Origin of the sequence: Parvularcula bermudensis HTCC2503, assembly GCF_000152825.2 — a bacterium.
GTDB classification, from domain to species: Bacteria; Pseudomonadota; Alphaproteobacteria; order Caulobacterales; family Parvularculaceae; genus Parvularcula; species Parvularcula bermudensis.
On record NC_014414.1, the window covers coordinates 1536551 to 1648482 of the forward strand.

Consider the following 111932-nt stretch of genomic DNA (forward strand, 5'->3'; position numbering starts at 1 on the left):
TATGAGTTTGCGCTGCCCTTTGTGCCTGAACCGGGCAAGCGATATTTGCTGATCAAGCCATGGCAGGAGCGATTGTGCTGGTACGGGCGATTTGACGTGACGCCCTTGGCGCCGAGCTTCGTCGATCTTCATGCGACAAGACGCGGTCAGCCAGAGCGCACCCTCAACCTTTACGCCCTCAGCGCTTACCGTTCCGACGATCCCGATCCCTGCGCAACGGATGGGGATCGTTGAGCGTGCCGCGCGACAAAGGCCGCATAATCCGCAGGCGTATCGATTCCGGGCGCGTGATGATCCACAAGACCGACGGCGATGCGGTGGCCATGTTCGAGGATGCGCAATTGCTCAAGGGACTCGGTCTGTTCAAGGGGGGTGGGCGTCAGCGTGGGAAAGATCTGAAGGCTTTGCGCTGAAAAGGCATAGAGGCCGAGATGGAGAAGCGGCTGCGCCTGGGGGGGGGCAGTTCGCACAAAGGGAACCGCCGCCCGGCTGAAGGTCAAGGCCGTTCGAAGACCATGGGCATCCGGCACGGTGAGCGTCGCCTTGACCAGATCCGGTGAATGGGGATCGGCGCCCACGGGCATGGGGGAGGCAAGGGTGGAGGCAAAAATCTCGCCCTGCGCCATCGCCCGGCGGTGCGTGTCGATCAGGGTGTCGATCGTCGCGGCCTCGATCTCCGGCTCATCCCCTTGCAGGTTCAGAACGATATCGGCCGGATCGTCGCGGGCGACCTCGGCCACGCGATCCGTCCCGCTCCGGTGATGGGGGGCGGTCATGACCGCGGCGAACCCGGCCGCTTCGACGGCGGTGCAAATTCGCTCGTCATCGGTGGCCACGACAACGCGCACATCGGGGAGGGAGGCCGCGACCTCCGCCGTGTGGACGATCATGGGCTTGCCGGTCTCGGCCAGAAGAGGTTTGCCCGGCAGTCGGGTCGAGGCATAGCGCGCCGGGATCACGATCAACACATCGCTCATGATATTTGCCCCCGGTGGCGGTTCCAGCGAAGGGCCCCCCAAGAAAGCGCAAGGCCGGTCGCAACGCCGAGGCAATTGGCGAGAAGATCGGCCCCTGACGGCACCCTGTCCGGTCTGATCATCTGTAGGCCTTCAAGGGCGAAGCCATAGAAAATGAGGGCACCGACAACGCCCACTGAGATCAGCCCCCGTCGATAGGACACCCCCAACAGGGCGAAGAAACTGAAAACCGTATAGGCGAGAAAGTGAGAAATCTTGTCGCTCTGACCAGGATCCCCGAAAAGGAGAGCGGCCAAGGCTCTCAGCGGGGGAAACTGGGTCGGATTGTTTTCCGTCGCGGCCCCCAGACTGAAGACAGCGATGGCAATCCCCGAAACAATGGCAAGACCCTGAACAAATCTGATCACGCAGCGCGGACCCGCGATTGTTCCTCCCACTGAATGGCGCTCCGAATGATCACATCGATATCGTCATAGCGCGGGACCCAGGAAAGGGCAGTGCGGATGGCCGCCGTATCGGCGATGAGCAGGGGAGCATCCCCCTGGCGCCGTGCTGCATATTGCGTGGGCAAGGTCTTGCCGGTCACCCGCTGAACCGCCGCAATCACCTCGTGCACGGAGATCCCTCGCCCATAGCCGCAATTCAACGTCACCGATCCGCCTCCCGCCATTAAATGATCGAGGGCGGTGGCGTGGGCCTCCGCCATATCACTGACATGGATGTAGTCGCGGATGCAGGTGCCGTCAGGGGTATTATAGTCATTACCGTAAATTTTCAGCGGCTCGTTCAAGACGCCCGTCGCGATTTGGGCGGCCGCCTTGATGAGGTGACGGGGATGCCCCGTCTCGCCTGCGCGGGCATTGGGGTCGGCGCCGGCGACGTTGAAATAGCGGAGAATGGCCGTCCCGATACAGGCCGGTCGACAGACATCGGCGACAATCCGCTCCGCCATGCCCATGGCCGCCCCAAAGGGGGAAATCGGGCTGAGCGGTGTTTCCTCCCGAATCGGCATCCTTTGCGGGACACCATAGACCGAGGCGGTCGACGAAAAGACAAAATGCTCGATCCCCCGCAAGGTCGCTGCCCGAAGAGCCGTGAGGGTTGGCGTCAGGATTTGATCGTATTGCGCCATCGGATCGATCAAGGAGCCGGCGGGCGTGGCGTCGTTCCCGGCGAAATGGATCACGCCAGTGACGTCATGGGTTTCAAAGACCGTGGCCAGCCCCTGAACGTCCGCAGAAGACAATATGGAGAGCAGAACGTGATTGAGGAGGGCAGGGGGCAGGGTGCCGCTTTCGGCGACCCCGACGGCATCAACCCCCCTATCGTGCAGCGAGAGGAGCATGTGCGACCCAAGATAGCCTGTCGCGCCGGTGACCGCGATTGTCATAAGGGGAAATCCATGGCGGCTCGCCTTTCTACTCTATCGGGATTTTGCCGCCGCCGAAATGGCGAATGTTCGGGAATGGATTGCGCTGCACGGGGGAATTTTCCAAAGAGGCGGGATGAGCGAACCGGCAAATCTTCACGACACTCAGCTGCCCCCATCCGCCAAGATTCTCGTTGCCATTGGTGATATTCACGGTCGCCTCGATCTCCTCGATCGATTGCTGCCGAAGATCAGCGAGCATCTCGACGGACGGGCCGCGCGTCTGGTGTTCCTTGGGGATTATATCGATCGCGGTCCTGACAGTGCCGGTGTGCTCGACCGCCTGATCGGGGTGCGGGAGAGCTTTTCCGATTGCGTCTTCCTGAAGGGCAATCACGAAGAGGCGCTTCTCGATTTTCTCGCCGCCCCCGAAGAGATGGCCAGCTGGTTGGGGTGGGGCGGCGATGCCACGCTACTGAGCTACGGTCTCGACACGGACGAATTCGAGGACATCAAGGCCCTTCGCGATGCGTTCGCCGCGGCGTTGCCCGACGATCATTTTCGCTTTTTGCTGGATCTTGAGCTCTTCCATCGCGCCGCGCCTTACCAATTCGTCCATGCGGGCCTGAACCCAGACTTGCCGTTTGATCGACAGATCGAGCGGGATCTCCTGTGGATCAGGGATCGCTTTTTCAATGCCAATCCGAAGAGCTTCGGCGATTGGGTGATCGTCCATGGTCACACCCCTGTCGATGCCCCCGACAATTTGTCGTGGCGAATCAATGTCGACACAGGGGCCGTCTGGTCGTCTCAACTGACGGCAGTGGTCCTTGATGGGGAGGATCGGCGCTTCCTGACCAGCTAGTGCCTTTTCAAGCGAAGGGGAGGCGACAACGGCTCTCGGCGTTGCCGCAAGCGCTCCCCCCAAGTGCCGAGATCAGTTGCCGTTCAGGGCTTGATAGCGGTCGTTGGCTTGGACATCGGCCACACGGGGGCGCCAGTTTGCGACCCGGTCATCGAGGCTTGCCAGGGTTTCCGCCGACAGCGCTTGGCCGACTGCCTGGGCGTCCTGAGCCGCGATCGAGTCCCCAAGACGTTGAGCGATGCGATACCAGAAATAGGATTGCTCCGCGTCCCGCAAATCCTCCGGCAGATAGCCTTCCGTCGTCGGATCGAATAGATAGCCAAGGTTATAAATACTATCGACATAGCCAAAGGCTGCCGCGCGTTCAAACCAGGTGAGCGCCTCCTCAACGTTCTGACCGTTGACGCTCGGCTCGATGGCGAGGGTTCCGAGGCGGTGCATCGCCGGGACATTCCCCGCCCGTGCAGCGGACTGGAATGCGCTCAGCGCAGCGCTCAGATCCTGCGGCACGCCTTCGCCCTCAAAATACAATTCACCGAGGCGATAGGTGGCGGGGGCATAGCCCTCATCCGCCGCCCGGCTGAGATATTGCGCCGCCTGGGCTTTTTCGGCCTCGGTGGGCTGGCCGCTCAGCAATTGCTTCGACTCCGTATAAAGACGAACCGCCAGATCGCTCGGCCCCTCCTGAACGGGCGGCGGCGGGGTGGGGTCGGCGGTGGACGGGTCATTCGCCGCGATAACGGGCTCGGTCGTGGGAGGGGTCGGCGAGGTGTCCCCGCCGCGCAGGAACAGCGCGGCGATTGCGATCGTCGCGACCACGACCACCCCAAGGATCGAGAGGAGCGAGAAGCTGGCAAACCGGCGGCCGGGGGCCCTCGGCTCAACATTGTCGCTCACTTCGTCGAAATTGACACGGGGAGTAGCGGGACCGTTGGGGGTGGGCGCGGCCTGGCCGGGGGCCTCGTCAACGAAGCTCTGGCGCTCTTTTTCGAGACGTTCCTGGCGCAATTTGGCGGCTTGGAGGATTTTCTCCTGCGCCTTGGCGCTTTCCTCAGGCGAGCCTGCCTCCTCGGCCGACTCTGCGGGGGAGGCCATCGGCCCCTCACCGAGAACTTCGTCGAAATCCCGATCGTCATCGGTGAGGGCCTGAGAGTGCGAGGGCTCTCTCCGCGCGGTGAGGGGGGCCGAGGCCGCGTCGGGATCGTTCAGACGAGCGACGATTTCGTCATAGGAGCGTTGCAAGGCTTCGATGGAGGAGCCGGACGCATCGGTCTTCGCCGCCGCCAATTCCTGGGCGTTCACCCCAAATTCGGAAAGCTCTTCGCGGATATCGTCGAGATCGCGGCTGATATCCGAGATCCCTTTGGCCGAGCGCTCTTCCGCCGCTTCGATTTCGGTGGCGAGGGAGATCACCATCTTCTCGACCGCCGCAATCTGATCACCGGAGCGTTTGATCTCGTTGCCGAGCAATTGAAGCTTGCGACCGGTCCGCTCAATGAACTCGGCGTCCGACGATTCCGAGGCGGCCTGGGCTTCGGTCAGAACCGCCCGAGCGGCGGCTTCGGCATCGTCCAACTGACCGTCAATGGAATCAAGGGCGATATAGACCTCTTCGAAGCCGCGCGTGAGGCGGCTGTCGAGCTGACTGACCCGGGTCTCAAGCTGACGGACGGCGGCTTCGTTCTGCTGCACCCGCGACAGGGCTTCATCACGGGTCGCCTCGAATTGCTCGATCATGCCCGAAAGCGCAATTTCGAGGGATTTGAGGATTTCGATCCGCTCGCGATCACTCTCACGGGGGGCAGTGGCGGCCTGCGCCTCGGGGGCAGGGGCGCCGCCCTCGGCCCGCTCACGCTCAATCCGTTTGAGACGCTCGAACACGGTTTCAACGGCGGTGTTCAAGCCCTGAGCCGCCTCCCGCGACCGCTCATCGCTCTTCTTCACCTGGTCTTCGGTATTTTTCAGGCGTTCATTGAGGCGGTTGAGACTGTCGACAACCGCGCGGAGCTGTTCGGGGGAGACCCCGGTGGGGACAGATCCGCTTGTGCCGGATGTCGCGCCGGCTTCGTTCCCGACCTCGTTAATCATCGAGGTCATCCACTCACCAAGCGTCATGCCCGCGCGCCGCGCCGCCTCCTTGGCAACCACCCTTGCCTCAGGATCAATACCTTTGACGCTCCACGGTACGTTAGATTTCATCGTCCGCTCTCTGTCCGCAGCCCCACCAAGTCGTCGACGGCAGCGGCCTCGTTTCCACCGTCGACCCTCGTTTGATCCCGTTAACAAGGAATTAATCTCTGTTAATGGATCAAGATCTTATCACGTTTATTTGATGCTCGTGGTCGGGGTGTTCTCAAACAAGTGCAAGGCCACAAAAATCCCCATCGCGAAACTATGTCGCCACTCTGATCTGACACATGGACTAGACAGTGGAGAGATTGTTTGGGAAAGGCGGTCTGAGAAGGACAATCGTGTCCCCATGGAGGAGAGTGGCAGATGCCGTTTTATAACGCCCCAACCCGCGACATGCAGTTCCTGCTGCATGACGTCCTCGACATTCAGCGCTATTCGAATTTGCCTGGCTTCGCTGACGCGACGCCGGATGTGATCGACGCCTTTTTGGAAGAAGCTTCCAAATGGCACCGTGATGTTCTCGCCCCGCTCAACCGCGTCGGCGACACCGAAGGATGTACGCGCCACGATGACGGGTCGGTCACGACGCCGACCGGCTTTAAAGACGCCTATAAGCAGTTCAGCGAAGCGGGCTTCATGTCCATTGCGATGGACCCAGAATATGGCGGCCAGGGCCTGCCCTTGGTGCTGCAATATGCGGTCGCCGAGATGACCTCTTCCGCCAACCAGGCATTTGCAATGTATCCCGGCCTTTCCGGTGGGGCCTGGCGAGCGATTTACATGAATGGGTCCGACGAGCAGAAGGAAAAATATCTGCCGAAAATGACCAGCGGTGAATGGACAGGGACGATGAACCTGACCGAGCCGCAATGCGGGACCGACCTTGGTCTCATTCGCACCAAGGCCGAGCCGCAGGATGACGGCACCTATAAGATCAGCGGTCAGAAGATCTGGATCTCTGCCGGTGAGCACGACATGTCGGACAACATCATCCACCTGGTGCTCGCCAAAATTCCCGGCGGCCCGGATGGGGTGAAGGGGATCTCCCTGTTCATCGTGCCGAAATTCATGGTCAACGAGGATGGCTCCTTGGGGGAGCGGAACAACGTTGTGTGCGGCGGCCTCGAAGAAAAAATGGGCATCCATGGCAACGCCACCTGCGTCATGAACTATGACGAGGCGACTGGCTATCTCGTCGGTGAAGAGCATAAAGGCCTGCGTGCCATGTTCATCATGATGAACGAAGCGCGCCTCGGCGTCGGGCTGCAGGGTCTGTCCGCTGCCGAAGTCGCCTATCAAAATGCCGCGGCCTTCGCGAAGGATCGGCTGCAAATGCGCTCGATCAGCGGCACGAAGGCCCCCGATCAGCCGGCTGACCCGATCATTGTCCACCCCGATGTGCGTCGGATGCTGCTCGATACGCGGGTCTTTACCGAAGGGGCCCGGATGCTCACCTATTGGGCGGCGTTGCACGAAGATCTCGCGCATAAATCCGAGGACGAGGCCACCCGTCAAAAAGCCAAAGATTATATGGGTCTCCTGACGCCGATCATTAAGGCGTTCAACACCCATAAGGGCTTTGAAGGCACCTGCGATTCGATGCAGGTGTTTGGCGGTTCGGGTTATGTCGAGGAATGGGGCATGTCTCAGTTCCTGCGCGATACCAAGATCGCCATGATCTATGAGGGGACGAACGGCATTCAGGCCCTCGACCTCGTTGGGCGCAAACTGATGGCCGAGGGGGGACGCCTTTGGCAGACCTTCTTCAAGGAAGTCGATGAGTGGGCTGAAAGCCACAAAGGCCAATCGGACGTGCTCGACGGCTATATCGAGAAGACCCTCGAGACCAAGAAGCAGGTCAATGAAGGCATCCAATGGCTGGCGATGAACGGGATGAAAAATCCCGACAATGCAGGGGCCGGGAGCCACGATTTCCTCCACCTCTTCGCCCATTTTGCCATGGCGTATATGTGGCTGATGATGGTCAAAGCCGCCGAAGGCAAAGAGGAGGAAGATCCTCATTACCGCGCCAAACTCATCGGCGCGAAATACTTCTTTGAGCGGATGTTGCCGACCTCCACGCTGCACCTGACCCGCCTGAAGACCGGCGCCGACACCATGATGTCGATGCCCGAAGAGGCGTTCTGATCCCTTAAGGGGAAGATGAATCGAAAAGCCGGGCCTTTGTGCCCGGCTTTTTTTGTGAAGAGGGATGGGGCGTTGGTCACGAAAAACCCCGGCGTGTTGCCATGCCGGGGGATCAGGCCAATGGCCAGGTGAAGGTGCCGCGTCGCCTCAGACTTGGGTCGGGCTCAACTGGATTTCGACCCGCCGGTTCTGCTGGCGACCGCTATCGGTGCCATTGGAGGCCACGGGTTGGCTTTCGCCATAACCGATGGCGCGAATCCGGGGCACGGCGACGCCCTGAGCGGCGAGATAATTGCCGACGCTTTCGGCGCGGGCGATGGAGAGCTGGACGTTAGAGTCTTCCGTTCCGACGCTGTCTGTGTGCCCTTCGACCAAGACCGCCGTTTGCTGATAGCGCTCGATGACTTTGGCCACTGAATTCAGCGTGGCATAGAATTCAGGCCGGACAGAAGCTTGGCCGGTGGCGAAGGTGATGTTGCCCGGCATGATCAGCCGAATATCATTGCCCACGCGCTGAACCCGGACCCCGGTCGATGCCAATTCACGACGAAGCTCTTGCTCCTGCCGGTCCATATAAGCGCCGATGCCCCCGCCCAGGGCGGCGCCCGCCGCCGCGCCGGCCAGAGCGGCTTCGTCATCACCGGCAATCGCGCCGATGACCCCACCGGCAAGGGCGCCAAGCCCCGCACCGCGAGCGGTATTGGAAACTTTCTCCTCCCCAGTATAGGGATCAGTCGTACAGCCCGAAATCACGAGCGGTGCCGCAAGGGCGATCGCGGAAATTGCCAGTTTCTTCATTTTCAAATCCTCACTACGCCGTCCTGCGAAGGACAGCCCCTTCATCGTTTGGGAAGCGTCGGTGCGGCTTTCAAGCCAGAAAAGCAGCCCCCCTGGCAAGGGGGCAATTCGACAGAAGGGAACGGACCGAATTGGACGAGGAGATGAAAGGCGAACGACTGGCCAAAGTCATGGCGCGTGCCGGCGTGGCCTCGCGCCGGGGGGCGGAGACATTGATCGCGGAAGGACGGGTGACGATTGACGGTCGCCCCGTCGAGACGCCAGCAACCCTGGTCACCGGTGATGAAGATATCCGCGTCGATGGAAGTCGGTTGAGAAAACCCGAGGCGCCGCGCCTATGGCGATATCACAAGCCGTCGGGACTTGTGACGACGCATAAGGACCCACAGGGACGTCAGACGGTCTTCGACAACTTGCCCACTGACTTGCCACGGGTGTTGTCTGTCGGCCGATTGGACCTCACCACCGAAGGGCTCTTGCTTCTGACAAATGATGGCGGGTTGTCCCGCCTTCTGGAGCTTCCCTCAACAGGGTGGAAGCGCCGCTATCGGGTCAGGGCCTATGGCCGTCTCGCGGGGGGCAGTCTTGGCCGTCTCAGCGAGGGCCTGACCGTCGAAGGGGTCCGCTACGGTCCCATACAGGCCAAGCTCGACCGCCGTCAGGGGGACAATCTATGGCTGACCGTCGCCATTGCCGAAGGCAAAAATCGTGAGGTGCGGGCGATCTGTCGTCATCTGGGTCTCACAGTGAACCGGCTCATTCGGGTCAGCTATGGCCCATTCCAGCTCGGTCATCTCGCCGAAGGAGAGGTCGAGGAAGTGCCGCGCAAACAGCTGATCGAGCAAGTGGGGAGGCGACACGCCGCAAGCCTCGGTCTGATCGCCGGGCGATGAGGGGGACGCAATGCGCATAGTCGGCGGCGCCCTCGGGGGGCGCCCTCTCGTCGCGCCGAAAGGCAGAGAAACCCGTCCGACCACGGACCGGACGCGGGAGAGCCTGTTCAATATCCTGACCCATCGCGCCGATCTCAGCCTCGAGGGGGCCCGTATCCTCGACCTTTTCGCCGGCTCGGGGGCCTTGGGCTTTGAAGCGATCTCCCGTGGCGGTGCCTTTTGTCTCTTCGTCGACATTGCGGCGGGGGCGCGGGGCGCCATCCGGGAAAACCAGATGGCGCTTGGCCTTGCCGGACGAACCCGGCTGCATCGCCGCTCCGCCACCGCCCTCGGCCCCAAGCCTTCGGGGATGGGGCCGCCCTTTGATCTTGCGTTCCTGGACCCACCCTACGGAGAAGGCTTCGTCGCCCCGGCGCTTGACGCATTGCGGTCCGGTCAGTGGATGGCGACGGGGGCACTGGTGGTTGCCGAAATGGCGCAAACGGACGAAACGCCCCAGGTGACAGGCTACGCGCTCGACGATGAGCGCCGGTTCGGGGATACCAAGATCGTGTTTCTGATCGTGGAGGAGGGGCTTTAGCCCTTTTCGAAAACCACGGACAAATTATTTGCCGGCATTTCCGTCACCGTGGACAGGTGAAGGGCAAAACGGGCGCCAAGGGGCTGCACTTGATCATCGAGATCTCGCACGCCCCAAGCGGGATCACGCCGCTTGAGATCAGCATCGAAGCGCCGATTACTGTCCGCCATTTCGCCGCGCCGGGAAAACGGTCCGTAAAGAAACAATTTGCATCCCGGGGAAAGCAGGGCTGCAGCGCCCCGGAACACCCCCTCTGCCGCCGCAAAGGGGGCGATATGGATCATATTGATCGATACTACCCCGTCGTAAGCGGAGAGGGGGGCGGCCTGCCACCAACCGTCATCCGTTACATCGAGAGGGAGAGACGAAAGGAGGCGCGGGGTATCGGCGGCATAGGCGTCGATGCTGTGTCGATGATTGTCATCGGGGTCCGAGGGCTGCCAGATAAGGTCGGGGAAGCGGGCGGTCAGGGTCATACCATGCTCGCCCGTGCCGGACCCAATTTCGAGAATGTGCCCGGCCTGAGGCATCGTGTCGGCAAAGGCGGCGGCAATCGGCTCTTTGTTCCGGGCCACCGAGGGGGAGACGAGCTTGCCCGCGCGCTGGGACCGCGCCTCAAGGGCGATCTCTTTCCCGTCGGGACCGCGTTGATGATCGTCGCTCATGGCTCCTCCTCCAGGACGCGCAGGGTCAATCAGCTACAGCTTGACCCCCCAAGAACGCAAAAGGTCGCGCACCATTTATGGTTCAGCGATATGGACCTCGATGCCTCCTTCAGTGTCCGCCCCATCTCAAAGCGCTCATCATAGGCTATGAGGGTGCAGGAGAGGACCACCGGATGGGCCGCTCCCTTTCGTTTGACCACCATCCGCGAGGACGAACACATGATCTCGTCCGGCCGCTTGCCGAGAATGTCCCAACACCCGGTCGTGATTTCGGGGGGATCGTCCTCCTCCCGCATTTCTGCGAAGATCACGAGGCGCTTTGGGTCCATGACATCGAGGGAGACGCCAATCGTCTCCAACATCTCCCCATAGCCGTGGCGGGCGGTGGCCTCGTCCTCCCCCCAAATCGAGCGTCCTGCGATGGCGAGGGAAAAGCCGTTCCGGGCAAGCCACTCAATACCCATCAGCGCCGCCGCATAGCTGCCTTCGCCGCGTTCGACATCGTGATGCGCGCGGTCATGGTGGTCCATCGACACGCGGAGGGTCAGTCGCGCTTTGTGGTCATCGCTCAAGGCCATCAGTCCTTCAGTGATCCGTGGGCGCATCATCGGCTTCATGGCGTTGGTCAGGACGAGGACATCGAATCCACGGTCGAGCGCATCCTCAAGGATCCCCATAATGTCGGGGTTCATGAAGGGCTCGCCCCCGGTAATGCCGATTTCCCGGGCCCCCATTTCGCGCGCTTCGTCGAGATAGGGACGCGCCTCATCACGGCTCAGATAAACCAGATCGTCATTCTGCGGACTTGAGAGAATATAGCAATTTTCGCAGGCAATGTTGCACAGGGTTCCTGTGTTCAGCCACAGGGTCTCAAGCTGCCGAAGCGGCACCCAGGCCCGGGTCTCGCCCTTGGCCGTCAAGTGAGGATGACTGAATTTCTCTGCGGGCAAATCCCCGTCGGCCATGTAAACTCCTCTCGGCGCAGCGCGTCGTGCCCCGTCATGGTCATTCTCTCAAGCATTCGGCGGCTGAGCGTCAATCGTTACACCCTTCGGGCGGGAGGGGGGACGTCTTTTGGGGGGGATGTCGTCGCAGCGCCTATGGGGCCTCTGCCTTAGTGGCAGGCCGCGTCCCCTTCGCCGGGTGCCCCAATCAATCGCCCCCCAATCGCCCCCCCCCAATCGCCCCTTGTCCCCGGCGCAGGGTTGGGGCATATATCGCGACCCTCCACCGCGGGTATGGTGAAAAGGTATCACGCGAGCTTCCCAAGCTTAAGTTACGGGTTCGATTCCCGTTACCCGCTCCATTTCACCGCTCACCGAGACCCACCCAGTCAAGGAGGATCGCCGATGTCCTTCAGTTTTGCCGCCACGGATCCCACCCTCACCGAAGGGGTCCGGCGCATTGCCACCGCTCAGATCGAGCGAGCCCTCGAGACGATGGAGACCAACCCTTCGGTTGACCACCAGGTTCATGAGACCAGGAAGCGATGCAAGAAACTGCGGGCGCTGTTGCGCCTGGTTCGGCCCGGTCTTGAGGCGTATCCCCTGGAGAACGAGGCGATCAAAGCCGCGGCGAAGCGTCTTGGCGCCTATCGCGATGCCGCCGCCCGGCTGATCGTCTTTGATCGCGTCGCCGCGACCCAGCCGGAATGGGGTCCGGGATTGGGAGAAGGCGCTTTGGCGTCCCTAAGGTCGGCCCTCATCGAGGCTCGGCAGTCCATTCGCGATGACGATATCCGACAGGCGGTGGAGGAAAGTCGGGTGGATCTGCTTCAGGTTCTGGCGCGGGTGCCCGCATGGGAGGTGCGTCCCGACAGCGGCGAGACGGTGATTGCCGGCCTGACAAAGGTGCACAAAAAAGCCTCAAAGACCTTTGCCATTGCCTGGGGGGGACGCGATGTCGAAGACGTCCATGAATGGCGCAAATGGGCAAAGGCCCATTGGCTCCATCTTCGCCTCCTTAAAAAGATTGCCCCCATGGCTGTCATGCCGCGTCTCGCCCCGTTGGAAGCGGTCTGCGCCGATTTGGGCGAACATCATGATTTGCATGTCATCATGACGCTCTTGGCGGAGCGCGGGGGCGCGCATGGGGGGCGCGCCGATGAGGCGCTCGGCCCCGTCCTCAGCGCGCGCCAGCGTCTGCTCGAAGACCGCGCCTTTGCGCGGGGGGAGCCCTTTTTCGGCGAGGTCAGCCCGGCCCTGATCGAGGAGGTGTCCCCGCAATGGCAACGGGTCTCCGCTCCTGCCTAAGGAAGAGGGCCTAAGGAAGAGAGCCTAAGGGAGGGGAGGCGTCGATCCCTTAAAGATAGGGCGACAGGATTTCGGCCACCCGGTCAATGATCGCAGGCGAGAGCCCAGCCACATTGATCCGGCCCGAACCAGGAATGTAGAGCGCATGCTTTTCGCGCAGCTCGACAGTTTGCTCCTTGGTCAGAGGAAGTTGTGAGAACATGCCATTTTGCGCTGTCAGGACGGCAGGGTCATAGGTGTTCCCGCGCGGCCGCAGCGCTGTGGCAAGCCCCCGGCGCAAATCGAGCATCCGTTCCCGCATCTCGGTCAATTCTCGCCGCCATTGCCCTTCAAGGTCGGCGGTGCCGAGGATTTCCGCGACAATGGCCGGACCGTGGGCAGGGGGCATCGACCAGAGGGCGCGGCTGATATCGGCCATATGCGTTGCAATCGCCTCGGCCGCGCGCTCGGTCTCACTCACGGCGATGAGACAGCCGGCGCGATCGCGATAGAGACCGAAATTCTTCGAACACGAATAAGAGATCAATGCCTCGGGCGCCGCATCGAGAAAAGCGGCGATCCCTGCCCGGTCCCCTTCGAGGGAGGAAGCGAAGCCGTGATACGCAACGTCGATCAGGGCAATGAGCTTTTTCTCGGCGACGAACTTGCCGATTTCCGCCCATTGATCCGTCGTTAAATCAATGCCGGTCGGGTTATGACACGGCCCTTGAAGAAGAACGGCATCGCCCGGATTGGCGGCGGCGAGACCGTCAAGGGTTCGGTCGAGATCGACCCCAGGGGCCGTCGGCTCGGCATAGGGGTAGGTGCGCTGGGGAACGCCGGCGGTCGTGGCGATATGTTTGTGGTTTGGCCAGGTGGGATCACTCAGCCAGACCTGTCCCTCGGGGTTCAGGCGGTGATAGAGAAAAAAGGCAAGGCTTAAGGCGCCGCAACCGCCCGGGGTGGCAAAGCTGATCCGCGGGGTAGTTCGCTCTGTGCCGAGGATCTGGGCTTCGATGGCTTCGGCAAAGGCGACATTGCCGCGGCTGCCCTCATAGGCTTTGGTCTCGCCACTCTTGGCCAGCCGCGTTTCCGCCTCGCGCACCGCTTCCATGATCGGCGTGCGGCCCGCATCGTCCTTATAGATCCCGACGCCGAGATCGATTTTGTCCGTTCTGTCATCCGCGCGAAAAGCGGCCAGAAGCCCTAATAGGGGGTCGGCGGGGCGGGGATCCAAACGGTCGAACAGCGCCATAATATTATCGCTCACTTCAAATGGAGGGGTGGTCTAGAGCACCCCGTCCCCCTTCGCTAGGCCCCCTTAAGAAGAGAAGGCATCGGCGCAGATCAAAGCGCGATGTTCATCGGAATCGAGAAATCGTCCTCGTCCGTCTCACCGCTCTCCTCCGCCTCGCTTTCGACAGCCGGGGCGTCGTGAGCGTCCGCGAGGGCGAAGCCGCCATTGCCCATGCTTGGCGTTCCGATATCCGCGCCCTCGCCTGGATCCAGGATCTCGGTCAATCGCAGGGAGCGGCGTTGCTCGATGGTGCCGAGTTCGCCTTTGGCAAGGGAGAGGGCGGATTTGGCCGTCGGGACGGCCACGGTCACCGCCTCAAGTTTGGCCCCCGGCAATTGCAGCTTGTCCCCGGCTTTGAGCGCAAGGATGGAGGTAATGGACAGACGCGGCTTGGCGACCAGAGCCTCCGCCGTAAAGGCGAACTGAGAGAGGTGAGAGAGGCAGAGCGACGCACTTGGGCGAAAGGCGCCGTCGGTAAATTCCCGCGTCATGTCGAGATGCCAGCTCAATTCGGTGCCATCGAGGGTGATCATTTTCATTGCCGCCCGCAGAACGGGGCGATTTGTGAAAATCTCGGGATCGGCTTCCTGCCACACAAAGCTTCCGCCGCTCCCCATGACCCCGAAGACCGGCGACATTTTGTCGGCCAGCGATCGCATGATCGACCGCTCAATGGCCGGTTCCGAGACCGACCCTTGAAAAATCGCGCCGCAAATCGCGCTGGCGCAGTCGCGCGGCACGACGAGCCGGATCATCGGCTTGCCGAAACTCATACCATCGAGGCACACACCCTCATCAGGATAGCTGGGGGCCACGCGGCTCAGCTCGCAGCTCTCCGGCTTGACCTTGGTGTCGAGGAATTCTCCCACCAATTGACAGAGATCGACAAGCGCCTCCTCAGCCAATTGCTGCGCCGGGGCCAGGAATTGGGGCATGCGCAAAGGGGCGGAAAGATGGCGCGTAAGACCCGGAGACGGCATGGTCGCTGACCTCATTGATTAAAGACTAGTCCCTAGGATCGACTGTGCCGGTTAAAGGCAACTTTACGTCCCCATGGCATAAGGAAAATGATTAGTCGCCTTCGAGTGTGGGGCCAAAGGGTATGTCCGATAACAATCCGACAATTATCAAGCGCAAGCGCATCACGGTGGTGAACGGTCACCATGGGGGCCAGTGGAAGGTCGCCTATGCCGATTTCGTGACGGCTATGATGGCGTTCTTTCTCCTGATGTGGCTCCTTAACGCCACCACAGAAGAACAACGAAAGGGAATTGCGGACTATTTTGCCCCAACGCTGCCGGTCTCGCCCGTGTCGGGGGGCGGGAAGGATGCCCTCAACGGGGACAGTGTCCTGACCGAGGATACATTGTCCAGAAGCGCTCTTTATCCGGCGGATTCAACGCCGAAGAGCCGGGAAGCCAAGGCGATTGAAAGTTCAGTGAAGGAAATGGCGAAGGCCAGCGGCCTCGACGATGCCGATGAGCGCGTGCGGGTGACGGTCACGGACGAAGGAATCGTGGTGCAGTTGATCGATGCGGAGGGGAAATCGCTCTTTCCCGTCGGGTCTTCCACCCCTTCGCCGGAATTGCGGGTTTTGGTGAAAGCCGCCGCCAGCGCCGTGGCGGCCGGCGGTAAAAAAATCAGGATCGTAGGGCACACGGACTCTCGGCAATATCAGGGATATGCCTATTCCAACTTTGAACTATCGGCGGATCGAGCCAATGCGGCGCGCCGCCTGCTGATCGAGGCGGGGGTCGACGATAGCCGCTTGACGGAAATTACCGGACGCGCCGACCGGGAGCCCATCACGGACAATCCGGCAGATCCGGCTAACCGGCGGATTGCCATCGTGTTGTTGGATCGCTGAACAGGGAGCGGATCAAACTATTTTCGGCAAGTGTCGGACGGCAACGATCCGTTAACCGTAACTAACGAGACTAATCGCGTCACCAATTAGAACGCGAGGTTGTCTCGGATGTCGATTAGCTCATCTCTCAATGCGGGTGTTGCAGGCCTGGCCACCAATGCGGTCAAGCTCGCGGCAATTGCCGACAATATTTCGAACTCCGAGACCATCGGGTACAAGCGAGCGGTCGCGGAATTTCAATCGCTGGTCATCGACAGCGGACCAAATGCCTATTCCGCGGGCGGCGTACGGGCGACCCCTTACATCGATGTGGACGATCAGGGATCGCTGATCGGCACGGGCAATGCGACCGATTTGGCGATTGCCGGGCGGGGCCTGTTGCCGGTGACCAACCAGGATGGCGCGCAGGCGGTGACCGCGGAGAGGCAATTGCTGCTCACCGCGACCGGCTCTTTCACGCCTGACGAAGATGGATATTTGCGGACGACCAGCGGTCTCTTCCTGCTTGGCTTCCCTGCCGACTCCAACGGAGATATCGGGACGGTGTCGCGGCAGTCGACCGAATCGCTGGAACCGGTTCGTGTGAACGTCTCGAATTTCACGGCGACACCGACGGAAAATGTCGGGCTCGGCATTAACCTGCCCGCCGCCGCGACCGAGGCCGGGGCCACCACCGGCGCCTATGAGATCACCACCGAGTATTTCGACAATTTCGGGCGGGCGCAGGTCTTGCGTGTAGAATTTACGCCGCAGCCGCCGGTTTCGGGGGCGCCGACCAATAACTGGACCGCGGAGATCTTCGATAATGCTTCCGGCAGCGAAGTCAGTATCGGGACGTTCGATGTGACCTTCCGCGACGATCCGGTGAACGGTGGGGCGATTGAATCGATCAATGCAAGTTCCGCCACCGATCCCACCACGTCCATCACCACCACCGGCGTCTATGACAGCACCACCGGGACCCTGCCGGTGACGGTCGAAAGCGGGACACAGGTGAATATCTTTATCGGACGTCCGAACGATAATGCCGGCCTGACCCAATTGGCGGCAGATTTCTCGCCTTATTCTCTGACCAAGGACGGGGCAGAGATCGGTAACCTGCTTGATTTTGAGGTCGATGGCCAAGGCAATCTCGATGCGGTGTTCGACACCGGTTTCCGTCGGACCCTCTACAAGATCCCCGTGGCCGACGTGCCCAATCTCAATGGCCTGGAGGCGGCGAATGCTTCCGCCTATAAGGTGTCGCAGTCATCGGGCGATCTTTATCTGTGGGATGCCGGGGATGGTCCGACCGGCGAGATGGCGGGTTTCTCCTTGATGGAATCCACCGTCGACGTCGCCAATGAGCTGACCCAGCTTATCCAGACCCAGCGTGCGTACTCATCGAACGCTAAGATCATTCAGACCGTCGATGAGATTCTCCAAGAAACCAACAGCCTCGTGAGGTAGGTGATCCGTGAGCTTCTCTAGCGCTCTTTCCATTGCCAATTCAGGTCTGGCCGCGGCATCGATCCGCGCCCAGACGACAGCCTCGAATATCGCGAATGCGACCGTCGAGGGCTATTCTCGGCGGGACGTCGTTCTTTCCGAACGCGTGGTCGGCAGCACCGGCATTGGTGTTTCCGTCGTCGGAACAGAGCGTGTTACGTCTCCCGTCCTGACATCCACACGGATCAGACTCGAAGCGGCCGACAGTTTTGCGACCCAGACGGCCGATACGGCGAAATCCCTCACACAGATTGTCGGGGAGCCTGGGGCGCAGAACGGATTGTTCGGGGCCTATAACCGGTTCGAGGCGTCGTTAAGGGATGCGGCGGCCACCCCTGAATCGTCGATCTTCCAAGCCGAGGTGGCCGACTCCGCTCAAAATCTGATCCGGGTCTTCGCCAATGCGTCACAGGATGCCAACGATCTGCGACGTGACGCGGATCAGGAGATTGGCCGATTGGTCAATGAGGTGAACGAGAAGCTTGAGCGCCTCGAAGACATCAATGGTTTGCCAGAGGCGCGGATCAGCCCCGAGATCCTCGATGAGCGGCAAAAACTGGTCGACGAAATCAACGAGATCATTCCGGTCACGGCGCAAAACCGCGGCGGTCAGTTGAAGTTGATCAGTGAAGGGGGGCAGTTCCTGCTGGATACGACGGCGCGGGAAATCTCCTTCTCGACCACCGGCGCGATCGGGCGGACCGCTGTCCTGGGGGCGCCGTTGTCGGGACTGACAGTGAACGGGGTCGACATTACGCCGACCGGTAGCGCGGCGCATAAATCCTCCGGTGGTCGCATCGGGGCGTTGTTTGAGGCGCGGGATGTCACCGTTCCGGGGCTTCAGGACAAACTCGATGGCCTCGCCTTCGATCTCGTTTCCCGCTTTGCGGGGGACACGGTCGATCCGACCATTGCCTCGACGGATGCCGGTCTGTTCACCGACGGCAACACGACGGCCCCGACGGCCAGCTATGTCGGCATTGCAGAAGCGCTGGAGCTGAACGCCGCCGTTGATCCCGATGAGGGAGGGGAGCTCTATCGCATCCAAGCGGGCATCGGGGCCACCGCCCCCGCCCCCTCGGGGAACGGCGATCAGCTTAATCGGTTGATCGACGCCTTTGGGGCGGAGCGAGCGGCACCTCCCGCCCTTGGGATCAATGGCAATGCCAGCGCCGTGGATCTCGTCGCCGAGGTCAATGCCGCGGTGACGGAGGCCGATGCCGAGGCACAGGACGATGCCCTTTACGCCAGCACACGGGCGCAATTGGCGCGCGAAGAGGAGCAGGCGATCATCGGTGTCGATACCGACCGTGAATTGCAACAGCTCCTGTTGATCGAACAGGCCTATGGCGCCAACGCCCGCGTCATCCAGACGATCGACGAAATGCTTGATATACTGATGAGGCTCGGCTGATGACCAATATCGTCAATGGACTTCCTGATTTTGTTCGTCTGTCGCAATTCAGTCGGGCGATCCAGACCAGCCGCCAGGAACTCGACCGCGTGAGCCAGGAATTCGTCACCGGGCGGGTAAAAGACCTCGTCAGCTCTCTTGGCTCCCGTGCCGGTGAATACAACACCATCACAAAGGCGATCGACGATATTGACCGAGCGGGCTCCCGCCTGTCGATAACCTCCAACCGGCTGAGCCAGATCGATATCGCGCTGAAATCGGTCAGAACGACGATCGGTGAATTCGAGACCCGAGCGCTGGTTGATACACAGATCAATGGTGAGGTCGGACGTAGCCAAACGAGCGCTACGGCCCGCAGCCACCTGGAATCGGTTTTCACCTCATTGAATTCCCAGCAAGGGGGGCGCGCCCTGTTCGCAGGAGATGACGTGACAGGGGTGGCCTTGACCGATGTTGAGACCTTCCTCGCCTCCGTAGAAGCCGCCTTGGGCGGGGCGACCGACCAGGCCACGATCGATACGACGATTACAGCCTTTTTCGCCGATGGCGGAACATTCGATACGAGTATTTACACGGGGGGCGACGGAGAAGCGGCCTCGGTTCGCCTGCCCGATGGCGCGGTGGTCGATTATTCGATTAAGGCGGACGACCCTTCGATTAAAACCCTTGTCGAGGGGCTGACGCGGTTAGCTTTCCTGCCCGCCGATGTCGATACGCCCTATGTTGAGAATGCGGCAACGCAAATCGTTTCCGGGAAGACCGGGATCGCCTCGCTTCAAGCGGATGTCGGGCGGCAGACAAACCTTGTTTCCTTGGCCGAAGGCCTTGCCGCCGAAGAGAAGCGGCTTCTTCAGGAAAACGAGAATGCGCTTGTCGGGATCGACCCCTTCGAAGCGGCATCGAACGTGCAAAGACTGGAAGTCCAGCTGCAAGCAGCGTATCAATTAACGGCACGCCTAGGACGGCTCAGTCTCTTGAACGTATTGTGATGAAGCTTAAATCCCTTCTGGCCAGCGCCACCGCTCTTACCTTGATGATGACAGGGGTCGCCTCGGCCGAGGTGGCCTTGCGTGACCTTGTCGACGTCGAAGGGGTCAGAGGCAACGATCTGATCGGATATGGGTTGGTGGTCGGCCTCAACGGTACGGGCGATACCGTCAGGAACTCGCCCTATACCGAGGAAGCTCTCGCCAGCCTCCTTCAGCGCCTTGGCGTGAACGTTCAGGACGAAGATTTTCGTCCCGATAACGTGGCCGCGGTGATGGTCACCGCAGAACTGCCGGCCTTCGCGCGGACTGGTTCGGAAATCGACGTGACTGTGTCCTCCATCGGGGATGCGGATGACTTGACCGGCGGGACATTGGTGATGACGCCGCTGACGGCCGCCAATGGCGATGTCTACGCCGTGGCTCAAGGCCCGGTTCTGGTCAGTGGATTTCAGGCCGAGGGCGAGGCCGCATCGATCACCCAAGGGACGCCGACAGCGGGCACCATTCCCGCGGGGGCCCGGGTGGAGCGAGAAGTGGACTTCGCGTTCGGCCGGATGCAGACGATCAACCTCGCTCTCAAGACCCCCGACTTTACCACGGCTGCTCGTATCGAAGATGCCCTGAACGCTCGTCTTGGGGCGGGGGCTGCGACCATCACCGATCCTGGGACCGTGCAGTTGACCCTGCCGTCTGGACGAAATCCCGCGCGGGTTTTGTCCGAGATTGAACAAATGGCCATTCGTCCGAGTGCGCCTGCGCGTGTCGTGATCGACCAACGGTCCGGGACCATCGTCTTGGGCTCGGCCGTTCGTCTCTCTTCGGTGGGGATTGCCCAAGGCAATCTCTCGATCGCCATCGCCGAAACCCCCGTTGCCTCACAACCGAATGCGTTCGGGGAGGGGGAAACGGCCATTCTGCCGCGGACAACGATTAATGTGAACGAGGGGGCGACGGGCAATGTCGCGCTGATCGAGGAGACGGTCAGCCTGGCTGACTTGGTCTCGGCCCTCAATGCCCTTGGGGTCACCCCGAGGGAAACCATCGACATCCTGAAGAGTTTGAAGGTTGCCGGTGCGCTGCACGCGGAGCTTATGCTTCAGTAGCGTCCGTCGGCGCCAGCTCAATACGCCCGTCCTCGACCATTTCCATGACACGGCACACAACGTCCGACTGGGCTTTTTCGCCTTGATCCTCGGCCGGCGCCGGCATTTTCGCGAGTTGCTCGCGATATTGATCGGCCAAACGCTGCGAAATATTCCCCAACAGATAATCCGTCATCGGCTTGGATTGCGATTCGGAATATTTCATCGCCGTCAACAATACCGGCAATTCGATTTCTCTGAACAGGAGGGGGACGACCTGACGGGGGGCCCGATCTTCGAGGGCTGTGAAGTTCAGGACACGGCTTGCAATGGGCGTGACTTCCTCAGGGTCGAGATCTCTCCGGATCGCCTCAAGGATCGTATCACGATAGCGAGAGGGGACGCGGTTCAGGATATCGGCAACTCTGATCGCGTTCTTGTTATCTTTCTCCCCTGTATCGCCGAGCGTATCGAGGAGGTCGCGCTGCATCAGGGCCTCAACCGCCTCAACGGCGAGCGCGCTCGGTTTCCCCGTCATGCCGATATGTTTGAGGCTCGCTTTAACGAGGTCGATCGTCAGGGCATTCGCCAGTTCACTTGAGCGGTCGGCCGACAAGGAGGCAAGGACGATTCCCACAACCGCCGGGGGGCGGGAGTTTAAAAAGTCCGCAAGCACATCGATTGGCAGCTTTGAGACTTCTCCCCAGACCCCCTCGCCGATAGGATTAATCTCTTCTTCCGGCTCCATCTCGATCGGGTCAAAGTCGGGTTCGTCTTCGACGAAAAGGCGGGTGCCGAGCTTTGAGGCGAGTGACGTTCCGCCGCGGACAGACACTTTTTCTTCTTTCAGGCGTTGGGCAAATTCACGCACCAACAATTTTTGCTCCGAGGGAGAGACAGCGCGAAGCCCGGAGAGGCTTTCCACCAGTTGATCCCTGCGTGCGTCGGACAATTTCCCGTGCAGGCTTTGCAGCGTGGTTTCACTCAACAAAGCGAGGACGGCAGCGGCTTTCTCGCCGGGTCGCCGATCGAGACGAGGTTTATTGGGGGGGGAGGGAACCACCTGTTGATCTGTTCCCTGACCGCTAATCGCGGCGGGCATCGACCCTCTGGACCCCTCACCCTTTGAGGGACGATCCCCCTCGTCATTCCGGCGCGCGGGGAGGGCGGAAGATGCGGGCGTGGGGAGCTGGCTCATCCGGCATAGCCTCTGAGAAGGGCGGCGGAAAGTTTGGTCCATCCGTCCGCCATGACAAAGAAAGCGAGCTTAAAGGGTAAGGAGACAACGGCCGGCGGGACCATCATCATCCCCATCGCCATCAAGACCGCAGCGGTCACGAGATCGATGGCAAGAAAGGGGAGAAAGACCGCAAAGCCGATTTGAAAGGCCGTTTTGATCTCCGACAGCATGAAGGACGGCACCAGCAATGAAAGCGGGACGGTCTCCATCACATCCTCATCCCAGCGCTCTGGGAGAGACTCTGAAAGAGCAGCGATTGTGGAGTCATGTACCCTGGCCTCCATAAACACCCGAAATGGGGCTATGGCCTCGCGAAAGGCGGTCTGTTCATCGATTTCGCCCTCTTGATAGGGGGCAATGCCGGCTTCCCACGCCTGCTGAAAGACAGGTTCCATCACAAAGAAGGTGAGGAACAAGGCCAAAGCCATAATCATCATGCTGGGCGGCGATTGCGGGATGCCCAGTGCCTGACGCAGAAATGAAAAGACGATCACCATCAGCGGCAGACAGGTGATCATCATCAATATGCCCGGTGCCAAGCTCAGCACCGTGACGGTCAACAGGAGCGGGATGATGTCGCCCCTCAGGGAGCCACCCATATCCGGTAAGCCCTCGACGAAAGAGGGGGCCTCCTGCGCGACGGCGGGACTAAGCAACAGCGCGCCCGCAATAATGATCAGAGAGACCAGACGCACTATTCCGCGTTTTCCTCTTTCAGATCGAGAATCCGAAGAGCGAGACTTTCAGGACCCGTATCGCCTTCGCAAAGCTCGCCTGTGGCGATGACTTGGCCGTCGACGACCAGTTCCACCGGTTCGTCCGCTCGCGAAAGAAGCGGAACCACAGTATCGGGCGCCCATTCGCTAAGCTCTTTGAGGGACATTTTCATACGCCCTACAACGACGCTGACGGGAAGCTCGATATCATAAAGGGGCTGCTTGTTCTGAGCCTTGGCGCTATCGCTCATCGTCGATCCTTTCCGTAAAAGGGGTTATGCGACCCTACGATCCTCTTCGAACCACGAGTCGAGGATGGCTGCAGCATCGTCAGGGTTTTCTTCTGTCAACATCGTCAGCACTTCGGCCGCGTCGAGATTTTCCAGCTTGTCTTCGCCCTCGGCGATTTCGGCCTGGGCAAAGGGCGTTTTCGGCGAGAGTGCCGGACGAAGGACAAAGAACGCGATGCTCGCGACCAGGAGGGCAAGCACGCTGAACTGCGCGATGTCGACCGCCCGCGGCATGACATGGGCCTCAACGAAGCCGGGCGCCGTGACCAGCTGGGGCTCCTCTCCCTCAAAGGGCAGCACACGAATGGCCAGACGGTCGCCCCGCTCATCCTCGATACCAGCCGCGTTGGCGACGAGCGTTTCGAGGGCTTCGACCTCTTCGGGAGATCTGGGGGCGGGAACGGTCTCCCCTTCTTCGTTCACCGTATACCGCTCATTGAGGAGCACGGCGACGGACAGACGGCGGACCGTCCCGGCGGCGGTTTCGATGACGCGTTCGATTTCCGTCCCGGTATAGGTGACTTCTTCGTCGCGACGCCGCTTGACCAATCGCGTCCCGGCCTCTTCGGGATCTTCGGCAGCGTCTCCATCGGGAAGATTGCTGGCAATGGTCACAGGGATATCGGCGTCGGATTCGGCATCGGATTCCTCGGAAATCGAGCGACTGACAATTTGTCGCGAGTCGGGGTCGATGACTCGCTCTTTTTGCGCGATCGATTGCCGGTCGATATCCATGGCGACGGACACCCGGGCATTACCAGGGCCGACATGCGCCTCAAGCAAATGGGTCAAGCGCGAGGCGAGCCGATCTTCACGGTCGATTTCATCGCCCATCGGGGATTCATCACCTGTCGCGCCGGGACCGGCGATCACCCCGCGGGCGGTATCGATGACGGCCACGGATTCGGGCCGAAGCTCCGGTACGGCGAGAGCCGTTAGATATTGGATCGATTGTGCCTGACTTTTCGACAGCCCTCCCGACGCCTCCACCGTGACCGAGGCGCTCTTATCGAGCCGTGCCCGGCGGAAGGCCGATTGGCGAGTCACCCCAAGATGCACTCTTGCGGCGGTAACGGTGGGAATCGCCAAAATTGTACGGGTCAGTTCTCCTTCTTTTGCCCGCCAATAGGCCGCGTCGAACATATCAGAGGTTGTGGAAAACCCATTGAGGTCGTCGAGGATCTCATAGCCGGCGCCCCCCGCCGGCGGCATGCCAAGCCGGGCCAATTCCAACCGTAGACGATCGCGCTCGCCCTCGGGGACGTAAATCGCCGATCCATCGATCGTATAGGGCACCGCCATTTCGTCGAGCTTACCGATAATATCGCCCGACGCTGCTGGGCTAAGGCCTGAAAAGAGGAGGGCGTCGGTTCGCCCGCCCGCCATGAACACCATCGCCAACAGGCCGATGGTCGCCGCAATGGCGGCGCCCCCGGCAATCAATCGCTGGCGTATAGTCAAGGACTGCCACGTCTTCAGTACCGTTGCTTGGTTCATGCCTACTCTACCCGATTAAGTTGTGCGGTTTAACGATTAGGCATTGTTGCTTAACAAACCGTTTACCTTCCATTGGCATTTACCTTTGGCAGCAGCCCAACAACCGTGACGAGGGACATTCCGATGGCGGCAGAAACTGAAGAGGTCGAACCGAAAAAGGAGGGGGGCGGATTCCTTTTTACTGGGGTTCTGTCCGTGGTCGCCGCCGCCTCGACATTCGGGATGGTCTGGTTTGCGGCGGCCCCGCCCCCACCTGTGGATGCGGCTGCTTGCGCGGGGTTCACGGCCGAGCCGTTAACGCCGGAAGAAATTGAGGCACGCACGGCAAAATATGTCGCTCTTGAGCCTTTTACCGTCAGTTTGGGGCCTGACGCTGGGGCGAAGCATCTTAGGATGTCGGTGGCTTTGGGCCGCCCTGCGGATGCAGTGGAATTGTCCGAATCGGAGCATTTGAGGCTTCGGGACAAGTTGCTCGAACGGCTGCGTAAGGTTGAGTTGACGACAATAACGGATCCTGACGGAATGCCGGCCCTCAAGGAGTCTCTGCTCGATCAAGCGCAGGCCACTCTGGGTCCCGACACCGTCTATAACGTGCTCGTCACCGAATTCGTAATGCGGTGACCGCAGGGAGCTTGGTGGTATGCAAATTATTTTTGATGTCGCGTTGCTGGTTATTTCAGCCTGCGCGGCGCTCTATTGTTGGTCGTTGAGCCGTCGGCTTCGCGCCCTTCAAAATCTCCGTAAGGGCGTTGGGAAAGCCCTTGTGGATCTGACCCAATCGGTCGGCTCCCTTGAGGCGCAGCTCGGCAGGCTCCGTAAGGAGGCGGCCGAGGCGACGGTCCGTCTTGAGGAGACGATCGGGAAGGCCCGCGACGCCGAGGGGCGTGTCGATTTTATGCTGGAGACGATGGATACCCAGTCCCGTCACATCGTGAAGGACCTCAAGCGTCAGGAAACCGATATTCGTAAGCTGATGGAGGGCCGTCAAACGGAGCTTCGTACGGTTCTTCGCGACGCCACCATGGTCTGTGAGATGATGAACCGTCAGCTTGTGACGCTTGCGGAGCAGAAGCCCGTTGCCGCCGGTCGGGTGGCTGCGACCCCGTCGTCAGCGCCGCGGTCGGCCAATGAATCGGCGACACCTCGTGCGACGGACGCTAATGTGGAGTCTCCTCGTTCGGGCAAATCCCCCGTTGCGGCCCCCGCGGTTGAGGCGGTGGTGAGCGACAGGACGTCTGCGCCTCTTTCGGAAACCGAGGTCGAGGCGGCGGTCGAGGCTGTCGTTCTGGCAGGAGAGAATGACGGCGCAGCACGGACGACGCCGTCAAAGGACGCATCGGTCACGGCGCAAGACGCCAATGCTCATGCGACCATCTCCGCCGAAAAGGTCGAGATGCGCACGGACCGGCAACAGGAAGAAGGGGGCACGACCCCGTCGTCCGCCGCTACAGAGGCGGCGGTGCCCGTGACGCCTGCCCCTCGCAGTGAGGGGGCTGATCGGGTGCAACAGGCGAAGACATCGAAGGCGGAGGCCCCGTTGGAGATTGAGCCGTCCGTTGACGCGCAGGCGACGGAGCGCCTTGCGGCGCGGCTTTCCCGGTTGCGTCAGCAGGAGCGGCAAAAGGTCGAGGCCGTAGAGGGGGCAGCCCGTCGGTTGTCCGAGAGCGTCGAGCAGCCTAAGCGGTCTGAGCAGTCGGAGGTCGCGTCGTCTGTCGCCCTTCAGGCGGAAGCCGAGGGAAGGGCGGCTGCCTCAACGGATAACCGATCCGAGGCGGCAAAGGCCCTGGCAAAGAAAATTGAGAGCCACGCTGCGGCGAAGCGGGCCGAGAGCGGGGGAGGCGCGATCGGAGGGCCTTCGCCTAAAGTGGCCGAATTGGCCCGGCGTCTGGCGCAAAAGGCGGAGCTCCGTCGCGCGGCTGCGGATCCCAAAGGATCCGGTCTGACAAAAAATCCTTTCCCCACTGACAAACCCACGAAGAAGGTTCAGGCGTCATGACCAAAGGACGTATCCTCCCCGCTTATGCCTGTGCATTTGGTCTTGTGGCGGTGGGACAGTTTCTCGTGGCCGCCGAGGCCTTGCCGGAAGCGGCCGAGCGCTTTGCACCGCGCGCCTCTTCCTCGGTGAAGGCGTCCGTGCCCGAGGGGATTTCGGTCGCGGTCAACGAAGAGGGGCGGGTTAAGGACTATGAGGCGGAGATCGCCGGACAACAGGCCGAGCTGACCCGTCAGGCGGCAAAACTTCGGGCTGAGCGCGAGGCCTTGAGCCGAGAAGCGTTGCGTCTCGCCAATGCAAAGGGGACAGCCCACAAGGAGCTGGCCTCGCTTTACGCTCGCCTTCCTGCCGATAAGGCGGCCGAGATCATGATGGCCTTGAGTGCCGATCAAGCCGCCGCCTTTGTCGAGGCGATGCCCGCGCCCGCAGCTGCGGCTTTGCTGGAGGCGATGCCGTCGGATTCGGCGATTGCGGTGACCCGCGCCCTTTTGGAGAAGTCGTCGAGTTAGGCGCTCTCCAGTTTCTTTTTCTTATGATTACCGAAAATTGGGAAAGCACCAGCTAGTCTGTCCGTGCCGGTGGTTAATCGTCGAGTTGTGGTGATTAACTCTTTTTACACGGAATTTGATCAGGAAGTTAATCATGCTTGCTATTGTCGGACTAGTGGTCACGCTTGTCATGGTCTTCGGCGGATATCTATTCGCCGGGGGCAAGCTGGGCATCATTCTCCACAGTCTTCCCTACGAAATGATGATGATCGGCGGGGCGGCCGTCGGGGCGTTTCTTGCCGCAAATGACTTCACCCGGATCAAGCATGCGGGCGGTGATCTGGTGGCCGCTTTCGCCGGGGCGAAATGGAAAAAGCAGGATTATCAAGAATTGCTTTGTCTGATGCACGAGTTGATCGTCGTCTTCAGAGAAAGTCCGGTGGATGTCGAAAAACATATCGAAGAGCCGGGGGAGAGTGAGATCTTTGGTCGCTATCCTCGAATCGCCAAGGATAAAGGGGCGGTTGAGCTGATCTGCGACACTATCCGCTCCATGCTCCTCAATTTTGATGACGTCCATCAGGTCGAGGAGTTGCTTGAAAAACAGCTCGATCAGAAAAAAGAAGAGAGCATGCACGGCGCGCACGCCGTCGAGCAGGTGGCCGATGCGTTGCCCGCTCTTGGGATTGTGGCGGCGGTGCTTGGGGTTATTAAGACCATGGCCTCGATCGACAAGCCGCCCGAAGTCTTGGGAAAGATGATCGGCGGCGCCCTTGTCGGGACGTTCCTCGGTGTTTTCCTTTCCTATGCTGTTGTTGGTCCCTTTGCGGCGCGAATGAAGGCGGTGCGGGAAGAAGAGCACCAATTCTACGAATTGATCCGTGAGGTGCTGGTCTCCAGCCTTCACAAACATGCGCCGAATATTTGCGTTGAAGTCGGCCGTCGTCACGTCCCCTCTGTCATGCGTCCCTCGTTTAACGAACTCGAAGAAGCACTCAAAGGCGCAGCTTAATGCCCGATAACTCCGTCGCTCTGGTTTCCCGTCAGGGAGGTCTGCTTAAAGCGGTTCAGATGATCGCGAATAATATCGCAAACGCCTCGACCCCCGGTTTCAAGTCCGAGGGCGCTATTTTTTCAGAATATGTGAGTGAGGGGCGGTCGCTCGCGACAAGCCTTTCAATGGGGCGGTTTGTCGGACAATCGACGGACTATGCGAGCGGGCCGCTGAAGCAAACCGGCGGCACCTATGATTTCGCGATCCAGGGCGAGGGCTTTTTTAAAGTCAGTACCCCCGCAGGTGAACGCCTGACCAGGGCCGGCTCCTACACCACCGATCTCGAGGGTGTTATCGTCGATCCCGCAGGCAATCCGTTGCTTGACGAGGGGGGTGGTGAGATCACCATTCCGCCCGATGCGGTGAGTGTCGGTGTGGGGCAGGACGGTACACTGAGCGTCGATGGGGAGATCTTCGCGAAGATTGGTGTGTATACGCCTCTTGGCGAACCCGAGCGAGTCGGCGATAATCTGTGGAGAGTTCCCGATGGGGATGCCGTCTTCGAAGAGGGGCGTGTTCTTCAGGGATTTATCGAAGGGTCGAATGTCCAGCCGGTGGCGGAATTCGCTAAATTGATGCTCGCCCAGCGGATGTATGAGGCCGGTCAAAAAATGGCCGACCAGGAGCATGAGCGGCTCTCCACGCTCATCGATGCAATGAGACAGCAAGGGTAAGGGATATGGACGCACTGAGAACGGCAGCATCCGGCATGGCGGCGCAGCAAACCCGTGTCGATGTCATTGCCAATAACATCGCCAATATGTCGACCACGGCCTATGCGGCCCGCTCGGCGGTTTTTGCGGACCTGATCTATCGGCAGGATGTCAATCCCGGTGCGATCTCCTCGACGCAAGGGACCATCGTTCCCACTGGGGTACAGCTTGGCTTGGGCGTCCAGACCCAGGCGGTGTCGATGGATATGCGGCAAGGAGCGCTGCGGCAGACGACGAACGATCTCGACATCGCGATTGAGGGCAACGGCTTTTTCGAGATCACGCTGCCGAATGGTGAGCCCGCCTTCTCCCGCGACGGTAAGTTCGAGGTCGATCCCGACGGCCTCATGGTCAATAGTGACGGGTTTGCCCTCGCCGATGGGATCACGATCCCGCGTGAGGCGCGTCAGGTGACGATTAGTGCGGATGGGGAGGTTTTCGCTTTCTTCGATGATGCGGTCGAGGGACAGTCCATCGGGACCATTACCCTGACGTCGTTCGTCAATCCCAAGGGCCTGGAGGCGATGGGGGGAAATCTTTACCGTGAGACGACCGCGTCGGGAACACCGATCAACGGTCAGCCGGGTCAGGATGGCCTCGGCTTGCTGCGGCAGGGATATCTTGAGGAATCCGGCGTCGATGTCGTCAGCGAGATTGCGGATCTGATCGAAGCTCAGCGGGGCTATGAATTGAATTCCAAAGTGCTGACGGCGGCGGACGAGATGTACGCCTCGGCGACGCGGATCAGATAATGATCCTCACGGCTCTCCTTTTCCTGATGATGGGTGAGGTTCACGCCAATGCGCGCCTGCCCGCAGGTACCGTCATTGACGGGTCCGGGTTGGCCGGGAACGAGAACGATGTCGACCGGTTGGTTGGTCGACAATTGACACGGACGATTTTTCCGGGGCGGACGATTTCTTTCTCCGACACCAAAGAGGCGGACCTTGTGGACCGCAACTCGACCGTTCGGATCGTCGCGGTGAAGGGGCCCATGCGGATCGAAACCAAGGGACGGGCATTGGGCGCCGGGGCTGAGGGGGAGGAAATCCTCGTCATGAACCTCGAAAGTCGACGGACGATTACGGCGGTCATTTCCGGACCGGGCGAGGTGAGGGTAGAACTATGACGCGATCAAGTTTCCCTCTCTTTATCGCAGCTCTTGCAGTCTCGGCATGCACGACCACGAACGATCAGCTTCCCTATGCGGAGATTCCCACACCTGAGCCGATCGTTGCAGACCTTCCGGCGCTTGCTCCACGCAACGCGTCCTTGTGGAATCAAGAGCCGCAATCTCTATTCGGCAATCGGCGCGCCCGTAATGTCGGCGATATTTTGACAGTTATTGTCAGCGTCGATGAGCAAGCCGAAATCCAGAACTCTTTGGCCCGAAACAGGACGAACCAGGAAGATTTTTCCGTGAACGCCCTGTTCGGGATCGATCAACAGTTTCAGGATCAGCTGCCCGGCGATGCCACTTTCTCTCCCGCCGTGGGGGTGACGAGACAGGCCACCGCCGCCGGCGATGGAAGCATTACGCGGCAGGAGCGTATCACCCTCAGGCTGGCGGCGCAGGTTATCGAGCAACTGCCCAATGGGCACCTTGTCGTTGTCGGGAGCCAACGCATCCGGGTTAATCAAGAGGTCCGGGATCTCCGTCTTCAAGGTGTTGTGCGGCCTGAAGACATCACTCGGGATAACACGATCACTCACGATAAGATTGCCGCGGCGGATATCGTCTACACCGGGCAAGGACAAATTTCACGGACGACCAATCCGAAGCCGGGATCACGTGTTCTGGACTTCATCGTACCCTTTTGATGGCTATGTCTAAGATAATATCACTGCTGATTGTCGTCGTTGCCGTTGTCGGAGCGGGCTTTGCCGCGATGACCATGAGGGGAGGCGGAAAATCAGCCTCCGGCGCCGGAGAAGTGGAGCACGCTGTTGCTCATACTGAGGAAGAGCTTGGGTATTTTGCCTTTCAGCGTCCCTTCCTCGTTCCGATTGTGGAGGACAGGACGGTTCGTGCTTTGGCGGTCCTACGATTGACGCTGGAAATGCCGAACACAGAGATTGAATATGTCCGCACAAAAGAGCCTCGCCTCCGCGATGCCATGATGCGCACATTGTTCGCTCTCGCGAATGAGGGGTATCTCGGTGGGGATATCACCGACACGGAAACCTATGAAGAGATCCAGGGCCGCTTGCTCACGGCATCACGGTCGCTCATCGACGAGTCGGTCGAGGAAGTCCTGATTGTCGATTTCAATCGGCAGGAGAATTGATCCCCTCCCTTTGATCCGTCGAGCACTATGTTCTCCAAAAGGAAAAAGGCCGGGTGCGTTCGCTCCCGACCTTTTGTCTTATAGGGGAATTCGGTGTTGTCAGATGACCTTGTAGGTATCCGTCGTGATGGTCGGTCCTATGCCGACGACTTGCCCATTGGTATCGGTAATCACCCGATCGACGGTTCCAAGAGCGCGAGCATCGAGAACCGTCGAGTCCGTCTCAATCTCAAAGCTATAGGTGCCGGGGGCGGCAAGGGTGCCCTCATTGGTTTGGCCGTTCCATGACCATTCATCGGCTCTGGGCCCTCGGAAAACGACGTCGCCTTGGGCATTGCGCACCACAAGGGCGCCTTCCGCATCCGACCCACTGACGATGGGGAGAGGATCAAACGCGCCGGAGATGGTGATCTCAGAGGCGCCGATCTGCGCCCCGATCACGTCGGTTTGTTGTCCGCCTAAGGTCGATTGCAGCAGACCCATCATGGTCTCAAGATATTTGTTCGTTTGAACCTGCTGCTCGAGACTGGAAAATGTCGCCAATTGTTCGACGAACTGCGTCGAATCGATCGGGGCAAAGGGATCCTGATTTTTCATCTGGGCGGTGAGCAGATTCAAAAAGGCATCGAGGTCCGTTGCGAGAGACTGCGTAGCCTTTTGATTGGCGGCGGATGCGGCCGATTGGGCGGATGTGGGGGAAATTTCCATGGGAACCTCTCAGAGTCGCAGGTCGATTCGGTCTATCGTTAGTATTTGTGGGCGGAGCGGGGAGGGGGCCTCCGGCAGTGAGCCGCTATCAGCTATGGCGCCGTAACTAGGGAGAGTCGAAGAGAATTGCGCTTGTTGTGAGAGCGTTTGCTGACTGCCCCTATCGGCGATATCGACGGCGACATTCTCGAAGCCGGCACTCGCCAATTCCCGCTGAAGGGTATCAAGGTGTTTCTTCAATAGATGGGACGTATTCGCCTCGTCGGCACTCAGAACGGCCGAGATAAGTTTCTGTCCATCGAAATTGAGGTCGATTTCAACCCGGCCGAGTTCGGGCGGATCAAGGCGTACGGAGATATGGTTCTCGGTGCGGATATTCCGCATGGCCTCGGCCACCTGTTGAGCTGCAACGGGACCCTGCGCGGCAAGAGGGGCCGGCATGGCCGCGCCGGTAAAGACAGCCTGGCTCATGGGAGAGGCGGCGGGGAGGCTTAACCCCGCAAAGGCGGCGGGGGTCCCCCCGGTGAGGGGGGCTGAGGACGTACCTGCTGAATGTGTGACATTTGATCCGCTGACAAACGCGCTTTCCGAGACGGTCGGCATCACACCGGGGCGCGTCTCAGTGGCGGTACGCTTGGCGACGATCTTGTCAACAAGACTGTCCGCCATGGAGGGGCGATCCCCCGAAGAGGCGATATTTTCCCGGCTTGGGCCCTGACCGTCCGTCGACAAGCTCTTGGCGGGGGCTGAAAGTTCGGGCGTATCCCCTTGAGCGGTCGGCATAGAGAGGGAATTGGCCGAACGCGGGGCATTTCCGGTATCGGCGAGCAGGACGCTCGAGCGCGGGAGGGCGCCATCCGACGCTTTTGGGGGAAGGGCCGTTGGGTCGGGATCGACAGTTCCCACCGCTTGGTCGATCGCTTTTTGGCCATGCGGGGACACAACCGGTGCCGCCTTGTTCGTCGTCAGGGCCGAGGCGGTGGCCGTCGCCAGGGGCGCGTTGCCTGGGGATTGAGGGGCGTCGACAACGCCTTTCGTCTCGAGGGCTGCGCGACCTTGCGCGGTCAGGTTAAGGGCAAGATCCGATGGGGGAAGGGTCGTTGTGGGGAGGGATGTGGGGGTCTGACGGTTGACGATCGTGACCTTATAGTCAGGGACAGCGTCGGCGGGCAGGCCTGTCGGCGATTGCGTCCCCGTTGACCCTTTGGCGTCAGAAAGGGGCAGCGTCGGCAAGGCAGACCGTACCTGGGCTAGTCCATTGGGCGTTGCCTCAAGCGTCGATGCGCCCTGTCCCTTTGAAGGGGGGAACGGACGATCCTGTGAGAGCGAAGGATCGCGGCCTGAAGCGGCCGTCAGTTCAGCCAGCAGCGCTGGGGGAATCGTATTCCCCTTTGCCGTATTGCCCTTCGCCGCGGCATCCGTGCTGAGCGCCGTCTCCCCCGTTCCCTTGGCGGTGGTGCCATCGGCTTCAATCCCGGTGCCCGACGCCGAAACGCCAAAGGATGTCGTCCCGGTGGAGACACGACCGACAAGAGCGTCCGCCCGCAGAACGCCCGCCACGGTCGTGTCGTTAGGCGATTGAACAAGGCTGCGCCCCTCTGAAGACGAGGCGGCGGCGGGCGAGGACTGATCCCCCGGCAATGCTGTCATGAGGGGGGAGGCCGCCATATCCGCTTGGCCATCGCGCCGTCCCGTCCCGCTCTCCGCTTGGGCAGGGGCCGCATCGTCCCGCGCCTGCGCCGACTCGGCGACCAAATTGAAAAACGTGGCGCCGTCCTTTGTGGGGCTCGCGCTCTCTTTGGAGGAGGAAAGGGGGGCGGTGTTCCGACCCGTCGCCGCTTTCTCCGGGGCGAGGGACAAAAGAGCAAGATCGGCCATAGACTAGTCGCTCTCTAAATGCGTCGGTTAGATTTCGACTAGGAAGGTTTACGATTACTTTACGGAGGTGTCCGATACAGAGATTACATCTTAAAATAGGACATATTATGGTTTCGCTCCCGTCCGCATTCCCCCTTCCGGCCCTCGGCGCGGCGGCGACGGCGTCCGATCGTCTCGGCGAGGAGACAGTTTCTGATCGTGAGGCGCGGTTGCGGGAAACAGCGAAGTCCTTCGAGGCTGTCTTCGTCGCGGAGATGCTGAAACATGCCGGATTGGACGAGGCCCTCGCGGCGGACGAAGGGACGGCAACGGACAGTTTTTCTTCCTTCGTGATCGAGCGCGTGGCGGGGGATTTGGTGGAGGCGGGCGGGTTCGGCCTCGCTGACCGTTTCTATACGGCCCTCCGCGCGAAAGAAGAGCCTACGGTCTCCACTTCCCTATGAGTTCGGTCGATCAACTTGCGGATCTGTTGCGCCGTGAGCGGGTGGTTATCCGCGAACGCCGTTTTGGTGATCTTGAGTCAATTGCCCAGGAGAAACGAGACCTCCTTGAGGCGTTGAGCCCTGTCGATTCGGGCGATCCTTCCCTTGTGAGGGAGGTGAAAGACTTGGCGGAAAGAAATGCCAGGGATCTCGAAATCATCGCCAGAGCGGCACGCGATTTGCGGTTACGACTTGAGCGACTAGGCCGAGAGGCGGTCTCGGTCGCCTATGACCCAGATGGGGAACCGCTCGACGTGCGATCGACGACTAATCTCTCCCGACGCGTTTAGTATTAAGCCTGCATTATGGTTTATGAGGGTACGAGACTAGTCGAGGCAACGTTTTCAAGCCGTTGCGTCGGGTCGACCCGATACCGTCAGGAAGACGGACTCGCCACTTGAATTGAAAGGCAATTCAGATGTCGAGCATCAACTTCAACGCCAGTGCCAGCGTCGCGCTGCGTTCTCTCCAAGAAACCAACAGAATGTTGGAAACAACGCAACAGCTCGTCTCGACGGGTAAGCGGATTAACAGCGCCAAGGACAACGCTGCCATTTGGTCGATTTCGACCATTATGCAAGCGGACGTCTCTTCCTTTAAGTCGATTACGGACAGTCTCAATCTTGGGGCGTCGACTGTTGGGGTGGCGAGTTCCGCCTCCGAAACCGTCGTCGATCTTCTTCAGGACATGAAGGCGCTGATCGTTTCCGCGCAGGAAGAAAACGTCGACCGGAATAAAATCCAGTCGGACATTGACGCCCTTCGTAACCAGATCACCTCAACGGTTAATTCGGCCCAGTTCAACGGCCTGAACCTGCTCAACAATTCGCAGGGGACGGTGGACATCCTGGCGTCGCTGAACCGGTCCAGCACCGGTAACGTGGCTCCGACCCGGATCACCATCAACGGTCAAGACCTGACGGATACCCAAGGGACGTCCGGTGGCTCCATCACTGCCGGGACCGCGTCGACGGTCGTTGCCGGTCGCCGCGTTGATGAGAGCGGCTTTACCGGTGCCAGCAACGTCACCGATTCCCTCCGTGCAGGGGGCGACGGTACGCTCGATCTTCGCCTGACCACCGGTGTGGCGGACGACCTGCGTTACTTCGTCGAACTCGACGGCGGCGCACGCTCGTTCTGGACCAACACAGCGGCGTCCGGGACCTCGGTGTCCGGCATCGCCACTGCGCTTGAAGCCGCGGCCAAAGGCGCGCTCAATGCGAGCACCGTGGGCACCGACAAGATCGACGGCGAAGCCGATCTTGAATTCGATGCCACGACCTCCGGCTATGACGCCGAGCAGGGCATTGTTGGTCGTCTGACGAACAGCTCCGGCGCCGATGTCAGCGCGCAGGTCTACACCTACTCTGCCTCTGACAATAACAGTGGCACGGCGCGCGATGCGGGTACGACCCTGACGGGTGGTACTGACCTTGGCACCGGTGACGAAGGTCTGACCTTCGCCGACGTGACCACGGGTGTGAGTGCCGGCGATGTCGTGGTCTTCACCTACAATGTTGGTGACGACGGCAACACAACCGACTCCACAATCCAGTTCGCGGTGAAAGCCAACTCTTCTGGTGTTGTGACCAAGGAAGCCCAAGCCGAGGCCTTCACGGCGGCCTTCAACCAGCTCAGCACCGATGGTGACCTTGCTGCTGATGACCTGGCCGGCGCGACGGCGACCAACAACGAAGACGGGACCGTGACGATCACCGACACGGGGAACACCAACAGTCTCGAATTCGCGGCGTCGAACAGTGACGAATATCTCGTCTACGAGCAGGTGACCACGGGCATCGACGGTGAAATCGAGACCGGTTCCAAGGTTATCCAGGATGCCGACACCCGCGTGGGTGCGGTGAGCGAGTACTCGTTCGAAGGTCTGACCACGGCGTTGGCCGGGGCGGGCAACCTCTACCAGATCACCATCGGTGACTCGTCGAGCAGCTCGAACACCATCGAGTATCGCGCGAAGTCCACGGACACCGTCTCCGATGTTCTGGAAGAACTGGCCACCCGGGCGACCGGTATCAATGCCGATATCGACGTCACCTTCAGCGGCCGGAAGCTCGTCATCACCAACAATTCGACGAGCGCGGTGAACTTCGAGTACGATGTGACCTCCGGGGCCGCCGGCGGCGGCCTTGAGTTCCTGGCCAACCTCGACGTTCGGACGGCAGCGGGCGCTTCTGAAGCCCTCGGCGATATTGACGACATGATCAATACCGCCACGGCGGCGGCCTCTGCCTTCGGGTCGGCGGCGCGTCGGGTCGACATCCAGATGAACTTCCTCACGGATCTCATCAGCTCGCTGGAAGCTGGGGTTTCGGCCTTGACCGATGCCGACCTCACCGCCGCGGCGGCCGACTTGCAGGCCCTGCAGGTGCAGCAGCAGCTCGGCCTCCAGGCGCTCGCCATTGCGAACGCCTCGCCGCAGGCCCTGCTGGCGCTGTTCCAGTAAGCCACACGATCGAAGGGCGGCGCAGCGCGCCGCCCTTCACCCCTAAGCCGAACGTCCAGCAGAAAAGTTGAGCCCCTATGCAGTCGTCCGCCGAACACGGCTACGCACAAGTCCGAAAGAGCACCGCCTCGGGCCGTGAGGTCGAGATCCAGCTCCTCACGAAGATCGCCGCCGAAATGGCAAATGCAGATCCCTCGACCCCAGAAGGTTTTCGAGAGCTTGTCACCGCGGTCCACAGAAATATGGAAATGTGGACGGCCCTGATTGTCGACTTGCTCCAAGAGGAGAACAAAATCGATCAGACGCTGAAAGTTGGACTACTGAAGCTCGGTCAATTCTCTTTGGTACATAGCCGCAAGGTGGTCTGCCGTCAGGCTGAACCAGAGGTTCTTATCTCCATTAACCGGCAAATTGCCGCCGGCCTGAAAGCCCAAGCCCAAAACAACGCCGAAGCGGCGTAACACGACAGGAGGTCGTCATGGGTGGAATTACACTGACTCTGAAGCCGAAGGAAAAATTCCTCATTGGAGGGAATTTAATCGAGAACGGACCGCGCCGGACATCTATTCGAATCACCGAAGGTGTTTTCGTTCTCCGGGTATCCGATGCCCTTCACCCCGACGATGTGAAGACCCCGATTACGCGGGCCTACCACGTTGCGCAATTGATCCTCGCTTGTGAGGTGAGGGAGTTCGATGGGAAGGCGGAATTACTCTCCCGTCTCGATCAACTCTCCGCGATTTTTGCCAAGACGGTTCACCGCGAAGCGATCGATAACGCTATCGAGGCGGCCGAGTGCGGACGATATCACCGGGTCTTGATCGCGTTGAAGGGGCTATTCCCGATCGAAGCGGAGCTCCTCAAGGTTTACGCCTCGCCGGCAACCAATGGTGGTGACCTAGTCGAGGATCGCCGGGTCGCCGCAGGTCGTTAACCCTTTGGCAAGGGAATAGTTACAATAGTCACCGTATCGTTAATGACGAGCGGTGACTCATGATCGGTACGAATAACGCCATTCTCGAAATGGCAAAGGCGATGGCGCAGCACGCCGCGTCTCGCCAATCCGTGGTTTCCCAAAACCTTGCTCATCTCAATACCCCCGGCTATCGCCAGATGGCGATGCCTTCCTTTGCGGATGTCGTGAAGGGGCGAGAGCGAGCGGAGGCGCGGGTGGATAGCCGCGCCGTGCCCAATCCGAACGGCAATTCCGTCTCGTTGGAAACCCAACTCGAAGAGATGGCCTCGACACGCGGCGAGCACGAGATGGCGCTGGGATTGTGGGAGCAGACTTTGGCTCTCTACAAGACCGCGATGGGGGCTCGATAATGGCCGATCCCCTTCTGACATCGCTCCGCATCGCCGGTGACGGCATGAACGCCCAGAGCTTTCGTATGCGGACCGTCAACGAAAACCTCTCCAACATCGACACCCCTGGTTATCAGCGCAAGATGCTGACCTTCTCCACGGGGAATGAGCAGGCGGTTCGCGTGTCGCGAATGATCCTGTCGTCTGACGAGGCGCGGAAGGTCCATGATCCGGGCCATCCCTTGGCGGACGCGGACGGATTTGTCGAAATGAGCAATGTCGACATGCTGACCGAACTGTCCGACGCCCGTGAAGCCAAGCGCAGTTTCGACGCGAATATCGAAGCCTTTCGCCAAGCCCGCGAAATGTATGCCGGGCTGATTTCCCTCATGAGACGGAGCTAAAAATGGCAGCAGAACTCTCGGCGCTCGGCGCCGCCACCGGCTACGGTCAGGTCCTGGGCGCAAAACCCGCCCCTGGCGGAGATTTGGCGGAGAACCTCAAGGCCGCAGGTGAGGCTTTCACCAAGGTCTTCGACAAGGCCGACCAATCGGTCCAGCAAATGGCCGCGGGGGAGGGCAGTGCCCACGCTGTGGTCGAGGCGATGGCAGAGGCAGAAGTCGCCCTTCAGGCGGCCGTGACCATCCGGGATCGGGTGGTGGAAGCCTATCAGGAAATTCTCCGTATGCCGGTCTAAGCGTATGCTGACGGATGCACAGATTATCGACCTGACCCGAGAGGCCGTGATGACGGCGGCGCTAATGTCGGCGCCGTTGTTGATTGCTGCCCTCGTGGCCGGTCTCATCGTCGGCCTTCTACAGGCACTAACCTCGGTTCAGGAGCTGACCTTGACCTTCGTGCCCAAGGTGGCGGCGATGCTGTTGGTCTTTGCGTTGACGTCGAGTTTCATGGTCGGCCTTTGTTTGCGGTTATTCGAGGACCGAATCCTGCCATTGATTGGGTAGACGACACCGGTCTTGGGGGAGTGCGGGGTCAGATTTTAGGGAGAGGCGTCATCACCTGAAGGGTATGATTCGCTCCCGTGAGGGAGGTTCCTATGTCGGAAGCTGTCGCCACGCCGACGCGGATCGATGCGATGTCGATCCTGCGGGAGCCGGCCGTGTTGCTGGCGATGGGGTTGATGGTCATCATTGTCATGATGATCCTCCCCGTGCCGCCGATCGTGCTCGATATCGGGCTCACGGCTTCCTTCGCTTTTGCGATTTTGATTTTCACGATCACCCTCTTCATCGAAAAACCCCTCGATTTCTCCGCCTTTCCGAGCGTCTTGCTGATGTCGCTCTTGCTGCGGCTCAGCCTTAATATCTCATCGACGAAATTGATTATTGGCGAGGGACACACTGGCACCGGTGCGGCCGGGAACGTGATCGAAGGCTTTGCCATGTTCATCATGAACGGCAATTTGATCATGGGATTGATCATTTTCACCGTTCTCATCATCGTCAATTTCCTCGTCATTACCAAAGGGGCGGGGCGGATGGCCGAAGTCGGGGCGCGCTTCGCCCTCGATGCCATGCCTGGCCGACAATTGGCGATCGACGCGGATGTCGCCGCCGGGGCCATTACCCACGAAGAAGCGCGCCGCCTGCGGGAGCTACAGCAAGAAGAGACCGCATTCCTCGGTTCCCTCGACGGGGTGTCGAAATTCGTGAAAGGGGACGCGGTCGCGGGTCTCCTCATCACCCTTTTGAACTTGGTGGCCGGGATCGCCATTGGGATGGGGGTGCACGATGTTTCCCTCGGCGAAGCCGTGCAGAATTATTCCGTCCTCACCGTCGGTGATGGCCTCGTCAGCCAAATTCCAGCCGTGATCATCTCGGTCGCTGCTGCGCTTCTTTTGTCCAAGGGGCAGGGGAAAGGCTCGGTGGACGTGGCGCTGTTCGGTCAGATGACCGGCAGTCCCTATGCCCTGCTCACCGTGGCGATGCTCCTCACGGTCTTTGCGCTGCTGCCCGGCTTGCCGTTCTTGCCGTTCATGCTGGGGGCGGGAGCGTTTGGCTATCTCGGATGGCGCGGCCTGCAGGCAACGGCCAGGCGAGATGCGTTGGCTCTCGAAGAGGAGAAGGCGACCGACCTTGACGCCCTGCCGGCACCGGCGACGCTTGGGGACAGTCTCGATCTCGACGAAATCCATGTTGAGCTGGATCGCGGCCTCTCCTCGATCCTCAGCGGCTCCCAGGAAAGCTTCGACAAGCGGATCGAAAAGCTTCGGACCTTTATCGTCAGCCGCTATGGCTTCGTGATGCCGCCGGTCAGGGTCACCGACGCCGCCCTTGGATCGGGGGCCTATCGTATCAGTCTCCAGGGGACAAAGGTGGGGGAGGCGACCTTGATGATCGACCATAGCCTCGCCCTTGTGAAGCATGCAGACTATCGCGATATCCCTGGGGTCGATGCAACGGAGCCGGTCTATAAGGCCGAGGCCAGGTGGGTGACCCCCCATTGGGCGCAGGAAATGGCGGATCGCGGTATTACCGTGATCGAGCCGGTGGAAATCCTCGCCACCCACCTTCTGGAGTCGGTGCAGAATAATTTCGAGCGGCTGATGTCCCGCCGGGCCCTGCGAGAGGCGCTCGATGCCCTCACCAATCTGTCCGACCCCGTCAGGGCCGAGTCGAACAAAAAGCTCCTCGACGAATTTTTGCCCGAGAAGGTGACCTACGATACCTTGCAATGGGTGATGCGTGGATTGCTGGCCGAGAAGATCAGCGTCCGAAATGTGCCGCTCCTCCTTGAAGCCATCGTCGAGCACCAGCCGCGGTGCCCGAATATCGACGATCTGATCGAGGCGGTTCGGCGACAACTCGCCTTCCAGTTCATCGAAGAGTACAAATCTCCCGACGGCACCCTGCCTGTCGTGCAACTCGGCCAGACCTGGGACAAGCTTCTCGCCGACCGTCTTCGCCCCGATCCAGATAATGGCGGCACCGGGGCGTTGAGTGCGGATGAGTATAAGCGCCTCGGCGACGATGTGCAGGAGGCCCTCAACAAGGCGGCCATGGCGGGGGCCTATGCGGCCATAGCCGTTACGGGACGGCGGCGGCGGTTTGTTCGCGACGTGGTCTCGGCGCGCGCGATCAAGAACCCGGTCATCGCCTTTGAGGAGATCGGATCGGGGGCCCGTCCCGCCATTCTTGCCGTCATCTGACGATGTTCGCCGAACTCGCCGCACTGATACCGGAGGAGGGGCAGGCCTTCATCATCGCCGCCGTGGCGATCTTTGCTCGCCTGACAGCCATGCTGGTATTGCTGCCGGGCTTGGGTCAATTGGCGATTCCGGTCAGAGTGCGATTGATGGCGGGGCTCGTTATGACGAGCACGATTTTGCCGGTGATCCTGGACCGCCCGTTGCCCGCTCTGGCGATCAGCGACCCCCTCGTGCTGATCGTCTTTGAGGTGGTGATCGGCGCCGCCCTTGGCTATGGGTTCCGTATTTTTATCTGGGCACTGAGTATTGCCGGCACCATTGTCGCACAATCCGCTTCGCTGTCGCAGTTGTTCGGGGCGGGGCTGAATACCGAGCCCAATCCATCCGTCGGCTTGTTGCTGACCATGGCTGGGGCGACTTTGTTCATGACGATGGAGTTTCACGTCAGGGCTGTTGGCTTGATTGCCGAGAGCTACGAGCTGTTCCCGCTGGGAGAATTGCCGCGGACGGATGTGCTTGCGGAATGGGCGACCCATCGGGCGATGGCCGCTTTTGCCCTCGGGGTTTCCCTTTCGCTCCCCTTTCTCCTGGTCAACTTTCTTTACAATATCGTCCTTGGCATGATGAACCAGGCGATGCCGCAAATGATGGTCACCTTCATTGGGGTTCCTGCGAACGTTCTTGCGGCGCTCCTATTGCTCGCCGTTGCCATGCCGATGATCCTGCTTGTTTGGCTTGCCCGGACCGAAACCGGCTTTATGGGGTTCTGGTAAGGCATGGCGGAGAATCAGGACGAAGCCGAAAAGTCGCATGAGGCGACACCTGAACGAATTAAGCAGGCGCGTCAGAAGGGCGACGTTGCCCAGTCGCCGGAAGTCCTCGTTTTTGCGCGCTATTTGGGGATTCTCGTGGCCCTGTTGGGCTTCGTCTCCGCCCTCGCCATGAACATGGCGACATCGCTTAACGTATTTATGGCGCGACCGTTCGAGGCGAGCGCCCGCCTGATGAGCGATGCCGATCCCCTTGAGGGATTTGGCAGCAGCGCGCTCTTTTTCTTTGCGCTGATGGCCGCGCCGATCGCCCTGGTCATTGCAGGGCTGATCGCGCAGCAGGCTCTCGTCTTTGCGCCCAATAAGATCAAACCCGATCTCAATAAGCTCAACCCTGTAAAAAATGCCAAGCAGAAGTTTGGGAAGGCAGCCCTCACCGACTTCGTTCGAAATACGGTCAAGATCACCATCGTCATGGTGGTGGGCATGGTGATCGGACTGGCCCAGACGGGACGGCTGACCGCCTCTGTGGGGGCACCGCCCGGCCTTTTGGCCGAGGAACTGGCCGGTTTGGCGCGGATCATGGTGATCACCGGGGTGATCCTCGCGGCGATCGCCGCAGGTATCGATCTGCCGATCAAATGGTCACAATATCGCGAGCGGCTGAAGATGAGCCGTCAGGAGTTGAAGGACGAGACCAAGAGCACCGAGGGGGACCCGGCACAGCGCAGCGAGCGGCAAAAACGGGCGAGAGAGATCGCTCAGAACCGCCAGCTTCTCGACGTCCCGGACGCGGATGTCGTGGTCGTCAACCCAGAACACTATGCTGTGGCCTTGCAGTGGAATCGGCATCGCGGTGAGGTGCCGCGCTGCATCGCCAAAGGGGTCGATGCCATCGCTCTCCGCATCCGCAATATTGCCGATGAGGCGGGGGTGCCGCTTTATCGCGATGTACAGACCGCCAGGTCGCTTTACGCCGTCGTGGAGGTTGGGGAGGAAATCCGGTACGAGCATTATGAGGCTGTCGCCGCGGCCATCCGCTTTGCGGACAAGCTACGGGCGAAACGGCACTAACGCCCCAGCAAGCCCCCCCTGCAAGACGCCCCGCAAGGCTGGCCCCCCTGAAAGGGGGGTGGGCACGCGGACTTGTTCCCCGTCGGCGGAGCGACTACCCCTTGGTCCCCACCGGTCCGATATGCGACCTTAGGGCCTTCGATGAGAAAGTGACGATGTGAGCGACGACGCCCCCACCGACAAACCTGCCCCGCATGCGGAGACGGTCCTTGCCCAGGCGGGCGTGGGCGAGGATTGCGGCCATGGGGCGATCGCGCCGCCGCTTTATCTGTCCTCGACCTATCTATGGGACGACCCGGATAAGAAACCGGCCTATGATTATGGCCGGTCCCGCACCCCGACGCGGTCGGTGCTCGAAACCTTGCTGGCCGAGTTGGAAGGGGGGGGCGGTGCCCTTGTCTGCGCCACGGGCATGGCGGCGATCGGCCTGCCCCTCGACCGGCTGCCCGCCGGGGCCAAAATCGTGGCCCCCCATGATTGCTATGGGGGCACTTATCGCCTGCTCGCCGCCCATGCCGACAAAGGCCGCTTCGAGGTGCGGTTTCTCGACCAGACGACGGAGGAGGCGCTGCGCGCGGCGCGGGACTTTGCCCCCGATCTCATCTATTTGGAGACCCCGTCCAATCCGCTGATGCGGATTACGGACCTTTCCCGCTGGACGGCCCTCGCCAAGGAGATCGGCGCGCTCACCTTGGCGGACAATACGTTTCTGAGCCCCATTCTCCAACGCCCCCTTGAATGGGGGTGCGATATGGTCGTCCATTCCACCACGAAATATATCAACGGGCACACCGATATCATCGGCGGCGCCCTCATCACCAAAGATCCGGAGCTTGCGAGCGAACTGGCCTGGTGGGCGAATGCCACCGGTGTCACCGGCGCGTCCTTCGACAGCTATATGACCCTGCGCGGGGCGCGGACCCTTTCTCTTCGGGTGCATCGCGCCCAAGCCACCGCGGGCCAGATCGCCGACGCGCTCGTCGGTCACCCGGCGGTTGTCGGTCTCAACTATCCCGGCCTCGGCAGCCATCCACAACACGCCCTCATCCGCCGTCAGCAAAAGGGCCCCGGGGCGATGATGAGCTTCGATCTGGCGCCCAGCATCGACCCGCGGGCCTTTTTGGCGGGGCTTGAGGTGTTCACCCCGGCGGCGTCCCTTGGCGGCTTTGAAAGCCTCGTATGTATTCCGGCCATCATGACCCATGCGGGAATGACCCCGGCGGCGAGGGCGGCCGCGGGCCTCGGTGATCGGCTGGTCCGTCTGTCGATTGGCCTTGAGCACCCTGAGGATTTGCTCAACGATCTGACCGCCGCCTTCGCCCGCGGCGAAGCGTAGGGTTTGGGGCCTTGCCGGCGCCCCAGGACCCATCGCTTGCGGGCCGGGCTCACGCTGCTTAAAGCGGCGGCATCATGACAGACCAATCTTCCGCCGCCGCCCTGCCGAAAATCTTTGACCACGCCGAGGCGGAGCCGCGCCTTTATGCGGCATGGGAAGCGGCAGGGTGTTTTCGGCCTTCCGGCGAGGGGGAGCCCTACGCCATCGTTTTTCCGCCGCCCAATGTGACCGGCCGGCTGCATATGGGTCATGCGCTCAACGCCACCCTGCAAGACATCCTTATACGATATAATCGGATGCGCGGCAAAAACGTCCTCTGGCAGGTGGGGACGGATCACGCCGGGATTGCCACGCAGATGATGGTGGAGCGCCAGCTTGCCGCCGAGAACCAGCCAGACCGGCACACGCTCGGCCGGGCAGCCTTTCTTGAGCGTGTGTGGGCCTGGAAAGAGGAAAGCGGGGGCGCGATCCAGGATCAAATGCGGCGCCTTGGGGCCTCCTGCGATTGGACCCGTGAGCGCTTCACCATGGATGAGGGCCTCTCCCTCGCCGTGCGGGAGACCTTTGTCCGTCTTTACAAGGAAGGACTGATCTATCGCGACAAGCGCCTCGTGAATTGGGACCCCAAGCTCCTTACCGCGATCTCCGATCTCGAAGTCGAGAATAGAGAGGTCGCCGGACATATGTGGCATGTGGCCTATCCCCTGGCCGATGGGCCGGTGGACGGCGTTGAGGAGATCGTCATCGCCACCACCCGGCCTGAGACCATGTTGGGGGACGGGGCCGTGGCCGTTCATCCGAGTGATGAGCGGTATCAGGCGCTAGTTGGGAAGAGGGTTCGCCTCCCCGTTGGCGATCGCTTGATCCCCATTATCGCCGATGAGTATCCCGACCCTGAATTCGGCTCCGGCGCGGTGAAGATCACGGGCGCCCATGATTTCAACGACCACGAGGTCGCCAAGCGGCATGATCTGCCAATGATCATCCTGATGGATGAGCAGGCGCGGATGCGGGCAATCGAAGAAATTCCAGAGACTTATCATGGACTTGACCGCTATGCGGCGCGGCAAAAGGTGATCGAGGAAGTCGAGGCCAAAGGATGTCTTCGGCTGGTTGAGGACAAGCCCATTGTCCAGCCTTTCGGCGACCGATCCGGGGTTGTGATCGAGCCCATGCTGACCGACCAATGGTGGGTCGATGCGGAAACCCTCGCCGGGCCGGCCCTTGAGGCGGTGAAGTCAAATCGCACCAGCTTTGTGCCCGATAATTGGTCCAAGACCTATTATCAATGGCTGGAGAATATTCAGCCTTGGTGCATTTCGCGACAATTGTGGTGGGGCCACCAAATTCCTGTTTGGTACGGGCCGGACGGCACCCCCTTCTGTGCCCTGACCGAAGAGGAGGCGCGCGCCGCCGCCGCCGATCATTACGGTCAGGATACGGCATTGGTTCAGGACGAAGACGTCCTCGACACCTGGTTCTCCTCCGCCCTTTGGCCATTCTCCACCCTCGGATGGCCCCAGGACGAGACGGAGGTGAAGACATTCTACCCCACGGCGGTTCTCTCAACGGCCTTCGATATCATCTTTTTCTGGGTGGCCCGGATGATGATGATGGGACTTCATCTGCAGGGGGACGTTCCCTTCCGGCAGGTCTATATCCACGCCCTGGTGCGGGACGCCCAGGGCCAGAAAATGTCTAAAACCAAGGGGAATGTCATCGATCCGCTGGAAAAGATGGACGCCTATGGAACCGACAGCTTGCGCTTTACCCTCGCGGCCATGGCGACCCCCGGCAGGGACGTGAAATTGGCGGACAGTCGGATTGAGGGCTATCGGAACTTTCGCACAAAGCTGTGGAATGCCGCCCGCTTTGCCCTGATGAATGAGGCGTCGCTGACGCCCGATTACGACCCCGCTGAGGTAAAGACGCCGCTGTGCCAATGGATCCTTCACGAAGTCTCGGCGACGGAGCGGCGGATCGATACGGCCCTGGCCGATTACCGGTTCGACGACGCCGCGCAGGCGATCTATGGCTTCACCTGGAATATCTATTGCGATTGGTTCCTCGAATTTGCCAAACCTGTTTTCGCCGGAGACGACCAAGCTGCGGTGACGGAGACGAGAGCGACAGCCGCCTTCGTGCTGGACCGAATTTTGGTCCTCCTGCACCCCTTTATGCCCTACGTTACCGAAGAGCTCTGGGGGCTGACCGCCGAGCGCCAGGACTTCCTGATGCGGCAGACATGGCAGGGGCCGGAGAGGACCAACCCGGACGCAGCGGAGGCTGTGAATTTTCTCATCGCCCTCATTTCGGAGATTAGGTCACTCAGGACAGAGATGAATGTGCCGGCGAAGAGCCGTCCGGCCCTGATTCTCATCGGCGTGGCGGATCCAATCGCTGCGCGGGTGGAGGAGGCAAAGGAGCTGATCGAACGCCTTGGCCGGATCGAGGGGATCGAATCGGCGGACAGCCTCCCCGAAGGGGCGCTGCAATTCGTTGTGGACGGCCATAGCTTTGCTCTGCCGGTTGCGGAGAGCATCGATCTCGCAGCGGAGATCGATCGTCTGTCGAAAGAACAAGACAAGATCTCCGGGGAGATCGCGAAGATCGATAAGAAGCTTGCGAACCAAAATTTCGTGGCCAAGGCCCCGCCGGAAGTGGTGGAGGAACAGCATGAGCGCCGGGCGGATTTCCTCGCGACATCGGAAAAGCTCATGGCGGCACTGGAACGACTGCGCCGTCTTTAAGCTGCCGGTGACCCGGCCCTGAGGCGCTGCCACTCCCTCAAGGTGAGATAGAAGGGCAGGCCGCACGATACGCCAATGCAGAGCGTGGCCAGAATGGGCATCCATCGCAGGGTCACCCCCATTCGGTGGCCGTCAATCAGGATGAAGGCCAAAAGGACGATCGCAGCAACGATCACATCGAGGCCGAAAAAGGCGCCGATCCGATTACTGAACAGGGTGCCGACCAAGAGCGGGACATCAAGACCGTTCACAGCCAGCCAGGGCAAAAAGGCTGCAAGGGGAAGGGCGGTTCCCAAGACGGTGAGGCCGGCAAAAAGGGCCACCGGCCATGACCGTCCCGTTGCCCCATGGATCGCGCCCATCAGTCCGTGCCCGCGCCCGTGCCCGATGCCGTCCTTAGTTGCTCACCTCGGCGGTGCCCTCACGGCGGGGGTCCACCGCCACCTCGATGCCGTCACGTCCAAGGGCGAAGCCATACAGCCCTGACGTCAGCTCGCGCTCGATCACCTCAAGGCCGTAGGAGTCGAGGGCGGCCACAGCCGCCTCGTCGAGACTGTCCTCGACGAATACGGAGGAGCCGGGGACCACGACATTCGCCGCCTCGACCGACGCTTGAAGCGGCATGTCATAGGCGAGGTGGAGCATCAGGCTTTTGGCGACATAGCCGATAATCGCTGGCCCACCCGGCGACCCGATCGCGATACGCGGCGCGCCCGTCTCGTCAAAGACGACGGTGGGGGACATCGAGCTGCGGGGACGTTTTCCCGCCGCCACGGCATTGACGACCGGATTGCCATCCTCATCCGTCGGCGAAAAGGAAAAATCGGTAAGCTGATTGTTCAGGATGAAGCCGCCCGCCATCAAATGGCTACCGAAGGCCGTCTCGACGGTCGTCGTCATCGACGCGATATTGCCATACCGATCGCGGATCGAAAAATGACTGGTCCCGGGTAAGTCGGCAGAGCTGTCCTGGCCCAGTTGATCGGCCAATCCGTCGGTGGTCGGATCGCCGGCCTCTACACTTTCGGCCGCCATGGCGCCGATTAGCCCGGCACGATGATCGATATAGGGGGCGGACAACAGCCCCTCGACCAGGCCGGCCGTGCCAATGGTGTCGGTCCCCATGGCACTGGGGTCTCCGATATAGAGGCCCCGGTCGGCATAGGCGAGACGGGAGGCTTCGGCATAGGTCGGCCAGATCGACGCCGAGGGGCTCTCGGGCAGACCCGCCGCTTCGCTGAGGGCGAGTATTTGCAACATGGTCAGGCCGGAACTCGGTGGCGGCATGGTGCAGATCTCTGCGGAAAAGATCTCCGCACAGACTGGCTCTCTGATCTGAACCTCATAGGCGGCGAGATCTTCCGTCGTCATCGTCCCTTCGCCGGCCTTTTCATTGACGGCAGCGACGATCTGCTCGGCGATATCGCCGGTATAGAAGGCGCCCGCACCGCTGCCGGCAATGGCCGACAGCGTTTCGGCATAGGCGGGGTTTTGCAGCAGCGTCCCCTCGGCCACGGGCTCCCCCTCCTCAGTGTAGTAGAGGGCCGCCGCCGCGGGGGTATCGATAAGACGCGTGGTGCGCCCAAGGAGGGAGTGAAGCCGGGGGCTCACCTCAAAGCCGTCTCGCGCCTTTTCCTCGGCGTCGGCGAACAGGCTACTCCATTCGAGCTTCCCGTGTTCGCGATGTACGAGGTCCAGCATGGCCACGACACCAGGGACGCCCACGGACAGGCCCGAGGTCACGGCATCGTAGAAATTCAACCGCTCCCCGTCTTCGGTGAGGAACATGTCCGGCCTGGCGGACAATGGCGCCACTTCTCGCCCGTCATACGCTTGGAGCTTGTCGGCCTGCGCGTCGTAATAGAGCAGGAAGGCCCCGCCGCCGAGGCCGGAGGATTGCGGCTCCACCAGGCCCAGCATGGCCTGGACCGCAATGGCCGCATCGATGGCCGTCCCGCCTTCGCGCAGGATCGCCGCCCCCGCTGAGGTCGCCAGGGGATTGGCGGTCACCACAACCCATTGTTCGCTTGGCGCGGCGAGACTTGAGGCCTCGACCTGGGCGGCGTCCGTTGCGACGCTGTCGAGGGCTTGATCGTCATTGACGCCGTTATCGCCACAGGCGGCGAGCAGAGTGGTGGAAAGCGCCAAAAGGCTCACGAAACGGTGCATGGTTCCCCCAAAAATGCCTACACTACGCCATTATCCGACTGAGTCGACGGAGAATGGGAGATGCAGATGTCAGGGAATGACCTGGGAGACATTCCGGGACTGACCGTCGGCCAGGCGGCGTGTTCCACCGCTGAGACCGGGGTGACCGTCATCGTTGCCGACAGCCCGGCGATCGCGGCGGTGGATATTCGCGGTGGGGGGCCGGGCACCAGGGAAACCGATGCCCTCGGTCTCTCCCGTCTGGTTGGCCAGGTCGACGCCATCGTCCTCGCGGGGGGCTCGGTCTACGGCCTTGCCGCGGCCGACCGTGTCTGCACCCTCATGGGCAAAGAAGGGCGAGGCGTCGGGCTGACGGGGCGGGATGATATCCCGAAAAGCCCTATCGTCCCAGCCGCCATTCTCTGGGATCTGGACCGCGGAGATAAGAGGTGGGGGGCCGAGCCCCCCTATCGGGACCTCGCTGAGGCGGCCTATCGGTCGCGATCGACCTCAATCAACCTTGGGGCTGTCGGCGCGGGGAAGGGGGCCATGGCCGGCGCGCATAAGGGGGGCGTTGGCTCGGCCAGCGCTGCAATCGCCGGAGGACGGGTGGCGGCCTTGATCGCGGTCAACAGCTTCGGCAGCCCCTATGTCCCGGGCACGCCTCATTTTTGGGCGGCGCCTTTTGAGCAGGGGGCCGAATTCGGGGGGCGAGGGGTCGGGCCCCACACGGGCATTGCCGATTTCCCGCCCGACACGGCGATGGCGGCCATGGCCGGCGCCCGTCGCAACACCACTATCGGAGTTGTCGCCACGGATATTCCGCTCACGCGGGCGCAGGCGGCGCGTCTGGCCATCATGGCCCAGACGGGGATGGCCCGCGCGCTGCGTCCCGTCCATGCCCCAACGGACGGGGATATTTTGTTCGTTCTCTCGACTGGCAAGGGGCCGGCACCTGACACCGAGGCCGCCCAGCTCCGCCTCCTGACCCTTGGCACCGCTGCTGCCGATGTCGTCGCCAGGGCCATTGCGCGGGGCGTGTACGCCGCCGAACACATGGGGTGAGCGCTGACGACGTCCGACGGACGGGATAAGGCGCTAATTACGGCGGACCGGGAGGGTGAGGGTCACATCCGCGGCGGTCTCGAAATCGAGGGTGACCTCGACCTCCTCTGCGGTGGTGAGATCAGGGGAAGGGCGGATCATCATGAGGTGATAGCCGCCGGGTTCGAGGGCGATGGACTCACCTGCGGGCAGGATCAGGGCGTCGAGGCGGTCCATCGCCATCACGCCCTCTTTCATTGTCATGGTGTGAATTTCCACCACTTCGGCAGCATCGGAGCTGGCGGCGAGGAGGCGATCGCCGGTCGATGATCGCAAGGTGAAATAGGCCGCCGTCGACAAGGCTCCCTCGCTCGGTCGGCGGACAAAGCCGGGCACGATCGAAATGGCGGCTTGCGGCTCGCTCTCTGGCTCGGAGGGGGCGGCCTCTTGATTCCCGCCACAAGCGACGGCAAGCGGCAGCATTCCGAAGAGAGCGATGATGCTGGCAGTTTTCACAATTCGGCCCATATCCAAGGCTCCCTTTGATAGTCAGTCGTGCGGATGAATAGGGCTATCCGTTCCGCACGCGCAAGTCGGCCCCTGCCGTCTTCGGCGGTGCCAATGCGCCTTCACCGGGCGAGGAAAGGATTGCAATGTCCCCCACCGAACTCGATAAGCTGAGCCGCTTTCTCAAGGCCCGTTTCCGGAGCGAGACCGTCACCCTCAAGGCAGTTCCGGGCCAGGGCGCCGCAGGGGTCTATGATGAGAGTGAGTTTCTCGGTCTTTTGACCCGTGACGAGGATGAGGGCGAAATCTCGTTCGATTTTGTGATGCGGCTCCCGGCCGAGCAGGACAAGATCTCGGCATGGGAAATATCGCGGCTGCAACAGATCCTGGCGGAGGTCTTCCGCACCGAGGAATTAAGGGTGGAGCATCGTCCTAATAAAGATGATTCCGCCGAGGTCTATATCGGCGAAGAGTTCATCGGCGTCTTGTTTCTCGACACTGAAGAAGACGAAACGATCGTGAGCTTCAATATGGGCATTTTGGATATCGATCTTGACGATGCCGAAGGATCCGCCTGAGCCGCCCCAATGGTTACGCCTGAAAGAGACGCTCTCGGCCTGCCGGTACTGTGAGACGAGGGGGCTGATCCCTCAGGCACGGCCAATATTTCAGCTTCCAGTGACCGCTCGTATCGGCGTTTTCAGTCAAGCGCCGGGAAATCTCGCCCATCAGGGGGGCAAACCCTTCCTTGACCCCTCAGGGGATCGGTTGAGGCGCTGGATGGGGCTAACCGAGGATCAATTTTATGGGTCCGGCCTGATCGCCATCGTGCCCATGGCGTTCTGCTTTCCGGGGTATGACGGAACCGGGCCGACCGGCAGAGGGGGGGACAGGCCGCCGCCCCGGATTTGCGCCGAGAAATGGCGGAACGAGATCATGGCGATGATCGATGACCGGCTGGAGATCGTCTTACTGATTGGTCGCTACGCCCAGGAATGGCACCTTGGCAAATCCGCCGCTCGGCGGCTCAGTGACGCGGTCGGGCAATGGCCGAGCCATTTTGCCGACGCGGATCGTGGGGGCGAGCTGATCCTACCGATGCCGCATCCCAGCTGGCGCAATACCGCCTGGTTGAAACGCCATCCTTGGTTCGAGGCTGAGGTGATCCCTCGGCTGCAAAGACGCATTGCCGATGTCTTTGCCGCCGCCGGTCAGCCGTTGACAGCCCGATGAAAAGCCCCCCTCGGCAGGGCGGCTCTGTGACGCTCTTTCGCGAAGAGGGGACGGTCAGCCGCGAGGACTGCCCGCCTCAGCAATCCATCCAACGCAGCGGGAGACATCCTGCAGCCCGTGGGTGCCGATACAGAAAGCTTCCTCATAGGAGGTTCGCGTCGCCGCGATACATTGGTCGAAATTCAGCATGGCCATCGTGTAGCACCGCTTGCCACGACGATTGGGCTTATAGGCTTCCAGATGTTGCGTGTTCAGATCGTCGAGCGCATAGCGCGCCGCCAGGACCAGCGCCTTCGTCATGTAGAATTGGCGGTCCTGGTCGAGGGGGGGCGCCGCGGGCGGCACTTCGGACGACCAGTCGGGCGACCATGCCTGATCGGTCTTGAGAAGGGGAATCCGGGCGCCTTTCATATCGCTCGATTGGGCGCGGGGCGCGTATGTCACCCAGTCGCGGGACTCCTTGTAGGATTTGGCGGCATTCACCCGTGTCATGCCTTTGGTCGGTAATTTGCTCCGGGCCCAGCCGGTCTCCTGTAGGCGATAAGCATCGGCGATATAGCGATCGCCCAAGGCTTCGATTCGCATTGCGTCTTTCGCGAAGGCCGTACGAATCGCCTCGATGGCCTCGTCGGCGCCGCGCAGATCGCGCACGACCCCCGGATTTTCGCGCAAATCCTCAAGAAAAGCCTCACGCCGTTTGTCCCGCTGTCCTTTCTCGGCGAGGGAGGCGGCAAAGCGGGGGCTCTCCGCCGCGATCAGGGCGGCGTAAGCGAGTTGGGCGCGGGCCATCCGATCCACCGGATGCGACGCCAGACGCTCATGTGCCTGGCGCGTGATCGAGGCCGAATTGAGAGGCGTGGCGTCGACGAAGGACAGGTCTTCGCGCAGCCGAACGTAAAAACTTGCCGTGGTTTCGAGAAGGGGCGCCGCACCGATCTGCGTCTTCGACAAAGACGGTGCATCCTCCGCCCCAGCCGTTGATCCCATCAACACGGCGACCGCCGCGATGATCCATCGTGAACCCATCCCTATCTCCCGATGACGTTTGCGAGAATCTGCGCCCCGCATCATTTCGGTTACCATATCACACCTGCTCCAATTTTCAGGTGCAAGGTCACGGATGGCGGAATTTTCACAATTTCCAAGACCTTCCGATCCCGAGCCCCATTCTCCTCTTCATGGCGGCAGGGTGCCGGGAAATGATTCAGCATCCGTTAACGGTCGTGGCCATAGCCTTAACAATACGATGTTCGATTCTTTAAAAACGCGCCGCCGCTCGCAGGCATGGACCTCACAGGAATGGCTTTCTGGGGGAGGCGATGTGCTTGCCGCCCATGGTCCCGACGGACGATTTCTTGTGGCTTCGGAGGGGGCGGCGGCGATGTTCGGCCTTCCCGCCGAAAAGTTAATCGGCGCGCCGATTATGGATGTGGTGGCCACGGGCGATCAGGAAAAATTACTCTCGGCTCTAGGGCAGGTGGCGGCCCCGGGGGGGCGCGATCAAGTCAGCTTTGATTGTCGCACAAGGGCCCGTCCCGGCCATGTCGGTCAGATGGTGGAAATCAGCCTTAGTCGCACCGGTTCAGGCTTTCGGTCCGTCACGAGAAATATCGAGCATCGGCTTGAGCGGGAGACGGTGGCAAAGACGCGGGCCGAGCAGGAAATCCAGGCGACCATGCGCCGCCGAGACCAATTGGCAAATGTCAGCCACGAAATCAGAACGCCCCTTAACGCTGTAATCGGCTTTGCCGATGCGATTTACGGGGAACAATTCGGCCCCCTGTCGAATGATCGATATCGCGACTATGCGCGCATTATCCATGACAGCGGCCAGCACCTTCTCAGCTTGCTGTCGGACATTCTCGATCTCAGTAAGGCTGAGGCAAACGAAACGCCGCTGCAGCTTGAGCCGGAGGATCCGGCGGAATTGATTCGCTTTTGCGTCGACATCATGCAGCTCCGCGCCAGCGAGGCCGGTTTGACCCTCCGATTCGACGGGGGGAGCGACCAGCTGGGCGATCGGGTGTTCCTGGATGCGAAGATTGTCCGGCAGATCATTCTCAATCTGCTCTCCAATGCCCTCAAATTTACCGAGAAGGGCGAGATCACGCTGGCCAGCAAGCGGGAGGGGGAGAGCCTCGTGATGACGGTCAGCGACACAGGCGTCGGGATGTCACCGGACGATCTCTCCCGCGTTGGCCGCCGCTTTCACCAGGCGCGCTCCGAGGGGGTGCGGGGCGCAAGGGGAACGGGCATAGGGCTGTCGCTCTCAAAGGCCCTTGCGCGAGTGCATGGGGGCGAATTGACCCTCATGAGCCGGTTGGGGGAGGGCACGACGGCGACCCTTCGTCTCCCCTATCGCCCGGCGCAGGAGGATAAGGTCTCGGCCACGGGAAGCTCGGGGGACAATGTCGTGGCGCTCACCGCGCATCGGCCGTGACGGCCCGACTAAGAGCCGATCTTCGCGTGACCTCCCTCAAGCGCATTGTCGAGGCGCGCGGCGACTTCTTTACAATCGTGAAGCAAGGGCACCCCGAGGCGGGGGTTATTCATGTGATTGTTGGCCATCGGGGGGCGTGGACATTGATCAGCGAGGGGGCGGGGGGCTGGGTCCTCCGTCTTGAGACCACGGCGCGAGATGAGATCGATAGGACGCTAGAGCGCGAAGCGCGCTTTGATCCGGACCATTGGGCAATCGAAATCGAGGGCAGGCTGAGCCTCGACGATCTTGCCGCCATGATTTGAGGGGCATACCTCGCCTAGAGCCGTGTCGAGCCCCTTAGTCGTGAACTATCTTTAGGTTTTGATTGCATCGCATTGTCTTTGCGCGAATCTGCCCCCCCTTCGCATGGAAAAGGCTCTAGGAAGCGATAGCCGTTTCAAGCGACTCTTTATTGATCTCTTCTTTGACCCGAATTTGCCAGAACCGCATGACCCGCTCGGCGGTCTCCCTTGGCAATTGGTCATAGGTGTGGAGGATCGGCTCTTCCAGCAGGTCATCCGTGTCCCGTGCATTAAACCGGGTCAGTGCCTCGGCGAAGACCGAGCGCCGGACGTCCCGGGCCCGACAGGCGATCGCAAAGCAATCGAAGGAGCGATCGTTGAGAATCCGGAACATGGTCGCCGCATCGACATCGAAGAATTCCATCCCTGCAAAGATGAACTCGGTCATCGCGCGGGCGCCAAGCAGTTCGAGGAGCAAATCATCGTCCACCGGCCGAACGCGCGTCCACTCCTTAATTTTGCGGCGGGCGAGAATAATCTCTTCGCGCCCGGCGTCGCAGGCGGCCTTCACCACATCGCTACGCAATTTGTCGAAGGCTTTTCTGAGAAATTGGGCCCGGTCCTCCCCAATCTGCGGGGTCAGTTGTTTGAGGAAAAAGGTGACTTGGCACTGAAAGAGCCAATCGGGCATCGGTTCGGGCAGGTGAAGGGAGTGGCCTTCCTTCAAAGGAATATTGGGATCGAGGTCGCCGGGATCGGCCGCTTCTTTGAAATAAAGAAACAAGTCGCCGATCGGCCGCGTCACAGTGCCGCGCAGGAAGCGTCGATTGGGGGAGTTGAGGCCGATAATGAGATTGCGGGCCTCTTTCTCGTCCATCCCGGCCTTCGCCAAAAGCGCGACAATCATCCGACGCGACTTTCGATCCATGGCCGAGGCCGTGCGGGAGAGCAGAAGATCGAAGAGGGAGGTGTTCCGCCGGCCATAGCGGTCTTCGCAGACCATAAACTTCTCGGTCACGTCGCGAAGCATCCGGCGGCGGTCTTGGCTCCCGCCCAGGGTGTCGAAGGCGATCAATCGCTGAAGCGCGTGAGTAGACATAGAGACCCCGTGACCACGATCCCGATTTACTTGTCAGCTCTTACGATTCGATAAAGGTCTGTCTAAGAAACCATACTAAACCCTTAAAGAAAATTAGCATGGTTACTGACTACTCCGCCGTTGACCTTGCGCCGGGGGCCGCTTCTCCGATGACCCGCGCCTCGGGTATACGGCGACCGGCGCGGTAGCGGACGGGCGGCGCTTCGACCCCTGTGGCCGCTTCGCCGCGGACCCGATTTACTGATGAGGGACCGGGCACGGTCTGTTGTGACGGATCGCCGCGGCGATCATCGCCGATGCCGAAAACGCGTTGGAAAAATCCGCGATCGTTCGGGCCCGACGGTTCCCGGGATCCGCCCGCCCACGGATAATTTGGTTGGCCGGCGGCGATCTGGTAAAGATCTGCCTGCAACCCCGAATAATAGCTTCCGACATCCCTTAAGGGGCGAGCCTGATTGTCGGCCCCGTCATCGAATAGCGGGCGGGGCGATTTCCCTTCATGGGCCGCAACCATGAAGTCTTTCCAGATACTGAGCGGGATCGTTGAGCCGGAGATCTTGGCCATGCCCCGGTTTTCGTCATTTCCAACCCATACGCCGACGGTATAATAGCGACTGAATCCGATGAACCAGGCATCGTGCCAGTCATTGGTCGTCCCCGTCTTCCCGGCGAGGTCATGGCCACCGAATTGCCCCCGGCGACCGGTGCCTCTCGTCATCACCGCCTGCAGAAGGCGCGCTGTATCATCGGCTTTGTCAGGTTCGAGAACGTAGTAATCCTCGATGGAGGAAAAGGCGTAAAGTTCCTTGCCATGACGATTTTCAACCCGAAGGATGCCGTGGGGGGATTTTTCCCGCCCGTGATCCGCCAGGGGCAGATAGGCCGCCGTCAGTTCATGCAAGGTCAGTTCGAACGCTCCCAGGGCAAGGGAGGGCAGGGGTTTGAGCGGTTCGGTGATCCCGGCGCGACGGGCGGCATCGATGATCCGTTCCCGTCCTATCCCCTCGGTCAACTGAACGGCGATCGAATTCGTCGACCGCGCCGCCGCGCTGTCGAGCCGAAGGGGGCCAAGATGGTAACCATTATAATTGGTCGGCTCCCATTTCCCAACTTTGATCGGCCGGTCGATCACGAGCGTTTGGGGGGAAAGCCCAGCCTCCATCGCGGCGAGGAAAACGAATGGCTTGAAGGCCGAGCCGGGTTGCCGTCTCGCACTGGTCGCGCGGTTAAAGAGGCTCGTGCGATAATCCGTCCCCCCGACCATGGCGACAATGCCTCCTGCGGGGTCAAAGGCGATCAGTGCGGCCTGCTCGGCGCCCAGTTCACGGCTGTCCTCGTTGATATGCGTAAGGACCGCCGCCTCGGCTTGACGCTGTAATTGCGGATCGAGGGTTGTGAGGATGATCAAATCTTCTTGCGGGGCGCCGAGGCGACGGGACAGATCGGCCTGAATGTAATCGAGAAAATAGCCGTAATCCGGCCCCCTTGTCGTGGGAGCGATGGTGGCGGGAATGGCCTTGGCGATCCCGGCGGATACCTCATCCAGATGACCGGTCTCGACCAGATTCTCGATCACTTCGGTGGCGCGGCGATGAGCGCCCTCGGGGTTGGAGGTCGGGTCGAGATAGGAGGGCGCCTGGGGCAAGCCGGCCAACAGGGCCGCTTCGGCGATTGTTACGTCCCGCGCGGATTTCGAAAAATACGCCTGGGCTGCCGCCTCAACGCCATAAGCACCGGCACCGAGATAGGTGCGGTTGAGATATAGCGAGAGGATCTCGCTCTTTGTCAGCCGCGCTTCGAGCCATAGGGCGTATTGCAGCTCCTCCAGCTTACGCAGCAAGGTTTTCTCGGGCTTGAGGAACAAGTTCTTCGCCAATTGCTGGGTGATCGTGCTGCCGCCCTCCACCACGGATCGGGCACGGAAATTGGCCACCGCCGCCCGGGCCAATCCGCGGAGGTCAAAGCCGCTATGGTCGAAAAATCGGCGATCTTCGGTCGCAAGAAAGGCCTCCACCAAATAGGGGGGCAATTCTTCGATCGGCACTGGATCGGCCACCCTGGCGCCGCGCCGCCCCAGAACCTCGCCATTGCGGTCAAGAATCGTCAGGCTGGGTTGACGGTTAATGGTCCAGAGGTCGACATCGCGTTTCGGCAGCACGCTGTCGGCGAACCGTCCATTGACGGCCAGTCCCATGATCCCCACGGCGCATGCAACGCTGAAGCCTGTCAGCACCAGCCCGCGGAGGCCGCGGCGCACGACCCCAAGGCCCGGTGATCTCGGTTGCCGAGCGAGGCGGCTGAGAAAGGCCGCGAGCCCCACCAGGATCGCCCGTCCCGCCAGTACGCCGGCCCGCGCGACGCGCACGATCATCTCCGCCAGGCCTGCGGCGAGGTCTCCCGCAAGGGTGCGGAGGGGCTGAAGATCGGAGAGTCTCATGGTGGGTGACGAAGGTCCTTGGCGTCCGTGCGGTGCGTCTACCTTTTCTGGCCTGCGGCGGCTAGCATGCACTCCCCTACGACCGAGAAGACGATATGGCAGAAACGGGGCCAAAATGGGGGAAACCCCTCCCCCCAAGGCAAGATCGCCCCTTTTGGGAAACCAAGAGCCTCGGCCAGATGTCGGCGGCGGAATGGGAGTCGCTGTGCGATGGCTGTGGCCGGTGCTGCCTGGTGCTTCTCGAAGACGAGGAAGAAGAAGGCCGCTATCACGAAACCAGCCTTTGTTGTCAGCTCTTCGATCCTCAAACTCGCCGGTGCACCCGCTATGCCGAGCGGCGGCTGATAGTCCCCGACTGCGTGAAGGTCTCTCCTGACAATGCCGGCACGCTGTCATGGATGCCGGAGAGTTGCGCCTATCGCCGATTGGCCGGAGGGCGCGGGCTCGCCCCCTGGCATCCCCTTCGCTCGGGTCGGCGGGAAAGCGTCGTTGAGGCGGGTGTTGCCGTTGACGGCCAGTTGACCAATGAGCGTGAGGTCTCCCTCGATGAGCTTTGGCGATATGTGACGGGGGAGGAGCGGTCCTAAGGCCGCCCTCGACCACCGCATCTCAAAACTTATCCCCCTGCGGATCAGGCGCGGTAGGGTCCTTTTTCATGAGGATCGCCCATGTCGCCCCAGCTCGATTTCCTGCGAACCCGTTTGCTTCTCCTCACTTTGGAGATCGACGGCCTTGTGCACGAAACCAACTGGTACGATGGAGAAAGCGTTCAGCATAGTGAGAGATTGGTGAAATTCTTGTCGGCCTATAGCCGCAATGTTGAAAAATGCCTGACCATGACCGAAGACCGCCTGCCCAGTGACAAGCCGAAAGACGCCGCCGACACAGAGCGACTCAGAGCTGCTCTTCACGATGAACTCCTTCGCTATGCGGAGCGTCTTGGAAGGGAAGAGCTTTCTCGAAGGCTTGAGCTCGACCGAGCTGAAGCGGGCTCTTCACGAGTGGAAATTCTACGCCCGGCAGGATCAGTGGAACCCACCCGGTGACTGGACGACGTGGCTCGTCCTTGGGGGCCGGGGGGCGGGGAAAACTCGGACCGGTGCGGAATGGATCGCCGCACAGATTGCGGCAGGGCGGCGCCGTATCGCGCTGGTGGGAGAAACCTATGAGGATGCGCGGGAAGTGATGATCGACGGCCCTTCCGGACTGTGCGCAATCGGGACCGCCGATAGCAGGCCGCACTATGAATCGTCACGTCACAGACTTTTGTGGCCGTGCGGTGCGGAGGCCCATATCTTTTCAGCCGATGATCCGGACGGGTTGCGGGGGCATCAATTCGAAGCTGCGTGGTCGGACGAGCTAGCCAAGTGGCGACAACCGGAGGCCGCCTGGGCGAATCTGCAACTGGGTCTCAGATTGGGGGACAGACCTCGACAAATCGTGACCACGACGCCGCGCCCCTTTCCGTTGCTGCGCTTGCTGATGAATGACGACAGGACCGTTGTTACCCATGCCGCGACCACAGCGAACCGCGCCGCCCTCGCCGAGACCTTTCTGACCGAGGTGACCCGAACCTATCAGGGCACGCGGCTCGGCCGGCAGGAATTGGAAGGGGAGGTCCTTGACGATCGTGAGGGTGCGCTGTGGTCCTGGTCGATGATCGAGGCGAGCCGGCTTGCCGGTGCCCCTCGCTGCGACCGCGTGGTGGTGGCCGTCGATCCCCCGGTGACCGCCGGTCCGGATGCCGATGAATGCGGTATCATTGTCGCGGGACGGATCGAGGGCATAGAGCCCGAGGCGGTCGCCATTCTCCATGATGGCTCGCTGGCGGGGGCCAGTCCTCGGGCATGGGCGGAGGCGGTCGTGACCCTGGCCAGCCGTTTTGAGGCGGACCGCGTGGTCGCCGAGGTCAATCAAGGCGGCGACCTCGTCGAGGAGATGCTGCGACTCGCCGATCCGAACCTCTCCTATCGGTCAGTTCGTGCCACCCGCGGAAAGATCGTGCGGGCCGAACCGGTGGCCGCGCTCTACGAGCAGGGACGGGTAAAACACGCGGCGCCATTCCCCGTCCTTGAAGACCAGATGATCGGCTTTTCCGGTCAGGGCGGCCAAGGCAGCCCCGACCGTCTCGACGCGCTTGTCTGGGCCGTGACCGATCTTCTCCTCACCCCCCGCCCTTCCTTCCCGTCGATCAGAACGATTTGAGGTCGCGATGAGATTGTTTAGCCGAAAACCAACCGCCGAGGCGACGGACCACAAATCCCTGGGCGTCCCTTTTTTGATGAATGCCGACTGGGGCGCCTCGCCGCGCTGGTCAGGACGGTCGGGGGCGAACCTTGCCAAGGCGGGTTACGGACAAAACCCTGTCGTCTATAGATGCACACAGATCATTGCCGAAGCCGCGGCAAGTGTTCCCCTGATGGTCCGGTGCGACCACCAGGTCGTCACGGACGATCACGTGGTGCGGCGCCTGTCTCGCCCCAATGCCGATCAGTCACAGGAGGGGTTTTTCCAGTCCATTTACGCCTATCTCCTGCTGGCCGGGAACGCCTATATCGAGGTGGTTCAGGGGGCGGAGGGGCCTGCCGCTCTCTGGCCTCTTCCGCCTGAGGCCGTCGAGATCGTCCACACGCCGCGCGGCACCCTTGACCATTATCGCCACCGCACCGGTGGACAGGGCCGTCGCCTGGCCCCCGCCGTGAACGGCGCAGGGGGGGTGCTCCATATCAAAACAGCGAATACGGATGGATCGCCGAAAGGGGTGGCGCCCATTGCCGTCGCCGCAAAGGCGATTGATCTTTACGAGGCGGCCACCGCCTGGAACAAGTCACTGCTCGACAATGCCGCCCGTCCCTCAGGGGCCCTCATTCATCGTGGGCCGGAGGGGGCGGCAACGCTGACGGCGGCGCAATTCGAGCGATTGAAGCAAGAACTGGCGGCGACCTACCAGGGTCCCGGCGGCGTCGGTCGGCCCATGTTGCTCGATGGCGGCCTTGAATGGAAGCCGATGAGCCTCAGCCCGAGTGAAATGGACTTCAAAGAGCTGAAACACGGGGCGGCGCGGGACATTGCGCTGGCCTTTGGGGTGCCGCCGATGCTGCTGGGGATCCCCGGCGACAATACCTATGCCAATTATCGAGAAGCAAATCTGGCTTTTTGGCGTCAAACGATCCTTCCCCTCGTCAAAAAAGTCGTGGCGGACCTCTCGGTGATCTTTTGCCGTGAGGAGGTCAGTATCACGCCTGACACAGAGAATATTGATGCCCTGTTTCAGAGCAGGGTCGATCGCCTCACACTCCTTCTGGAGACAGACGTTCTGACCAATGCCGAAAAGCGGGCGCTTCTCGGTTATCCTTCAGACGAGCAGGCATCGTGAAGGAAGACCGACATTTCCGGCTTATCGTGGCGCTTGGGGGCGTTCTCCTGACCCAAAGCCTTGCCGCCTTATTCTGGGCAGGGGCCGCTGCGGAACGTCTTGCGCAATTGGAGGCGCGAGAAAATCAGGCGCAGGAGCTGCTCGAACGCACCGCCCGATTGGAGGAGCAAGGCAGCTTTGTTCTCAGGAGTCTCAGTCGCATTGAAGACAAACTCGAAAGCCCGCGCCCATGACGTCAACCGCACCAACTTCCGTCTTTCGGATCTCAGGCTATGCCGCGCTTTTCGGGCGTCGAGACCTTTCAGGAGATATCATTCGTCCCGGAGCCTTCACCACACGGAAGAGAGGGCAAAAACTTGTCCCCGGCCACGCAGCCCGTGTCATGATGCTTTATCAGCATGCGGCTGACAGGCCCGTTGGCCTGTGGCGAGGAATGAGGGAGGATGACCATGGATTGTTCGTCGAAGGGGATATCCTCCTCACAACATCCGCGGGACGCGATCTCGCCGCCCTTATCGCCGGGGGCGCCATCGACGGACTGTCGATCGGTTTTCGTCCCGGTCGCGCGCGGCGCCTCAAATCGGGGGAGAGGGAACTCCTCTCCGTCGATCTCTGGGAGATCTCCATCGTGAGCTTTCCCATGGCCCCCGGCGCCCGGATCATACGCGCCGGCATCCACCCTTCCCACAACGCCCAATGACGAGGAATATCATGGATCTCGAAACCAAAGCGCTTGGCAGCGCAGAAGAAGCCTCGGTCGCCGAGCTTCTCTATGCCTTCGAAGACTTCAAGCAGACAAACGACCAGCGTCTTGCGGATATCGAACGTCGGGGAAGCGCCGATCCTCTGTTGTCAGAGAAAGTCGAGCGCCTCAACGCCGTCATGACCCGTCAGCAATCGGCACTCGACCGTCTGGCCGCAGAAGCCAGCCGTCCGCAGACGGCAAATGGCGCGGACCTTGTGTCAGAGGAGAAGCAGGCTTTTGACGCTTATATCCGTGCAGGGAATGCTATCCCAACAGAGTTGAAATCACTGGCCGGGGGGAGCGGCGATGGCGCCGTGCTCAGCCCTCAGGAAACCTCGGACGTGATTGACCTCAAATTGAGGGATGCGTCCCCCATGCGCCAATTGGCGACGGTCCGCCGGATCAGCGCGAATGTGTTCCGAAAGCCTGTGCCGCTGACCCCGATTGGGGCGGGGTGGGTCGGTGAGACCGCTGCCCGGCCGGAGACCACGACCCCGACCTTGGTTGCCATCGATTTCCCCGCCATGGAGCTCTACGCGATGCCGGCCGCGACCCAGGCATTGCTTGACGACACCGTGGTGGATCTCTCGGCCTGGTTGGCCGAAGAGATCCAGGCAGAGTTCGCCGCGCAGGAAAGTGCGGCCTTTGTCAGCGGTGACGGGGTCAACAAGCCCCGCGGCATTCTCGATTATAGCACGGCCCCGGATGATACGCGGGCAGCGGATGAATTGGGGACCACACCCTCGTCCGGTGCCACGATCGACGCGGACGACCTGATCGATCTCATTTATACGCTGCCCCAGGCTTATCGCCAAAACGGTCGGTTCATGATGAACCGGTCGACACTGGCTTCGATCCGAAAGCTGAAGGATACGGAAGGGAATTATCTCTGGAGTCCCGGCCTTGGCGGCCAAACGGCATCGCTGCTTGGCTTTTCCATTACCGAGTCCGAACATATGCCCGACGTGGCGAATGGCGAGACGCCAATCGCCTTTGGTGATTTCCAGCGCGGCTATCTGATCGTCGACCGTGCGGGCGTCGGGGTCTTGCGCGATCCGTACTCCGCCAAACCCTATGTTCTGTTCTATACGACAAAGCGGGTCGGCGGCGGCATTCAGGATTATGCAGCCCTCAAACTTCTGCAAATGTCCGCCTAACGATCAGGGCCGCCGGTGCCTATCCGGCGGCCTCCTTGAGGAAGGTGTCCTATGTTCGAGCTCGTCACTCCCCCCAGCGTTGAGCCTTTGGCTCTCAATGATATCAAGTCCGTCCTGCGCATCGATCACGATCGGGATGACGATCTGCTGACGGAGATGCACCGCACGGCGCGAACATATCTTGAACGCCGCCTTGGTTTCGCCTTCCTGACGCAAACCTGGCAAGGCCGCGTAGACATCACGCCGCAGGCATCAATTCGCCTACGTCCCTTTCCTCTTTCGTCCGTCACGTCCGTTCGGCTGATCGCGCCAGACGGGATGACCAGCGACGCCTCGACCGAAAGCTACCAGGTCACAACCGGTCGCCAGGGGCGACTGACCTGGGTCGACACGGCCGCGGCGAGACTTGAGGTCAGCTTTGTCAGTGGGGTGGCGGCGGCGACTGAGATCGATGCCGATATTCTAAGGGCGCTCTATCTACTGACCGCCCACTATTACGAAGAGCGCGAGCTGTTTAGCCGTGACCGGTATGTGCCGGTGCCGATTGCCGTCGACGCCCTCACCGCCAGCTATCGGGAAATGTCCCTGTGATCGGTCAGCTCAAGGAAGAAATTGTCCTGCTCACGCCGGCACCGGTGCCGGACGGCGGTGGGGGAACCGCACCATCATTCTCCGAAACGGGGGGGATTGCCGCGGCGATTACATCGCTTCCGGCCCGAACGATCCGGTTTGCCGATCGTCGTCGTCAGGTTTTGCGCCGTGAAGTGACGATACGATATCGATCCGAGGTGACCTTGTCCTGTCGTCTACATTTTCGGGCTCTTGACTTCGATATTGTGGATTTGCGTCCCGACCGGGATCGCCGGTTCCTCACACTCATCGCCCAGGAGAGAGCGTCATGACCCTTCCCGCTGCGTGGAGTTTGCAAGTCGGCTTGAGGGCGCATTTGTCAGCTGATCTAGACTTGGCGACCCTGTTGGGGACCCCGTCGCGGCTCTATGACCGCGTCCCGGACGACGCTGTATTCCCGCTTCTCACATTGGGGGAGAGCCGTATCTCCCCCCTCGACGGGGATGTGAAGGGGATGGTTCACGATGTCCGGATCAATGCCTTTTCGCGTTGGGGAGGACGCAAGGAAGTCCGTCTCCTAACGGATCACCTTCACACCGCTTTGCACGACCGTACCTTCCCCATCGAAGGATATCGCGTCGTCAGCTCACGTTTCGTTTTTGCCGATCTGTTTCGGCGGCCGGATGGCGATACATATCAAGCGGTCAGTCGCTATCGCATCGTCACATCTGTCGCCTAAGGAGCTATGTTATGACCCCGGTTCCCGGAAAAGATATTTTGATCGAGATCAGCGACGGCCAGGGTGGCTTCGAGATCCTTGGCGGGATGCGAGCCAAAACCTTTTCACTCAGTACAGATACGGTCGATGTCACCCATGCGGAAAGCGCCGGGTGGCGGGCTTTGATGCCGGAAGCCGGGATCAGACGGATGAGCGTCAGTGGAAACGGTTTGTTCATCGACGATCAAGCCGCGGCAAGGGCCCAAAACAGTCTCCTTTCGGCCCAGGTTGACGAGATGCGATTGTCGCTCCCTTCCTTTGGCCATTTCGTGGGCCCCTTCATGGTGACGACGATCGATTATTCGGGAACCTATAAAGGCGAGGCGACGGTCTCACTCTCCTTTGCCTCGGCGGGAGAAGTTCAATTCACGGGGAGTGCATAATGGGCAGTACAGCAACGATAAGGATCGGTGAACGGCAGGTTGGCTTGTCCCTCACCCTCGGCGCGCTGGCCGAAATTGAGGATGCTCTCGGCGCCCCAAGCCTGTCTGAGCTGGCTGTGAAGTTGGCGAACCCCTCCGCCGGTCAACTCCTTGTGATCCTCAAAGCCTTGATGCGCGCGGCCGGGGACGAGGACGCCTTTGATCGTCTCGAAGGGGAGGGGGTCAATCTGCGGGAAGTGCTCGCGGCGATCGCCGCCCTTTTCCGCGATGGCCTTGGAGGGCCGCTGCCGGGAAAGTCGACGCAAACGCGACTCGCTGGGGTGGCTGGATAGCGCTTTGGCTCGGGGCGACATCTCGTCCGTTATCGGAATTATGGTCAATGCGTCTCGATCATTGGGCGGCTTTGTTGACCTTCTGGCAAAGGTCGGGCGACGCAACAACGATGAGCCGAGATGGCTTGAACAGGCTGATCGACAGTCATCGGAGGGAGTGAGAAATGAGTGAGACCGACCCCCGGGTTCCAGGCCTCGATGACGCGGCCTTGTCGCAGTTCGGCGAAAGCTTCCAGAGATTGGTGGAGGAGGACGTCTTGCCATTGACCGAAGTGATGCAAGCGGCCTTTGCCGAACTGGGCGATACGATCGGTGAGGGGCTGAGCGATGCCGCCCGTCAAGGACAACTCAGCATACGCTCTATGGTTGAGGATGTGCTTCGCGACCTTTCTCGTCTTGCGGCAGAGCGGTTGGTGCAGGGGCCCCTCGAAGGGTTGGCTGGCAGGGCATTCGGCGGCGGTCGCGCAGAGGGAGGGGCCGTCGACCCGACGGCCACCTATCTTGTGGGCGAACGGGGACCTGAGCTGTTCGTGCCGCCGGGCGCTGGACGAATTGCGACGCCGCCTTCGTCACTCTCCCTGTCAATCTCGATTTCAGGGGATGGTGCCGGGCCGGCTGCCGACCCGCTGCGCAGGTCCTCTCGCCAAATCGCGCGGCAGGTTGGTCGCCTCCTGACCCAAGGAGGGCGGCGTGATTGACGGCTTCCACGATGTTCAGTTCCCGACAGATCTCGCCTTTGGATCGGCCGGCGGCCCGGAATTTATGACAGACATCACCGCCCTCTCTAATGGCCAAGAGGTGCGTAATGCACGATGGCAGGGGGCGCGTCGTCGCTTCTTGGTCTCACTCGGTCCACGCGCCGTCGGACGGGTCCGTGAGCTCATCGCGTTTTTCGAGGCGCGGCAGGGGCGGCGCTTTGCGTTCCGGTTCAAAGACCCCTTTGACCATTCAAGCGGTCCGGGGGAAGCTGTGTCTCCGACGGATCAGGAGATCGGGACCGGCGATGGGGTGACAAGCCGCTTCGGTGTGAGCGTTCAGGTGGCTCCGTCGCTCCCGCCACGAACGAATATTCTCCCCGTCGTCGAAACGATCGGTGTCGCCGTCGACGGGGTCGTCCTGACCGCTGGTCAGTTCACTTACGATGATCTTGAGAACCAGGTGGTCCTCGCCCAGCCGCCGGCCATCGGCAGCACCGTGACGGCGGGATTCGAATTTGACGTACCGGTCCGATTTGAAAGCGATCGGTTGGTGGTTGAGCGTCATGCTGGCGGGGGAGAAGGTCCGGAGATCGGTCTCGTGGAGGTCGCGCGCTGATGCGACCGATTGATGACGTCACCGCCGCGCGCTTCGCCCGAACAGTGTCAAGCCTTTGTACGTGCTGGCAGCTGATCCTGCGCGATGAGACGCGTATCGGGATGACGGACCACGATAAATCCATCGCTTTTGAAGGGGTGGTGCACGCCCCGGGACATGGGGCCGAGGGGCGTGCGCTTTCCGTCAGCGACGATCTGCGGGGGGACGATAGTGAGATCCTTGCGCTTCTTTCCCTCTCCGGCATTGACCGAAACGCAATCGACCACGGCCGCCTCGACTATGCTCGCCTCGAAATCTGGCGGGTCGATTGGGAGAGCCCTGATGCCAGAATATTACTCCGTCAGGGACGGCTGGGGACGGTCACGCGCCATGGCGAGGGGTGGAGAGCTGAGTTTCTCAGTCTCAAAGATGCCCTCGGGCAGGTCACGGGGCGGCGCTTTGGCCGGGTGTGCGATGCCCGCTTTGGCGATGCGCGCTGTGGTCTCGATATCGCCGCCGCCCCCCTTAAACAGCTCGCGGCGGTCACGATGGGGACGGAAGAAGAGCTGATTGTTAGCGGGCTGATGGATGATCCATCGCATTATGCAATGGGCAGCGTTGAGGTGACGGATGGTCCCTTGGCGGGTCTCAGCCGATCAATCCGCGTCGCCGGGGCGGTGGGGGACGAGGTCAGCCTCTCCCTCTGGGAGCCTTTTCCCGACAGTCTTCTTCCGGGAACGGGGCTCGCTGTCGTCAAAGGGTGCGACAAGCATTTTTCGACCTGCCGTGAGCGATATGCCAACCAGGCGAATTTTCGTGGATTTCCACACATGCCGGGGACCGACATCCTCCTGAAAGCGGCTCAGCCAGCGGAGAATGTGACATGAGGGCCCTTGATGACGTCCATATCGCCAATGCGGCTCGGCGCTGGCTGGGGACGCCTTACCGCCATCAAGCGAGCTGTCTCGGGCATGGGGCGGACTGTCTTGGCGTCATTCGCGGCGTATGGCGTGAGGTGGTGGGCGAGGAGCCTCAGGCACTTCCTCCTTATGCGCCTGGTTGGGCAAGAGGGGGCGACGCCGGGGCGCTCGGTGAGGCTGCCGCGCGGTGGCTGGAGCGCGAAACGGGGCCTCAGGATCCGCCGCCGCCGGGCCGGGTGCTGCTCTTTCGTCTCGCACGACAGGGGCCGATCACCCATTGCGGGATCATGGTTGAGGGGGGGGGGTTCGTCCACGCCTACCAAAATCGCGCCGTTACCCTGTCGCGTTTCGGCCGATATTGGCAGGCGCGCCTGGCGGGGGTCTTTCGTTTTCCGTTGACGGAGGGGTGATGGGAACGACGCTTTCGACCGCCGGTTCATTACTGATCGAAGGGGCGCGGCGGTTGACGCCAGGCCTGATCGATGGGGCCACCGCCTATGCCGCCGGCCAGGTGTTCACCGCCGGCCAGAATCTCCTTTTCGGACCCGTCAGCCGGCAGAGCGAAGGACCGCGGCGGGAAGAAATCCGTTTACAAACAGCATCGGAAGGGCGGGGTATTCCTCGGCTTTTTGGCCGCCAGCGGATCGGGGGGGCGGTGATCTGGGCCACCCCGTTCGAGGAACGCACGGAGGTTACCGAAAGCTCCAGCGGCGGTAAGGGCCTTTCGCGCAGTGTCGAGACCCGGCATGTGACATATCTCTACACCGTGTCCCTGGCCATCGCGCTCTGCGAAGGACCGATCACCCGGATCGCGCGGATCTGGGCGGATGGAGAACTGATCAGCCTTGAGGGGATCGACGTGCGTGTCCACCATGGCACGGAGACGCAAGACCCCGACCCGCTGATCGAAACCGTCGAGGGGAGCGACAGGGCACCGGCCTATCGGGGCATTGCCTATGTGGTGTTCGAAAATCTGCCCCTGGGGCGGTTCGGCAATCGGATCCCGCAGTTTAATTTTGAGGTCGAGCGGCAATGCCCGACCGATGATCCCTATAGCCTCGAACTAGCCCTCGAAGCGATTACGCTCATTCCCGGGGCAGGGGAGACCGTGTACGATCCGTCCCCGGTCTATACCGAGGAGGCCGAAGGGGTTGCCAAGGCGGAGAACGTGACCAATGGACTTGGCCTTCCGAATGCGACGGCGTCCCTTGACCATCTTGCGGCGACTTTTCCTAATCTGAAGGCCGTTTCCGTGTTCGTCTCATGGTTCGGCGATGATTTGCGGGCGGGGCAGACGACGATTGCGCCACGGATTGAGGATCGTGCCCGCACCCTGCGGCCAGAGGGATGGTCAGTCGCGGGTGAAAATCGTGCCACAGCGCGGGAGGTCAGCCGCATTGACGACCGACCGGCCTATGGGGGAACGCCCTCGGATAAAAGCGTTCGTGCACTGATTTCTGATCTCAGGTCCCGGCAATTGTCGGTGGTGTTCAGCCCCTTTGTCTTGATGGACGTGCCGCCGGGGAACGGCTTGCCCGATCCATGGGGAGGGGAGGAGCAGGCAGCTTTTCCCTGGCGGGGGAGGGTGACGGCGGATCATCCAAATGACGATGGCACGGCCGCCGCCCGTCAGGCGGTGGAGGCGTTTTTCGACCGCTATGACTCGATGATCCTTCACTATGCGCATCTTTGCGTCGCCGCAGGCGGGGTCGATGTCTTTCTGTTGGGGTCTGAACTGCGGGGGCTCACGCGCTTGCGGGACGACACGGGTGCGCATCCCGCGGTCGATCGGCTACGTCAATTGGCGGCGGCCGTGCGACAAATCCTCGGACCCGACGTGCAGCTCTCCTACGCCGCGGACTGGACCGAATATGGCGCCTACCATCCCGACGATGGCAGCGGTGACGTGCTCTTTCCCCTCGATTCGTTCTGGGCGGACGAGGCGGTCGATCTGGTGGCGATCGATAATTATATGCCGCTCACCGATTGGCGGGATGGACGCCAGCATGCGGATGCGGCGCTGTTCGATGGACCAACGGACCCGGATTATCTCGCCGCCGGGATCGCGGGCGGAGAGGGATATGACTGGTATTACGCCGATGCGGCGGCGCGAGGGGCGCAGGATCGGACACCGATTCTTGATACGGCCCATGGGGAGGATTGGATCTTCCGTGTGAAGGATTTGCGATCCTGGTGGTCTGAGCCGCACCATGCGCGGCCCGGCGGCGCGCGAGCGGCGACCCCGACCCCTTGGCAGCCTCAATCGAAGCCGATCTGGTTTGCGGAGCTTGGATGTGGCGCCGTGGATCGCGGAAGCAACCAGCCGAATGTGTTCTTCGATCCGAAATCGGTGGAGAGCGGTCGCCCCTATTTCTCCTCCGGTGCCCGTGACGACCGGGTCCAACGACGCTTTCTTGAGGCGCATTTGTGCTATTGGGGCGACCCGCAAAACAATCCGATCTCGGCGCATTATGGCGGGGCGATGATCCCACGAGAGGGGATCTTCGCCTATAGCTGGGATGCCCGGCCCTTCCCGGCCTTTCCCCTGCGTCGCGATCTGTGGGCGGATGGAGAGAATTGGACCACCGGACATTGGCTGACAGGTCGGGCGGGCAAGGTGCCCCTTGGCGCGCTGATCAAGGCGCTCACGTCGGAGGCGGGGATCGGTGCCGTCGATGTCTCAGCGGTCGATCAACTCGTGACGGGGTTTTTGCTGCCGGGGCCGATGCGGGTGAGAGAGGCCTTGGGCGCTCTCCTCGATATCTATCAAATCGATATGGTGGAGCGCGGCGCGCTTTTGGTGATGCGGCCGCGCGCCGGCCGTCCGGCGCTCACCCTTGGGCTGGAGGAGTTGGCGGTGGTGGGCGATGAGCCACCCATCACGATTGAACGTCTGCCGGCGGAGGAGGTCCCCGGCCGTTTGCGCCTCACCTTCACGGACAGCCTTGCCTCCTATGGCTCAGCGGAGGTGGCGATCAGCGATCCGCACCGGCAAGGGGCAGTGACGGCTTTTCGCGAAACTGCGCTCGTCCTCGAGCAGGGGGAGGCGGAGGGGCGGGCGGCCTCCCTGTTGGCTGAGGCGCAGGCCGCAACCGTCCAGATCCGCTTTGCCCTGCCGGCCCATCGGCTGGAGATAGAGCCCGCCGATTGCCTTGAACTCGTCGATGGCGACCGGATCTGGCGGCTTCGTCTGACGGAGATCCTTGATGGTCCCGTTCGTCAGGTGGAGGGGGTGACGATTGCCGAGGGCAGTTTCCAGGGCATCCACGGGGCTTTGCGCGGTCGCTCGGCGGACATGGCCCCCCCCGCGGGGGCGCCGGCGGTGGCGTTTGCCGATCTGCCCCTCCTTCCCACCGGCCGGGATGAGGCGGTTCTCTACGCCTTTGCCGCGGCCGATCCCTGGCCCGGATCGGTGGCGGTTCATGCGGGGGCGGCGGCGGACGCCCCGCTCGCTTTCTCCCTTTCCTCCCCTGCGCGCCTTGGACGCCTCACCGCGCCCCTGGGCCCAGGTCCTCTCTATCGATGGGATCGCGCCGCGGCGGTCACCCTGACCCTTCCCCTCGGCAGTCTGGCGTCGGTCACCGAAGAGGCGGCGTTGTCGGGGGCTACCCTCACCGCCATCGATGCCGGGTCGGGCCGGTGGGAGCTCCTCGTCTGGCAAGATGCGATTCTCCTCCCCAATGGCGATTGGCAGCTCACAACCCTGCTCCGCGGCTTAAGGGGGACTGAGGCTGAGGCGGCTCTCGGGGCGCCGGCCGGGGCTCGGGTGATCTTTCTCCCCGCCAGTCCCAAGGCCGTCCCCCTCTCGCCCGATATTTGGGGGGAAAGCCGCGTCTTTCAGGCCGGCCCCACCGGCGCGACGCCCGGGGACTATCCCTTCGTGACGACCACTGTGCCGGTGGTCGGTGCTGGCGCGCGGCCTTTTTCGCCGTGTCACTTGCGCGCAAGGGCGGAGGGGCAGAACCATTTGCGTGTGAGCTGGATACGGCGCAGCCGCATTGGGGGGGATCGCTTTGATCGCGAAATTCCCTTGGGCGAAGGGCGCGAGGCTTATATCCTGCGCGGCTATGCCGAGGATGACAGTGAAATCGTCACGCAAGAGGTCACATCCCCCACCGCCCTGATCCCCTCTGCTGGGCTGAAACGCCTTGAAGTCACGCAATGGTCTGAGACCTTTGGAGAAGGTCGCGCCGCGGTTCTCCATCTCTCTTGAGCGAAGCGCCTTGAAATTTGGTGGCGGAAGGGAAGATAACGGCGCGTCATCCCCTATGGAGCGCCCTCTTTTTGTCACAGAACCCTTACACAGTTCTCGGGGTCAGCCGTCAGGCCACCGCTGACGACATTCGCAGCGCCTATCGGCGGCTGGCCAAACAGTTTCACCCTGACAAGAATCAAGGGAACGCCGCCGCAGAGGATCGTTTCAAAGCGGTGAATGCGGCCTTCGACATCCTGGGCGACACCGAAAAGCGTCGCCGGTTCGATCGGGGCGAAATCGATGCGGATGGGAATGAGCGGGTGCGCGTCAATCCAGGCGCCGCCTATGGCGCGCGGCCCCGGGGCCAGAGTGGCCCCTTTAAGGGCAGCGGCCCCTCAACCCGTCAGCCGCCGCCGGGGGGCTTTGACGATATCAGCGATATTTTCTCGGACATTTTCGGCCGGAGCGCCCAAGGAAGGGCACGACAGGGATCGCCCAGTCGCGGCGCCGACATTCGCTATCGTCTGACCGTTGATTTCCTTGAGGCGGCGCGGGGCACGACCAAGCGGGTGGTGCTCCAGGGGGGGCAGAGCCTCGATGTGGGGATCCCCGAAGGCCTCCGCGATGGGCAAACCTTACGGCTGCGCGGGAAAGGCAAGCCCGGCGCCAATGGCGGCCCGGCCGGGGACGTCCTCGTCGAGGTGAGCGTGCGGCCGCATCCAGTCTACTCCCTCAAGGGGGACGATGTGACGATGGAGCTGCCGATCACGCTGAAAGAGGCGGTGATGGGCGGGAAGATCGAACTGCCGACCCTGCGGGGCACCGTTATGATCCGGTTGCCCGCAAATACGAGCTCGGGCGTGTCTTTCCGGCTTCGCGAAAAGGGGATGAAGAATCCCAAGACAGGGACCATCGGGGATCTCTATGCCAAGACGAGCATCGTCCTGCCCGAGGAACCGAATGAAGCGCTCAAGTCTTTCGTGGAAGCTTGGAAAGAGGGAGATGACCAACCGCGGGAGGATCTCTTCGGGGCCGCCGATTGAGCCCGAGGGGCCGGTTTCTCGGCGCCGGTGGGCGCCTCGCACGGCGCCGGAAGGGTGGGAGGAGAGCTTGCTGACTTACGTAAGTTTAAGCCCCTCGTCACCAACGCGTTAGGTCAGGCTGCCCATTTAGAAGGAAGACATGATGTTCGAGAGGATCTCCATAATGAATTCGGCGAATTTCAGACGCTCCTTAGTGGCTGGCGTTGCAGGCTTTGCCCTTGGGATTGCGGCGGGGGGTACGCTGTTGGCGCAGGAGGGGCCGAAGGAGGCCCGTCCCCAGCTCATGGCTCCCGACCCCGGCTTCATTCAGCAATTATCCTTCGCCGATCTCGTCGAAGAGGTCAGCCCAGCGGTGGTTAGCATCAGAACCGAGGCAGATGTGCCGGTCAGTGCGCGGATGGGCATTCCTCCCGAACTTGAGCGCATGCTGCCGCCGAGCTTCCGAGAGTTCATGCCCGAGATGGAAGAGGAAGAGGGCGAAACGACCCGCCGCTCCCTTGGCCAGGGGTCGGGGTTCTTCATCAATGATCGCGGACATATCGTCACCAATAATCACGTTATTGACGGGGCCGATGAGATCACTGTGGTCCTGAACAATGGCGATGAATTGACCGCTGAACTGGTGGGAATGGATCCGTGGTCGGATCTTGCCGTGCTCAAGGTCGATCCGTCTCCGGATCAACGCTATGTCCAATTTTCCGAAGAGTCCGATCTGCGCGTGGGCGATTACGTTCTTGCCGTGGGGAACCCCTTTGGGCTTGGAGGGTCGGTCACGTCAGGGATCGTTTCCGCCATGGACCGCGATGGGGGCGCACGAAACCCTTATAGTGGATTCATTCAGATCGATGCGTCGATCAATCGCGGCAATTCCGGGGGGCCGACCTTCGACCTCAGGGGGAATGTGGTGGGGGTGAACACCGCCATTATCTCGCCCACCGGCGGCAATGTCGGCATCGGTCTGGCCGTCCCGGCGGAGCTGGCGGCCGATGTCGTGCGTCAGATCATCGATAACGGCGCGGTGACGCGAGGATGGCTCGGCGTTGGGATCGGCGATGTCGATGATCGCCTCGCCGCGGCGGTGGGCCTCGACTCGCCGGTGGGGGCCATCGTTCAGTCGGTTCAACCGGACTCCCCTGCGGAAAAAGCCGGATTTGAAGAAGGCGACGTTGTCCTCGAATTCGGCGGCAAATCTATTGACAGCGCCACCGGGCTGACCCGCGTTGTGGGGGGATTTGAGCCGGGGAAATCCTATAAGGCCAAGGTGATCCGCGGCGGACGGGAACGGACGCTTACGGTGACACTCGATCGGCGGGATCCGACCGAAGCGCGGGCCGCGGGGGGCGCCGATGAAGGCGAGCGCGAAAACAGCAGTGCCGCGCCGACAGAAACCGAGCTTGGTCTTGGCCTCACCCTCTCAAGTCTCACGACCAGTCTTCGGGAGCGCTATGGCTTTGACGAGGACACGACCGGTGTCCTGATCGCCAAAGTCGATCGCAATTCGGAATCGGCCGAGGCTGGTTTCCGCGAAGGCATGGTGGTCAGCCGGGCTGACAACGAAACGATCACGCAGCCTGAGGATTTGGTCAAAGCCGTGAAGGCCGCCAAACAACGCGGCAAGGAAGCGCTGCTCGTCCGGGTACAGACCCCTCGTCAAGGGGCCTTCTTCCTCGCCATGCCGGTCGAGGGACAGAGCTAAGGAGCGGCGGGCGTCCCCTAAGGGACCCCTCCGTTGGGAGAATGTTATGAAGATATTGGTTGTCGAGGACGATGCCGACGCGGCGAAATTCTTGATCAAGGGATTGCGCGAAGCGGGACATGCGGTCGACCATGCCTTGGATGGTGATACCGGGAAAAACATGGCCGAGAGTGGCGGATACGATGCCTATGTGATCGACCGTATGCTGCCCGGTATTGATGGGCTCACCATGCTTGAAATGCGTCGATCCGCGGGGGATCAGACACCGGCCTTGTTTCTGTCCGCTCTCGGAGAGGTCGATGACCGGGTTGCGGGATTGAAGGCGGGGGGGGACGATTATCTCGTTAAGCCCTATGCGTTCTCCGAACTCATTGCTCGGGTCGAAGCCTTGGGCCGACGCCGGGGGCCGACGAATATTCAAACCACCTTTACGGTGGGTGATCTTGAAATGGATGTCCTGACCCGAACGGTCCGACGGGCGGGAAAGAAAGTCGACCTTCAGCCGCGAGAATTCAGATTACTCGAATATCTCATCCGGCATTCCGACCAGGTCGTGACCCGTACGATGTTGCTTGAAAATGTCTGGGAATATCACTTCGACCCCCAGACGAACGTCATCGATGTGCATATCTCTCGATTGCGCTCGAAAATCGATCGCGACTTCGACAAGCCGCTCCTGAAAACCGTGCGGGGGGCGGGCTATACACTGACCGACGAAGACTAGAGCATTTTCAAGCGAACTGGGCACCGGTTCCCGTGAAGATAAGGCGATACAATAAAGACCTAAAGACGTCTCACGATACAGCGTGATCTGAAACGGCTCTAGGTCGCATATTACCCCCGTCCTTCGGGGGACGGCACAGGGGCGCTATGGCCAAGGAAGAGGCGAGGGGACGGTTGTTAAGTCGGAAAGGCCTCGTCTTTCGGCTGATCAATGCCAGTGCCTTTCGCTATACCCTCTTATTCTTTGTGATCTTTCTCGTCGCCGTGACGGGGATCGGGTTTGTCGTCTTCAAATCCATCCTGGACACCACGATGCGCCGTATCGACCGGGAGATGATCGCCGAATTCGCTTATCTTGATGAGCTTCGGGCACGGACGGATCCGAACAACCCCTCGGTTCTGGCGAACGAAGTCGCCCGCCTACAGCTGATCAGGCGAGACGCGCTCTATGCGGTTTTTATCGGCGAGGACCACCAGGTCTTGACCACGGACTTTCGCACTCTTCCCGCCGAAGGACTTACGGCGGAAGGGATGTTCAGATTCACCTATACGTCGAACACGGTGAATAAAGCCAGTGGGGAGGTGGTCGGGGTCGATCGCCCCGCCGTCGGCCGGCGGCGAGAGTACATCTATACGCGCTATGACGGGGAGAATGTGCCCCTCACCGTTTTCACCGCCCGCGACATCAGCGAGATCGATCAAATAACGGCCGCGGCTCAAAAGATCGCGCTGCGGGTGCTTCTGGTGGCGCCAATCCTCGCTATTCTCCTCGGTCTTGCCTTTACGAGCTTTATCCTGCGGCGGGTCGAGCGCATCGGCCAAACCGTGCGGGCCATTCGGGATGGCGATCTCTCGAAGCGGATCGCGCTGACGGGATCCAACGACGAGTTCGATACTCTGTCGGATAACATCAATGCGATGTTGAACCAGATCGAACGCCTGATGACCGGCATGCGTCAGGTCTCGGACAATATCGCCCACGATCTTCGCTCGCCCCTGACACGGATCAAGGCGCGCCTTGATCGCGTGCTGCAGGAATCGGACCCAAATACCCAGGAGGTCCTGGAACAGACGGCGGTGGATGTGGAGCGGCTCTTGGCCACCTTCAACGCGCTCCTGTCGATCACGCGGATTGAGGCGGGGGAGAGCGGCGGTACCACGACATTGGTGGATTTGAAGGCGGTGGCGGAGGAGATGTTGGATCTCTACGAACCCGCCGCCAGCGAAGAAGGGTTCATATTGGTCGGCAATATCAACCCGACGCCGCTTATCCGCGGTACGCGAGAATTGATCAGTCAGGCTATCGCGAATCTCCTCGACAATGCATTCAAATATGCCCGTCATCCGGACCGACCTGACCTGACCCCCACGATCGAGCTGACCGTCTCGCCAAAGGTCGGGGGCGGGGCGCTCTTGTCGGTCATGGACAATGGCCCCGGCGTGTCGGAATCAGATCGTGAACGGATTTTGCAGCGCTTTGTTCGTCTTGAGCAAAGCCGCTCTACCACCGGCAATGGGCTTGGGCTTTCCCTCGTCGCGGCCATCGCGCGACGTCATAATGCCAGTATCTCGGTAGGCCGTGGATTGATGCACAGTCGCGACGGGCGTGCCCTCGCGACGGATCGCGACTACGGACTGGCGGTCCGCTTGGCGTTTCCCCCGCCGCCAAAGCCCTCAAAAAGCACATTGGGGATCAATGCTTCGCGTAATGCTAGTCTACAGCTAAAAAAAATGGATACCCCAAACAATTAGGTCTTGCTCCTATGCCCCAATCACTTCCTTATCGCAACGAAGCGCATTGTTATCGAACGATCGCGTGGGCGGAGGGAAAAGAAAATGAGCAAAGCCGAATTCATCAGCAATGTTGCCGCAGCCGGCGACATGTCCAATGCCGAAGCCAAACGAATGGTCGAACTTGTCTTTGGAGAGATCGAAGCAGGTCTCAAGCGAGCCAAAAAAGACGGCAAGTATACGATTGGGACGTTTGGGACGTTTACGATCACCAAGCGCCCGGCACGCAAGGGGCGCAATCCTCGGACCGGCGAAGAGATCAAGATCAAGGCATCGAAATCTTTGCGGTTCCGGCCCTCATCCAATTTGAAGGCGGCCGCCGGGATCAAGTAATCCGGCTGACCGGTCTTTTGTGACCGGCGTGTTCGGCAAAGCCTTCGCCGAGGCCCTTGCAGCGTCGGGCGGGGGCGCGATCGCCGCTTTTGGGCAGGGCGACGATACTCGTGCGCGTTTTCTCTCTGGACTTGGTCACCTTTCTCCGTTTCTTGGGCGGGCTCTCACCCGTGACAAGGAGCGTCTTGATCGTATCCTCCGCGCTGATCATGGCGACGGGTTCGCTGCGCTTTATGCAGAAGATCCTGGCACCGAGAAAGAGACGGCAAAGGCTTGTTTGAGGCGACAACGGACCGATGTCATCGTCGCCATTGCCCTGGCCGATTTGGCCGGGATCTTTTCCCTTAACGACGTCACGGGCGCCTTGAGCCGCTTTGCGGATTGGGTCGTCTCTTGTGCCCTTGCCACGGCGTGGGAGGTGGTGAACACGCTGCGCGGCGTTGGCCTCGACCCGTCGCGCCCAAGGGCGGGCCTGACCTTTTTGGCGATGGGCAAACACGGCGCAGGCGAGCTTAATTATTCCAGCGATATTGACCTCGTGGCCATCTACGACCCCGATCTTATCCCCGTCGCAGAGGGCAGTCGTTTTGACGCAAAGGGCGTCGCCATGCGCGTCGTCCAACAGGTCGTCGACATCCTAGAAGATCAAACCTCGGACGGTTTTGTCTTTCGGACTGATTTGCGCCTTCGCCCCAATCCTAGCGCGACCCCTATCGCCGTCTCCCTCAGTGCTGCCGCGCAATATTATGAGATCTACGGACAGAATTGGGAGCGCGCGGCTTTCATCAAGGCGCGCCCCTGTGCCGGAGACCGGGAGGTCGCCGCCGAATTCATGGAGATGATCGGGGCCTTTGTCTGGCGCAGAACGCTAGATTTCGGCGCCGTCGCCGATATTTACGCCGTCAAAGCGCAAATCCATGCCGAGAGGGGGCGACCCGACCTCGAAGCTGCGGGGGCGAATGTCAAACTCGGGCCCGGGGGCATTCGGGAAATCGAGTTCTTTGTTCAAACTCAGCAACTCTTGCTCGGGGGGCGGGACCCAACGCTTCGCTCCCTCCGCACAATTGATGGGCTTCGGCAATTGACCGCGGCAGGCTATGTCGATGACGAAACCTGTGCCGGAATGACCGCGGCGTACGATTTTTTGCGGCGTGTCGAGCACTGCCTTCAGCTAAGGGAAGATCAGCAGACACAGGATCTGCCGACGGAGCCAGCGGAGTTGGACGTTATCGCGGCTCTTAGTGGTTTTGCGGGGCGCGACGACTTTCTCTCGACGCTCACGACCCATCTCGTTTTCGTTCACGATACCTATGCCGATCTATTCCATGTGCCGAATGACGACGGCAAGGTAGATGGAAATCTCGTCTTTACGGGCGTTGACGATGATCCGCGTACGCTAACCACTTTGCGGAGTATGGGGTTTGCGTCCCCCGAATTTGTCACCGAGCGCATACGCCGTTGGCACCGGGGAGAGATTCGCGCGGCACGGTCGGTTCGGGCGCGTGAGCTGCTTACGGCTCTGGTCCCCCGCATTCTCTTGCGCCTTGGCGCCGGTGAGGAGCCAGATATCGCCTTTGCGGCCTTGGACGATTTCCTGACCGCTTTGCCGGAAGGTGTGCAAACTCTTGCCCTTTTTACAACCTATCCGCAGGTGTTGGACGAGCTTATCCTGCTTTGTTACTCAGCTCCCGCCCTATCAAAAAAGCTCGCCTCTCGTCCGGCCCTTGTGGAAGGATTGCTGGAGGGGGTGGATGTCAGTCCCCCAGATTTTCCCGAGGCGACGGAATGGAGCTTTGAGGAAAAGTTGGACGAAACCCGGCGTATTGTCGGTGAGCATCGCGTCCGCGCGGCGGCGGGGTTGATCCTCGGCCAGATGGGCGCCGAGACGATCGGGGGGGCGCTGAGCGCGACGGCAGATCGGGCCATCGACTATTGCGTCGATGCTGTCACCAAGATGGCCGCAGAAGAGGGGAAATTGCCCGATGGGCAGTTGGCGGTGCTGGGGTTTGGACGCCTCGGGCTTGAGCGCTTGACCCTTGGTTCCGATCTCGACCTCGTATTCGTTTATCGGCTGACGGAACAAAAGGCTGAAGATGAGGTGCTCTTTACACGCTTGGTCAGGCGTATCGTTACCGCTCTCTCGGTGCCAACCGCCCAAGGGGACCTCTATAAGATCGATATGCAATTGCGGCCATCGGGGGGGGCCGGGCCGGCGGCCGTCTCCATTAATGCGTTTCGGACTTATTATGACAAGACCGCTTGGGTATGGGAGGAGATGGCCCTCACCAAGGCGCGCATCGTTGCAGGAGATCCATCCCTTGCTGAGGATGTCACATCGGTCATTGATCAGCATTTGGTCAAAAAGCGGGATCGAGCGACGGTCTGCGAAGCCGTAAGGGAAATGCGCGTTCGATTGTATAATGAAAAAGCGCCTCGTACCGCCTATGATGTCAAGCGATTAGCGGGGGGGCTGACAGATGTTGAGTTTTTGGCCCAGGGCATTTCATTAATTCACGGATCTGCATTGGGGCGCCTTCCCCGAAGGGCAGATGAGATATTCCGAGAAGTGAAGCAAGCGGGGCATCTTGAGGCCGAGACGGCTGACGCGTTGGCCAGCGCCTATCTCGCCTATGACTCGTTTGTGCAATATGCTCGGGCAACGTTGGGGAGTGAGCCGCCGGCTCGAATCCCCGATGGATTTCTTCAGCGGCTAAGTCGTATTGAGCCCCTTTGGCTCGCCGGCTCCGTCGACGATCAGTTGGCGGTCCATCGTCGGGCGGTCTACTCAGCCTTCAGCCAGCTTATCGGCCCTTATGACGCGACGCTCGATTGATCCGTGGCGGTAGAACGGGCCTGCGGCGCCGGTCGCCTGGTCAAAATCCGGGCCCGTCCCTCAAGAAGAGAGGGAAGGCTGACCATGCTATCTGCCCCCCGCGGTAGACATATCGCTGCCACTGTGCCGCGGCGTGGTTCGCTGGTCACCGCCAGAAGACCATTCTGCGCCTCCATCAAACTCTTCGACAGCGCAAGGCCAAGCCCCGTCCCTCTGCTGGCGCGGGAGAAATGATCGTCAGCCAGCTCAAAGGGCTGGCCGAGTTTCTCTAATTGCTCCGGTGTCATACCGATGCCTGTATCGGCGATCAGGATGGTGACGGTCGTCAGATCGACAAGGGTGGTGACCGTCACCGCCCCCCCTTGGGGGGTGAATTTCTGGGCATTCGAGAGGACATTGAGGATCACCTGCTTGACCGCCCGGGGATCTGCCCAGACCGAGGGGATATGGTCGGTCAGAGAGCGGAACTCCAAAGACGCTTCCCGCATCTGCATCTCGACGAGACGCAAACTTTCCTTGAGCAGACGATCGAGATCCACCTGACAAAGATCCAGGTCGAGTTTTCCTGCTTCGAGTTTCGAAAGGTCCAGAATGTCGTCGATCAAATTCAGGAGATGGCTGCCACTTGCGTGAATATCCTTGATGTACTCGACATATTTTTTGTGACCCAAGGGGCCGAAGAGCTCTTCCTTCATCAGTTCGGAAAAGCCATTGATAGCGTTGAGGGGGGTGCGCAATTCATGGCTCATATTGGCCAGGAATTCAGACTTCGCCCGGTTCGCTTCCTGGGCGTTCAGCTTCTCAGTCTCATAGCGCCGGACAGCTTCCCTGAGGTCTTCGCGATTTCTCTTCAGCACCTCAACGGTGTGTTGAAGCTCCCGCTCGTTCCGTGCGCGTTGCTCGGCTTCGATCTTCGCATCACTGACATCGTGCGCGACGCAGACCCAGCCCCCGCCAACGGTTTTGGTCCTGACGACCCGGACGAATTGTTCGTTGGGGAAAACGGCTTCGACGGCTTGGTCGTCGTCAGTCGGCGGCGTGAAATGGGCGAGCAACGGGCATAGGTCCGCTGAGGCCAGGGCCATCAGGGCACCGGCGTCGATACCTTCCGCCACCGCTCCTCTATCGATTCCGAACAGGGAAAGAAAAGGTGCGTTCCAAGCAAGGAGGCGTTCGTTCTGATCCCATAAGAGGAAGGCCTGAGGGAGCGCCTCGACAGTCTCGCGCAGGCGGTCGACCTCCTGGCTCGCTTGCGGGTCCGCCAAGCCGGAATCCCCCAGCGGGACGGCAATGCCCATCCCTTCGGCATCCGAGGTGGTACGGAACAGCACCCTGGCATAGGTCCCTTCAACCGTCCGACATCTGAGCACCAAATCGCCGCCGCCGATATCGTCGGCGAAGAAAAAACGGTGGGCGACGGGCGTATCGGCCTGGTGGATAAATCCTTCCAGGTCGTCGGTGGGCATAGTGACGTTCTGGCGTGTGAAGCCGAGAGCGGCCCGTGTCGCGGCGGGCAATACGACGCCCGTATTCTCCCGCCGCCAAATGCCGATTCCGGCGCGTTCGGGGCCCAAAATCCGGCTCAGGAGATGACGGCGCTCGCCCTCGGAAATCGCTTCGGTATGACGTGTGCGGATCGCCATCGCCATCAGTGCCCAGCAGAGACCTGCGATCCCAACTCCGACGGAAAGGTAGGGGGCCCAGAGAGCAAAGGGGATCAGCGGCACCGGCTGCGCGGCCACCAACACCTGATCGGGGGTCAGCGCTCGGGCGGTTGCCGCCCATCGTCCGCCATTCCCATCGATCAGGGTGACGACATCCCCTTGCGGGGGCAACGCCTCCAATCGGTCTAAGGCAAAATAAGGGGCATCCACCTCGCCGAAAGCGGAGACCTGACGAAGATTTCTGTCGACGATCATCATCAGCCCGCCGCTGGGGGCATTATAGGCGAGGAGGTCTGCGACCGGCTCACTCACCGGGCGGTTGGGCCCAAAGGCGATCGGGGCCGCCTCCTCAAGGGCGTCAAGGGACGCAAGGGATCTAAGACCGAGATTGAGGCCCCGCTCCCGCGCTGCCGTCCGATGGTCGGTGACCGCGGCTGTCAGCAACGCGCCGACCGATACCCCGGTCAGTAGAAAGGCGGCCGCGGCAATGCGACCGAGATTGCTGGCCGGTCGAGGACCAGTTGCGGCGGGGCGTTGGCCAAAGCGGGCGCCGAGGTCGAAGGGCAAGAGTCTAACCATTCCCGGCCACTTACCGGTGTTCGGATCCCGCTGTCACCCAATTCTCGCCGCATTTGGCGGAAGGCCGTGCTGCATTGCAACGGAAGCGGACGGCTCAGCCGTAGACGATCCGTTCCTTAAGGCCGAGACCTTGGGGATTGCCGAAACGCACCGTGCCGTTCTCTCTTATCAAATCGAAACGCGCGGTACGGAACGCCTGATAGTTGGGGGAGAGGATCGTCGACACCGCCATATAATCGATATGCCCGCGGTCAGGGGTCAGGTGCAGGCGAAGATAGCCGTGGTGCAAGGGGTCATGATACCGGATATCCCGGTTTTCGCGACGCATGAGGAGTGAATAGTCAAAGGCTTTGTCGCCGAGACGGGCCATAAAGCCGGGGGAGGTCACACCGCTGGTCCCCAGCTCAACCCCCATAGCCTCCCCCGTATCCGTCAGGAGGTCATTGCCCCAAAATTCGTGGGTGTCCCCGGTCAGGACGATGAGGTCCCGGGCGCCGGCGGCCTGCGCCATACGGTAGAAGCGCTCCCGCGCGGCCGGATACCCGTCCCACGCATCGAGATTGAAGGGGAGACCGAATTTCGTGAACTCAACGAAGGTCCGAACCTGGTCCCATTCTTTTTCGAACTCAACGATCTGCTCCTCGCTCACCCGGTCGGCAACATTGGGGGCGATCAGGCGAGCCATAATAATTTGATTGGCCACCAGGCGCCATGTCGTGCCCTTGGCGACGGATTGACGGAAATGCCGCTCCAGAAAGGCGGTCTGGGCCGCCCCCAATAACTCCCTTGAGGGGGCGCCGACGATCTCTCTGCGGAACCGCTCGATCGCGTCATCATCCGTCAGGGTCGGGACGATGTCGCGATATTCAAGTTGCTCCGACCGCGCCATCAAACGGGTCTCGATCGCGGCGAGGGACAATAGTCCGCCCCACTCATATTCGCGAAACAAGGCTTCGCGGGGCTTGCCCGGTTCGGGGTCTCTCACGGGCATCCATTCGTAATAGGCGCGAAGCGCGGCGCGCCGACGGTCATCCCACGATCCCTCTGTCTCAGGTTGGTGGTTCTGGGCGCCGTGTTCCCACGAATTATTCGCGGTTTCGTGATCGTCCCAGATACAAATCAGCGGATGGCGCGCCAGCATGGCGCGGGAGGAGGGGTCGGCCTTATACTGCGCATGCCGTGCACGGTAATCCGAGAGAGAGACAATCTCGCGCGGTGGGACGTGCTCGCGCCCCAGGCTGCGTCCCGTCTCTCCGCCATAGCCATCGGGGCCATATTCATAAATATAGTCGCCAAGATGAATGACCGCGTCGACCTGATCGTCCCGCGCGATATGGTCGTACGCGTTGAAATAGCCGAAGGGATAATTCGAGCAGGAGGCGATCGCAAAGGTCGCGGCGTCTGTGCGGTCGGGCAGGGTTCGTGTGCGACCGATGGGCGACACCTCATCCCCCACCGTAAAGCGATAATAATAAACCCGACCTGGGGCGAGACCGGTTGGCACGATCTTCACCGTGTGATCGCGTCCCCGATCCGTTTCGGCGGTGTGGGTTTGGAGGAGGGGCGCAAAGGCCGGGGTCTCGGCGATCTCGACCTTGACCGCGAGGCGGTCGGACGGTGTCGTGACGCGGGTCCACAGCACGATCGAGTCCGGCTCAGGGTCCCCAGAAGCCACCCCATGGAGGAACGCGCCGCGCGCCGGCGTCGTTGCGGCGGAGAGAAGGGGCGAATCGGGGGCGGAGGTACAGGCGGCGAGGGGGGCGGCCAATCCACTGAACAGGGCGGTCCGGCGGGAAATCGGCATCTCATTCTCCTCAGCACATTATCTCGGACTATGGCGCTCTTTTGTGTCGAATTGGCGACACTGGGCAGGGGCTGAGATGTTATCAGAGCCGGGAGCGGCTGCGCGGTCGCCGCGCCTGACGAAAGAGCGGCGCTAAAGGTTTTTGCAGACGGGGCTTTACACAGGGGTTGCACATCCCTATTTGCCCGATCCGCGCCGCGACCCTTCAAGCCCGGATGGGCCCCCTCAGGGGGACGGCAGCTTTTGTTGAATGGCGGTCAGGGCGGACATTCCCGCAGTAGCCACTGTCCAAAAGGAGGCCCCATGAGGTGGACCAATTTTATAGTGCCGAACACGTAGTGGCGGTCGGCTCGCCCGCCGACCCCATTCTTTGCCACCGCCCCCATGCGGCCCAGCGGGCTGCGCGGTGGTTTGCCGCGCAATTTCGCGGAACGGTGTTTTACGCCGTCAAAGCCAACCCTGACCCAATTGTCCTTGAGGCTCTTGCCAGTGGCGGCGTCGATCGCTTCGACGTGGCCAGTCTTGCGGAGATCCGGGCTGTCAGGCGCCAGTTCCCGTCCTCGACCCTAGCTTTCATGAACCCCGTGAAGGCACCCGAGGCGATCGCCGAGGCCTATTTCCGCCACGGTGTGCGAATCTTTGCCCTCGACCGGCAGGAGGAGCTCGACAAGATCGTCACGGCCACGAAAGGCGCGGGGGATCTGACCCTGATCGTCCGGATTGGCGTCGATAATTCCACCGCGGATCTCAAGCTTGGGATGAAATTCGGGGCGCGAGGACCGGCGGTGGCCGACCTCATTCGCACGACCCGCTGGCATGCCGAAAAACTGGGGGTCAGCTTCCATATCGGCAGTCAAAATCGGGCCCCTGAGGCTTTCGTCCAGGCGATGACGAGCGTTGCCGGCCAGGTTCAAGCCGCCGGTGTGCTGCTCGATATCCTGGATGTCGGCGGCGGCTTTCCCGCGGCCTATCCCGGTCGGGACCACGCGGCGCTGTCGGACTATATCGAGGCGATCCATCGTGCCTTTGATCGGTTCCCGGCCTTTGGTCGAACAGCCCTTTGGGCGGAGCCTGGGCGCGCTTTGGTCGCTGAGGCGGCGAGCCTGATCGTCCGTGTCGAGGGACGTCGGGACTTCGATCTCTACATCAATGATGGGATCTACGGCGCGCTCTACGATGCAGGTCACCTCAATTGGCGTTTCCCGTGCCGGGCGGTGGGTCATCCCGCCGATGCGATGACCGCGCCGTTTCGCTTTTACGGCCCAACGTGCGACGATGCCGACTATATGGAGGGGCCGTTTTTCCTCCCCGCCGGGATGGCGCAGGGCGATACGATCGAGATCGGTCAATTGGGCGCCTACGGACGAACAATGACCAGTGGCTTTAACGGCTATGGGTCGTACAAAGATGTTATTTGCACAGACGACCCCTTTGGGTCCCTTTACGAAGCCGCCGACCTTCGGGCCCTTGCGGAGACAAAAAAATGAGCCAATTTCTTAAACTCGTTCCCCCCGCTCCCGCCCCTGAAGAGGGGCCGCTGGATCATTTCGTTGAGGACGGCGAACGCATTTATGCCGGTCGCCACCTCACCATCGACCTCTATGGGGCGTCGGATTTGACCGACCAGTCGCGGATGGAACAGGCGTTCCGCGATTGCGTGACGGCGTGCGGGGCGACATTGTTGCATCTCCACGTGCATACCTTTTTGCCCTCAGGTGGATTGTCCGGGGTCGCCGTATTGGCGGAGAGCCATATTTCGGTGCATACATGGCCCGAAGCCGCCTATGCGGCGTTCGACGTGTTTATGTGCGGCGATGCCGAGCCTGAACGGGCGGTGGACATTCTGGCCCAGGCGTTTTCCGCAACGGCGGTCGAGGTGGGCACCCATTATCGCGGCGCCGATATTAAGCAGCATTTGCCGAAATGAGCGGCCGCTTCATCATCGACGTCGACGGGCAGCGCTGGTTCAAGGAAGAGGTGACGCCCGAAATCGGCCATGCCTTGCGGATCGATCGTACCCTGTATGAGGGGGAGATCGACCACCAGCACCTGATTGTCTTCGAAAATCAGCGCTTCGGGCGGCTCTTTGCCCTCGAAGGCTTTGTCCAAATCTCCACGGCGGATGAATTTATCTACCATGAGATGTTGGTGCATGTGCCGTTCTTCGCCCATGGACGGGCAAAGCGGGTGCTGATCATCGGCGGCGGTGACGGCGGTGCCATTCGTGAGGTGCTCCGCCACCGGACCGTCGAGCAAGTGACCCTTGTCGAGATTGAGAAGGCCGTTGTCGATTTTTCGAAAGAGTGGTTTCCGAGTCTGTCGGCGGGCGCCTTTGACGACCCGCGCCTGGACCTGCGCATTGCGGATGGCGCCGCCTTCGTCAAAGAGGATCAAGAGCCTTACGACGTTATTTTGGTCGACTCCACCGATCCGGTGGGCCCAGGCAAAGTGCTGTTTACCGAGGAATTTTACCGCGACTGCTATGCGCGGCTCGGCGATGAGGGGATTATGGTGACCCAGTGCGGTCTCCCCTTCCTCCAGGCGCCGGAACTTAAGACCGCGTACGAGAACCAGTCTGCGAGTTTTGCCGCGCCCCGGTTCTATACGATTGCCGTGCCCGCCTATTCAGGGGGGCTGATGGCTCTTGGCTTTGCCCGGAAGGGGGGAGAAGATCCGTCTCCCGCCGACCTCGCCGCGCGAATTGAAAAGGCCGATCTCGGCACCTTCAAGGTCTATAGCGCGAAAACCCATCAGGGGGCGTTTATGGGGCCGGCCTATATCGACACGATCCTGAAGACCGGACAGTTTGGCTGATCGGGGCTGTGAGACCGGGGTCGATCGGGCGATGATCACTGAGACGGGCCGTCTGTGAGTGGTCAGGCCTTCCGGTCCCATTGCTCGACCGTGGCGTCGAAATCATTGTGAGAGCCCTTCTCAATCCGGCGAAGGATCGTCCGTGTCCACCCTGTCTCGTCGGGCAGGGTAAAGAGCGTATCTCCCTCGGGCGTGCCGTGAACGCGGGTTACATAGAGGCGATCGGCCCGTGCCATCGCGGCAGTATAGAGTTGGGCGCCGCCAATCACACAGATCTCGTCGGCGCCGCTCCCGGCCGCGGCGGTCAGGGCCTCGTCGAGCTCAGCGAACACCTCGCTCCCCTCGGGCGCGTTATCAAGCTGGCGGCTGACGACGATATTCCGGCGCTGGGGCAGGGGATCGCCGAGACTTTCCCAGGTCGTCCGGCCCATGACGATTGGCTTGCCGGTCGTGACGGATTTGAACCATTTGAGGTCGTCACGCATCCGCCAGGGAAGGGTGCCGTCCTTCCCGATAACGCCATTGTCGGCGACCGCCACAACAAGGCTGATCCGCGGGCTCATACGGCGACCGGGGCCTTGATCGCCGGGTGAGGATCGTAGCCCTCGACCGTGATATGCTCATAGCGGAAATCGAAAATATCGCTCACCTCGGGGGCCAGCCGAAGCTGCGGCAGGTCACGGGGTTGGCGCGCCAATTGCTGCTTCGCTTGGTCGACATGATTTGTGTAAAGATGAACGTCGCCGAAGCTATGAACGAAATCACCCACGCCAAGGCCAGTCGATTGCGCCAGCATATGGGTCAGTAAGGCATAGGAGGCGATATTGAAGGGGACGCCGAGGAAAATATCCGCCGACCGCTGATAAAGCTGGCAGGAAAGCTTGCCGTCGGCGACGTAGAATTGGAACAGACAATGGCAGGGGGCCAGTGCCATCTGATCGAGCTGACCGGGGTTCCACGCCGACACCACCAACCGGCGAGAGGTGGGATTATGGCGAATTTCGTTCTGCACCCAGGCAATCTGGTCGATGGTTTTGCCGCCGGGGCCCGGCCAGGACCGCCATTGTGCGCCGTAGACCGGCCCAAGATTGCCGTTCTCATCGGCCCATTCATCCCAGATCCTGACCCCGTGCTCCTTCAAATACCCGATATTGGTATCGCCCGAGAGGAACCATAAAAGCTCGTGCACCACGGATTTCATGTGCACTTTTTTCGTGGTCACGAGGGGAAAGCCGTCGGACAACTCAAAGCGCATCTGATGGCCGAAGACCGAATAGGTGCCGGTTCCGGTCCGATCATCGCGCAACACGCCATTGTCCAGGAGATGCGACAGTAAAGAGAGATAGGCTTGCATGCCGCCAAAGTGCGGCAGCCGCCGCCGATTCGAAAGGCCCCTTTTATCCAAGGTGGGCGTCAGGCCGCCCCTTTTCCCACGTCACTTGGCGGCAGCGTTAGGCCGGATCGGTCTCCGGGATCAGGCGGTCCACCTTTTTCGAGGGGCCGCGGTAGTTCTTGACCCCCACGGACAGAGCATAGCAGGCGAGGGCGACGGTCAGGGGGATTTGCACCGGCTCGCCGTCCCGCTCGCCCTTCTCATAATATTGGATCATGCGCCTTTTGAGGCCGAGGGCCTCGGCTGCGTCCTTTTGAGAGAAGTTGAGTGCTTTCCGCCATTTTCGGAAATCACCCGGCTCCATTTGCTTCACGGCATCCTCCCGCCAACCATGACATATTTACACGCAGAATATGGCAATGGCGTTACAGACAGGCCAGGCGGTCTTTGGAGCTGCAGGGACTTCAAATCTTTACCCACAGCCCCTATGTTACCTGTGATGCTTCGGTATCTATAGCGATAAATGGCGTTCAGAATAAGCGGCCCGGACCCGGGGGCGGTACCCGGCGGCTCCACCACATGACTTCTCTCCCTCGGGGGGGGGGAGCCCTGCGGCGGGGCCGAAATAGGATCGACGGACGTGTAAAGGTTCGGCTTTCGCTCGGATGGCCTCCGTTATTGGGCCATGATGAATAGTTGCCAATGACAACTCTTCGGAAGGTTTCGCTCTCGCTGCGTAACGCGGTGCAAGCAAACCACTATTAAAGCCCTAGGCCCTTTCCCGGTCTAGGCGGGGTCCCGGGGAACCTGGCAACAGAATCCCCGACTTTTCCTGCCCTCGATGAAATCGATCAACCGCGAGATCTATCGACCTCACCAAAGCGAATGCTGTTGTTCAGCTCAGTCTTCGTTCGTCGCAGTCCGTCGCGCGAACTGGTGCCGGTCTCGCTTGAAACAGCGCTAATCGCTCGCCGGATCGTTAGGGGCGAGCTTGGGGGGATCTTGAAGGCTCGCCAGAAAGGCGATGAGGGCGTCCCGGTCGGCGGGGTCCGCCATCCCGCGATAGGCCATGCGGGTGCCCGGCACGACCTCATGGGGATTTTCGAGATACCGGTCCAACGTGTCCTCGGTCCAGATCAGGCCCGACCGTTCGAGAGCGCGAGAATAGGCGAATGTGTCCCGCTGGGCGGCGGGGGCGCCGACAACGCCCCAAAGATTGGGGCCCACGCCGTGGCGTCCCCCCTTTTGATAATTATGGCACACCCCGCATTCGCGGAAGAGGGTCAGCCCCTTCTGCGCAAGGGGGCTTAGGCTCTCAAGATCGGGTCCGGCGGGGGCGTCAGCGCCCGAGGGCTGACCGCAGGCGCAGAGACTAAGGGCGAGAAACAGGGGGAGGAATGATCGTCGCATGCGCCCCCATTGCCGGAAAAGCACTTGACCGAAAAGCGGGATTACGGCCCAGTCCCCTGTAGCCATCGCCGAGGGAGGCCGAACTGGGCGTCGATTTACAGGCTGTCATCAGGGCGATCCCCGATTTTCCCAAGCCAGGCATTGTCTTCCGTGACGTCACGACGCTGATGGCGGATGGTCCGGCCTTCGCTGAGTCGGTGGCGCGCCTGGCGTCCCCTGTGCGGGCAGGCGGCTACACCGCCATTGCAGGGATCGAGGCGCGAGGATTGGTGTTCGGGGCTGCGGTGGCGGCCGCGACGGGGCTGGGCTTCGTCCCGATCCGAAAGCCTGGGAAGCTTCCCGCGACGGTCTTACGTGAATCCTATGAGCTCGAATATGGCCGTGACGCCCTCGAAATTCACCACGATGCCATTGCCGCCGAGGCCAAGGTGTTTTTGATCGATGACCTTTTGGCGACGGGCGGTACACTGCTGGCAGCCGCGACCTTGATTGAACGCCTCGGCGGGACGGTCGGCGGCGCCGGTGTGGTTGTCGATTTGCCCGATCTTGGCGGCAGTCGCCGACTGGCCGAGCGGGGAATCCCGCTTCACACCCTTGTCTGTTTCGAAGGAGAGTAGCGCATGCTGAAATGGCTTTCTCAAAAACTCAGCGTCGATGCCGCCCTGCCGCTGTCCGCGGCGAGTTGCGTCGAAGTTCAAGCCGCGACATTGCTCGTCGAGGCGGCCCGACGCGATGGCGCCTATTCCGAGGTTGACCGGGAGACGGTGACCGCGTCCTTGATGAAACTCTTTTATCTCTCCCGTATTGAGGCCGATGCCCTGCGCCGCGAAGCCGAGCGCCGCCGCACGCTTGATTGGCAGGACGCTTTTGCCGCCGATCTGACGGTCCTCGACAGTGACCGGCGGGAACGGCTTGTCCGTCTCTTATGGGAAATTGTCGACGTCCAGGGATTGGGCTGTGCCGCCGGCGAAGATCTCGTGTTTTCCGTCGGGGATCGACTGACCCTGACACCGGAGCGCATTTCCGCCTTGCGGGCCGTGGCGGGCACGGCGGGGCGCGCCTGAATGTCTGCGCAAAAAAAGACCAAACGTCAGACAGCTGCTTCAATCACTGCGCGCAAGGGGGGAGAGCCGATCGTCGGCTTGACCGCCTATGATGCGCCGACCGCGGCGCTGCTCGACCCCCATTGCGATCTCATCCTGGTGGGCGACAGCGTCGGCATGGTGGTCCATGGCCTGCCCTCGACGGTGGGGGTGACCATGGAGATGATGATCCTCCACGGCCAGGCGGTGATGCGGGGGGCGGCGCAGTCATTGGTCGTTGTCGACATGCCCTTTGGCAGTTACGAATCCGATCCCCGCCAAGCCTTCGCCAATGCCAGCCGCCTGTTGATCGAAACGGGGGCGGGGGCGGTGAAGATCGAAGCCGGCACCTATACGGCGGAAATCATCAGCTTCCTGACCGAACGGGGGATCCCTGTCATGGGGCATGTGGGGCTGCGCCCCCAATCCTCGAACGTCACAGGCGGGTTCAAGGCCGTTGGTCGGTCGGATGAAGAATGGCGCCAGGTTTTGGCCGAGGCGGAGGCCGCCGATCGTGCCGGCGCGTTTGCCCTGGTGGTCGAGGGGGTGGACGAACTCCTTGCCCGGAACATCACCGAGAGTGTCGAGGCCCCGACGATCGGCATAGGTGCGTCATCGGCCTGCGATGGTCAGATCCTCGTCACCCCCGACATGCTGGGCCTGTTTGACTGGACGCCGAAATTCGTTCGTAAATTCGGCAATTTGCGAAGCGACATCACGAGCGCGGTCGAGGCCTATGCCGAGGCTGTGCGCGACAGACGCTTTCCGGGGGATGAAGAAGTCTATCGCCTGCGTCGTAATTAGACGGCTTCGCCAATAGCCCTCATTCGGCGGCTTCGGCGATGGCCATCCCGGCCAGGAATTTCTCCGCTTCGAGCGCGGCCATGCAGCCCATGCCGGCCGCCGTCACCGCCTGACGATAGGTCTCGTCGGTGACATCGCCGGCCGCATAGACCCCAGGCACCGAGGTGGCCGTGGAATCGGGGGCCGTCACGATGTACCCGTTCGGTTTCATCTCAAGATGCCCCTCGAAAATCTGCGTGGCAGGGGCGTGGCCAATCGCGATGAAGAGGCCATGGATCGCAAGCTCCATGCTGTCTTCTCCCACGGTGGAGGCAAGCCGAACCCCTTCGACCCCCAAGGGATTATCCGAGCCGAGAACTTCGTCGACCTGGCGGTTCCACAAGAGCTCGATCTTGGGGTGGTCGAGGGCGCGCTGACGCAGAATGGCCTCGCAGCGCAAGCTGTCCCGGCGATGGATCAGATAGACCTTGTCGGCGAAATTGGTGAGGAACAGGGCCTCCTCGACGGCGGTGTTGCCCCCACCGACGACCCCCACGGTCCGGCCCCGATAGAAAAAGCCGTCACAGGTGGCGCATGCCGACACCCCAAAGCCTTGAAATTTTTTCTCGGAGGGCAAGCCCAGCCATTTCGCCTGGGCGCCGGTGGCCACGATCACCGCATCGGCGGTGTAAATGGTGCCACTATCGCCTTTGAAGCTGAAGGGGCGAGACGCCGTATCAACCTCGGTGATGATATCGGAGACCATTTTGGTGCCGACATTTTCAGCCTGCTTCTGCATTTGCTCCATCAGCCATGGCCCCTGGATGGGATCGGCGAAGCCTGGATAGTTTTCCACATCCGTCGTGATCGTCAGCTGTCCCCCCGGTTGAAGCCCGTGCACGATCACCGGTTCCAGCATCGCCCGCGCGGCATAGATCGCGGCTGTGTAGCCGGCGGGGCCGGATCCGATAATCAGCAGTTTGGTATGCAGGCGGTCAGCCATGGTGCGATCCCTCGGCGCAAAACGAAAGCTCAGCTTATGTACGGGGCAGGGGGGACCATTCAAGGCCGGGGTGATGCCGGCCTTGGGGCCGACCGGCGCAGATCGCTCTTCGCTCTTGGTGTCCGCCAGTTGCGCCCGCCATTTGCGTCTGGCGCGACCCAGCTTATTTTCTCCTTATTGGTAGGAAGCTGGAGGCCCTATGGCGCGCCCCGTCACCGTCACTATTAGCCACGACCTCGGTAAGGATCAGGCGCGAACGCGGGTCGATGAACGATTTGACGCGCTGGAGACGTCCATTGCCGGGAATGTCGGCCTCAATTTCGAAAAGCACTGGGAGGGCGACACCCTCAAGCTGAAGGCCAAGGGTCTTGGCCAAAAGATCACCGGCGATGTCGATGTCTTTCCCCAACATGTGCGGATCACGGTGATGCTGCCTGGCCTATTGGCCGGCATGGCCGAGGCCTTGACCGGGCGGCTCGAGAAGCAAGGCCGCATCATGCTGGAAGACAAATCGGGAAACGCCTAAGGCCCGCGTCCGTTATGGCAGGTGAAGGGCGGCGGTCTGGTCGCCCCGCCGCTGAGTAAGGAGAGCGTCGATGGGACATCATCAGGAACGAACCTTTGTTCCCTTTACCCCGACCCAAATGTTCGATCTCGTCGCGGCGGTCGAAGACTATCCGCGGTTCATTCCTTGGATCGAGGCCTTGCGGGTCAAGGAGCGTAAGGCGGAGCATCTGGTGGCGGATATGATCGTCAAATACACGATCTTTCGGGAGAGCTTTCGGTCACGGGTGGCCCTTGATCGTCCGAACATGGCCATCGATGTCGACTATATTCGCGGTCCCCTCAAATCGCTCAGCAATCATTGGCGGTTCGAGAAGGAACCGAATGGCTGCACCATCGATTTTTGCATCGATTTCGAGTTCAAGAACCCGCTTCTGCAAACCGTCGCCAATCAGCTGATCGACAAGGCGTTCCGGCGATTGTCCTCAGCCTTCACCGATGAGGCCCATCGCCGATATCAGCCCATCGCCGCAACAGCGTCCAAAACGGCCTGACCGCGCCCAGCTCTCCTGCGCCCACCTTTCCCGCGAAAGGCGGCGTTGCCCTGGTGGGCGGCCCGTCCTTACTGGCCGTCCGGGTCGATGGCCGCGGCCCCCTGACCGACACCGCCGATCAATTGCTCGAAGAAGCTCAATTCCTTCCCGCGGGTGCGGGTGACCCGGTTCACGAGGTTGATGTCCTGCCCGTCCTCAAGGTCGAAGGTCATCACATCGGCGACCGTGTCATCCTCGTTGAAAGCGAACAGCACGATATTGCGGGAGGTCGTCTCGGTCTCGTAGAAGGCGCGGGAACTGCTCGACGAGGTGACATAATACCAGACATCGTCGGAGAGGGGGGGCCTGATCGAGGGTTCGCCATAGCGGGCGAGGACGGAATCCTTGGTATCGACACCGACGGTGGCGCTGAGTTCGGTTTCCCCACGCTCCATCACATAGCCGTGGCGATCCTCGACGGCGACACATGCACTCAGAGCGCTCACGATAAGCCCGAAGACGACAATTCGCATTTGTCCGATCCTTTTCCTCCGACTGGGCCGCTACTCTCGGCCAAGGGCGCTTGTCCCTCGTCAATCGATCGCCATATCTGCCAGATGAATTTGCAGAGGTCTTTGCCGCTGGCAAGCGACGGCGCTATCCCAACCCGATGATGGAAAAGATTTTAGGCCCCGTTCGCCGGATGATGGGCATTCCGCCTTCCCCAATGCGGGCCGCGGCCGAACGGGCGGTGGAACAGATTGTCGCGGCGGCGCGGGAGCCTTTATTCTACACCGACTGCCAGGTCCCCGATACGCCGGAGGGCCGTTTCGATCTGGTGACCCTGCATAGCTTCGCTCTCTTGCACCGGGCCCGACCGATCACCCCCCATGGCGAGGCGTATTGCCAGGCGATCTTTGATGCGCTGTTCAGTAATATCGATGCCAATCTTCGCGAGATGGGGGTTGGGGATACGCGGGTCGGCAAAGAGGTCCGGCACTATGCCGAGAAATTTTATGGCCGGGTCGGGGCCTATCGGGAAGCGTTGAGCGCGCCGTCGCCCCTCCCGATCCTGGCTGAGGCGATGGGGCGCAATGTGCTGGGGCGGGAAGAGCCGGCCCCGACCTTTGCGCGCTATCTCCAGTCGCTGCTCTCGGCGCTGGACGCCCGGCCCGATGATGAAATCTTGCATGGGCGCAGCCTTTTCCCCGACACGGCGCGCCGCCTGAAGGAGAGCGCGGTATGATCGAGCATCCCGACTTGCCAAGCCTGACCCATCCGATCGATATCGACCAACTCCCCGACACCGGTCATTCCTGCCTGATGGTGCTGGCCGATGAGGATCGCGCCGCGCTGGCCGCCTTTTTGGCTATCCCCGGGGTCGATCATCTCCGCGGGGCGGTGACGGCCAAGGGGGATCGCTCACTCCTGACCGTTGAGGGACGCATCGAGGGCACAATGATTCGTCAATGTGTGGCGAGCCTTGAGGAGATGGAGGAAGAGATCGCAGAGGATTTCCTCGTGACCTTCTCCGACAGGCCTGCGCCGTCGGATTTGCCCGAAGAAGCCGAAGCCGACCTCGACGGGCCCGAGGCCCTGGAGGGGCCGTCCCTCGACCTTGGGGCCGTTCTTCTCGAACAACTTGTGCTTTCGCTATCTCCGCATCCTCGAAAGGACGATGCGGAGCTGCCCCGCGATCCAGGCGGCGACGAGAAGATCACCCCCTTCGCCGTCCTCGAGCAGCTCAGGGGCTCTTCCTGAGACCGGCATGTCATGCCTACTATCCACGGTGGTTGAAGAGGAAGAATTCCTATGGCTTTTCGTTATCGCCGACATCGCTTGAAATTGGGCGTCAGCGCCTGTGCCCTTGCTTTTGGGGCGGTCGCCTGTGGGGACCAAGGCACCTCATCCACTGAACCATCAGCACCCGCAGCTTCTGAGGAAACAACGGCGATGACCGAAACTGTCGATTACAGCGTCCTGACGAGCCCTTATAAGGGACCCTATGGGGGCGTCCCAGCTTTCGACAACGTCACGGTGGAGATGTTCGAGCCCGCGATTGAAGCGGCGATGCAGGAGGGACGGACCGAGATCAACGCGATCGCGACCAACGACGCCGCTCCAACCTTCGAGAATACGATCGTGGCCCTCGAAAAGCAGGGCGCCGCGCTCGATCGCGCCGCCACCTATTATTTCCTGTGGAGCAGCAATCTCTCATCGTCCGACTTCCAAGAAATCGAGCAGCGGATCGATCCGCTTTTTGCCGGATATCGGAATGATATTATTCAGAACGAAGCTTTGTTCAAACGGATCGAGGCCGTCTGGCAAGATAAGGAGGCGCTCAATGCCCTCACGCCGGCGGAGCAACGATTGGTCTGGGATCATTATACTGATTTTGTCCGGTCGGGCGCGGCCCTCGACGAAGAAACCAAGAAAGCGATCGGCGAGATCGATGAGCGGTTGGCCACGCTATACACGAAATTCAGTCAGAACCTTCTCCACGACGAAGAATCCTACACGCTGTTTCTGACCGAGGATCAATTGGCCGGTCTTCCCGAAAATGTCGTTGAGGCGGCGGCGTCGGCAGCGGAGGCGGAAGGCCGTCCGGGCGAATATGCGATCGTCAACACGCGATCGTCGATGGAGCCCTTTCTGACCTATTCGGATGATCGCGCCCTGCGCGAAAAGGTCTGGCGGACCTATTATGATCGCGGCGACAATGGCGATGAGTACGACAATAATGCGGTGATCGCCGAAATCATGAAACTAAGGGCCGAACGGACCAAGCTCCAGGGCTATGACACCTTCGCGGCAAGGGCGCTTGAGAAGAACGTCGCCAAGACCCCGGAGCGGGCCATGGATCTGATGATGCGGGTCTGGCCGGCGGCAAAGGCCCGCGTGGCCGAAGAAGTGGCGGATATGCAGGCGGTGGCCGATGCGGAGGGCGCAGACATTACCATCGCCCCGTGGGATTACCGCTATTACGCCGAAAAGGTCCGTGCCGAGAAATACGATCTCGATTTTGACGAAGTGACGCCCTATATGCAACTCGAAAATCTCCGTGAGGGGATGTTCTGGATGGCAAATACTCTTTATGGGCTTGATTTTACACCGGCGACGGATGTGCCCGTCTTCCACCCCGATGTGCGGGTATGGGAAGTGAGCCGCGATGGGAAATTCCAAGGCTTATGGTACTTCGACCCCTATGCTCGCCCCGGCAAGCGGTCGGGCGCGTGGATGACCTCTTACCGGACCCAGGAAAAGCTGGACGGGGAAGAAACCACGGTCCTGGTGTCGAACAATTCGAACTTTTCTAAAGGCAAGCCAGGGGAGCCGGTCCTGATTTCGTGGGACGATGCGACGACCCTGTTCCACGAATTCGGCCATGCGCTTCACGGATTGTTGTCCGACGTCACCTATCCGTCGCAATCGGGCACGGCCGTGCCGCGTGACTATGTCGAGTTTCCAAGCCAAGTGCATGAAAACTGGCTTGCCACGGACGAAATCCTCAGTCGCTTCGCCCTGCACGAAGAGACCGGTGAGCCGATGCCGAAAGACCTTCTGGAAAAGATCAAACGGGCCGAGACGTTTAACCAGGGCTTTGCGACGACGGAATATCTGGCCAGCGCTCTGGTCGATATGAAGCTCCACACCATGGAAGATCCGTCCGACATCGACCCGGACGCCTTTGAACGGGCGACCCTTGAGGAACTGGGGATGCCGGCGCAATTGCCGATGCGGCACCGGCTGCCCCAATTTGCCCATGTCTTCTCAGGGGAGGGCTATGCCGCAAACTATTATTCCTATTTGTGGGCGGATACTTTCGGCGCGGATGCGTGGGAAGCGTTCGAAGAAGCGGGGAGCCCCTTCGATGCGGCCGTGGCGGAGAAGTTTGTCGACCATGTATTATCCGTGGGCGACACGGTCGACCCTGTCGAAGGCTATCGCGCCTTTCGCGGCAAGGATGTCGAGGTGGGGGCCCTTATGCGTCAGCGAGGCTTCCCGGACGGCGAGGTCACGGCGGTCGATGCCCCCGCCGAGGCGCCAAGTCGCGCTGTATCCGGCCAATAGGCATTTTCGGCCGGAGGAATGCGGGCCGGGGAATGGGGGCCGGATTATCCTGCCTCCGCGCCCTATCGTAACGATAAAGGCCGCCCCGGGGGCGGCCTTTTCTTTAAGGGAAACTCTCGGAGCGCCCCGGGGCGACATCGCCTTATTTATATTCGACTTTTTCGATCTCATAGATGTGGCTGCCGCCGGGGGCCGCCACCTCGACCTGATCGCCCTCTTCCTTGCCGATCAATGCCCGCGCGATGGGCGAGGAAATCGAGATTTTGCCGGCTTTGATGTCGGCCTCAAGATCACCCACGATCTGATAGACCTTCTCCTCCTCGGTCTCCTCATCGACAAGGGTGACGCTGGCACCGAACTTCACGTCCGGACCTGAGAGGCTGGCCACGTCGATGACCTGAGCACGGGAATGCTTGTCCTCAAGGTCGAGAACCTGGCCCTCGATCCAGCTCTGACGCTCCTTAGCCGCATGATATTCCGCATTCTCCGACAGGTCGCCATGTTCGCGCGCTTCGGAAATCGCTTGGATCACCGCCGGTCGTTCGACGGTTTTCAGGTGTTTAATGTCGGCTTCGAGCTTTGCGAAACCCGCTTTGGTCATCGGGAACTTTTCCATCGGAAATGTCTCGTCTGTCTGATTAAAGCCTTCGGCGTGGCCGCCGGACTGGCGCCACGCCGCAGGGTGTCCCGTTCATTCGGAAGATCAAAGACTATAGGCCTGAAGAGGCCGCGCTTCAAGGTCTCCTTCGCGAACCGCCGCAATCGCCCGAACAGCAGCCTTCGCGCCGGCCAGGGTTGTGATGCAGGGGATGCGCCGCTGGAGCGCCGTGAGTCGGATCGAGCGGGAATCTTCGATCGATTGCAAGGTCTCGGTGGTATTGAAGATCAGTTGCACATCGCCATTGATCAGCGCATCGACGATATGGGGCTGCCCTTCGAGCACTTTGTTGATTGGCTTCACCGGAATGCCCTGCTGAGACAGAAAAGCCGCCGTACCGCCGGTGGCCATCAAATCGAAGCCCATGGCGCAGAGGTCCCGGGCCGCATTGCCGATGCCCTCCTTGTCGCGATCTTTGACCGAAATGAACACGGTCCCCTCCAGGGGAAGTTTGGTTCCCGCCGCGATCAGGCTTTTGGCGCGGGCGCGGTCGAAATCCACGTCGAGTCCCATGACCTCCCCCGTCGAGCGCATTTCCGGTCCCAACACCGTGTCGACGCCGGGAAAGCGAGAGAAGGGGAAGACGACTTCCTTGACCGCCACATGCCGCGGGGGCGCGGTGGGGAGGTCGAACATATCGAGGCTTGCCCCGGCCATGATCCGCGCTGCGATCTTCGCCACCGGGATGCCGATGGTTTTTGCGACAAAGGGGACGGTGCGCGAAGCACGGGGATTGACCTCGATCACATAGATCTCATCATCCTTGATCGCATACTGAACATTCATCAGGCCGCGAACGCCAAGGGCCTTGCCCATCGCGATGGTCTGGCGCTTCAACTCCTCGATAATGTCGTCACTTAACGTGTAGGGCGGCAGGGAACAGGCGCTGTCCCCCGAATGCACCCCCGCCTCCTCGACATGCTGCATCACCCCAGCGACGAAAACATCGGTGCCGTCGCAAATCGCGTCGACATCGCATTCCACCGCATTCTGAAGATAATGATCGAGCAGGAGGGGAAGGCGATCGGTGATCTCGATCTTGGCCGTTTGCAGATAGCGCTTCAGCCCTGTCTCATCGTGGACGATCTCCATGGCGCGCCCCCCGAGAACGAATGAGGGTCGGGTAACAAGGGGATAGCCCACCTGGCCAGCAATCTCGACCACCTTATCCCGGTGTCCGGCGGTGGCGTTTAGCGGCTGTTTGAGGCCAAGCTCCCGCACCAGCCGCTGGAATTTTTCGCGATCTTCGGCCAGGGCGATGGCCTCGACCGGTGTCCCGAGGATCGGCACGCCCTCCGCCGCCAACGTATCGGCGAGGTTGAGGGGGGTTTGCCCGCCGAATTGAACGATGACACCGATCAGATTCCCATTCTGCCGCTCACGATTGATCAGCTCAAGGACATCTTCAGCGGTCAGAGGCTCAAAATAGAGGCGGTCGGAGGTATCGTAATCGGTCGATACGGTCTCGGGGTTACAATTGACCATGATGCTCTCAATGGCCGCATCTTCGAGCGCAAAGGCGGCATGGCAACAGCAATAGTCGAACTCGATCCCCTGACCGATCCGATTGGGACCGCCGCCCAAAATGACGACTTTGCCCCGGTCGGAGGGAGCGGACTCATCCTCCCCCTGCCATTCATATGTCGAATACATATAGGGGGTGACGGCACGAAATTCGGCAGCGCACGTATCGATCCGCTTGAATACGGGATGAACCCCCAATTCTCGCCGATAGGCTCTGACCTCTTCTTCGGTGGCCTCGGCGAGGGCGGCGAGGCGTTTGTCCGAAAAGCCCATGCCTTTGAGGGCGTGAAGCCCCTTGGCCGTCGCCGGCAGGCCAAATTGCGCCACCTCTTTCTCGGCATCGACGATGCCTCTGATCTGTTCAAGGAACCAAGGATCGTAGGAGGTGACCGAGCGCACTTGCTCTACCGGGACACCGGCCCGCATCGCCTCGGCCGTGACCCGGAGACGTTCAGGGGTCGGGGCGGCGAGGGCACGGCGAAAGGCATCGATGTCGTTCCCCTCGCCCAGCCCGTCGATCTCGATGGGATCAAGGCCGCTGAGCCCGGTTTCGAGGGAGCGCAGCGCCTTTTGCAGACTTTCCTGGAAGGTACGGCCCACCGCCATCGCTTCGCCCACGGATTTCATGGCTGTCGTCAGAAGCGGCTTGGTGCCGGGAAATTTCTCGAACGCAAAACGCGGGATCTTGGTGACGACATAGTCGATCGTCGGTTCGAAACTCGCGGGCATGGCGCCCCCGGTGATCTCATTGTCGAGTTCGTCCAAGGTGTATCCCACGGCCAGTTTCGCGGCGACCTTTGCGATGGGGAAGCCGGTGGCCTTGGAGGCCAATGCGGAGGACCGGGATACCCGCGGGTTCATCTCGATAACGACAAGCCGCCCATCCTCTGGATTGACCGCAAACTGAACATTCGAACCGCCGGTTTCAACGCCGATTTCTCGCAGCACTGCCAGACTGGCATTCCGCATACGCTGATATTCACGATCGGTGAGGGTAAGGGCCGGGGCGACGGTGATCGAATCCCCAGTATGCACGCCCATGGGGTCGATATTCTCGATTGAGCAGATGATGATGCAATTGTCCGCGCGATCGCGCACCACCTCCATCTCATATTCTTTCCAGCCAAGGAGGCTCTCGTCGATGAGCACCTGTCCCACGGGGGAGGCGTCGAGGCCGGCCTTGACGATCCGCTCGAACTCTTCGCGATTGTAAGCGACGCCGCCGCCGGTTCCCCCAAGGGTGAAGGCGGGACGGACAATGGCGGGCAAGCCAATGGTATCGAGATCCGCCATGGCATTGGCAAAGCCCTGGGCCCGATTATAGCCGACGAGCTTTCCGGTCGCGTCCCTAATTTCTGGGCTCTTGGCAATGGTTGCGCGGGGGTTTTCGAGCCCAATCCGGTCCATCGCCTCACGGAATAATTCCCGATCTTCGGCCATGCGGATCGCATCTCCCCGCGCGCCGATCATCTCGACCCCATAGGTATCGAGCGTCCCGTCATCGAGCAGGGCGAGGGCACAATTGAGCGCGGTCTGGCCCCCCATGGTGGGCAGCAAGGCATCGGGGCGCTCCGCCGCGATGATCTTGGTGACAAATTCGGGCGTGATCGGCTCGATATAGGTGGCATCCGCCAATTCAGGATCGGTCATGATCGTGGCGGGGTTCGAATTGACGAGGATCACCCGATAGCCCTCGTCTTTGAGGGCCTTTACGGCCTGCACCCCGGAATAGTCGAATTCGCATGCCTGCCCGATAATGATCGGTCCGGCTCCGATGATGAGGATACTCTCAATGTCGGTGCGTTTGGGCATCGCGCTCTATACTCCTCGGAAGCGGACAAATTGCCGGGGCGATACAGAGTTGAACGCTCGCGGGCAAGGCTAATTGCAAGCAAGTGACGGCAAAAGCGAAAGGGCTTGAGATGACGACAGGCGAGATCGAACGTGAGGAAAGCGCATCGAAGGGGCGGTACTGGATCGCGTTTGAAGGCGAGACCGCGGAAATGACCTACTCCCGTTTAGGGGAGAAACAACTCATCATCGACCATACCGGCGTGCCCGATGCCTTGCGGGGAAAGGGCTTTGGTGAGCGATTAGTGGAACGCGCGGTCCACGATGCGCGGGCGGAGGGTCGCAAAATCGTGCCTCTCTGTCCCTTTGCCAAGGCCCAAATCCACCGTCACCCAGAATGGCAGGATGTTCTTGCCTGAGGGCCGAAAAGACCCACGGCTCGAAAGTCGGGGGGGAAGAGTAGGAGGGGGACCTTGAAGGCAAGAGCGAGACGCGTCACGCGCGCTCATCCTTCGGGGAGCCCATCACCACATAAGAGGTAATGGTGGACAAGTGCGGTAAGGCCCCCAGAACATCGGTGTGAAAGACCTTGTAGGCGGGGAGGTCGGCGACCTCAACGCGGAGGAGATATTCGAACGCCCCGGTGACATTGTGGCATTCAACGACCTCGGGGGCCTTGGCGATGGCGGTCTCAAACTGCGTCTGCGCCGCTTTGGTATGGATGGAGAGGCCCACCGACATATAGGCCACGAAATGCACCCCGCGGGCGATGGGGTCGATGATCGCCCGATAGCCCTGGATCACTCCAGCTCGCTCAAGCGCTTGAACCCGCCTGAGGCAGGCCGACGGCGAAAGGCCAACGCGCTCGGCGAGGTCGAGATTGGTGATGCGGCCATCCTGGGTCAGCTCACGCAATATTTTTTTGTCTATGTGGTCTATCTCGGTCATAGATTGCAAATAATTGGCGTACGAGGCGATCTTTGCAATCTCTTTCGCGGAAGCGAGTGCTAGGAATGGGCCATGGTGAGCAGTTCCTTCTTAGCCCTGATAGCGTTTTGCTTCGTTGCGTCGATTACGCCGGGGCCGAATAATATGATGTTGATGGCCTCGGGCGCGAATTTCGGCGTTCGCCGGACCCTGCCGCATATGGCTGGGGTCGGGGTGGGCTTTTTGGTGATGGTGCTCCTGGTTGGCACCGGCATTATGGCCCTTTTTGACCTGATCCCCGCCGCCTATACGATCCTCAAGATCGTCAGTGTCGGGTACTTGCTCTACTTGGCGACGAAGATCGCGCGGGCGGGGGCCCCCGAAGGCCAGGAGGGTCAAGGTGGCAAGCCGCTCACCTTTCTCCAGGCGGCGGCCTTTCAATGGGTCAATCCCAAGGCCTGGGCGATGGCCCTTAGTGCCGTGGCGATCTATGCGCCGAGCCGGGAGATCGTCGCGGTGATCCCCATCGCCATGGTCTTCGGTTTCGTCTCCCTGGTGTCGATTTCATTCTGGGTGGCGGTGGGCCAGCAACTCAAGCGGTTATTGACGAACCCGTGGCGGCTTCGCCTCTTTAACGGCGTGATGGCGCTTTTGCTCGTCGCCTCGGTGCTGCCGATGATCGGGGCGAAGACGATTTAGCCCGGCCCTTGCCGATTTTCTCCGGCGCTGCCCACGACCTTGTCGGCGACGAAGGGATTAGAGCGTCGCTCCTCGCCGAAGGTCGACATCGGCCCATGGCCGGGAACGAAGCGGACATCCGGGCCAAGGGGCCATAGTTTCTCGGTGATGGAGGCGATTAGGGTGGCGTGGTCGCCCCGCGGAAAATCGGTACGCCCGATCGATCCGTGGAACAGCACATCGCCGACAAAGGCCAGTTTCGCCCCAGAATGGTAAAAGACGACATGACCTGGGGTGTGGCCTGGGGTGAAGAGGACGTCGAAGGCGAGATTGGACAGCGTGACCTGGTCGCCGTCATCGAGCCATCGATCGGGGACGACGCGGTCGGTGCCGAACCCACCGCCGCCGCCCAGCATCTGAGCCTGGGCCGCCATCTGATCGAGCCAAAAGGCTTCTTCGGGATGGGCGCCTTCGATGGGGGCGCCGGTCTTGGTCTTCATTTCCATGGCGCCGGCGGCGTGGTCGAGGTGACCATGGGTCAGCCAGATTTTTTCGACCCGACCGCCCCACGCCTCAACCTCTTGCAACAGGCGGTCGATCTCTCCCCCCGGATCGATCACGGCACAGGCGCCGTCCTTGGCCTTCACGAGGGAGCAATTCTGCTGAAACGGTGTGACGGGGACGATCTTGACGTCAAAGGGCGCGGAGTCGGTCATGGAGACGCCTATATCAGCTCTTCGCCCCGGCTTCACCCATCCCCCTTTGCGCCCGCGCAGACCCGCGACACGTCGGACTTGATGAAGCGGGCGGGAGGCGACAGGGAGAGCGACGACACTGGAGGAGCGTCCTATGACTTTGATACTGCACCACCTTGAAACCTCGCGATCGATGCGGATTTTGTGGCTGCTGGAGGAGCTGGGGCTCGATTACGAGCTCAAGACCTCACAGCGAGACCCTAAGACCATGTTCGGGCCGGCCGATCATCAAAAGCTCCATCCCCAGGGCTCCTGGCCGTTGATTCAGGATGGCGACCTGACGCTCCCGGAGAGTGGGGCGATCGTCGAATATGTGATCAACAAAGCCGGTGCCGAGAGCTGGCGGCGGACCCCCGACCAGGCCGATTGGCCCGACTATCTGCGCTGGATGCATTTCGCCGAGGCGACCCTACAGCCCTATCTTCTGATGCATCTTGTCTTCTCCAAGCTGCCCAAACAGGCCCCCGCCATGGCGCGGCCGATTGTTAGCAAGGTGAAAGAGGGGGTCGAGGGCTTTATCATCAATCCGAAGGTCGAGCTCTATATGAAGATGATCGAGGCGCATCTCACCGGAAAAGACAGCTTCCTCGAAGGCGGGCTGACCGGCGCGGATGTCATGATGATCTTCCCCTTGGAAAGCGTTTTTGCGCGCATCGACGATGCCGGGAAGAAATATCCGAACACGAAAAAATACGTCCAGGGCATCCATGGCCGACCGGCCTTCAAGGCGGCCCTTGAGAAAGGCGGTGAGTACAAGCTCGCGCCGCTCCAGGACTAACGCGTCACACTCTTGCCGCCGGGCATCGGTGCCTGGCGGCAAGTGCGGGGCGATGATGGCTGGAAGAAAACGGGGACGGCGCGCGCTCCCCGGCTCGTCCGGTCCCTCGCCCCCCAGGTGCCTCGTCCCTCGGGTCTCTCATATGCGAGCGTAGCGGGCCCTCAGCGGTGATGCTCTATATGGCTCTCAATCAGGGCCGCATTATAAGTTTTGAGCGCCCTGATTTGCGTCAGGGTACCGATGATTTTATCGCTGTCCTCATGGGGCACCACCGGCATCCCGTCGAGCCCCAGATCCGTCATCTGGGCGAGGGCCTCGCCAAGGGTTTCGGTGGCGACCAGCCGCGCTGCCCCCTTTTCCAGGGGGGCGGCATCGACCGGCATGGCGCGCATCACATCACGCACACGGATGGTTTTGAGGATGATCCCCTGCGGCCCATCGGAAAGGTCATAGCCGCGATGGTTGAGCTGGTAATGGAACCATGACGAGCCAAACAGGACCTGGACGATCATGCTGGCGATCCCCACGGCAATCATCAGCGTTGCGGTCATCTGATAATCCCCGGTGATCTCAAAGACGATCAGGGTGGTGGAGATCGGCGCGCCGATGATCGCCCCGGAAACGGCGCCCATGCCGATCATCGCAAAAAAGGTCGCGCCATATCCCGCCACCTCGGGAAAGATGGCGCCAAGGACGGTACCAAAAGCGGCGCCGGTGATCGTGCCCAGATAGATGCCCCCCGAAAAGACCCCCGTCCCGAAGCGGCAGGAGAGGCACAGGACCGTGGCGAACAGCTTTGCCACGAGAAGGAGGAGCAAGAGCTTGAGGGAATAGCTGCCCTGAATGGCCTCGGATGTCGCTTCGTAGCCAAACCCCAAGACTTCGGGCAAAAACATGCCGATCGTCCCCATGCCGAGCCCGGCGATCATCGGCATAAAGGGGGCGGGGATTCGTCGCCGCATCAGGCCCAGGGCGGTGCGCCGCGCCTTGGCCGCCGATTGCAGGAACGTCCAGGCCACGATCCCGCAGAGGATCCCCAACAGGGCGCCGAGGGGCAGCGCCCCCACGCCCGGGGTGACATAGTCCGGAATCTCAAACCGATGGGTGTTCTCGAAATGGAGCTGCGTTACCACCAGGGCCGAGACGCTTGAAAGGGTGACGGGGCCGAAGATCGATAGGGCGTAATTGGACAAAACCACTTCGAGGGCGAACAATACCCCGGCGATCGGCGCGTTGAACGCCGCCGACACCGCCGCGGCCGCGGCACATCCCAACAGCGTTCGCGCATCCTTCGCCGGTATCTTGAGGCGCTGCGAAAAAAAGGTCGCGATCGAACCGCCCATGGCGACAAGCGGCCCCTCCCGACCGGCACTTGCCCCACAGCCAAGGGCGGTGGCGGAGACCACCGTCGCCACCGCGCCCGAGCGCAAGGACAGATAGCCTGGCGGGCTGGCCCGCGCCTCGATCACCTCGGCGACGCCTTGGCACCTAATGTCCCTTAAAATGCCGAGACGGACAGCGATCCACAGCATCGTCCCCACAAGGATGCCGCCAATGACCGGGACAATGAAGGTTCGTCCAGGGTCAAGCCCCCTTGCCCCTTGCGCCAATTGCGTCGTGCCTTCGCCATAGGTGAACCGGGTCAAGGCCTCGACGCCAAGGGTGAAGAGAATGACCCCATAGGCGACCGCCACCCCCAGGATCAGGGCCACCCCCCAAACCGTGGGACTGGCCGCGCCGATGGCCCGCCGCCGGGAGTGGCGCAGCCACAATCTAATGCGTTTCAGGGGGGGAGCGCTCATGGTGCCGTTGCGGTATCACGCTCCGCCGGGCCTGTCAGCGAGGCGAAGGGACCGACCTCACAAAAACGTCATCCATGGCCAATGTCCGGTGGGGGGTGATGCGACGCCGTCAAAGCTATGCTAGCGGGTCGTGAGAGTGATTCTTGAGGTGAGCTGCGGTGCGTCGTTCCATCTTTATTCGTGTCATTGTTGGTCTGTCGGCGGCCTCTCTGTCGATTGCCGCCGCGTCTGCCCAAGTCAGGGCCTCCGCGGCGAACGATGATCGGACCCAAGAGCGTCTTTTGCGGATCGAGCGTCAGTTGCAGGACTTGCAAGCCGTTCTTTATACGTCGGAACCATCGCCTGCGCGGTCGGCGACGGGGGTCCCGACACCGTCCCTCGGCTCCTCGGGCAGCGCCCCGGCCGGCGACGTGTCGGTCCGATTGATGGCGATCGAACAAAGCTTGGCTGAGGTGACCGGCCGGCTTGAGGAATTATCCTATCGCCTTAACCGGCAAGAGCGACGCCTGGCGCAGCTGGGCGGCGATGACAGTGCAGAAGGCGCGTTTCCGGCGGTGCCGACCGATGGAGAGAGTCTAGGGGACAGCGACGTGCCGGTCGGTGGGCCCGTCGATCTGATCGGCCAGACATTGCGTGAGCAAGAGGCCCAGGTGGTGCTGCCGGATGATCCGGCCGCCGCATATGACGAGGCCTATGCGGCGGTTCTGGCGGCAAATTATCGGGAGGCAGAGGCGAAGCTCGAAGCCTTTGTGGAAAAATTCCCCGAGGCGGCGCAAACCGCCGACGCGAAATACCTTCTCGGCGATGTTTACCTGGCAACCGGGGCCAATGGCGAAGCGGCGCGGATCTTTCTCGATCACGTCAGGACCTATCGCGATGATCCTAAGGCCCCCGAAGCCTATCTTAAGCTCGGCAAGTCCTTCTCGCTCCTCAATCGACCGGAGGAAGCCTGCCGTGTCCTCACCGCCGGAGAGCAGAAATTCCCCGATGTCGAGCCCCGGTTGGCGGCCCGCTACGCCACCGAGAAAGAGGCCGCCAACTGCGGGTAGAGACGCCCTTCAAGCTCGATCTGCCGCCGCTTGACGGACGCCCGCTCGGTATTGCGGTATCGGGCGGTGCCGATAGCTTTGCCCTCCTGCACCGGCTCGCCGCGACCGACCAGCCGCTGCACGCCTTTACGGTCGATCACGGATTGCGGCCCTCTTCGCGGGAAGAGGCGGACCTTGTCGCGGCCTGGTGTCGGGCGCGTGGTCTTCGCCACACGACCCTGACATGGGCGCGGTCCGACCCGGCCCGTAAAGGCGGCGGCACGCTGACGGCGGCTGCCCGGCAGGCGCGCTACAAGCTCCTTTGTCAGGCCTGCGAGCAGCATGGCCTCGACAGGGTGGCAACGGCGCATACCGCCGATGATCAAGCCGAAACGGTGTTCATGCGCCTCCGCCGCGGCGGCGGGCAGGGCATGGCGGGGATGCCGAGGGAACGCTTGATTGCCGCCGGACCGGGCCCTGCCATCCGGCTCCTTCGCCCTTTACTGGGGGTCAGGCGGGCGCGCCTCAGGGCCTATGCCAAGACCCACGATTTGCCCTTCGTCGATGACCCCTCGAATGCCGATCCGCGCTATGAGCGGGTAAGGGTCCGCGCGCTGCTCGGGGCGCTCGAAGAGCAAGGATTATTGACCGTGGCGGCCCTATGCGAGGTTGCCGAGGCCACCGCCCTTGCCGACCGGCGTGGGGACGGCCGTGATCTCGTCCAAGCGTATCTTACCGCCGAGGGCCTGCACAGCGATGGGTCTGTCTATCTGCCGCTTCATCTGCCGGCGGACGGCACAGCCCTTGGGGTCGCCCCCCTTGCCCGCGTGATCGCCGCCCTTGGGTCCGCCCCCCCGCGATGGGCCGATGTGCCGCCCCCTGCCTCAATCGTCGCGCCCCTCACTCTCTCGGGGGTGCAGATCGAGCCGGATCCGAACGGCAAGGGCTTGTGGGTTTTTCGGGAACCCGCAGCGCTGCTCGGGCGACGGGACGGAAGCCGGCCCTTGGTGCCGCAGCCGCTAAAGGCAGGTCAGCACGTCCTCTTCGACCGCCGCTTCATTGTCACCGCGCCCCCCGACACGCCGCCGGGGGCCAGTCTTTGCCCCCTCGGTCAGCTCGTTCCCCCTTCTATTGCGCTTTCAACATCTGCACGGCGTCGGCTTGCGACGCTGCCGGTCATTTGCGTGGGGGAGCGGGTGAGCCATTTGCCTGAGGGCACGGGGCCGACCGTGTCGCAGGGGTTCGCCCGTTGGAAGGACGGCCTCGGCTTCCTACATGCAAATTCGGAATATGAGGCAAAACCGATTATGCTGGAGCGATTTGCTGACAGCGTTATCCGCTTCTAGAAGATTGCTCGCTAGTCTTCTCGATCGGCGGGATGAAAGGATACTCCGAATGCAAGGACGGAATTGGATGGTATGGGGGGTGATGGTCGCGGTGGCCGTGACGCTCCTCTACGTCTTTTCGAACGCCAATCCCGGCGCGAACCCGCAGGCCATTTCCTACAGCGATTTCCGCAATCAGGTCGAAAGCGGCGGCGTCGCGATGGCCGAGATCGAAGAAAACAAGGTCAGCGGCGTCCTGCAAAATAGTCAGCGCTTCGTCACCAATGTCCCCGAGAGCGCCGATGTGGCCGAGCTGCTTTACGAGGCCGGGGTCCCGGTGACGGTCAATGCGCCTGAGCAGATGCCGTGGGTTTTGGCGGCCATCATCCAATTACTTCCGATCCTGCTAATCGTTGGCTTGCTGTTCATGGCCGTACGGCAAATGCAGGCCGGCTCCGGCCGCGCCATGGGATTTGGGAAGTCCAAGGCGAAGCTCTTGACGGAGCGTCATGGCCGCGTGACCTTCGACGATGTTGCGGGGATCGATGAGGCGAAAGAAGAGCTCGAAGAGATCGTTGAGTATCTTCGCGATCCCATGAAATTCCAGCGCCTGGGCGGAAAGATCCCCAAAGGCGCACTGTTGGTCGGCCCTCCCGGTACCGGGAAGACTTTGCTGGCGCGGGCGATCGCGGGGGAGGCGAATGTGCCCTTCTTCACGATCTCCGGTTCGGACTTTGTGGAAATGTTCGTCGGCGTCGGCGCCAGCCGGGTGCGCGATATGTTTGAGCAGGCGAAGAAAAACGCGCCGTGCATTATCTTTATCGACGAAATCGATGCGGTCGGCAGATCCCGCGGGGCGGGCCTTGGCGGCGGTAATGATGAGCGAGAGCAGACCCTGAACCAGCTCTTGGTGGAGATGGACGGCTTTGAGGCGAATGAAGGCATTATTCTGATCGCCGCGACCAACCGGCCCGATGTCCTCGATCCGGCCCTGTTGCGGCCGGGCCGCTTCGACCGTCAGGTCGTGGTGCCCAATCCTGATCTCGTGGGGCGAGAGAAGATCCTTGGGGTTCACATCAAGAAGGTCCCCCTGGGCCCAGACGTCAATGTACGGACGATCGCGCGGGGGACCCCCGGATTTTCCGGGGCCGATCTGGCCAATCTGGTGAACGAAGCGGCCCTGTTGGCGGCGCGGCGCGGTAAGCGAATGGTCACCTGGAAAGAGTTTGAGGACGCCAAGGACAAGATCATGATGGGGGCGGAGCGTCGCTCGACCGTCATGACCGAGGACGAGAAGGCGTTGACCGCCTATCACGAGGCTGGTCACGCGATTGTCGCCCTCAATGTCCCGAAGACCGATCCGGTTCATAAGGCAACGATCATTCCGCGGGGCCGGGCCTTGGGGATGGTGATGCAGCTTCCCGAACGGGACCGCTTTTCGATGTCCAAGATCGAAATGGAAAGCCGGATCGCGATTTTGATGGGGGGGCGGGTCGCCGAAGAGCTGAAATTCGGCAAGGAAAACGTCACCTCCGGGGCGAGTTCCGATATCGAGCATGCCACCAAAATCGCCAAGGCGATGGTGACCCAATACGGACTGTCCGACGAATTGGGGCCGATCGCCTATGCCGAGGATGAGGGCGAGGTGTTCCTCGGACAGAGCATTGCTCGCTCCAACTCGATCAGCCCCGAGACGGCGCGGAAGATCGAGCATGAGATCAAACGCATCATCGACGAAGGCTATCAGTCGGCGCGGCGGATCCTCGGTGTCGACAACCATGACGATTGGATCAAGCTGTCCGAGGGGTTGCTGGAATACGAAACCCTGACCGGGGAGGAAATTCGGCGGCTGCTGAAGGGCGAGAAGATCGTCCGGGACGAGCCGACGGATCTGGGGCCGCCGCCGTCTTCGGTGCCGACGTCAGGACCTGGACATCAGGCGACTCCCGATGGGCCTCTCTCCGGTCCGGAGCCACAAGGTGCCTGACACCGGTCCCCCCTCCGATGACAAGGGCGGCCCAAGTGGTCGCCCTTTTTCGTCCCGTCGGGCGAAAGCGCCGAAACCGGCCTCGCCGACATTGTTCTCTCCTGATCCGGCCGGACGATTCGAGATTTTTCTCGCATCGGTGCCGGGCGGTGAAGACATCCTGCGGCAGGAGGCTCTTTCCCTTGGCTTTGCCCACCCCCGCGCGGTGCCGGGCGGGGTGCGGTTCACCGGCGGATGGTCCCATGTCTGGCGGGCCAATCTGGCCAGCGCCGTGGCCTCGCGGGTTCTGGTCCGTCTTGCCCAGTTCGAGGCCCCCGATCTCAAGCGGCTGGCCCACCAACTTGCCGCGTTTCCGCTTTCGGAGGTTCGATCCCCCCTCGGGCCGGTGAGGGTCGAGGCGCAATGCGCAAAGTCGAAGATTTTCCATTCGGGCGCCGCCGCTCAGCGGTTGATCGAAGCCCTCGATCAACATGGAGTCGAGGCGGTCGAAGGGGGGGAGCCCCAAAGCCCAGACGAGGTGCCGGTCCCGCGTCTCATGCTCCGTCTCGACCATGACCGGGCGACCCTCAGTCTCGATACGACCGGGACCCCGCTTCATCGTCGCGGGCTAAAGCGGGATGTCGGTCGGGCACCGATGCGGGAGACCCTCGCTTCCCACTTCCTTCATCAGGCCGCGTGGCAGCCGGAGGAGGCGCTGCTCGACCCGTTTTGCGGATCGGGGACGTTTC

The 111932-nt window shown here is 61.2% G+C and carries 115 protein-coding genes, 1 tRNA gene and 1 other RNA gene (2 of these 117 running past the window's edge); 81 read left to right on the forward strand and 36 right to left on the reverse strand.

The window, feature by feature from the left end:
- Positions 1-234 carry the 3' portion of an ArnT family glycosyltransferase gene (locus PB2503_RS07215; protein ID WP_013300579.1) on the forward strand. 1302 nt of this gene lie to the left of the window's left edge, so only the last 234 of its 1536 coding nucleotides appear in the window; the start codon falls outside the window, past its left edge; the stop codon is at positions 232-234.
- Here the strand turns inward: PB2503_RS07215 and kdsB are convergent.
- Genes kdsB through galE form a run of 3 tightly spaced genes read right to left on the reverse strand, consistent with a single transcriptional unit; the run spans position 186 to position 2367 of the window.
- A complete protein-coding gene (kdsB, locus tag PB2503_RS07220; protein WP_013300580.1) occupies positions 186-977 on the reverse strand; it encodes a 3-deoxy-manno-octulosonate cytidylyltransferase in 792 nt (263 codons plus the stop codon). The genes PB2503_RS07215 and kdsB overlap by 49 nt on opposite strands.
- Complete coding sequence (locus PB2503_RS07225) at positions 974-1384, reverse strand: VanZ family protein (protein ID WP_013300581.1); 411 nt, start codon at positions 1382-1384, stop codon at positions 974-976. Before PB2503_RS07225 ends, kdsB begins: the two co-directional genes overlap by 4 nt.
- Positions 1381-2367, reverse strand: coding sequence for a UDP-glucose 4-epimerase GalE (gene galE / locus PB2503_RS07230; protein WP_013300582.1), 987 nt, complete (start codon positions 2365-2367; stop codon positions 1381-1383). The genes PB2503_RS07225 and galE overlap by 4 nt, the downstream gene beginning before the upstream one ends.
- Before the next feature lie 115 nt (positions 2368-2482).
- Between galE and PB2503_RS07235 the strand changes: the two genes are divergently transcribed.
- Positions 2483-3211, forward strand: coding sequence for a metallophosphoesterase (locus PB2503_RS07235; protein WP_041535432.1), 729 nt, complete (start codon positions 2483-2485; stop codon positions 3209-3211).
- Positions 3212-3283: 72 nt separating this feature from the next.
- Here the strand turns inward: PB2503_RS07235 and PB2503_RS07240 are convergent, their stop codons facing one another.
- A complete protein-coding gene (locus tag PB2503_RS07240; RefSeq protein ID WP_083811007.1) occupies positions 3284-5410 on the reverse strand; it encodes an SEL1-like repeat protein in 2127 nt (708 codons plus the stop codon).
- A 297-nt stretch (positions 5411-5707) separates the two neighbouring features.
- On the opposite strand from PB2503_RS07240, the gene PB2503_RS07250 reads away from it, so the two are divergent.
- Positions 5708-7492, forward strand: coding sequence for an acyl-CoA dehydrogenase C-terminal domain-containing protein (locus PB2503_RS07250; protein WP_013300585.1), 1785 nt, complete (start codon positions 5708-5710; stop codon positions 7490-7492).
- A 147-nt stretch (positions 7493-7639) separates the two neighbouring features.
- On the opposite strand, the gene PB2503_RS07255 is transcribed toward PB2503_RS07250, so the two are convergent.
- The gene (locus tag PB2503_RS07255) at positions 7640-8290 is read right to left on the reverse strand and encodes a YiaD family glycine zipper/OmpA-like lipoprotein (protein ID WP_041534939.1); all 651 of its coding nucleotides are present in this window, start codon (positions 8288-8290) and stop codon (positions 7640-7642) included.
- Between the two features lie 143 nt (positions 8291-8433).
- On the opposite strand from PB2503_RS07255, the gene PB2503_RS07260 reads away from it, so the two are divergent.
- Entirely contained in the window at positions 8434-9183 is a 750-nt protein-coding gene (locus PB2503_RS07260) for a pseudouridine synthase (RefSeq protein WP_148235225.1), read from the forward strand.
- Positions 9184-9193: 10 nt separating this feature from the next.
- Complete coding sequence (rsmD, locus tag PB2503_RS07265) at positions 9194-9763, forward strand: 16S rRNA (guanine(966)-N(2))-methyltransferase RsmD (protein ID WP_013300588.1); 570 nt, start codon at positions 9194-9196, stop codon at positions 9761-9763.
- Here the strand turns inward: rsmD and PB2503_RS07270 are convergent.
- Both PB2503_RS07270 and PB2503_RS07275 read right to left on the reverse strand, forming a co-directional pair.
- Positions 9760-10428 (reverse strand): DUF938 domain-containing protein, encoded by a 669-nt coding sequence (locus tag PB2503_RS07270; RefSeq protein WP_013300589.1) that lies wholly within the window; start codon positions 10426-10428, stop codon positions 9760-9762. The two genes, rsmD and PB2503_RS07270, sit on opposite strands and share 4 nt — an antisense overlap.
- A gap of 29 nt (positions 10429-10457) precedes the next feature.
- Complete coding sequence (locus PB2503_RS07275) at positions 10458-11393, reverse strand: radical SAM protein (protein ID WP_013300590.1); 936 nt, start codon at positions 11391-11393, stop codon at positions 10458-10460.
- 267 nt (positions 11394-11660) lie between these two features.
- Here PB2503_RS07275 and PB2503_RS07280 point away from each other — a divergent pair.
- Together PB2503_RS07280 and PB2503_RS07285 are read left to right on the forward strand one after the other, a co-directional pair.
- Positions 11661-11734 (forward strand) — tRNA-Gly (locus tag PB2503_RS07280).
- Positions 11735-11777: 43 nt separating this feature from the next.
- Entirely contained in the window at positions 11778-12680 is a 903-nt protein-coding gene (locus PB2503_RS07285; RefSeq protein WP_013300591.1) for a CHAD domain-containing protein, read from the forward strand.
- A 49-nt stretch (positions 12681-12729) separates the two neighbouring features.
- On the opposite strand, the gene PB2503_RS07290 is transcribed toward PB2503_RS07285, so the two are convergent.
- Together PB2503_RS07290 and PB2503_RS07295 are read right to left on the reverse strand one after the other, a co-directional pair.
- Positions 12730-13929 carry an amino acid aminotransferase gene (locus tag PB2503_RS07290; protein ID WP_202944360.1) on the reverse strand — a complete coding sequence of 400 codons (1200 nt, stop codon included), beginning with the start codon at positions 13927-13929 and terminating at the stop codon, positions 12730-12732.
- Positions 13930-14006: 77 nt separating this feature from the next.
- Complete coding sequence (locus PB2503_RS07295) at positions 14007-14936, reverse strand: FliM/FliN family flagellar motor C-terminal domain-containing protein (RefSeq protein ID WP_013300593.1); 930 nt, start codon at positions 14934-14936, stop codon at positions 14007-14009.
- Between the two features lie 122 nt (positions 14937-15058).
- Here PB2503_RS07295 and PB2503_RS07300 point away from each other — a divergent pair, with 122 nt between their 5' ends.
- The 5 genes from PB2503_RS07300 to PB2503_RS07320 all read left to right on the forward strand — a co-directional run bounded on the left by PB2503_RS07300 (position 15059) and on the right by PB2503_RS07320 (position 20817).
- On the forward strand, positions 15059-15823 hold the full coding sequence (locus PB2503_RS07300; RefSeq protein ID WP_013300594.1) for a flagellar motor protein MotB: 765 nt from the start codon (positions 15059-15061) through the stop codon (positions 15821-15823).
- 108 nt (positions 15824-15931) lie between these two features.
- Positions 15932-17272 carry a flagellar hook protein FlgE gene (locus tag PB2503_RS07305; protein WP_013300595.1) on the forward strand — a complete coding sequence of 447 codons (1341 nt, stop codon included), beginning with the start codon at positions 15932-15934 and terminating at the stop codon, positions 17270-17272.
- A 7-nt stretch (positions 17273-17279) separates the two neighbouring features.
- Positions 17280-18725, forward strand: a complete 1446-nt coding sequence (gene flgK / locus PB2503_RS07310) for a flagellar hook-associated protein FlgK (RefSeq protein ID WP_013300596.1) — start codon at positions 17280-17282, stop codon at positions 18723-18725.
- Positions 18725-19714 (forward strand): flagellin, encoded by a 990-nt coding sequence (locus PB2503_RS07315; protein WP_013300597.1) that lies wholly within the window; start codon positions 18725-18727, stop codon positions 19712-19714. The genes flgK and PB2503_RS07315 overlap by 1 nt, the downstream gene beginning before the upstream one ends.
- Positions 19714-20817 (forward strand): flagellar basal body P-ring protein FlgI, encoded by a 1104-nt coding sequence (locus PB2503_RS07320; protein ID WP_013300598.1) that lies wholly within the window; start codon positions 19714-19716, stop codon positions 20815-20817. Before PB2503_RS07315 ends, PB2503_RS07320 begins: the two co-directional genes overlap by 1 nt.
- Here PB2503_RS07320 and PB2503_RS07325 read toward each other — a convergent pair.
- Genes PB2503_RS07325 through fliF form a run of 4 tightly spaced genes read right to left on the reverse strand, consistent with a single transcriptional unit; the run spans position 20804 to position 24539 of the window.
- A complete protein-coding gene (locus PB2503_RS07325; RefSeq protein ID WP_158305833.1) occupies positions 20804-21994 on the reverse strand; it encodes a FliG C-terminal domain-containing protein in 1191 nt (396 codons plus the stop codon). The genes PB2503_RS07320 and PB2503_RS07325 overlap by 14 nt on opposite strands.
- Complete coding sequence (gene fliP / locus PB2503_RS07330; protein ID WP_013300600.1) at positions 21991-22731, reverse strand: flagellar type III secretion system pore protein FliP; 741 nt, start codon at positions 22729-22731, stop codon at positions 21991-21993. The genes PB2503_RS07325 and fliP overlap by 4 nt, the downstream gene beginning before the upstream one ends.
- Entirely contained in the window at positions 22731-23003 is a 273-nt protein-coding gene (locus PB2503_RS07335; protein WP_013300601.1) for a FliM/FliN family flagellar motor switch protein, read from the reverse strand. Before PB2503_RS07335 ends, fliP begins: the two co-directional genes overlap by 1 nt.
- A gap of 24 nt (positions 23004-23027) precedes the next feature.
- A complete protein-coding gene (gene fliF, locus PB2503_RS07340; RefSeq protein ID WP_049781995.1) occupies positions 23028-24539 on the reverse strand; it encodes a flagellar basal-body MS-ring/collar protein FliF in 1512 nt (503 codons plus the stop codon).
- A gap of 123 nt (positions 24540-24662) precedes the next feature.
- Here fliF and PB2503_RS07345 point away from each other — a divergent pair, with 123 nt between their 5' ends.
- The 9 genes from PB2503_RS07345 (at position 24663) to PB2503_RS07390 (ending at position 31075) form a co-directional block, all read left to right on the forward strand.
- Positions 24663-25160, forward strand: a complete 498-nt coding sequence (locus PB2503_RS07345; protein WP_013300603.1) for a flagellar basal body-associated FliL family protein — start codon at positions 24663-24665, stop codon at positions 25158-25160.
- Positions 25161-25179: 19 nt separating this feature from the next.
- Positions 25180-26535: a hypothetical protein gene (locus PB2503_RS13950; protein ID WP_013300604.1), complete on the forward strand. Its 1356-nt coding sequence runs from the start codon at positions 25180-25182 to the stop codon at positions 26533-26535.
- Entirely contained in the window at positions 26532-27041 is a 510-nt protein-coding gene (locus PB2503_RS07360) for a magnesium transporter MgtE N-terminal domain-containing protein (protein ID WP_013300605.1), read from the forward strand. The genes PB2503_RS13950 and PB2503_RS07360 overlap by 4 nt, the downstream gene beginning before the upstream one ends.
- A gap of 133 nt (positions 27042-27174) precedes the next feature.
- Positions 27175-28032 (forward strand): flagellar motor stator protein MotA, encoded by an 858-nt coding sequence (gene motA, locus PB2503_RS07365; RefSeq protein ID WP_013300606.1) that lies wholly within the window; start codon positions 27175-27177, stop codon positions 28030-28032.
- The gene (locus PB2503_RS07370) at positions 28032-28748 is read left to right on the forward strand and encodes a flagellar hook-basal body complex protein (protein WP_013300607.1); all 717 of its coding nucleotides are present in this window, start codon (positions 28032-28034) and stop codon (positions 28746-28748) included. The genes motA and PB2503_RS07370 overlap by 1 nt, the downstream gene beginning before the upstream one ends.
- 5 nt (positions 28749-28753) lie before the next feature.
- Complete coding sequence (gene flgG, locus PB2503_RS07375; RefSeq protein ID WP_041534942.1) at positions 28754-29539, forward strand: flagellar basal-body rod protein FlgG; 786 nt, start codon at positions 28754-28756, stop codon at positions 29537-29539.
- The gene (gene flgA, locus PB2503_RS13955) at positions 29539-29916 is read left to right on the forward strand and encodes a flagellar basal body P-ring formation chaperone FlgA (protein ID WP_013300609.1); all 378 of its coding nucleotides are present in this window, start codon (positions 29539-29541) and stop codon (positions 29914-29916) included. The genes flgG and flgA overlap by 1 nt, the downstream gene beginning before the upstream one ends.
- Positions 29913-30608, forward strand: coding sequence for a flagellar basal body L-ring protein FlgH (locus tag PB2503_RS07385; RefSeq protein WP_013300610.1), 696 nt, complete (start codon positions 29913-29915; stop codon positions 30606-30608). Before flgA ends, PB2503_RS07385 begins: the two co-directional genes overlap by 4 nt.
- 5 nt (positions 30609-30613) lie before the next feature.
- Entirely contained in the window at positions 30614-31075 is a 462-nt protein-coding gene (locus tag PB2503_RS07390; protein ID WP_148235226.1) for a flagellar basal body-associated FliL family protein, read from the forward strand.
- A 99-nt stretch (positions 31076-31174) separates the two neighbouring features.
- Here PB2503_RS07390 and PB2503_RS07395 read toward each other — a convergent pair whose 3' ends face one another.
- Entirely contained in the window at positions 31175-31783 is a 609-nt protein-coding gene (locus tag PB2503_RS07395) for a flagellar hook assembly protein FlgD (protein ID WP_013300612.1), read from the reverse strand.
- Positions 31784-31792: 9 nt separating this feature from the next.
- A complete protein-coding gene (locus PB2503_RS07400; protein WP_013300613.1) occupies positions 31793-33661 on the reverse strand; it encodes a flagellar hook-length control protein FliK in 1869 nt (622 codons plus the stop codon).
- 107 nt (positions 33662-33768) lie between these two features.
- Here PB2503_RS07400 and PB2503_RS07405 point away from each other — a divergent pair, with 107 nt between their 5' ends.
- The 14 genes from PB2503_RS07405 (at position 33769) to PB2503_RS07475 (ending at position 47011) form a co-directional block, all read left to right on the forward strand.
- The gene (locus PB2503_RS07405) at positions 33769-34104 is read left to right on the forward strand and encodes a flagellar protein FlgJ (RefSeq protein WP_013300614.1); all 336 of its coding nucleotides are present in this window, start codon (positions 33769-33771) and stop codon (positions 34102-34104) included.
- On the forward strand, positions 34101-34433 hold the full coding sequence (locus tag PB2503_RS07410) for a hypothetical protein (protein ID WP_013300615.1): 333 nt from the start codon (positions 34101-34103) through the stop codon (positions 34431-34433). Before PB2503_RS07405 ends, PB2503_RS07410 begins: the two co-directional genes overlap by 4 nt.
- Before the next feature lie 128 nt (positions 34434-34561).
- Positions 34562-36607 (forward strand): flagellin, encoded by a 2046-nt coding sequence (locus PB2503_RS13960; protein WP_013300616.1) that lies wholly within the window; start codon positions 34562-34564, stop codon positions 36605-36607.
- A gap of 77 nt (positions 36608-36684) precedes the next feature.
- Positions 36685-37068, forward strand: a complete 384-nt coding sequence (gene flaF / locus PB2503_RS07425; protein ID WP_013300617.1) for a flagellar biosynthesis regulator FlaF — start codon at positions 36685-36687, stop codon at positions 37066-37068.
- Positions 37069-37085: 17 nt separating this feature from the next.
- Positions 37086-37541 (forward strand): flagellar biosynthesis repressor FlbT, encoded by a 456-nt coding sequence (locus PB2503_RS07430; protein WP_013300618.1) that lies wholly within the window; start codon positions 37086-37088, stop codon positions 37539-37541.
- Between the two features lie 59 nt (positions 37542-37600).
- Complete coding sequence (locus tag PB2503_RS07435) at positions 37601-37933, forward strand: hypothetical protein (RefSeq protein WP_013300619.1); 333 nt, start codon at positions 37601-37603, stop codon at positions 37931-37933.
- Positions 37933-38316: a flagellar basal body rod protein FlgC gene (locus PB2503_RS07440; RefSeq protein ID WP_013300620.1), complete on the forward strand. Its 384-nt coding sequence runs from the start codon at positions 37933-37935 to the stop codon at positions 38314-38316. The genes PB2503_RS07435 and PB2503_RS07440 overlap by 1 nt, the downstream gene beginning before the upstream one ends.
- Before the next feature lie 2 nt (positions 38317-38318).
- Complete coding sequence (fliE, locus tag PB2503_RS07445) at positions 38319-38609, forward strand: flagellar hook-basal body complex protein FliE (protein WP_013300621.1); 291 nt, start codon at positions 38319-38321, stop codon at positions 38607-38609.
- 4 nt (positions 38610-38613) lie between these two features.
- A complete protein-coding gene (locus PB2503_RS07450) occupies positions 38614-38877 on the forward strand; it encodes a flagellar biosynthetic protein FliQ (RefSeq protein WP_013300622.1) in 264 nt (87 codons plus the stop codon).
- 92 nt (positions 38878-38969) lie between these two features.
- Positions 38970-41081, forward strand: coding sequence for a flagellar biosynthesis protein FlhA (locus tag PB2503_RS07455; protein WP_013300623.1), 2112 nt, complete (start codon positions 38970-38972; stop codon positions 41079-41081).
- Positions 41082-41083: 2 nt separating this feature from the next.
- Positions 41084-41854 carry a flagellar biosynthetic protein FliR gene (locus tag PB2503_RS07460; RefSeq protein ID WP_013300624.1) on the forward strand — a complete coding sequence of 257 codons (771 nt, stop codon included), beginning with the start codon at positions 41084-41086 and terminating at the stop codon, positions 41852-41854.
- Between the two features lie 3 nt (positions 41855-41857).
- Positions 41858-42925: an EscU/YscU/HrcU family type III secretion system export apparatus switch protein gene (locus tag PB2503_RS07465; protein WP_013300625.1), complete on the forward strand. Its 1068-nt coding sequence runs from the start codon at positions 41858-41860 to the stop codon at positions 42923-42925.
- 157 nt (positions 42926-43082) lie between these two features.
- Entirely contained in the window at positions 43083-44261 is a 1179-nt protein-coding gene (locus PB2503_RS07470; RefSeq protein WP_013300626.1) for a trans-sulfuration enzyme family protein, read from the forward strand.
- A gap of 74 nt (positions 44262-44335) precedes the next feature.
- Positions 44336-47011 carry a valine--tRNA ligase gene (locus PB2503_RS07475; protein ID WP_013300627.1) on the forward strand — a complete coding sequence of 892 codons (2676 nt, stop codon included), beginning with the start codon at positions 44336-44338 and terminating at the stop codon, positions 47009-47011.
- Here PB2503_RS07475 and PB2503_RS07480 read toward each other — a convergent pair.
- Together PB2503_RS07480 and PB2503_RS07485 are read right to left on the reverse strand one after the other, a co-directional pair.
- Positions 47008-47373 (reverse strand): DUF2834 domain-containing protein, encoded by a 366-nt coding sequence (locus tag PB2503_RS07480; protein WP_013300628.1) that lies wholly within the window; start codon positions 47371-47373, stop codon positions 47008-47010. The genes PB2503_RS07475 and PB2503_RS07480 overlap by 4 nt on opposite strands.
- 34 nt (positions 47374-47407) lie before the next feature.
- Positions 47408-49180 carry a gamma-glutamyltransferase family protein gene (locus tag PB2503_RS07485; protein WP_013300629.1) on the reverse strand — a complete coding sequence of 591 codons (1773 nt, stop codon included), beginning with the start codon at positions 49178-49180 and terminating at the stop codon, positions 47408-47410.
- A 66-nt stretch (positions 49181-49246) separates the two neighbouring features.
- Here PB2503_RS07485 and PB2503_RS07490 point away from each other — a divergent pair, with 66 nt between their 5' ends.
- Positions 49247-50224 (forward strand): P1 family peptidase, encoded by a 978-nt coding sequence (locus tag PB2503_RS07490; RefSeq protein ID WP_083811109.1) that lies wholly within the window; start codon positions 49247-49249, stop codon positions 50222-50224.
- Between the two features lie 33 nt (positions 50225-50257).
- On the opposite strand, the gene PB2503_RS07495 is transcribed toward PB2503_RS07490, so the two are convergent.
- Positions 50258-50731 carry a copper chaperone PCu(A)C gene (locus PB2503_RS07495; RefSeq protein ID WP_013300631.1) on the reverse strand — a complete coding sequence of 158 codons (474 nt, stop codon included), beginning with the start codon at positions 50729-50731 and terminating at the stop codon, positions 50258-50260.
- A 125-nt stretch (positions 50732-50856) separates the two neighbouring features.
- On the opposite strand from PB2503_RS07495, the gene PB2503_RS14335 reads away from it, so the two are divergent.
- Positions 50857-51288: a DUF3126 family protein gene (locus PB2503_RS14335; RefSeq protein ID WP_013300632.1), complete on the forward strand. Its 432-nt coding sequence runs from the start codon at positions 50857-50859 to the stop codon at positions 51286-51288.
- Entirely contained in the window at positions 51269-51943 is a 675-nt protein-coding gene (locus PB2503_RS07505; protein ID WP_041534944.1) for a uracil-DNA glycosylase family protein, read from the forward strand. Before PB2503_RS14335 ends, PB2503_RS07505 begins: the two co-directional genes overlap by 20 nt.
- 54 nt (positions 51944-51997) lie before the next feature.
- On the opposite strand, the gene PB2503_RS07510 is transcribed toward PB2503_RS07505, so the two are convergent.
- Positions 51998-52969, reverse strand: coding sequence for a hypothetical protein (locus tag PB2503_RS07510; RefSeq protein WP_148235227.1), 972 nt, complete (start codon positions 52967-52969; stop codon positions 51998-52000).
- 295 nt (positions 52970-53264) lie between these two features.
- Between PB2503_RS07510 and PB2503_RS07515 the strand changes: the two genes are divergently transcribed.
- Both PB2503_RS07515 and PB2503_RS07520 read left to right on the forward strand, forming a co-directional pair.
- A complete protein-coding gene (locus PB2503_RS07515) occupies positions 53265-54383 on the forward strand; it encodes a sensor histidine kinase (protein ID WP_158305834.1) in 1119 nt (372 codons plus the stop codon).
- Positions 54380-54688 (forward strand): DUF1491 family protein, encoded by a 309-nt coding sequence (locus PB2503_RS07520; RefSeq protein WP_083811011.1) that lies wholly within the window; start codon positions 54380-54382, stop codon positions 54686-54688. Before PB2503_RS07515 ends, PB2503_RS07520 begins: the two co-directional genes overlap by 4 nt.
- Positions 54689-54803: 115 nt before the next feature.
- On the opposite strand, the gene PB2503_RS07525 is transcribed toward PB2503_RS07520, so the two are convergent.
- Positions 54804-55766 (reverse strand): hypothetical protein, encoded by a 963-nt coding sequence (locus PB2503_RS07525; protein WP_013300638.1) that lies wholly within the window; start codon positions 55764-55766, stop codon positions 54804-54806.
- Between the two features lie 109 nt (positions 55767-55875).
- The gene (locus tag PB2503_RS07530; RefSeq protein WP_013300639.1) at positions 55876-58203 is read right to left on the reverse strand and encodes a transglycosylase domain-containing protein; all 2328 of its coding nucleotides are present in this window, start codon (positions 58201-58203) and stop codon (positions 55876-55878) included.
- A gap of 95 nt (positions 58204-58298) precedes the next feature.
- On the opposite strand from PB2503_RS07530, the gene PB2503_RS07535 reads away from it, so the two are divergent.
- On the forward strand, positions 58299-58790 hold the full coding sequence (locus PB2503_RS07535; protein WP_013300640.1) for a YcgN family cysteine cluster protein: 492 nt from the start codon (positions 58299-58301) through the stop codon (positions 58788-58790).
- A 66-nt stretch (positions 58791-58856) separates the two neighbouring features.
- On the opposite strand, the gene PB2503_RS07540 is transcribed toward PB2503_RS07535, so the two are convergent.
- The gene (locus tag PB2503_RS07540) at positions 58857-59114 is read right to left on the reverse strand and encodes a hypothetical protein (RefSeq protein WP_041534945.1); all 258 of its coding nucleotides are present in this window, start codon (positions 59112-59114) and stop codon (positions 58857-58859) included.
- Positions 59115-59130: 16 nt separating this feature from the next.
- On the opposite strand from PB2503_RS07540, the gene PB2503_RS07545 reads away from it, so the two are divergent.
- From PB2503_RS07545 to PB2503_RS07645, 21 genes are all read left to right on the forward strand, one after another.
- On the forward strand, positions 59131-60408 hold the full coding sequence (locus PB2503_RS07545; RefSeq protein ID WP_013300641.1) for a DNA-packaging protein: 1278 nt from the start codon (positions 59131-59133) through the stop codon (positions 60406-60408).
- A gap of 7 nt (positions 60409-60415) precedes the next feature.
- Positions 60416-61579: a phage portal protein gene (locus tag PB2503_RS07550; RefSeq protein ID WP_013300642.1), complete on the forward strand. Its 1164-nt coding sequence runs from the start codon at positions 60416-60418 to the stop codon at positions 61577-61579.
- Positions 61576-61812, forward strand: a complete 237-nt coding sequence (locus tag PB2503_RS07555) for a hypothetical protein (RefSeq protein ID WP_013300643.1) — start codon at positions 61576-61578, stop codon at positions 61810-61812. Before PB2503_RS07550 ends, PB2503_RS07555 begins: the two co-directional genes overlap by 4 nt.
- A complete protein-coding gene (locus PB2503_RS07560) occupies positions 61809-62279 on the forward strand; it encodes an HK97 family phage prohead protease (protein WP_013300644.1) in 471 nt (156 codons plus the stop codon). Before PB2503_RS07555 ends, PB2503_RS07560 begins: the two co-directional genes overlap by 4 nt.
- A gap of 11 nt (positions 62280-62290) precedes the next feature.
- Entirely contained in the window at positions 62291-63481 is a 1191-nt protein-coding gene (locus PB2503_RS07565) for a phage major capsid protein (protein WP_013300645.1), read from the forward strand.
- A 51-nt stretch (positions 63482-63532) separates the two neighbouring features.
- Positions 63533-64072 (forward strand): head-tail connector protein, encoded by a 540-nt coding sequence (locus PB2503_RS13965; RefSeq protein WP_013300646.1) that lies wholly within the window; start codon positions 63533-63535, stop codon positions 64070-64072.
- Positions 64069-64383, forward strand: coding sequence for a head-tail adaptor protein (locus PB2503_RS07575; protein ID WP_013300647.1), 315 nt, complete (start codon positions 64069-64071; stop codon positions 64381-64383). The genes PB2503_RS13965 and PB2503_RS07575 overlap by 4 nt, the downstream gene beginning before the upstream one ends.
- Positions 64380-64790, forward strand: a complete 411-nt coding sequence (locus PB2503_RS07580) for a DUF3168 domain-containing protein (RefSeq protein ID WP_013300648.1) — start codon at positions 64380-64382, stop codon at positions 64788-64790. Before PB2503_RS07575 ends, PB2503_RS07580 begins: the two co-directional genes overlap by 4 nt.
- 11 nt (positions 64791-64801) lie before the next feature.
- Positions 64802-65212, forward strand: a complete 411-nt coding sequence (locus tag PB2503_RS07585; protein WP_013300649.1) for a phage major tail protein, TP901-1 family — start codon at positions 64802-64804, stop codon at positions 65210-65212.
- Positions 65212-65544 carry a gene transfer agent family protein gene (locus tag PB2503_RS07590; protein WP_013300650.1) on the forward strand — a complete coding sequence of 111 codons (333 nt, stop codon included), beginning with the start codon at positions 65212-65214 and terminating at the stop codon, positions 65542-65544. Before PB2503_RS07585 ends, PB2503_RS07590 begins: the two co-directional genes overlap by 1 nt.
- A 164-nt stretch (positions 65545-65708) precedes the next feature.
- Complete coding sequence (locus tag PB2503_RS07595; protein WP_013300651.1) at positions 65709-66242, forward strand: phage tail tape measure C-terminal domain-containing protein; 534 nt, start codon at positions 65709-65711, stop codon at positions 66240-66242.
- Positions 66235-66858, forward strand: a complete 624-nt coding sequence (locus PB2503_RS07600; protein ID WP_013300652.1) for a DUF2460 domain-containing protein — start codon at positions 66235-66237, stop codon at positions 66856-66858. The genes PB2503_RS07595 and PB2503_RS07600 overlap by 8 nt, the downstream gene beginning before the upstream one ends.
- Positions 66858-67724, forward strand: a complete 867-nt coding sequence (locus PB2503_RS07605) for a DUF2163 domain-containing protein (protein WP_013300653.1) — start codon at positions 66858-66860, stop codon at positions 67722-67724. Before PB2503_RS07600 ends, PB2503_RS07605 begins: the two co-directional genes overlap by 1 nt.
- The gene (locus tag PB2503_RS07610; RefSeq protein WP_013300654.1) at positions 67721-68167 is read left to right on the forward strand and encodes an NlpC/P60 family protein; all 447 of its coding nucleotides are present in this window, start codon (positions 67721-67723) and stop codon (positions 68165-68167) included. Before PB2503_RS07605 ends, PB2503_RS07610 begins: the two co-directional genes overlap by 4 nt.
- The gene (locus tag PB2503_RS07615) at positions 68167-71970 is read left to right on the forward strand and encodes a baseplate multidomain protein megatron (RefSeq protein WP_013300655.1); all 3804 of its coding nucleotides are present in this window, start codon (positions 68167-68169) and stop codon (positions 71968-71970) included. The genes PB2503_RS07610 and PB2503_RS07615 overlap by 1 nt, the downstream gene beginning before the upstream one ends.
- Before the next feature lie 71 nt (positions 71971-72041).
- A complete protein-coding gene (locus PB2503_RS07620) occupies positions 72042-72995 on the forward strand; it encodes a DnaJ C-terminal domain-containing protein (RefSeq protein ID WP_041535454.1) in 954 nt (317 codons plus the stop codon).
- 163 nt (positions 72996-73158) lie between these two features.
- Positions 73159-74691 carry a Do family serine endopeptidase gene (locus tag PB2503_RS07625; protein WP_041535455.1) on the forward strand — a complete coding sequence of 511 codons (1533 nt, stop codon included), beginning with the start codon at positions 73159-73161 and terminating at the stop codon, positions 74689-74691.
- A 46-nt stretch (positions 74692-74737) separates the two neighbouring features.
- Positions 74738-75415 (forward strand): response regulator transcription factor, encoded by a 678-nt coding sequence (locus tag PB2503_RS07630; RefSeq protein ID WP_013300658.1) that lies wholly within the window; start codon positions 74738-74740, stop codon positions 75413-75415.
- 173 nt (positions 75416-75588) lie between these two features.
- Positions 75589-77166: a sensor histidine kinase gene (locus PB2503_RS13970; protein WP_158305835.1), complete on the forward strand. Its 1578-nt coding sequence runs from the start codon at positions 75589-75591 to the stop codon at positions 77164-77166.
- A gap of 84 nt (positions 77167-77250) precedes the next feature.
- Complete coding sequence (locus PB2503_RS07640; RefSeq protein ID WP_013300660.1) at positions 77251-77538, forward strand: HU family DNA-binding protein; 288 nt, start codon at positions 77251-77253, stop codon at positions 77536-77538.
- A 19-nt stretch (positions 77539-77557) separates the two neighbouring features.
- A complete protein-coding gene (locus tag PB2503_RS07645; RefSeq protein ID WP_013300661.1) occupies positions 77558-80371 on the forward strand; it encodes a bifunctional [glutamine synthetase] adenylyltransferase/[glutamine synthetase]-adenylyl-L-tyrosine phosphorylase in 2814 nt (937 codons plus the stop codon).
- On the opposite strand, the gene PB2503_RS13975 is transcribed toward PB2503_RS07645, so the two are convergent.
- Both PB2503_RS13975 and PB2503_RS07655 read right to left on the reverse strand, forming a co-directional pair.
- Complete coding sequence (locus PB2503_RS13975) at positions 80350-82614, reverse strand: sensor histidine kinase (protein WP_013300662.1); 2265 nt, start codon at positions 82612-82614, stop codon at positions 80350-80352. The two genes, PB2503_RS07645 and PB2503_RS13975, sit on opposite strands and share 22 nt — an antisense overlap.
- Before the next feature lie 94 nt (positions 82615-82708).
- Positions 82709-84418, reverse strand: a complete 1710-nt coding sequence (locus PB2503_RS07655) for an alkaline phosphatase D family protein (protein WP_013300663.1) — start codon at positions 84416-84418, stop codon at positions 82709-82711.
- 308 nt (positions 84419-84726) lie between these two features.
- Here PB2503_RS07655 and PB2503_RS07660 point away from each other — a divergent pair, with 308 nt between their 5' ends.
- From PB2503_RS07660 to speE, 3 genes are read left to right on the forward strand one after another with little or no spacing between them, the layout of a single operon-like run.
- Positions 84727-85905, forward strand: coding sequence for a type III PLP-dependent enzyme (locus PB2503_RS07660; RefSeq protein WP_013300664.1), 1179 nt, complete (start codon positions 84727-84729; stop codon positions 85903-85905).
- Positions 85902-86345, forward strand: coding sequence for an adenosylmethionine decarboxylase (gene speD / locus PB2503_RS07665; protein WP_013300665.1), 444 nt, complete (start codon positions 85902-85904; stop codon positions 86343-86345). Before PB2503_RS07660 ends, speD begins: the two co-directional genes overlap by 4 nt.
- Positions 86342-87232 (forward strand): polyamine aminopropyltransferase, encoded by an 891-nt coding sequence (gene speE / locus PB2503_RS07670; protein ID WP_013300666.1) that lies wholly within the window; start codon positions 86342-86344, stop codon positions 87230-87232. The genes speD and speE overlap by 4 nt, the downstream gene beginning before the upstream one ends.
- 62 nt (positions 87233-87294) lie before the next feature.
- On the opposite strand, the gene PB2503_RS07675 is transcribed toward speE, so the two are convergent.
- The 3 genes from PB2503_RS07675 to PB2503_RS07685 form a co-directional block, all read right to left on the reverse strand.
- Complete coding sequence (locus PB2503_RS07675; protein ID WP_013300667.1) at positions 87295-87795, reverse strand: dihydrofolate reductase; 501 nt, start codon at positions 87793-87795, stop codon at positions 87295-87297.
- Entirely contained in the window at positions 87792-88586 is a 795-nt protein-coding gene (locus tag PB2503_RS07680; RefSeq protein ID WP_013300668.1) for a thymidylate synthase, read from the reverse strand. The genes PB2503_RS07675 and PB2503_RS07680 overlap by 4 nt, the downstream gene beginning before the upstream one ends.
- A gap of 97 nt (positions 88587-88683) precedes the next feature.
- The gene (locus PB2503_RS07685; protein WP_013300669.1) at positions 88684-88929 is read right to left on the reverse strand and encodes a helix-turn-helix domain-containing protein; all 246 of its coding nucleotides are present in this window, start codon (positions 88927-88929) and stop codon (positions 88684-88686) included.
- A 95-nt stretch (positions 88930-89024) separates the two neighbouring features.
- On the opposite strand from PB2503_RS07685, the gene ssrA reads away from it, so the two are divergent.
- Positions 89025-89393, forward strand: a transfer-messenger RNA (tmRNA) gene (ssrA, locus tag PB2503_RS14340).
- 132 nt (positions 89394-89525) lie between these two features.
- Here the strand turns inward: ssrA and PB2503_RS07690 are convergent.
- On the reverse strand, positions 89526-89975 hold the full coding sequence (locus PB2503_RS07690; RefSeq protein WP_013300670.1) for a c-type cytochrome: 450 nt from the start codon (positions 89973-89975) through the stop codon (positions 89526-89528).
- 83 nt (positions 89976-90058) lie between these two features.
- Between PB2503_RS07690 and PB2503_RS07695 the strand changes: the two genes are divergently transcribed.
- From PB2503_RS07695 to panB, 3 genes are read left to right on the forward strand one after another with little or no spacing between them, the layout of a single operon-like run.
- Positions 90059-90592 carry an adenine phosphoribosyltransferase gene (locus PB2503_RS07695; RefSeq protein WP_041534947.1) on the forward strand — a complete coding sequence of 178 codons (534 nt, stop codon included), beginning with the start codon at positions 90059-90061 and terminating at the stop codon, positions 90590-90592.
- A 3-nt stretch (positions 90593-90595) separates the two neighbouring features.
- Complete coding sequence (locus tag PB2503_RS07700; RefSeq protein ID WP_013300672.1) at positions 90596-91039, forward strand: TerB family tellurite resistance protein; 444 nt, start codon at positions 90596-90598, stop codon at positions 91037-91039.
- Positions 91040-91861 (forward strand): 3-methyl-2-oxobutanoate hydroxymethyltransferase, encoded by an 822-nt coding sequence (panB, locus tag PB2503_RS07705; RefSeq protein ID WP_013300673.1) that lies wholly within the window; start codon positions 91040-91042, stop codon positions 91859-91861.
- A gap of 19 nt (positions 91862-91880) precedes the next feature.
- Here panB and trxB read toward each other — a convergent pair whose 3' ends face one another.
- Positions 91881-92843, reverse strand: a complete 963-nt coding sequence (gene trxB / locus PB2503_RS07710) for a thioredoxin-disulfide reductase (RefSeq protein WP_013300674.1) — start codon at positions 92841-92843, stop codon at positions 91881-91883.
- 199 nt (positions 92844-93042) lie between these two features.
- Between trxB and PB2503_RS07715 the strand changes: the two genes are divergently transcribed.
- Positions 93043-93369: a polyhydroxyalkanoic acid system family protein gene (locus PB2503_RS07715; protein WP_013300675.1), complete on the forward strand. Its 327-nt coding sequence runs from the start codon at positions 93043-93045 to the stop codon at positions 93367-93369.
- A 70-nt stretch (positions 93370-93439) separates the two neighbouring features.
- Positions 93440-93901: a type II toxin-antitoxin system RatA family toxin gene (locus PB2503_RS07720; protein ID WP_013300676.1), complete on the forward strand. Its 462-nt coding sequence runs from the start codon at positions 93440-93442 to the stop codon at positions 93899-93901.
- Positions 93902-93969: 68 nt separating this feature from the next.
- Here PB2503_RS07720 and bamE read toward each other — a convergent pair whose 3' ends face one another.
- Entirely contained in the window at positions 93970-94413 is a 444-nt protein-coding gene (gene bamE / locus PB2503_RS07725; protein WP_013300677.1) for an outer membrane protein assembly factor BamE domain-containing protein, read from the reverse strand.
- Positions 94414-94463: 50 nt separating this feature from the next.
- Between bamE and PB2503_RS07730 the strand changes: the two genes are divergently transcribed.
- From PB2503_RS07730 to PB2503_RS07740, 3 genes are read left to right on the forward strand one after another with little or no spacing between them, the layout of a single operon-like run.
- Positions 94464-95126: a ubiquinol-cytochrome C chaperone family protein gene (locus PB2503_RS07730; RefSeq protein WP_013300678.1), complete on the forward strand. Its 663-nt coding sequence runs from the start codon at positions 94464-94466 to the stop codon at positions 95124-95126.
- Positions 95123-95641: a YceD family protein gene (locus tag PB2503_RS07735; protein ID WP_013300679.1), complete on the forward strand. Its 519-nt coding sequence runs from the start codon at positions 95123-95125 to the stop codon at positions 95639-95641. Before PB2503_RS07730 ends, PB2503_RS07735 begins: the two co-directional genes overlap by 4 nt.
- Positions 95642-95692: 51 nt before the next feature.
- Positions 95693-97951: a M3 family metallopeptidase gene (locus PB2503_RS07740; RefSeq protein WP_013300680.1), complete on the forward strand. Its 2259-nt coding sequence runs from the start codon at positions 95693-95695 to the stop codon at positions 97949-97951.
- A gap of 142 nt (positions 97952-98093) precedes the next feature.
- On the opposite strand, the gene greA is transcribed toward PB2503_RS07740, so the two are convergent.
- Together greA and carB are read right to left on the reverse strand one after the other, a co-directional pair.
- A complete protein-coding gene (gene greA / locus PB2503_RS07745; RefSeq protein WP_013300681.1) occupies positions 98094-98567 on the reverse strand; it encodes a transcription elongation factor GreA in 474 nt (157 codons plus the stop codon).
- An 87-nt stretch (positions 98568-98654) separates the two neighbouring features.
- Entirely contained in the window at positions 98655-101945 is a 3291-nt protein-coding gene (gene carB, locus PB2503_RS07750; protein ID WP_013300682.1) for a carbamoyl-phosphate synthase large subunit, read from the reverse strand.
- A gap of 110 nt (positions 101946-102055) precedes the next feature.
- On the opposite strand from carB, the gene PB2503_RS07755 reads away from it, so the two are divergent.
- Positions 102056-102343, forward strand: a complete 288-nt coding sequence (locus PB2503_RS07755) for a GNAT family N-acetyltransferase (RefSeq protein WP_013300683.1) — start codon at positions 102056-102058, stop codon at positions 102341-102343.
- A 76-nt stretch (positions 102344-102419) separates the two neighbouring features.
- On the opposite strand, the gene PB2503_RS07760 is transcribed toward PB2503_RS07755, so the two are convergent.
- A complete protein-coding gene (locus tag PB2503_RS07760; protein WP_013300684.1) occupies positions 102420-102872 on the reverse strand; it encodes an Lrp/AsnC family transcriptional regulator in 453 nt (150 codons plus the stop codon).
- A gap of 72 nt (positions 102873-102944) precedes the next feature.
- Between PB2503_RS07760 and PB2503_RS07765 the strand changes: the two genes are divergently transcribed.
- Complete coding sequence (locus PB2503_RS07765; RefSeq protein WP_013300685.1) at positions 102945-103550, forward strand: LysE family translocator; 606 nt, start codon at positions 102945-102947, stop codon at positions 103548-103550.
- Here the strand turns inward: PB2503_RS07765 and PB2503_RS07770 are convergent.
- The gene (locus PB2503_RS07770; protein ID WP_013300686.1) at positions 103547-104245 is read right to left on the reverse strand and encodes an MBL fold metallo-hydrolase; all 699 of its coding nucleotides are present in this window, start codon (positions 104243-104245) and stop codon (positions 103547-103549) included. The two genes, PB2503_RS07765 and PB2503_RS07770, sit on opposite strands and share 4 nt — an antisense overlap.
- A gap of 133 nt (positions 104246-104378) precedes the next feature.
- Here PB2503_RS07770 and PB2503_RS07775 point away from each other — a divergent pair, with 133 nt between their 5' ends.
- Entirely contained in the window at positions 104379-105062 is a 684-nt protein-coding gene (locus PB2503_RS07775) for a glutathione S-transferase family protein (protein WP_013300687.1), read from the forward strand.
- Between the two features lie 161 nt (positions 105063-105223).
- Here PB2503_RS07775 and PB2503_RS07780 read toward each other — a convergent pair whose 3' ends face one another.
- A complete protein-coding gene (locus tag PB2503_RS07780) occupies positions 105224-106864 on the reverse strand; it encodes a chloride channel protein (RefSeq protein ID WP_083811014.1) in 1641 nt (546 codons plus the stop codon).
- 158 nt (positions 106865-107022) lie between these two features.
- On the opposite strand from PB2503_RS07780, the gene PB2503_RS07785 reads away from it, so the two are divergent.
- Positions 107023-107913, forward strand: a complete 891-nt coding sequence (locus tag PB2503_RS07785) for a tetratricopeptide repeat protein (protein ID WP_013300689.1) — start codon at positions 107023-107025, stop codon at positions 107911-107913.
- On the opposite strand, the gene PB2503_RS14940 is transcribed toward PB2503_RS07785, so the two are convergent.
- Positions 107877-108053, reverse strand: a complete 177-nt coding sequence (locus PB2503_RS14940) for a hypothetical protein (protein WP_013300690.1) — start codon at positions 108051-108053, stop codon at positions 107877-107879. The genes PB2503_RS07785 and PB2503_RS14940 overlap by 37 nt on opposite strands.
- Here PB2503_RS14940 and tilS point away from each other — a divergent pair.
- The 3 genes in view from tilS to PB2503_RS07800 are tightly spaced (at most 49 nt apart) and all read left to right on the forward strand, a layout consistent with a single transcriptional unit that may run on beyond the window.
- A complete protein-coding gene (gene tilS / locus PB2503_RS07790) occupies positions 108000-109238 on the forward strand; it encodes a tRNA lysidine(34) synthetase TilS (RefSeq protein ID WP_238525827.1) in 1239 nt (412 codons plus the stop codon). The genes PB2503_RS14940 and tilS overlap by 54 nt on opposite strands.
- A gap of 49 nt (positions 109239-109287) precedes the next feature.
- A complete protein-coding gene (gene ftsH, locus PB2503_RS07795; protein WP_013300692.1) occupies positions 109288-111204 on the forward strand; it encodes an ATP-dependent zinc metalloprotease FtsH in 1917 nt (638 codons plus the stop codon).
- Positions 111197-111932, forward strand: the 5' portion of a protein-coding gene (locus PB2503_RS07800) for a THUMP domain-containing class I SAM-dependent RNA methyltransferase (RefSeq protein ID WP_049781996.1). 530 nt of this gene lie beyond the right edge of the window; 736 of the gene's 1266 nt are visible here — the first part of the coding sequence; the start codon lies at positions 111197-111199; the stop codon falls past the right edge of the window. The genes ftsH and PB2503_RS07800 overlap by 8 nt, the downstream gene beginning before the upstream one ends.

Bases quoted from the DNA above. Each gene is read 5' to 3' on its own strand.
- kdsB (WP_013300580.1), bottom strand. From the start codon at position 977: ATGAGCGATGTGTTGATCGTGATCCCGGCGCGCTATGCCTCGACCCGA.
- galE (WP_013300582.1), bottom strand. From the start codon at position 2,367: ATGACAATCGCGGTCACCGGCGCGACAGGCTATCTTGGGTCGCACATG.
- PB2503_RS07235 (WP_041535432.1), top strand. From the start codon at position 2,483: ATGAGCGAACCGGCAAATCTTCACGACACTCAGCTGCCCCCATCCGCC.
- PB2503_RS07240 (WP_083811007.1), bottom strand. From the start codon at position 5,410: ATGAAATCTAACGTACCGTGGAGCGTCAAAGGTATTGATCCTGAGGCA.
- PB2503_RS07250 (WP_013300585.1), top strand. From the start codon at position 5,708: ATGCCGTTTTATAACGCCCCAACCCGCGACATGCAGTTCCTGCTGCAT.
- PB2503_RS07255 (WP_041534939.1), bottom strand. From the start codon at position 8,290: ATGAAGAAACTGGCAATTTCCGCGATCGCCCTTGCGGCACCGCTCGTG.
- PB2503_RS07260 (WP_148235225.1), top strand. From the start codon at position 8,434: ATGAAAGGCGAACGACTGGCCAAAGTCATGGCGCGTGCCGGCGTGGCC.
- rsmD (WP_013300588.1), top strand. From the start codon at position 9,194: ATGCGCATAGTCGGCGGCGCCCTCGGGGGGCGCCCTCTCGTCGCGCCG.
- PB2503_RS07270 (WP_013300589.1), bottom strand. From the start codon at position 10,428: ATGAGCGACGATCATCAACGCGGTCCCGACGGGAAAGAGATCGCCCTT.
- PB2503_RS07275 (WP_013300590.1), bottom strand. From the start codon at position 11,393: ATGGCCGACGGGGATTTGCCCGCAGAGAAATTCAGTCATCCTCACTTG.
- PB2503_RS07285 (WP_013300591.1), top strand. From the start codon at position 11,778: ATGTCCTTCAGTTTTGCCGCCACGGATCCCACCCTCACCGAAGGGGTC.
- PB2503_RS07295 (WP_013300593.1), bottom strand. From the start codon at position 14,936: ATGCCGTCTCCGGGTCTTACGCGCCATCTTTCCGCCCCTTTGCGCATG.
- PB2503_RS07300 (WP_013300594.1), top strand. From the start codon at position 15,059: ATGTCCGATAACAATCCGACAATTATCAAGCGCAAGCGCATCACGGTG.
- PB2503_RS07305 (WP_013300595.1), top strand. From the start codon at position 15,932: ATGTCGATTAGCTCATCTCTCAATGCGGGTGTTGCAGGCCTGGCCACC.
- PB2503_RS07315 (WP_013300597.1), top strand. From the start codon at position 18,725: ATGACCAATATCGTCAATGGACTTCCTGATTTTGTTCGTCTGTCGCAA.
- PB2503_RS07320 (WP_013300598.1), top strand. From the start codon at position 19,714: ATGAAGCTTAAATCCCTTCTGGCCAGCGCCACCGCTCTTACCTTGATG.
- PB2503_RS07325 (WP_158305833.1), bottom strand. From the start codon at position 21,994: ATGAGCCAGCTCCCCACGCCCGCATCTTCCGCCCTCCCCGCGCGCCGG.
- PB2503_RS07335 (WP_013300601.1), bottom strand. From the start codon at position 23,003: ATGAGCGATAGCGCCAAGGCTCAGAACAAGCAGCCCCTTTATGATATC.
- fliF (WP_049781995.1), bottom strand. From the start codon at position 24,539: ATGAACCAAGCAACGGTACTGAAGACGTGGCAGTCCTTGACTATACGC.
- PB2503_RS07345 (WP_013300603.1), top strand. From the start codon at position 24,663: ATGGCGGCAGAAACTGAAGAGGTCGAACCGAAAAAGGAGGGGGGCGGA.
- PB2503_RS13950 (WP_013300604.1), top strand. From the start codon at position 25,180: ATGCAAATTATTTTTGATGTCGCGTTGCTGGTTATTTCAGCCTGCGCG.
- PB2503_RS07360 (WP_013300605.1), top strand. From the start codon at position 26,532: ATGACCAAAGGACGTATCCTCCCCGCTTATGCCTGTGCATTTGGTCTT.
- motA (WP_013300606.1), top strand. From the start codon at position 27,175: ATGCTTGCTATTGTCGGACTAGTGGTCACGCTTGTCATGGTCTTCGGC.
- PB2503_RS07370 (WP_013300607.1), top strand. From the start codon at position 28,032: ATGCCCGATAACTCCGTCGCTCTGGTTTCCCGTCAGGGAGGTCTGCTT.
- flgG (WP_041534942.1), top strand. From the start codon at position 28,754: ATGGACGCACTGAGAACGGCAGCATCCGGCATGGCGGCGCAGCAAACC.
- flgA (WP_013300609.1), top strand. From the start codon at position 29,539: ATGATCCTCACGGCTCTCCTTTTCCTGATGATGGGTGAGGTTCACGCC.
- PB2503_RS07385 (WP_013300610.1), top strand. From the start codon at position 29,913: ATGACGCGATCAAGTTTCCCTCTCTTTATCGCAGCTCTTGCAGTCTCG.
- PB2503_RS07390 (WP_148235226.1), top strand. From the start codon at position 30,614: ATGTCTAAGATAATATCACTGCTGATTGTCGTCGTTGCCGTTGTCGGA.
- PB2503_RS07395 (WP_013300612.1), bottom strand. From the start codon at position 31,783: ATGGAAATTTCCCCCACATCCGCCCAATCGGCCGCATCCGCCGCCAAT.
- PB2503_RS07400 (WP_013300613.1), bottom strand. From the start codon at position 33,661: ATGGCCGATCTTGCTCTTTTGTCCCTCGCCCCGGAGAAAGCGGCGACG.
- PB2503_RS07405 (WP_013300614.1), top strand. From the start codon at position 33,769: ATGGTTTCGCTCCCGTCCGCATTCCCCCTTCCGGCCCTCGGCGCGGCG.
- PB2503_RS07410 (WP_013300615.1), top strand. From the start codon at position 34,101: ATGAGTTCGGTCGATCAACTTGCGGATCTGTTGCGCCGTGAGCGGGTG.
- PB2503_RS13960 (WP_013300616.1), top strand. From the start codon at position 34,562: ATGTCGAGCATCAACTTCAACGCCAGTGCCAGCGTCGCGCTGCGTTCT.
- flaF (WP_013300617.1), top strand. From the start codon at position 36,685: ATGCAGTCGTCCGCCGAACACGGCTACGCACAAGTCCGAAAGAGCACC.
- PB2503_RS07430 (WP_013300618.1), top strand. From the start codon at position 37,086: ATGGGTGGAATTACACTGACTCTGAAGCCGAAGGAAAAATTCCTCATT.
- PB2503_RS07435 (WP_013300619.1), top strand. From the start codon at position 37,601: ATGATCGGTACGAATAACGCCATTCTCGAAATGGCAAAGGCGATGGCG.
- PB2503_RS07440 (WP_013300620.1), top strand. From the start codon at position 37,933: ATGGCCGATCCCCTTCTGACATCGCTCCGCATCGCCGGTGACGGCATG.
- fliE (WP_013300621.1), top strand. From the start codon at position 38,319: ATGGCAGCAGAACTCTCGGCGCTCGGCGCCGCCACCGGCTACGGTCAG.
- PB2503_RS07450 (WP_013300622.1), top strand. From the start codon at position 38,614: ATGCTGACGGATGCACAGATTATCGACCTGACCCGAGAGGCCGTGATG.
- PB2503_RS07455 (WP_013300623.1), top strand. From the start codon at position 38,970: ATGTCGGAAGCTGTCGCCACGCCGACGCGGATCGATGCGATGTCGATC.
- PB2503_RS07460 (WP_013300624.1), top strand. From the start codon at position 41,084: ATGTTCGCCGAACTCGCCGCACTGATACCGGAGGAGGGGCAGGCCTTC.
- PB2503_RS07465 (WP_013300625.1), top strand. From the start codon at position 41,858: ATGGCGGAGAATCAGGACGAAGCCGAAAAGTCGCATGAGGCGACACCT.
- PB2503_RS07475 (WP_013300627.1), top strand. From the start codon at position 44,336: ATGACAGACCAATCTTCCGCCGCCGCCCTGCCGAAAATCTTTGACCAC.
- PB2503_RS07480 (WP_013300628.1), bottom strand. From the start codon at position 47,373: ATGGGCGCGATCCATGGGGCAACGGGACGGTCATGGCCGGTGGCCCTT.
- PB2503_RS07485 (WP_013300629.1), bottom strand. From the start codon at position 49,180: ATGCACCGTTTCGTGAGCCTTTTGGCGCTTTCCACCACTCTGCTCGCC.
- PB2503_RS07490 (WP_083811109.1), top strand. From the start codon at position 49,247: ATGTCAGGGAATGACCTGGGAGACATTCCGGGACTGACCGTCGGCCAG.
- PB2503_RS07495 (WP_013300631.1), bottom strand. From the start codon at position 50,731: ATGGGCCGAATTGTGAAAACTGCCAGCATCATCGCTCTCTTCGGAATG.
- PB2503_RS14335 (WP_013300632.1), top strand. From the start codon at position 50,857: ATGTCCCCCACCGAACTCGATAAGCTGAGCCGCTTTCTCAAGGCCCGT.
- PB2503_RS07505 (WP_041534944.1), top strand. From the start codon at position 51,269: ATGCCGAAGGATCCGCCTGAGCCGCCCCAATGGTTACGCCTGAAAGAG.
- PB2503_RS07510 (WP_148235227.1), bottom strand. From the start codon at position 52,969: ATGGGTTCACGATGGATCATCGCGGCGGTCGCCGTGTTGATGGGATCA.
- PB2503_RS07525 (WP_013300638.1), bottom strand. From the start codon at position 55,766: ATGTCTACTCACGCGCTTCAGCGATTGATCGCCTTCGACACCCTGGGC.
- PB2503_RS07530 (WP_013300639.1), bottom strand. From the start codon at position 58,203: ATGAGACTCTCCGATCTTCAGCCCCTCCGCACCCTTGCGGGAGACCTC.
- PB2503_RS07535 (WP_013300640.1), top strand. From the start codon at position 58,299: ATGGCAGAAACGGGGCCAAAATGGGGGAAACCCCTCCCCCCAAGGCAA.
- PB2503_RS07545 (WP_013300641.1), top strand. From the start codon at position 59,131: ATGCGGAGCGTCTTGGAAGGGAAGAGCTTTCTCGAAGGCTTGAGCTCG.
- PB2503_RS07550 (WP_013300642.1), top strand. From the start codon at position 60,416: ATGAGATTGTTTAGCCGAAAACCAACCGCCGAGGCGACGGACCACAAA.
- PB2503_RS07560 (WP_013300644.1), top strand. From the start codon at position 61,809: ATGACGTCAACCGCACCAACTTCCGTCTTTCGGATCTCAGGCTATGCC.
- PB2503_RS07565 (WP_013300645.1), top strand. From the start codon at position 62,291: ATGGATCTCGAAACCAAAGCGCTTGGCAGCGCAGAAGAAGCCTCGGTC.
- PB2503_RS13965 (WP_013300646.1), top strand. From the start codon at position 63,533: ATGTTCGAGCTCGTCACTCCCCCCAGCGTTGAGCCTTTGGCTCTCAAT.
- PB2503_RS07580 (WP_013300648.1), top strand. From the start codon at position 64,380: ATGACCCTTCCCGCTGCGTGGAGTTTGCAAGTCGGCTTGAGGGCGCAT.
- PB2503_RS07585 (WP_013300649.1), top strand. From the start codon at position 64,802: ATGACCCCGGTTCCCGGAAAAGATATTTTGATCGAGATCAGCGACGGC.
- PB2503_RS07590 (WP_013300650.1), top strand. From the start codon at position 65,212: ATGGGCAGTACAGCAACGATAAGGATCGGTGAACGGCAGGTTGGCTTG.
- PB2503_RS07595 (WP_013300651.1), top strand. From the start codon at position 65,709: ATGAGTGAGACCGACCCCCGGGTTCCAGGCCTCGATGACGCGGCCTTG.
- PB2503_RS07605 (WP_013300653.1), top strand. From the start codon at position 66,858: ATGCGACCGATTGATGACGTCACCGCCGCGCGCTTCGCCCGAACAGTG.
- PB2503_RS07610 (WP_013300654.1), top strand. From the start codon at position 67,721: ATGAGGGCCCTTGATGACGTCCATATCGCCAATGCGGCTCGGCGCTGG.
- PB2503_RS07615 (WP_013300655.1), top strand. From the start codon at position 68,167: ATGGGAACGACGCTTTCGACCGCCGGTTCATTACTGATCGAAGGGGCG.
- PB2503_RS07625 (WP_041535455.1), top strand. From the start codon at position 73,159: ATGAATTCGGCGAATTTCAGACGCTCCTTAGTGGCTGGCGTTGCAGGC.
- PB2503_RS07630 (WP_013300658.1), top strand. From the start codon at position 74,738: ATGAAGATATTGGTTGTCGAGGACGATGCCGACGCGGCGAAATTCTTG.
- PB2503_RS07640 (WP_013300660.1), top strand. From the start codon at position 77,251: ATGAGCAAAGCCGAATTCATCAGCAATGTTGCCGCAGCCGGCGACATG.
- PB2503_RS13975 (WP_013300662.1), bottom strand. From the start codon at position 82,614: ATGGTTAGACTCTTGCCCTTCGACCTCGGCGCCCGCTTTGGCCAACGC.
- PB2503_RS07655 (WP_013300663.1), bottom strand. From the start codon at position 84,418: ATGCCGATTTCCCGCCGGACCGCCCTGTTCAGTGGATTGGCCGCCCCC.
- speD (WP_013300665.1), top strand. From the start codon at position 85,902: ATGAGCCAATTTCTTAAACTCGTTCCCCCCGCTCCCGCCCCTGAAGAG.
- speE (WP_013300666.1), top strand. From the start codon at position 86,342: ATGAGCGGCCGCTTCATCATCGACGTCGACGGGCAGCGCTGGTTCAAG.
- PB2503_RS07675 (WP_013300667.1), bottom strand. From the start codon at position 87,795: ATGAGCCCGCGGATCAGCCTTGTTGTGGCGGTCGCCGACAATGGCGTT.
- PB2503_RS07680 (WP_013300668.1), bottom strand. From the start codon at position 88,586: ATGCAAGCCTATCTCTCTTTACTGTCGCATCTCCTGGACAATGGCGTG.
- PB2503_RS07685 (WP_013300669.1), bottom strand. From the start codon at position 88,929: ATGGAGCCGGGTGATTTCCGAAAATGGCGGAAAGCACTCAACTTCTCT.
- PB2503_RS07690 (WP_013300670.1), bottom strand. From the start codon at position 89,975: ATGCGACGATCATTCCTCCCCCTGTTTCTCGCCCTTAGTCTCTGCGCC.
- PB2503_RS07700 (WP_013300672.1), top strand. From the start codon at position 90,596: ATGCTGAAATGGCTTTCTCAAAAACTCAGCGTCGATGCCGCCCTGCCG.
- panB (WP_013300673.1), top strand. From the start codon at position 91,040: ATGTCTGCGCAAAAAAAGACCAAACGTCAGACAGCTGCTTCAATCACT.
- trxB (WP_013300674.1), bottom strand. From the start codon at position 92,843: ATGGCTGACCGCCTGCATACCAAACTGCTGATTATCGGATCCGGCCCC.
- PB2503_RS07715 (WP_013300675.1), top strand. From the start codon at position 93,043: ATGGCGCGCCCCGTCACCGTCACTATTAGCCACGACCTCGGTAAGGAT.
- PB2503_RS07720 (WP_013300676.1), top strand. From the start codon at position 93,440: ATGGGACATCATCAGGAACGAACCTTTGTTCCCTTTACCCCGACCCAA.
- bamE (WP_013300677.1), bottom strand. From the start codon at position 94,413: ATGCGAATTGTCGTCTTCGGGCTTATCGTGAGCGCTCTGAGTGCATGT.
- PB2503_RS07735 (WP_013300679.1), top strand. From the start codon at position 95,123: ATGATCGAGCATCCCGACTTGCCAAGCCTGACCCATCCGATCGATATC.
- PB2503_RS07740 (WP_013300680.1), top strand. From the start codon at position 95,693: ATGGCTTTTCGTTATCGCCGACATCGCTTGAAATTGGGCGTCAGCGCC.
- greA (WP_013300681.1), bottom strand. From the start codon at position 98,567: ATGGAAAAGTTCCCGATGACCAAAGCGGGTTTCGCAAAGCTCGAAGCC.
- carB (WP_013300682.1), bottom strand. From the start codon at position 101,945: ATGCCCAAACGCACCGACATTGAGAGTATCCTCATCATCGGAGCCGGA.
- PB2503_RS07755 (WP_013300683.1), top strand. From the start codon at position 102,056: ATGACGACAGGCGAGATCGAACGTGAGGAAAGCGCATCGAAGGGGCGG.
- PB2503_RS07760 (WP_013300684.1), bottom strand. From the start codon at position 102,872: ATGACCGAGATAGACCACATAGACAAAAAAATATTGCGTGAGCTGACC.
- PB2503_RS07765 (WP_013300685.1), top strand. From the start codon at position 102,945: ATGGTGAGCAGTTCCTTCTTAGCCCTGATAGCGTTTTGCTTCGTTGCG.
- PB2503_RS07770 (WP_013300686.1), bottom strand. From the start codon at position 104,245: ATGACCGACTCCGCGCCCTTTGACGTCAAGATCGTCCCCGTCACACCG.
- PB2503_RS07775 (WP_013300687.1), top strand. From the start codon at position 104,379: ATGACTTTGATACTGCACCACCTTGAAACCTCGCGATCGATGCGGATT.
- PB2503_RS07780 (WP_083811014.1), bottom strand. From the start codon at position 106,864: ATGAGCGCTCCCCCCCTGAAACGCATTAGATTGTGGCTGCGCCACTCC.
- ftsH (WP_013300692.1), top strand. From the start codon at position 109,288: ATGCAAGGACGGAATTGGATGGTATGGGGGGTGATGGTCGCGGTGGCC.